Origin of the sequence: Vibrio sp. ED004, assembly GCF_023206395.1 — a bacterium.
Classification (GTDB): domain Bacteria; phylum Pseudomonadota; class Gammaproteobacteria; order Enterobacterales; family Vibrionaceae; genus Vibrio.
In genome coordinates, this window is record NZ_CP066150.1 from 57,672 (window position 1) to 173,014 (window position 115,343).

The following is a 115,343-nucleotide window of genomic DNA, read 5'->3' on the forward strand; positions in this document are numbered from 1 at the left end:
GTTATCACTACAGACCAAAGCTATTTCTAGTTCAAACTCGACCATAACGATCGATACAGACGCATTCCCTCATCACCGAGGGTTGGATCCGGAGTATGACAAGTCTAGCTATTACGGTGGCGTGACCTTTTACTACTGGTCGAATCAAGCAAAGGACACTAAGCAATACGTAACAAACTACAGCTCTGAACGCAGCTACCAAGATGTACGTAGTTCGAAAATCGACGGTACTGAAGATGCTGTCATCTTAGGACGTCTTGTCAGAGAAAAAGCGACCACATACCAGTACCTAGATATGCAAGGGAACGTCGTGGCCGATCGCCAAAATGCCATTTGCGTACAAGACACTGACAGTAACCTTGTTTGGCAACTGTTTACCAACGGAGACACTAGCCGTTTCAAGAAGTACGTAGAGGTAACGCCGTTAATTTCAACACGAAATACACAAACAGTATGTGGCAAGGCGAGTTGGCGCTACCCATCGAAAGCAGAGCTATACGGGTTGCTACCTATCAATTCCGATGTCTTTAAATTTAACGAAGTGACTGGTGGAGGTTATTCCAACCATAGTTCCTATATCACCAACGACCCCGCTCCTTACGGTCGAGTCCTCGGATTGAATATGACAACCATGGATGAAAGCCAAGTTGGCACTCAAAGTTACGACGGCCGCTACCTATACCGACTCGTTGCCAAATAGGCACTCAAAACACCTTTATTAATGACTACAGCAGCCTCAGCTGAGGCTGCTTTCATCTAGGAAATAACAACATGTTTAACAAGAAAAAGCAGCGCGGCGCGGCCGCTATCGAATACGCAATTCTCGCGGCAGCAATGTCTGTGGTCTTGCTTAATTTTGTAGGCGGCGAAAATGGTGATCTAACCGAAGCCATTACTGGCGCTTACCAAACTGTCGTCGATCAGCTCCGCGAAGCTCAAGAATCAGAATAAGTCCGTTTACCGTAAATTAAAGGAATAGTTATGACTGCCAAGCGACTCATGTTGCTGTCGTTATTTTGCTCGGTGCTCGGATTGTCCGTTTTACTGTTGAGCCAAACCAATAGCGAGTCTGCGATCACCTCATCTAAACACGCCGCTAAGCAAACGGTCAAAGTGCTGGTTCCAACTCGCACGATTGAGATAGGCCAAGCCTACACTCCAAACTCGTTCCGATGGAAAGAAGTTCCACAGCAAGAGTTGGAGAACTACATCGACCATGTAACGCCGGAAGATATTTCTGCCGACCACACGATGTCAGGACTAGCACGTACCAAGTTAGTCAAAGACTCAGTGCTATCGAAGGCCGATATTACAGAACCTAAAGGTGGCTACTCGCTCTCATTGAAGTTGCAACCGGGCTATCGCGCGATTTCGGTTCCTGTCGATCAAGTCACGTCTAATTCAGGCTTCATTGAACCGGGCGACCGAGTGGATATTCTCCTACTCGGTTCACAAGATGGTGAGCTACTTCGTTACGGCAATTCATCTCAAGGATTGTACGTTACAACGATAGTTTATGATGCAAGAGTCTTGGCATTTAATAACAAGCAAACGGCAGAATCTTATCAAAAGGCTCGGGAATCTAATGGTTTCGAAAATGGTATCCCTGACGACAGCAGTGTCTCTTTAGAAGTGACACCCGAGCAAGCAAACCAAGTGGTACTTGCTAAACAATTAGGCAAGTTAACGCTTGTGTTGCGCGGGCAAAACGAGGCTCAAGATCAACCTCAACACGCAAATGCCGTGACGCTGAAAGTCATTTCTCCTGATACAACTCAGGTTCTACCTGACGTGGGTTTAGTGGAATTTAGAGCCGACAATAAAACCGTTAAAACTAATACTGGAGCTGATAACAATGGCTAATATCTGTCGTTGGTGGGGTGTTCTCCTGCTCTCAAGCCTATGTGCCTCTTTTGCATCCGCAGCGTCAACATTTGATGTCACGATCAATGAGGCAAGAATGATTCACTTACCAGAGAAAGCGAAATCCATTTTCATCTCGAGCACCCATATCGCTGACTACCAAACCTTAACCAATACCAAGGTGATGATATTCGGTAAGCGAGCGGGCAGCGCTACGATCACCGTTTTGAATGAACAAGAGCGTGTGATTTATACCAACAAGATTCGCGTCACGCATAATAGCCGTGAGTTCAATGAACTGGTTAAAAATAAGTTCCCAGAAGCGTCAGTCAACGCGGAGTCTTTGGGCGGAAAGTTATGGCTTAAAGGTCGTGTTCCCTCCCCTATGATGGCACACAATATCGTAGCGCTAGCGAAGGGCTACTTATCCCCTATTGTCGGTTCTACCCAACAACAAGAGAGCTCGAATTCACAGGGAAACAGTAACAACAGCAGTAATTCAACCAATCAAAATCAGCAGACTCAATCCAATGATGATGAGCTGATCAATCAGTTGGTCGTGACCATGCCAAATCAGGTCAACATTCGTGTGAAGATCGCAGAAGTTTCAAGAAATGTGTCCAACAAGTTGGGAGTGAAATGGGGCTCGATCGCAGATGGTGTGGGGCAATTTTCATTTTCAAAGCTGCCTAATGTCAGTAGTTGGGGCAAGCCGAGCATTACTGCTCTGATTGATGCACTTGCAACCAATGGGATGATGTCTGTACTTGCAGAGCCTAACTTGACCGCAATGTCAGGCGAAGATGCCGAGTTCTTGGTGGGTGGACAAGTTCCCTTACCATTGATCACTGCTGATACCACTCAAATCGAATACAAGGATTTCGGCGTAAAGCTGAACTTCACCCCAACCGTGCTCAGCCAAAACCGTATTAGTTTGAAGGTGAACCCTGAGGTCAGCAACGTCTCAATCGAAAGCCAACAAGTCATACACGGAACTAACTTCCCATCGTTTACGACCCGTAGTGCGTCCACCACCATTGAATTAGCCAGTGGGCAGAGCTTTGCTTTGGGTGGGTTATTGAAATCGGAAGACATCGAACAACTGCAGAAAGTCCCATTGATTGGCGAGGTTCCCGTTCTAGGTTCACTATTCCGTTCAAGTGAGTTCACTCGCAGAGAAACTGAGCTAATCATCATAGTAACCGCGTATCTGGTGCAACCGACGCGTTCAGATTCGATGCCACTTCCAACCGATGGATTAATCCCGTTGAGCGATGTTGAACGATTACTGGCATGGCCAAGTAATCAACAAAAAGCATCAAATAATAAAGCGACTTACACCGACAACCAGAAGCCTCGCTTACTGGGTGACAACGGGTTCTATTACTGAGGTCATCATGAATAAATTATCCTTATTGCTCCCTGCTCTATTTGTGTTTGCGGGATGCACTCCAACGCTTACACCACAGCAACCTTCTGTCGATGTCGTGTCCGTGACAAACAAACTGACTTTAACACTGTCGGGCAAAACGTTGTCGGCTCAAGAACAAGCGGACATATCTGACTTTATTGTTCGTCGAGGCACGCTGTCCAACTTAATGGTCAAGATTGAAAATACGACTCCAAAAGGAGAAAGCCAAAGCGAAAAAGTCAGGCTTGGTCTTATCGAATCAGGTCTCTACCCATCACAAATTTGGGTGTCAGACGAAGTAACAGAAGGTAAAGGTGACATCACTATTTTAGTGGAATCTTACCGTGCCAAAGTCATAGCCTGTGACGCTGGGAAAACGCCAAGAACCACACTCAACGCTTATCGTACTCAGCGCAACTTTGGTTGTGCAAATGCGAGCGCACTTGCACAAATGGTCGCGAATCCAAAAGACTTAATTGTTGGTCAAGCCATCGACAGCGCACAAGGACAAAAAGCGGTGTCCAGCATCGACAATTACTTTGCGCCACCAGCACAAAACCAACAGACCAACTCTGGTTCTTCGAATACCACATTAGGAGGCTCGCAATGAATCAAGTACATAACTTAGCGGTACTCATCGCGGCATCGGAGCAACTCGATACATTAGCACTCACATACACATTAAATGAATGTGGTATCAACAACATCACGACCTCTTCGATTCAAGAAGATGACATAGTGAGACAGGTACTCAAGAACGACATTAAAACCCTATTCCTCGATGTTCTTAATTGGGATCTTTCAGAGTCGAATCAGGTTGTGCAACGTTTGATCAAACGTACTGGGTGCCAAGTTATCGCGATTGGGCATTCAACCGAAATTCTTGCATACCGTGGAATGCTCGCCTCAGGAGCCAGTGACTACTTAGTCAATCCTGTGACATCACAAGATCTTGAACATGTCTCGTTTGCTGCTTTGCAACTCAATAGCGAACAACGCCATGAAAAAGTCATTTCTATTGTCAGTGCGAAAGGGGGTTCAGGAAGCAGCACCATTACCGCGACGCTATCTCAGCAGCTTGCCGAACTCGGTAAACGAGTGACTTGTATGGATCTCGATTTCTCGATGGGCGATTTGGATCTGCTACTCAATGTTGAAGGCAACACGGCGTTGGTTGAGCTTTTACAGTATCCAGAAAGATTAGAACCCCTCGTGTTCGAGCGCAGCGGGATCAGTGTGTCACCCGAGCACACGCTCTTTACTGGTTATCTGCCTTTAGACACAACACCATTTTGGCCACAAAAGAGTGCATTCGATCAGTTTACAAAGTTCTGCCTGCAAAGCTCAGACTACTTGTTAATCGACATTCCAACTTATTCATTGCGTGACCAGGTTGGCTTTGAAGCACTAAAAAGTGCCGACATCCGAATAATTGTGGTGGAACCTACGCTCAGCTCGATCCGCAATGCAGGTCAGATAATTAAACGACTTCAAAACCAAGCAGACTCACAAACGATTGTGGTGCTGAACCATTGTAAATCCGATTCTGCATCCCTGATTTCAGCCCATGATGTGAAGAAATCACTCGGTACATCTGTGGATGTCGTGATTCCATTTTTACCAAACCATTTCTTGAGCAAGTCATCGCTTGGTCAACCGGTCCATAAAGGCAACCGGAAAGTGAAACTCGCCTTTAACTCTCTACTTGAATTGGTCACGGGTGAGCCGCAGCAAGGCAGCCGCCGTTTTTGGAAGCGAGGCGCATAATGTTTGGTCAGAACACGCAAACCATTGATCCGATTGAAGTGAATAGATCTCTATCGCATAAATCCATGACATCAACACCTTCAGTTCGTGAGTATTATCATGTTATTCATGAAGAAGTAATTAAGGCGATCGACCCATCGGTTGTTGTGAGCTTAAGTGCGTCCGATCTTGAAGCTAGAATTGCCGAAATGGTGTCAGATATCGTGATCTCTAAGCAGCTACCGCTTGGTCACAAAGACGTCGCTCATTCGGTGGAACAACTGCTCAATGAGTTTCTCGGTTTAGGCCCACTGCAACCCTTGCTTGAAGATCAAGGCATTACCGACATCATGGTCAATGGTTACCGTGAGGTCTACGTAGAACGTTCTGGGAAATTACAAAAGACAGCGGTTCAATTTCGTAACGAGGAGCAGCTTCTCAACCTAGCGAGACGCATCGTCAGCAAAGTCGGACGAAGAATCGATGAGTCAAACCCGTTAGTCGATGCTCGACTGGATGATGGTAGCCGTGTCAATGTGATGATCCCACCGCTGGCGCTGGATGGAACCTACATTTCCATCCGAAAATTCAACGAGAATAAGCTCACACTCAGCCAATTGGCGCAGTTTGGCGCAATGTCGAAATCGATGATTAAGCTTATCGATATTATTGTGCGATCTCGCCTGAATGTGCTTGTTGCGGGAGGCACTGGTGCAGGTAAAACCACATTGCTCAATGCGATGTCTTTTAGCATTTCACCTCAAGAACGCATCATTACCATCGAGGACACCGCAGAACTGCGTCTACAACAACCTCATGTTGTGCGCGCAGAAACTCGCCCTGCCAATGCAGAAGGTTTAACTCCGATTACTCAGCGAGAATTAGTGCGAAATGCGTTACGTATGCGACCAGACCGCATCATTTTAGGCGAAGTTCGTGGTGATGAAGCCTTTGAAATGATGCAAGCAATGAACACTGGCCATGATGGTTCACTGTGTACGTTGCACGCCAACTCGGCGACTGACGCCTTGGTGCGTATGGAAAACATGCTGATGATGAGCCAAGCGACTCTACCTCTGTTCTCATTACGCCGCCAAATCGCAGACACCATCGATGTCGTTATCCAAGTCGAAAGAATGCGTGATGGCAAAAGGCGCATTGTTTCGATCACCGAGGTGCAAGGGTTGGAAGGAGAGCAATACATCACTCAAGACTTGTTCGCCTTCAAGCCATTATCGGAAGATCAACAAGGTAACCTGATTGGCGAATATAAGAGTGCTAAGTGCGTACCGAGCTTCAATGAAAAAGCTAAGTACCACCAACTCGATGCTCAACTCAGAGTCGCTATGGAGCTTGAAGCCGGATGATTCTAGTTCTCACTGTTTTCGTTTTGCTGGTCGTGATCGCGTTGTTCCGTTTGAACTCAAAGCAAGCCATTGTAAATAAGCGCTTGTTGTTAGTCAGTGGTGGTCAGCGATCACTCTCAGCAGACGTTTCAATAAAAAAAACTAACCACCAGCGAAACAACAAGCTGCACACTTTCTTCTTACGAGTTAATGCGTTGCTGCCGGTTTGGGATAAATATTTTATTGCCTTATCAGCTGTAGGCTTCCCGGTGGCGGATCACATGTTATTTCCCCAACTGGCAATGCATCATCAACTATTGGCCGCTGTTGGGCTTTGGTTTGTATGCGCATGTTTCTTGGTGATGTATCGCCGAAAAGTGCAGGTAGAGGAATTCGAACAAGGCATCATCAATGTACTGGGCTTAATTTCTAGGGCTGTAGCAGCGGGGCTTTCGGTTCCACAAGCGATTGAGCAAGTTTCAGAGACACAGCCGGGGCTATTAGGACGTGAGTTCTCTTACATTCGCGATAACTTAGCGCTTGGTTTAAGCCTTCGCCAAAGCCTCGATGATGCATGTGTTCGCCTTCCTTACAGCAGTTTCCGCTACTTCTCGGTCGCGTTAATCCTGAACCAATCAAATGGTGGCCAACTGCGCGACATTCTTCAAAGCTTAAGCCGAACCATGCATGACAACCGAGCGATGAGAAAAAAGGTCAAGAGCTTGACCTCAGAGCCTCGTATGACTGCCCTGTTTTTATCTCTACTGCCAATTGGTTTATTAGCCGCGATCGCGGTAATGGAACCGACGATGATAGATCGCTTGGTCAATACAAAATCAGGACAAGATGTATTGGTTTATGCGTTATGCAGCGTCTGCTTGGGAACCCTAGTCTTGAACTCCCTCACTCGTAACAAGAGGTTCTCGTCATGATCTATGTTGCCTTGCTTCTGTTGGGATGTGCATTACTACTCACGCTTATCGCGCACTTATCTTCTTTCAAACGAGATGTTGTAGCCGAGCGACTGACTCGCGTATCGAGCTACTCCTCTAAATACACCGCAGCTTCAAGTAAATGGCGTTTCCAAGGTGCAAAACCACGACGCCAGAAATTGATCCTCATTGGATGGTTGAACCCGAATGCCGAGATCTATTTTCTTGGCTTGAGACTACTGGCAATGATGACTGGCTCTATTGCTTGGTATGCCACTCGAATCCAGGTGCTTAGCATCAACTCTGCGGCCGAATGTGTCGCTATCGCCATTGTGGTCGGCATCCTGTTCGATCGCCTTCTAGATTGGCGTGTGAACCAAGTCCGAATGCAAATTAGCCGCGTGATTCCTGATGCGGTCGATTTGATGGTGGTGTGTGTTGCATCAGGTCTGACACTTGAAGCCGTATTTCGCTGTGTCGGTGAAGAGATGCGTTCTATCTCTCCAGCGTTATCACGCGAGTGGTTACTCACTGCGACTGAAATCTCGGTTCTTGATTCACCACAAACGGCACTTTCAAACCTAGACAAGCGAGTGCAGCTACCTGACATCAACAATATTGTGACCACCATGAATCAAGCGCTTCAATACGGTACGCCTCTCGCAGAGGCATTAAAACTGATTGCCTCTGATAGTCGTCAGTATCACTTTCTTGAGCTCGAAGAGTGGGTAGGAAAAATACCAGCGAAGATGTCATTTCCCTTGGTGATACTCATCATGATCCCTTTTGTCATCATTGTTGTTGCGCCAATCATGTTAACCCTGAAACATACTCTGGGGGGCTTATGAACAAGATTTATCTCTTGGGTTTGGCGCTGATTCTAGTTGGCTGCCAATCAACTAGTAATGTTAAAACCGAGACCACTGAAGATATGAAAGTCGCCGAGGTGGCGCTGATGAATGGTAAGCCAGAAAGTGCCATGGATCTTTATAGAAAATTGCTGGCAGCGAATCCCGATGACCCACAGCTGCTATTGCTGATGGGCTCTGCCGCGAATCAAGCCAGTCGTTATGATGAAGCTCTGCATTACCTACAGCGTGGTATCGAGCTTAACCAATCGAGTGCAATTTACAGAGAGCTTGGCCGAGCATGGTTAGCCCTAGGTGAAATAGAGCAAGCCACATCAGCTCTCGAAGAGTCTGTCCGATTGGAAGCGTCAGATGATGTTGCTCAAAACAGTTTGGGCGTAAGTTACTCGCTCAATAAACAATACTCAAAAGCGCGTGAATCTTACTCACATGCTCTTAGCTTGATGCCATCCAGTAATGAGTACCGCAACAACTTAGCCATGGCTTGGATTCTCGATGGAAGGCCAGAGCAAGGGATCCGAATTCTGCACCCGATCTTTGTCCGAGGCGAAGCGAGTGTAAAACTCCAACTCAACCTAGCACTGGCTTACGCTCTTTCGGGAGACAGTGATTCAGCGAAAAGTATCGCTCGCGCGCACCTATCTCAACCGGAATACGCCAACAATAGCCTGTATTACCAAGAGCTTGCAGCTCAAGCTGATAAAGGAGCACAGTAATGCTCTCTCGTCAGAAAGGGGCGCAGAGCGTCGAGTTTGCAATGTTGGTGGTACCGTTCCTGATACTGATCATCGGTTTCTTTGAGATCTGCCGCCTGCTGTTGGTCAACATCATCCTTGATGTAGCCGTTAATGCGGGTGTTCGTGAGGCCAAGACACGGCCGATTAGTCCTATTTCAGACCAAGCTTTTGCCGAGACTATCGCAAAGTTCCCACTGATAGATAAGAGCAAGCTCGTCTTGGATCCATCGCAGCTATACGCCGAAAACTTCTCAGATTTAGTTAATGAGAAACCGGTATCCAAAAGCAGAGCAGTGTTAGGCGAGTACAAGGTGTCTTACTCATTTTCATTTGCCTTATTACCTAATCTATCAACTCAGTTTTCTGAGTCTATCGGCAACATGACAACCTTGAAAAGAAAGGTACTGGTTAGTTATGACAACAAATAAAACACCTCGAAAAAAACAAGCGGGTTCAGCAGCGATTGAATTCCCCTTCGTTGTACTCGCACTCATGATCATTTTGTGGGGACTTGTTGCTACCTACCGCTTATTCAACCTACAGACTCAGCTCGACAACGTGGCATATAACCTAGTCAACGCCGTTTCACTAACGCAACTGAAACCAGAGCAAGGCCCAAACGGATTACCTAATACGTTAAAGGATCAGCTTCTCGATCTCGCCGAACGTTATCTTCCGCAAGACATCAAGCGCAGCGATATTGGGCTGGTACTTGAAAGCCGTGTATTTGATACCACTACTTCGAACTGGGAATACAAGAACATCCATGCCGGGATCACCTGCCAAAAGTACACACCCATCGATCAACTAGAGACACTTATCGTTGAGGGAAGCGGCGACCCTGCGTTAGTTGGAAGACCATCCACCTTGGTTCAACTCACTTTATGTGTGAATACACCGTTTGACTACAAGCGGCTCGATCTTCCTAAAACACTCTCAAGTTCATCAGTTGTGATAGGAAAGCATTATGGTTAAACCAATATTCGGCAGCATTGCGCTTAAAAAGCAGCAAGGCTCCATGACCATTTCATTCTTGGCGTTACTGTTTCCAGCGCTTTTCATCGCTGTTGGCACCCTGATGATCTCCGCACAAGTGATGGTTTCAAATCGAGCAGCGCAAGCCGCCGATTCGGCCGCATTAGCGTGTGCTTTTGCTGACACAGCCACACTCCCAATGATGCGGGCTTACCAAGAGTACTATAAGCCAACCCTAAAAGGTGTGAGTGGATTAACACCACAAAACCAAGGATCAAGCTGTCGTATTAGCCTTGGTTATTCATTGTCACCGTTACTGCCCAACTTTGAATATGAAAGCTACGCAAAAAAAGTAACGGCGACAGGTGGTGGTTATAAAGGTGTAGTTGAAAGCAAGCACTCTTCGATTCCAACAGAGCTGGTTTTAGTCCTTGATGTGTCTGGATCGATGGGTTCAAACATCCAGTCGTTGAAATCCATTTTGTCCGATGCTTTGAATACGATTCAATCTCAGAGTAGGAATGCTAACGATTTAGATTCTGTAAGCATTTCAATCGTTCCTTTCGACTCTGGAGTCGCAGCGCAGCGCCCACCTTGGATATCCAAAGAAGCGGCAGGAATCTACTGTATTGATGGGCTTAGCTATCGCAATGGCAATTTTTCTGCGGCACAGACCGTCGACAACCTAGCGACGCTGCACTCAGAACGCCCTGTGAAGTTTACACCTCCAAGCCAATGGTTAAGCGACTGTAACCAAGATTCACCAATGCTGCCATTAACCAGCGTCTTTTCTCGCGTCCAAAACTCGATAAACAACCTAACGGCGAATGGCGGCACTCGCTCTTTTCACGGTTTGTTATGGGGAGTGAGACAGCTGATCCCGAGCTGGCAACAAGCATGGGGAATCAACGTAAGTACAGTACCTGAAACCAGAAGAAAGCTGGTGCTCTTCACCGATGGTGCTGACGAGGGAGACACGTTTGACCAACTGGTTAACGCTGGGTTCTGTACTACCGCAATCAATCAATATGGCATCGAAATGAACTTCATCGGCTATGGCGTCAGCTCGTCTCGAATCGCCCAATTCGAGCGTTGCGCAGGGAATCCATCACGTGTGTTTAGTGCCACGAATACCGTCCAACTCAACGAGTATTTTTCCGACATTCTCGCCGTTGAATACTCGGCAACCATCAAACTCACTCAAGCATCTAATTAGCACTTCTTAATTAGAAACACTGAATTTTAAACACAATTAAAAACAATGGAGAACAACATGTTTACACGAGCCTTAGCGTTATTGGCGCTGTGCCTTTGTTTACCTGCATTAGCTTATCAAGAAGGCGATTCTTTATCACCAGACGTTATCGAGAAACTGCAACTAAACAACGATGAGCTGACCATTATCGACTTCTTTGCAGAGTGGTGTGTCTCTTGCCGTGAAGAGCTACCGGAAGTCAATCAACTCTACACCGAACTCAAAGGCACAGGCGTCACATTTAAAGGCGTCGATGTTGATGAAGATGTTGATGTTGGCTTGGCGTTTCAAAAGCAGCTAGGGCTGGAATTCCCTGTTGTTAACGACCCTGAACAGGCGTTGATTGCCGAGTTCAAGCCGATCGGCATGCCTGCGCTTTACTACATCTATCAAGGCAAGGTTATCAAGATTCGCTTTGGTGCCATTAACCACATTGGCGACGTCATTACTGACGACCTCACCAAGATGGGAGTGCAACTGTAATGCTAAACAAAGTCACCCTTATTGGGCTACTCGCTATTCCAATGACCGCAAACGCAGCTCTGGAACTCGACCTTAGTGGTTTAGGCAAAAAGCCCGTTGAACAACAAGCCAACGATAGCGGGACAAGCGAAGGCCCAATCATTGAAGAAGAGATCATCTCCAGCACTGTTTATTCAAGTGGCGGTGATTATTCAAACCCAGAAGCAAAACGTGCAACCAGACGAAATATTGAAATGGTGAAGCCCAAGGCAAAGCAACTGGTCATCGAAGAGAAAGCACCAGAAGTAAGCAACGAACCCTCTGCTCTGGCTTTCGTCGATGAGTTTCTTGGTATTGAACCAGTAAAGCCTTGGGAAAAAGGCACATTGGCTCAAAAAGAGATGAAACCCGGTGGCCCAGTACCTGAGTTCGACGTCTTTTCTGAAAAGGTCTTCGCTTACAAACAAGGTTCCGTCGGCGGCAGTGGTGTTGGTGGCGGTGGCTGTGGTTGTAACTAACCGAACCATCAACGAACAAATCAGTATTTAAAAACAAAATAAGAAAAAAATGAAAAAACTACCAATTACGCTGCTCAGTGCAGCGGCAGTGGCTAACGTGGCATTAGCTGAAGATCATATCTCTGTTCACTACCTTAGCTATGAGGAATACGATGACAGAGTATCAGCCAACGACACCATGGTTTCGATTGAGAAAAGCATCGGCTTAGATTGGACATTAAACGCAGAAATAAGCTACGACAGTGTTTCCGGAGCTTCACCAGCATGGGGGCCGACGACACCTCCCGCGTCCAATGCCGATCAAATCAATCGCGCCTTGAAAACTCAACAAGCACAAGACAAAACCAACGAAGTGATTCGTGCGGGGTACGATCCTCACCGTAGTGGTTATGAAATCCAAAAAGTAGGACTTGAAGACACCAGAAAATCCATCAGCTTGAGCGCGACCTATCGCGACACCTTACGTAACGAATGGACCCTCGGTGGTAATGCCTCACAAGAAGAAGATTATGAAAGCCTTGGTATCAATGGTAAAGGTTTAGTCTATGCCGACAGCGCGAAAAACCGTTCGTACAGCTTAGGTGGCTCAGCCCTTTTCGATAAGACTCAAGCGTTCGGCAAATACTCTCTGGGCTCATCCAATAGCCAGAGCTGGGAAGATATTTTCACTGGTAGCTTGGAAGCTGGTTTATCACAAACCTTCACGCCTAATTTATATAGCATTTTTACCGCTTATGCGGGTTACCGCAGTGGCTATTTAAGCAATCACTATTTAACGGTTCTGCGTGAAGTTGATATCAATGACGACGGTAAAATCGATGATGACGAAGTGTTCTTAGGGCAAGATTCTCGACCAGACACACGACTCTCTGGCGGTATTAATCTCCAAGCCTTTTACTCACTGTCCGATAGCCTAAAAATCCGACCAAGATACAAATGGTTCATGGATGATTGGGGCGTGATGTCTCACCAGTTAGGCGGCAAATTATCTTGGCGTGTGAGCGAATGGCTAACATTAGCACCGGGCTATTTCTGGTACACACAAGACGCGGCCGATTTTTATCGCGATCCAAGCAGTGCAGATCCTTCTTTTGCCTCAACAGGTTATGCCACTTCTGACCTTCGCTTAGGTAACTTCACAGCCAATGCTTATGAACTGGGTGCGAGTATTAAGGTACATAAGAAATTACGCTTGAATGCGCTTGCGGCGTATTACGAGCAGAGCAACGGTTTTGAAGCTCAATGGTGGGCGGTTGGAGCAACCTATGAGTTCTAACCTGCCCTTTGTACATCGTTTTCATGCGATGACCGTGCCCTGTGAAGTGCAAATCCTGTCGATTGATTTAGCTAACTTTCCAGGGGCAACTGCGAAAGAAATCGCCGATGAGATAGAGCAAAACACACGCCGTTTAGAAGACAAATATAACTTCTACTGCGAGGACTCGTGGCTAACACAATGCATTAATCAACGAACGTCATCTGATGTCGAACTCGACTCTGAATCTGCCGAAGTATTCCAACATCTCGACCGATTAAGCCAACTGACATTCGATACCTTTGATACTACGGTCGGCAGCATCAAACATCTTTTAAAACAAAAGCCAAAGATGCTACACAGCCACGCCTTCCAAGCTCTATCTTCTGCTTTAGGTAAGCAAGCATGGGAGCTGGAAGGGGCCGTCGAGCTACAAGGAACCGACAATCTACAAGGGACTGCAGCTCTACAAAGGACAAAGCTACACATCCCCGATTCACGCACTCGCTTCGATTTTGGCGGTGTTATCAAAGAGTACGCCGTCGACCAAGCGGTAGAGATTGGCAAACAACGTGGGGCGACGTCGATGTTGGTGAATTTTGGCGGCGACATCTATGCGTTGGGAACCAAACCGGATGGCTCGGCATTTAACATTGCAGTGTTGGACCCAAGAGACAACAAGACACCATTTTTCGCAGTGCCTCTAACCAACGCAGCGCTCACGACTTCAGCTCATAGCGAACGTCAGATGCAATTTGGCGACAAGACCACCTCTCATATTTTGTCGAAGCAGGATATTGAGAAGAAGATTCTATCGGTTACCGCGATTGCTTCTTCCACATTGGAAGCGGGCGTGCTCAGCACATCTCTCACACTGAATCCCAATATTTCAGTACCTGAAGACAGCGCTGTTATCTACATCGATGATCAATTACACATTCACCAAAACACGGAGTTTTTGCATTCATGAAAAGCTACCTACTCACGTTAATTTTATTGTTTAGCAGCTTTTTGCATGCTCAAGAAAGCGAATTTCTCCCTGTTGAACAAGCCTTCCCTGTCTCATGGGAAGCGACAGACCAAGGCGCGGTATTCAGCTTTGATACCCACAAGGGCTACTACCTGTACCAATCTCGATTCTCGTTCAAAGAAGATTCGTCATTATCGACACAAGAGCCTCAATACTCGCTGCCAGGTGAAGAAAAACAGGATCCTAACTTTGGTAACGTTGTTGTCTTTCACGAGCCACTCACCGTTACAGTACCTTACACTGGAAGTGGCAAACTCATCGTGCGTTACCAAGGCTGTGCAGACAAAGGGCTTTGCTATCTGCCACAAAAGTTAGTGCTCGATTTACCTATGATCGAAGCCTTAGCTGCAGCCCAGATTGAGGAGCAATCAAACTCTCTGGTTCAAACCCTCGGTGAAATCAGTGAAGACACGAATGGCTTATCTTCGTTCCTATCCCAAGCCGGTAAGTTACAAGCGCTGCTTGTGTTCTTCTTGCTCGGTTTGGGCTTGTCCCTCACGCCATGTGTACTGCCGATGATTCCAATTTTAGCCAGTATCATCGGTGGTGAAAAAGCGATGACAGGTAAGAAAGGCGCGGCACTTTCTAGCTCTTATGTTCTGGGTATGGCAACCAGTTATGCGATGACTGGAATCCTAGTTACCACATTAGCCAAAGGGGTCAACCTACAAGCTGCAATGCAACAGCCTTGGTTATTAAGTATCTTTGCGGCGGTTTTTGTTCTGCTTGCATTGGCCATGTTCGGCTTCTATGAACTTCAACTACCAGCCGCACTGCAGCAAAAACTCAACAGCGGTTCAGATAAGCTTGGTGGTGGCAAAATCGCCAGTGTTTTTGCCATGGGCGCAATATCAGCACTCGTCGTTTCGCCTTGCGTCAGTGCGCCATTAGCAGGTGCGCTGCTGTACGTTTCAACGACTCAAGATTGGATGTTTGGCGGAGCGACTCTGTTTGTTATGGCACTAGGTATGGGCGTACCACTTATCGCTATTGGAGCCAGTGGAGGACGCCTGTTACTAAGAAGTGGTGCGTGGATGGTGTCCGTAAAACAAGTGTTTGGCGTGCTGCTATTGGCGGTCGCTATCGTGTTGTTGAGTCGTTTTGTTGCTCCATCGATCATCATGATCTTCTGGGCACTGCTTGCTATTGGAACAGGTGTCCATTTCGGCGCGTTAGAAGCAGCACAACCGGGCTGGGCGCGCACTCGTAAGTTCTCCGCTCTGCTGCCACTGAGTTACGGTTTGATTCTGTTTGTCGGTTATTTCCTAGGGAACACCGATCCGCTTAACCCGCTTGCGAACCGTGAGTCAGCCCAACCTATTGCGGCTACTCCCTTTGAAAAAACAGACTCGATTGCTCAGCTAGAGAAACAGATACAAACCGCAGCCAACGCTAAACAGAAAGTACTGGTCGACCTTTATGCGGATTGGTGTGTCTCTTGCAAAGTGATTGAAACGAATGTGTTTAATGACCAACAAGTGAGCCAAAAACTGAAAGAGTGGAAGACCATAAAACTTGATGTGACCGAGAGTTCACCAGAACAAATGGCATGGCTTAACGACAAAAATGTGTTCGGCCCACCAGCCATTTTCTTTTACTCACCCGACAGCGGTGAAATAGAGCCTGCGCGTGTAATGGGAGATATTGATAAAGAGGGTTTCAACAACAAACTCAAACTCGCTAATCAGATTGTTGCGACTCATACAATTGAGCCAACCAGTTTAGCGAATTAGGCACACCCTAAACAAACAAAAACGCCCAATCATCGACTGGGCGTTTTTAAATTTGGTTAGCTGATGGAAGAAGCTTACTTCGACACTTCCAACTGTTGAATAACCGCTTGAGTCAGCTGTTCACTATAAGGATTAATCTTCCAATGCTCTGGGCTCCAACCTTTCACAAAACGTTGGAAATCAGCCCACGCCACGTAAAACATTGGTCGCCATGCCTTTTCAACATCATCAAACGAAAGTTGAGGTTGATAGTGTGCCAATGCTTCTTTCAGGTCTTGGTAGTAAGTATCTAACACCTGTGATTCAAGCTCTGCGCAATCTTGCGGTCTAATCGCGCTACTCATAAACAAGGCGACGTCTTTCATCGCACAGCCGTTTCCAACATATTGAAAATCGACGGCAGCCGCGTTTTCGCTCTCTGAATCAAAACAGAAGTTGGCTAACTTTGCGTCACCGTGAACCAAGGTTTGATAAGGACACTGTCTGAGTAATCGATCGATGTTTTGTGCTTGGATCTTCAATGGCAAATCAGCCAAAGCATTCAACTCATCAGGACGAGTGTCTAGGTGCCAGTAAGTACCGACTTGCCACAATGACACCGACCGTTCTCTGTCGATATGGATGTGCTTTGCGTGAAAGTGAGCGAGCCATTTTAGGCAAGCATTACGCTGTTTAACCTCGACGGAGGTATAGCGAGGTTGAGTACCTTTGACAACCGATTCATCAGAAACGATAAGTACATCGAACTGAGAAGTTAACGGAAAGCCGATATCAGTAAGGTCTTGCATTACGATAAGCCACTCGTTCTCTGCTAACTCACAGTGCAGTCCAACAGGAATAGGACAACGCTCGTCCCACTGTTGAGTGAAGAACTGATACCATGCCGTTTCCACTTGGTAAGAATGAACTTTGCGCTGATGAGAGAGCTTAGTATTCCAGCCTTTAGGGTGTTCCGCTTTATCTGGCAACGCAACATGTTTAATGATGACGACGTTCATAGAAGCGCTATGACCTTTAGCAAAGACCAAGCGAACTAACTCGCCGTAGCCGCCCCACAAGCGTTGAATAACTTGAACATCAAACCCTTGGAGACACCCGAGTGAGGTCGCTATTTTTTGATAAAGCTCAGGTTGGTTTTGACTTGAACTCTCTTGTGACTGAGCAAGGTTGTTTGAGGGTATTGGTTGAGACATATAACTCGTTACTGTGCTTTATCGGATAGAAGATGTGACCACTGTTTTTGCCTGTTCATGTAGTGCACCACGTAGCTACACACTGGCACAATTTTGAAGCCCGCCTGTTCAATTTCAGGTAATACCGACTCCATCATCACCTTGCCAAAGCCTTTGCCTTGCAGTTCATCAGGAATACGAGTCGAGGTAATGTGCAATACATCGCCATCCTTCTGATACTTAACAACCGCGAATTGGTTCGGTTCTAGCTCAACTGTGATCTGGTTCTCTTCTTGAACCCATTTTACTGCCTTCATTCTCAACTCCTGCAAATAATTGATACGACAAACAATTAAAGTTTGAAGTATGAGTTCCTTGTAATAGACTAACGCAAGTGCATATAAATAAAACTAAGTACTTACAAACAAAGCAAATATTTTTAGAGTGCGCGAATTTACATAAAATCAGCGACAAACAAAAGCACTCTATAAATCATGCAAAGTACGCCTACTAAATCTAGCACGTAATAACCCCTTGTTAGCAAGTTATCAATATATCTAACAGACGCATGTTGGCGCATGGAGAACAAATAATGAACGCACCACTGAAGAAGCCTTTGGAGCATAATCAGGCACTTCAAGATCCTCGTAACCGCACCATTTCTACGATAAACAGTACCGATGCGCTGGCCATGATTGAGCACGGCAGTGAGCTGACGTTGAACGTCTCGACTCCTGTTGGCACCAAGTTTCTTGCCACCACCAAATTTATCGGTACTCACAGTGATAACTGCATTGTGATTGAGGTGCCGGAAGTATCGAGTGATGATCTACGCTTTTTCTTCCAAGAAGGTTTTTGGATGACGGCTCGTGCTTACTCTTTAAGAGGTGAAGGCGCACTTATCCACTTTAGATGCCAGATTCACCACACCATCGGCGAACCTTTCCCTATCATCGTGCTTTCAACACCAAGTACGATGCAAGTGACTCAGCTGCGTAAAGAGACACGCTATGAAGTGAACCTTAGCTCTCGAGTTATCTTTGATGATCAACGCATGAACTGTGAGATTAGAGACCTCTCGAAAAGTGGCTGTCGCTTTGTGACCTCTCCAACCGCTCGTTCAATTCAGGTTGCCGATAGAGTCTCTATCGAAATCACTCCTGAGAACTACAACGGCCCGTTGATTCCACCACTGAGAGGGATTGTGTGTAATCTTCAGAAATCTACGCACTACGCGCGCTATGGTGTCGAATTTGATGATGTCGGCCGTGCCAATGCGAAGAACTTATTGGGTAAGCTCAAGTTCGATGGCACCAAGCTTCGTTTACGTAATGCTTAAGCGCTAGAGATTGTAAGAATAAAAAAACAGCCATCGATAATATCGATGGCTGTTTCGTTTTATGGTTAATGGTTAATGGTTAATGGCTATTTAGCTAATTTACATAAAGCATTAAGCTATTTACGCAGCGCGTTAAGTTTAGCCTGAGCGATACCGAAGATAGTATCGATTGGGTAGCTCCCCTCATCACTCGGTTCACCAGCGGCTTTGCCCGTAAACAACTCAATCGCTTCGGTCACATGGTCAATTGCCCAGATGTTAAACTCGCCCTTTTCAACCGCTTTAACGATATCGCTGCGCAGCATCAGGTTGTGAACATTCGAACGTGGGATGATCACCCCTTGTTCGTTTGAACGCCCTTTGATTTCACACACATCAAAGAAGCCTTCAATTTTCTCGTTCACACCACCAATAGGTTGAGATTCACCGAACTGGTTCATCGAGCCAGTAATCGCGATGTCTTGACGGTTTGGCTGCTTAGAAAACGCAGACACTACCGCACAGAACTCGGCCATACTCGCACTGTCACCATCCACGCCACCATACGATTGCTCGAAGGTGATGTTGGTAGTGAGCGGCACTTTCGCTGTCTTACCAAACACGGAAGAAAGGTAAGCCGACAAGATCATCACCCCTTTCGAGTGAATGCTACCGCCTAAGTCTACGTTTCTTTCAATATCAATCACTTCACCATCACCGTAAGCGGTGGTTGCCGTGATTCGGTTCGGCGCGCCAAACATATGATCGGTCGTGCTGAGTACAGAAAGCGCATTCACTTGACCAACAGCCTGACCATCAACATGGATCAGCGTTGTACCATTAGTGAAGGTTTCCATTACGCTGTCTTGCAATCGTCCGACACGCATTTGCTGATTAGACAGTGCTTGGTCAACGTGCGTTGCACGAATCAAATTCGATTTTGAGCCTCTCGCCACGTAGTTAGATTCACGAAGCAGATTTGCAATATGCGCCGAGTGCAGAGACAACTTACCTTGATCACCCGCCTGACGAGAACTGTGCTCAATGATGCGCGCAATCGCTTTGCGGTCACAATGCAGCATGTTGTTGTCATGCACGATGCTCGAAATGAAGCGCGCGTAATGCATTTCAGAATCAGGAGTACGCTTCATCTCATCTTCAAAATCGGCCGTCACACGGAACAGTTCACCAAACTCCGCATCGTAATGTTGCAGCAGTTGGTAGGTACGATAATCACCAAACAGGATGATCTTAACGTCTAGTGGGATAGGCTCTGGATCAAGTGAGACCGCCCCCGTTAAGGTCACCTCTTTTTCAAGTGAAGTAAAGCTCAATTGACGCGAACGCAGCGCACGCTTCAAGCCTTCCCAAACGTACGGCTGCTCAAGTACCTTCACCGCGTCCATCAGTAATACGCCGCCATTGGCTCTGTGTAAGCTACCTGCGCGAATCAATGAGAAGTCAGTAAATACGGTGCCCTTAAACGTTGCCGTTTCTACATAGCCAAACAGAGAGTGATAATTTGGATTCTCTTCAACCACGATTGGTAGAGTCTCCTCCTTCTGGCTCACAATCACATTAACCTTGTAGCGACGCGGCATTTTCTTATCCAGAGAGGCCGTTGCAACTTCTGCTTGTTCCGTGCTCTCTTCCAGGAAGATGTCAGCGTTGTCGACAATGTCTTTCCGCAGTGCCGTTAGGTACTTTTTGATATCTGGGTATTGGCTGTAATCCTTCTTCAATTGCTTGATGAAGTGAGTGATCACATCTCGCGCCGTATCATCATTCAGCTTTTGAATTTTCTCAGTGTACGTTTCTTCAAGCTCCGTCAATTCACGAGAAATGGTTCGCAGCCCGACTTCCAACCCATCAATGGTTTTATCGAATTGATCTTGTTCTTCCGGTGAAAGCAGCTCAAAGCTCTCTTCGGTATGAAGATCATCGCCATTCATTGCCACAAACTGGTAGTCACCCTGAGTGGTGATCGTCAGGTTAATGCCCTTGTCTTTCGCTTCTTGGCTAATGCTTTCTAATGCGGCTTGTTGCTTAGCTGCTAATTGGTTTTTAAGCCTGTCAGCACGGCTAAAGTACATCTCGTTGTCAAACGCTAGAGGCATACCTTTCAACAGTTTACGCATCAATTTTTCAATATCTTGCTTTAAACTGCTGCCAACGCCACGCGGCAATTTCAGTACCTTAGGTGTACGAATATCTTCAAAGTTCGCGATATAACACCAATCAAAAAGCTCCTGCACTTCTTGAGGATGACGGTTCAGATAGCGCAAGATCATGGTGCGTTTACCCAGACCATTTCGCCCTATCGCATAAATGTTGTAACCCTTTTCCTTGATTGACATCGCGAACTCAACGGCTTTTTGTGCCCGTTCCTGCCCGACGATTTCGTCAATTGGAGCCAGTTCTTTGGTCGACTTACATGGTAGCTTGTCTAAATCCGCTACCTGATACAGCTGTTCTGTATTGAGTCTTTGCATCGCCATCGCCGCCTCCTTAGTCCTTCATTACTTGGGTGTAGATAAAATCAGTGTAGATGTAATTTCCTATAAATTTAGTGACTTACGCTACACAGCTGTTCAACTGAACAAATAACACACAATTTAGCGCATTTTTACGAATATCGAGGGTTTTAATTCACCAACTTAACATGTGAATGATTTTAATTTGCAATTGATAATAAATATCATTAACATTTTCAGATATTGTAAATTGAGGATGTGGACATGGAAATTGAACGATGCTGGATGCACTACCTAAAAGCTGAACAGTTAATGGAGCAAGGTCACTGGCCAGAAGCACAACGCCTTTATGGTGATGTTCTCAATTCTCTTCCACATCACATCCAAGATGCGGCATACCAAAGCGATATCAAACCCTGCCAGTTTGCTTGCCTACTTGCAGGTTTGAGAGACGCAAGCGTTGCTCAATCTGAGATTCTCAACCGTTTAGGACAGCATCAACAAGCCTTTGATACCTTGAACCAGTCTTACGCACTGATGCAATTTATCTCGCTTGAAAGCACTGAGCTGATTCAACGCACCTATGGACTATTGGAAAAGCAGAGTGAAGACCTGCTCAATCACCTGATTGCTTTTTGCAGTGCTCAGCGCAGTTCGCATTGGATGCTCGAACTAGAACAAATTCAACGTGCCCATCACCATTTTGGGCAACTAAAAACAACGTCAGAAGTTCAATCTTCACCTAATGTCTTAAATTGATAAGGATATATCATGTCGGACCGGGCCATTCTTAAAGTTAATAACCTCTCCGTAAGTTTCAAAACCAATGATGGAATCATTGATGCGGTAAAAAAGGTTAACTTTACCCTTAACTCAAGCGAAACCTTGGCCATTGTTGGTGAATCAGGTTCAGGTAAATCCGTCTCTTCCAACGCGCTGATGCGTTTGCTACCTGATAACGCGATAATCGATGAGCAATCAGACATCGAGTTTGAAGGTCAATCGATTCTTGGCAAGACTGAGCGAGAAATGCAGTCGATTCGTGGCGATAGAATCGGCATGATCTTTCAGGAGCCAATGACCTCTTTGAATCCATACCTGCGTGTCGGTACTCAAGTGGCGGAAGCCATTATGTGTCACCGTAAGGTATCGAAATCAAAAGCAAAACAGCGCGTGTTAGATCTGTTCAACCTTGTGCATTTACCTATGCCAGATCAGGCTTACACCAAATACCCGCATGAGTTTTCTGGCGGTCAGCTACAGCGAATCATGATTGCGATGGCTCTGATCAATGAACCAGATATTCTGATTGCAGACGAACCTACAACAGCGCTAGACGTAACCGTTCAAGCGGAAGTACTCTCTCTTATCAAAGAGATACAAGGCAAAATGGGCATGGCGATTCTATTCATCACCCACGATTTAGGTGTGGTGAAGCACTTTGCTGACCGCGTACTGGTGATGTGTAAAGGTGAATTAGTCGAAGAAGGGCTTACTCAAGAGCTATTCGATAGCCCTAAACACGATTACACACGCATGTTGATTAACTCAATTCCGAAAGGCGCGAAAGTTCCTGTTGAAGCATCCGCACCTGAACTGCTTTGTGCAGAAGATATTCGCGTGAAGTTCTTGATCAAATCTCACTTTATCCAAAGTAAGAACCAGTATTTCGAAGCAGTTAAAGGCATTTCGTTAAAGCTAAAACAGGGAGAAACCTTAGGTATTGTGGGTGAATCTGGTTCAGGAAAATCCACATTAGGCCGTGCTTTGATCGGCTTGCTGCCAGGTAGTGGGCGTATTGTCTACAAAGGCCAAGACGTCAGCTTATTGACCGACAAAGAGCGTCATAAGCTTAAGAAAGATGTTCAGATGGTATTCCAAGACCCTTATGGTTCTTTATCGCCACGTATGACTGTTGGGGAAATCATCACCGAAGGCTTAACGGTGCATCAACCTCACTTGTCAAAACAAGAACGTTTAGAAAGAGCACGCAAAGCGCTGATTGAGGTTCGCTTGGAGCCAAACTCAATTAACCGCTACCCACATGAATTCTCAGGCGGACAAAGACAACGTATCGCAATTGCTCGTGCGTTGATCCTTGAGCCATCTTTCATCTTGTTGGATGAACCGACGTCAGCACTCGACCGCTCAGTACAACTGACCGTGATCGACCTGCTAAAAGATATCCAAGCCAAGCACAACATCGGCTTCCTGTTCATCAGCCACGACCTTTCGGTAGTCAAAGCACTTTCGGATCGCGTATTGGTGATGCAGAAGGGTGAAGTGATGGAAGAAGGCGCGGCAGAAGAGATTTTCAATGCGCCGAAAAACGACTACACCAAGAAACTCATCGCGGCGTCATTCGACTTAGAAAATAAATCGGAAAAAAATGCCGCTTAGAGGGAACTAATCAAGATTAACAGCGTCTTATAAGTACATTCTGAAAAAGCACCTAATGGATTGCACTCTAGAATGGATATAGCAAAACTGGTTTGGCCGCCAAAAGAGAAATGTCGCATGGATGCGACATTTTTCGTTTCTGGAAGATAATAATTGTCAGTCTCTCGACGAAAAAATCAGAACCTAGCGATACAAAGACTTGGTCGACTCTCTGACGATTAAGTCAATCGGTGGTAATCGCGCTTCATGCCTCTCACCAGACAGCAAGTTCAAAATCGACTGCGCACACACCTCTCCAATCTCTTCAATCGGCTGTCTCAAGGTCGTTAATGCTGGCGTGAAATACTTAGACGTTGGCAAGTCATCAAAGCCAATCACCGACACATCTTCTGGTACTTTATAGCCGTGATCATGCAATGCCTTAATCGCGCCGTAAGCCGTTTGGTCATTGGCCGCGAACAGGGCAGAAAAGTGAATCTTAGATTCAATCAACTCAACAGTTTTCTCATAGCCAGACTCGCTACTGAAATCACCCTGTTTGACGAGTTTTGGCATCACTTTAATACCCGCCTCTTGCAGCGCTTTCTTATAGCCTTCAAAGCGATTACCTGCGTCTGGCTGACTTGAAAGTCCTTTGATATGAGCGATGTTCACATGCCCTTGTTGCAATAAATGAAGCGTCGCCATGTAACCACCCAGTACATTATCGATATTGATTGAACGAACGTTGTCTTCAGCGAAGTCATAACCGACCGCGACAATCGGGATGTCTTGCGCGTACTTGGCAATATCCTCTTTGGTGATACTTCCTGTCACGATGATCATGCCATCGACATTGCTCTTAGCCAGATACTCTAAAGCGTGTATCTCGAGCTTTTTTTGCCAGTGTCCGGTTGCTATCACTAACGAATAGCCTTGAGCTATCAGGGTTTTCTCCATGTCGTTGAGGATACGACTGGTATAAGGGCTATCAGGGTGTTGCACCAATACGCCTATCGTGAGTGAACGGCGATTGATGTTCTCCTGCATTTGAAAATTGGGTTTGTAGCCAGTGTCTTTGATGGCCTGCTCGATGTTCTGGCTTTTATCATCCGACACATAAGTGGTTCGATTAAGAAAACGAGAAACCGTGCTTGGGGAAACGCCGGCGAGCCTAGCTACATCGTATACGGTGGTTTTTTTAGTTTTCGTGCGCATCTCGATACCCTAATCCAGTGATATTTGGGGAGCCCTAGAGCTCCCCATCAATTTCAACTTACATACCACTGCTTTCGTTGAAATTCGTGTCATAAAGTTAATACATGTAGGCGAAGATCATCCCCGGTCTGAAGTAACGACCAGCGGTATATTTCAACCCTGTGCTCAATAGCCATTTATGAAGAACCACGGCCTGCTCAGCTGAAATTTCGCCTTGCAGCATACTAACAAATTTATCACTGTCTTTAGTCAGCTCAGGATTAACTCGACCGTCAGACAGCACACACTTTTGCAATTTAAGTGCAGTAAGCCACTTTTTCGCATCATTTTGTGACAATTCAAAAGATTCTGTAAGATCTTGCTCAGTGAAAGAGACAGAACAGTTGAACCCTTCTGGTGCGGCAAAGGGAATTTTTGAATAGTCATACAGCGCGGTATACACGGTATCCATCAATGTTTCTGCTTGCTGCGATTTACCCGCTAGGCTCAACGCAGTTGCGACACTAAATTGCACACCAATCCACACATCTTGGGCCTGAAAAGCCTCATGTGGTGAGCCGCCTGCCAATGTCATGTTCGCCACACCCAGCTTAGGGCTGTTAAGCTCAAAGTTATGTTTATAAACATAGTCCAATGCGCGTTGAATACGCTCTTGCGGGAAAATACCCTCCAAGCCGATCAACTTTAGATAGCTGTCGGCAAGCAAGGCATCGCCAAAGCTATTGTCTGAATCTGGTACTAATTCTAGATATTCTTGAGTGAAGGCTTGAGGCGCAGTCTCACTCAGTAAGCGTTTCTTAGAGACTCTTTGAGATACCTTACTGATGTTGATGGAAGTATCCGTCTCATTGAGATAAGCATTGAGCGTATTCTTGTCAGCAATCGCATCGCCCGTCAAAGTCAGGCCTAAGGTTTCCAGAGCTTGGTAGCCTTCCCCCGTTAGATGCTTGGCTTGAACTGGCGTCACGAAGAAATGGTAATAGCCTTCTTTTTCGTCCCACAAGCTTTGTTCAACCGTCACTAGTGCCTTTTTCGAACGCGTTAGGTAACCCGCGCCTAGATCGTTTTCACCCATCAATTGTGCTAGTTCACTCGCGGCTTGAAGGCCAGCAACCCAAAGGCTCGCGCAGTAAATTGAGATACCATGAGAAGCGAGGTTATCGAAGGTGTCGTCTGTGCCTCGGGTTAGCGGTAAATCGTCACCTTCAGCAACCAAGTTCGACAAGAAATCGATGCTCTCAGTCACAGCCTGCCAGCACTCTTTAACCACAGAAATATCTTGTGTGTTTTGATAGTGACGGTACACCATCAGAATGTATTTCGGTGCTAAGTCCTTCCATTCCTTAACATTGTGCCAGCTATACGCGTCAGGCTGGATGTCGAACGGGCTACCTAAATCGTGAATTACTGCACCTCGAATCGCGCGCACACCTTGGTACTTCTCATCAATCAATTCAGCATTCGGTGTCGCTTCGTATTCCCAGTAACGGCGCTGAGTGAAGTCTTCAGCCAAAATCGCTTTTGAGAACTCTTTTATCACGCAGCCATCAAGCTCTGGCAGCAAGTAAAGCAGTGAAAATGAACCGTAGAAATACACATCCAGAGAGTTAAAGAATGGGTAATCAACACACTCTTTCACTAGGAACTTATCTTCTTTATCCCATACTGTGGATTCAGATAAAAATGATAGTGAGTTCATCGCCATCGTCGCATAGCGAAGTGCCAATTCAGGTTTTGAAATCTTTCTTTGAGCCTGTTCTAGGAAAGCCGTTTGTTGCTTCACGATCTGCTGTTCAATGCTCTCAAGCTTTGGCAGAACATCCTCTAACATGGGTAAGGCAGGCTTTGCTTGCGGGTAGAATTGCGTATAAGCCTTGTCTGAGTGCCAGCCATTGAGCATGACTTTGCTGTGTGCCATCACCTGTGCGAAACGCAGGTCAACAGACTCACCCGGCTCCAGTTCAACCTGAACCACAACCAATGCGCTCAGTGCTTCACGCCCGGTGTAAATGCCAGTTTGGAATTCAGTATTAGTACGGCCGGTTTTCAGTGCGAATTCTGTTTGCTGGGTCACTTTCGAAGTATAAAGCGTCGGCTTAACAGACACCGACACCTTGCCTGACCCCAGCAAATGGTTTTCGGCTTGGACACCAAACACCACCTCACCCTCAATATCACTTTGATAAGGGGACTGGCTAGTGAGCTGAACACCGCTAAAACTGTGACTTTCGCCATTCACGTTCACCGCTTGATGCTGCTGAGCTATCGGGTTTTGAGATAAGGTACACGCCGAATCTTGGATCCCATCGCGACCTTTTCGGTAGGTTGAACCAATCAAATTCTGTAGAGGTTGAGCAAGCGTCATCACGCGAGTTTGCTGTGATTTGTTGGTAAGCTGGAAGTGGTTCCAGTGCATCGGTAAAGAGCAGAGACGTTTATCGTCTTTAACGATCGGCGAGACTACCTTTCGCTTTATATTAATACCGTCAAAACTATTATATTGATATTCAGCTAATGGATATAAAGCCTTATATTCTATATCGCTACCATTAACACTTTCTATATCACCATTATTTCCCGCAGTTAGTGATAGCTGTCTCGTTGTATCATTTATTAATAAACCATTAAAAAAATCTAAGGCTACATATAATTGACAATCAATCGACGATGAATCCGATTCAATTAATAATTGAGTTTTATTAGAAAACTCAACATTCCACTTTATAAAGTTATCTCTATTTTCTTTATAGAAGTTGCCATTTTTTAATGCGTTACGAATGAGGTTAATCGCATTCGAACTATTTTCTATTTTCTTTCCATTGAATAATGCCGGGTAGAAATTCAGGTGAACACTAAGCTCTTGTTCGTTAAGAACCTGAAGGGTATCAATGGTCGGCACATCCATAACCGAAGCATAAAAATCATTAAAATTAATAACTTGCTCTGAACAGCCAACAAATATACCTGGAATAAAACTGAAGTTCGGCGTGTTGCCGTTTGGCGTCAGTGTAAATGTATTGCCAATACCGCCCACAGCCATACCGGTATTTTCTGGTGTTGTAGAAATTGGCGTGTACCAAGGTTGAATAAACTCAACTGCATCACCTTTTTTACACAGGTGTTTTGAATTTCCTGAATAGCTTGTATATGGAATTTTATTATTCATTTTAAAACCGCCATTGAATATTTTTTTCTTCTTGTTAATATCTTTCAAAAATGGAGACATCAACATGTTTAAAATTATAAATGAAAAATTTGGAAATATTGACTCTGTCACATTAATAAACCACCAACATGGTATAGAACTTCAAATAATCAATGGATTTGGTGCTGTTATAAATAAATACATTGTAAATAACAGTCCATTCTCTTTTATTTGTGGTTATCAGAATTATGATGAACTGATCAACCAACATCCGTTCTTTTCCCGCAGTGCTAAATTATTCCCTTTTCCAAACCGTTTAAACTTAGGTCGTTACAGTTTCGATAACCAAAACCATCAACTCCCAGCTAACTTTCCTTGGTCTGATCACGCCGTACATGGCCTGCTCTACAACCAACCTTTTTCAATCACAAACAGCCAAGCCAATGATGAGTCAGCCAGTGTGACGCTGCAGTATCAAACATCATCTTTGCACCCTGCTTTCCCGTTCGCTTTTAACCTTGAAGTCACCTTCACTATCGATATCATAGGCAAGCTCTCTTGCTCGACAACTGTCTCTAATTGTGGTGATTTCGCCTTCCCATTCGGTGATGCTTGGCATCCTTATTTCTCGCTTGGCACTGAATTCAAACAGTGTGGGCTTACCATGTCACCCTGTGCTGAGGTCATACACGAGAACGACCTGCCTAATGGTGAAAAACTGGCTTTTGACCGTTTGTCTTTAGATGATTCCCTAACGAATCACAGCCTAAACCACTGCTTTGAATTTGATTCGAAGACAGCCAACCAACTGACTTTCACACGCTCAGATTCATCTGCCGCGATTCACTATCAACAAGATGCAAGCTACCCATTTGTTCAGCTGTACACTCCTACAAGTGAGCAAAGTATTGCAATAGAACCAATGACTTGCCCTGCCGATGCATTCAATAACCAGATTGGCTTACTGACGCTTGACCCGAACCAATCTCAAACCTTCACTTGGCAATGCCAAGCTGCCTATCAACCAAAATAATCAAGCTAAACTAGAGCAACTGCTGAATGCGAAATCAGCCCCCCAGAGAACGCATTGCTAACGAAAAAAACAAACGAAAGAAACTAAACGAAAGAGCAATAAAGGGCGCATAAAGCGCCCTTCTCTTTGTTAACCTAAAACCACTTCTACCGTGTGCTCACCTGATGTAAATACCGGTGCTTTATTGCCTGAAATCAGGTCACCATTGACCTTCATCTCAACCACACCTTTACACACGTTATTCGGGTTCGTGACATGAATCTTGTATGTTGCACCGCGGAACTGACGACGGACTTTAAACTCAGGCCACTCAGCCGGAATACAAGGGTCCACCAGCAAGCCATCAACTTCAGGTCGAACACCCAGAATCCACTGAGTACCTGCAACGTATGTCCAAGATGAAGTACCCGATAGCCATGCATTACGACCTAGGCCGAACTGTTTATGTTCGTCGCCCAAGATGTTTTGTGGGTAGCAGTATGGCTCCGATTCGAAGGTATCAATATCGTCGTTCTTCGAAGCCGGGTTAATTTGACGGTAGTACTCGTAAGCACGCTCGCCATTGCCCATTTTCGCTTCTGCAATCATCACCCATGGGTTTGAGTGCAGGAAAATACCGCCGTTCTCTTTCGCACCCGGTGGGTATGTCGAAACACCACCAAGTTGTGGATCAAAACCATTGTAGCCAGGAGTTGAAAGCTTGATACCATTGGTCGTGTTCAGCTTGTTGTAAACCGAATCTAGTGCTTGCGTCGCACGTTCTTGAGTCGCGAAACCAGAAATCACAGGCCAGCTTTGACCGTTAGTGTAGATCTGCCCTTGCTCATTCTTGTGAGAACCAATCGGCAGGCCTTGCTCATCAAAGTAACGAACAAACCATTCGCCATCCCAACCGCACTCATTGACTGTGCTCTGCATTTGTTGGTACTGATCTTTAAACTGAGTCGTCAGCTGCGCTTCACCACGCAGCTCACACAAGTCCAGCATATCGAGCAGGGCTTTGCCGTACATGTTGGCTACCATCATCGACTCAGCACCCGTTGGTAGGTTCACCGTGTCATTCCAGTCTGCAAAACCTAATAACGGAAGGCCGTGCTCCCCCGTATTGGTGTAGGTAAATTCAATCGCGCGACACAGGTGATCCCACACGGTTCCCGTTTCAACTGGGTTGCCCGCTTTGTCTTTTTGGTAGAACGGGATCGTTTTATTCAAGAAGTCTGCATTGCCCGTTTCTTTCACATATTGAGTCACTGCGTAGATGATCCATAGGTGATCGTCGCCGTAGTAATCCGGGCGATCTTCTTCTTCACGTGAGTCACCAGCGTTCGCTTCCATGGTCGATGGGAAGAACTGATGCATCGCAGAACCATTGGTATTTTGCACCGATAGCAGGCGCTCAATGAACTCACGCGCCTCTTCTGGCATATGAGTAATAACGCCCAATGTATCTTGTGAAGAATCACGGAAACCGATGCCGCGTGCGCCATAGCCAAGCTGATACAGAGATAGGTAACGAGACCAATTTTTAGTGGTGTGGCATTGACGTGGGTTGTGTACGTTAAGCATCGAGTTCATAGCAGGATCTGGCGTTTCAACCTGAACCGCTTGTAGGTAAGAATCCCAGTGCTCAGCCAGTTCAGCGAATGCCAAATCAACCACTTGGTGGTCACGGTATTTAGCCAGTAAAGGTTGCGCGACTTCTAGGCTCTCTTCTTGTGCAATTTGTACAACCGTACGTTCAGTCTGCTCTGGAGATAACCAACCTAAACGCAGATTTAGTGCACCGATGTTGTCACCACGCAGACACTCTGTATTGCCAAGCTCATCGTTTTCTAACGCTTGCGGCGCAGCCCATGTGCCGTAACCAAACTGACCAAGGAATGATTGGCGATCACCGTCAAATGAAGTCACAGGGCGATCCGCTGTCATCAGGTTTACTGCATAGTCACGCTTCATGAACGCATACTGCTCAAGCACGGTGTGACCCGACTCTTGCTGGTGTGCTTTGAGTGTCATGGTTTGTGGAACCCAATCCGCATTCAATAGTTGTTTAAGTGCATCGAAGTGAGTGAATTCGTATACAGGCACAACATCAACGTGCAGCGCTTTGTCTGAAATGTTGGTGACTTTGATGTCTTGTAGCAATACTTGGTCAGCTTTTGGTACGAAGAACGTCGCTTCACAACGCACACCAAACGCTTCTGCAATGATGGTGGTGTAAGACAAGCCTGTATGGTTTTCAAACTTATCAAGCGGCTTCAGAGTTGGTGTGTAGAAAGGTGAAAACACCTCTACGTTACCCGCTTCATCACGCACCTTGAGGTACATGGTCGAGCCTTTAAAATCTGAGTTTGGTAGTTGTGCAATGTACTTGGTGATACGGTTCAGTGCCGGGTCGCCTTTACACAACAACACGCCGCCGTTGCTATCGACAATGCCACCGAAATCTAATGTACCCACATAGTTACACCATTTGATCGGTGTGCATGGTGTGTTTGCTACGTATTCTTTGTTTTTATCGTCAAAATATCCGAATTTCATCATCACTATCCCTAGCCCCTCCCAAATCAGGAGGAGCCAAAACAATTTGTCGTAAGTTGGTTGGTGTTAGCTCAATGGCTGATTTGAATTAATTGGCTAGCTCGCTAGCGAGTTCTCACTCAGTGCGTCAAACAGGTGGAAAGCATCCAAATCCAAGTAAAGTGTCAGCTCTTTCACGTCCACTTCAGCGGCTTGGGTCTCAACCATCAGCGGTTGGCCGCCGATTTCTGTTTTCAGAAGAATGCTCGCGCCTAGCAATTCCTTGTCTTTGATTTTCACAGGGAATGGCAGTACGCGATCGTGGTCCACTTGCTCAGCACGCAGGTGGATGTCTGTTGGACGAACACCAAAGTGAAGCGCTAGGTTTTTAGACGCCAGAGACTTAAAACGCTCCGGCAATGGGATGTGAACATCGCCAAGTTCAACGAAGTATTCGCCTTCTTTTTCAATCAGTTTCGCTTCCAACATGTTCATTGACGGGTTACCAATGAATTGCGCGACAAACTTGTTAGCCGGGCGCTGGAACACCTCTGTTGGCGTACCTACTTGAGCCACATAACCGTCTTTCAGAATCACGATTCTGTCTGCCAATGTCATCGCTTCGATCTGATCGTGTGTTACGTAGATCGTGGTGGTTTTCAGCTCACGGTGTAGGTGTTTGATCTCTTCACGCATCACGCCACGCAGCTTGGCATCTAGGTTAGATAACGGCTCATCAAACAAGAACACTTTAGGGGTACGAACCATCGCACGGCCCATTGCCACACGCTGACGTTGACCACCAGAAAGCTCTTTTGGCTTACGGTTCAGTAGAGGATCAAGCTCCAGCATTTTCGCGGCTTTTAGGACTTCAACGTCGATTTCCGCTTTCGGCATGCCTTTCAGTTTTAATGCAAAGGCGATGTTCTCGTACACCGTCATGTGTGGGTACAGTGCGTAGCTTTGGAATACCATCGCTAAGTCACGATCTTTAGCATCGACCTTGTTCATCACTTTGCCACCAACCACTATGTCACCAGAGCTGATGCTCTCTAGGCCTGCAAGCATACGTAGTGTGGTCGATTTACCACAGCCAGATGGGCCAAGGAAAACCACGAACTCGCCGTCTTCAACCGTAAAATCAAACTCTTTTACAACTTCAACATCGCCGAATGATTTTTTGATGTTCTTAAATTCTACTTTAGCCATTATCTGTTCTCCTCAGCGCGCTCTTGAAGCATGTTTCGGTACGCAATTGCGCTCTGTTTCAGTGTTCTTTCTTGAGTGGTGTAATCAACATGGACAATGCCAAAACGCTGGCAGTAGCCGAATGCCCACTCAAAGTTATCCATCAGGCTCCACGCGAAGTAGCCATCCACTGTCACACCGGCTTCAACTGCGTTGTGAACCGCTTCGATGTGGCCTTGGAAGTAACGAACACGTTGGTCATCCATCACTTGTCCGTTAACACGCTCGTCATTACCTGCAGCGCCGTTCTCTGTAATGTAGATAGGCGGCATATTTTCGTAACGAGCGTCCAGTCTTACCAATAAATCGGTAAGGCCTTGTGGGTTAATTTCCCAACCGATGTAAGTGTGTTCAGCGTCAGTCTGTTTCACTGATTCAATATCGCCATTCTCGTTGAATCGAGCGACATTGCGTGTGTAGTAGTTGATACCGATGTAATCAACAGGAGCACTAATGATGTCTAGATCGCCTTCTAGAATCATTGGCATGTTCATCGCTTGACGCTCAACCACTAACTGCGGATATTCACCCTTCAATACTGGGTCGATAAACCAGTGGTAGTTCTCCGCTTCGCAGTAATCTGCTGCGCCTTGATCTTGTGGTGTTAATGGGTAAGCCGGAGTCGCGTTAAATACCACGCCATGCTTAGCATGAGGCGCATTCTTACGAAGAATCGGCATCGCCAAACCGTGTGCCAACATTAAGTGGTGAGATGCTAAGTAGCCCTCTTTCTCACCCTTGATGCCTGGCGCGTGTTCGCCCCAACGGTAACCAAGGAATGCAGACACAAACGGTTCGTTCAATGTTGTGTAAACATCAATCTTGTCGCCAAAGTAGTTAGTCACGACTTCTGCGTATTCCGCAAATTTGTAAGACGTTTCACGGTTTAGCCAACCGCCTTTGTCTTCAAGGTATTGTGGCAGATCCCAGTGATACAAAGTCACATACACCTTCATGCCACGAGCATGACACTCATCGATGATCTGCTCATAAAACTCTAGACCTTGCTGATTCACCACACCGTCTTGCGGCAGGATACGTGGCCATGCAATTGAAAGGCGGTAAGCATCTACACCTAAGCCTTGAATCATCTCGACATCTTGTTGCCACAAGTGGTAGTGGTCGCACGCCACATCACCACTGTCGCCGTTATCTACCTTACCCGGCTTCTTACAAAACGTGTCCCAGATAGACGGTGTACGACCGCCCTCTTCAACGCCGCCTTCAATTTGGTATGAAGATGTCGCGACACCGAATACAAATTCCTTACTGCGTAACTTTGAATCACTTGGAAGTTGAAATTTATTCATTGTTATAACCCTTAAACCTAACCTTTAACTGCGCCGGACGTTAAACCACTGATCATCTGTTTCGATGCGAACAGGTATGTAATCACAAGTGGTAAAATAGAAATTGTGGTACCTAGCATTACCGCGCCCCATGGCGTATTCGGAATACCTTGAACACTTCGTAGTGCTTGTGTGATGACGTAATTGTCAGGGTTGTTCAGCACCACAAGAGGCTGCATAAACATGTTCCAGAAGAAGACGAACTGCACGATAGCCAATGTTGCTAGTGCTGGTTTCATCAGTGGCAGTACCACACTCCAGTACGTTCTGAATTCACCTGCGCCATCCAGTTTCGCTGCTTCTAATAGCTCTTTAGGAATTGATGCAATCACGTGCTGACGCATCAAGAAGATACCAAACGGCGTGGTTGTGAACGGTAGCCATACCGCCATGTGGTTATCCAGCAAGCCTAAGAATTTCACGATCATGAAGTAAGGGATCAAGCTAAGCACAGGCGGAATTGCCATTGAGCCAACCAGCATGCCGAACAACACGTTCTTTCCGCGGAACTTAAACACAGCAAATGCGTAGCCACCCATGCTACAAAACAGCAGCGAGATGGTAGTGCCTAAGAAAGCCACGTAAATCGAGTTAAACATCGCCTTCCAAAACGGCATGATTTCCAGAAGTTTTGCGTAGTTCACCATCAGGCTATCGCCAATCGCAAAGCTGATGCCCGAACCGAAGATTTCCGAACGGTCACGTGTTGAAAGCAGAGCTGACCACACAAACGGGAACACCGTAATGATTGCGGAAACAATCAGTAATATGCCGAGCATGACCATCAAGATCTTAGTCATGATGTACATGGTGCGTTCGCTTGGCATTAGGCCACTTAGTGGTGAGGTATTTGTCTTAATTGATGTCGACATCTTAATGCTCCCCTAAGCCTTTCTTACCGAAGAATAAAAATTGAACCAAAGTACAAGACGCGATGAGTGCAAACAGGAGCCATGAAATCGCTGACGCTGTGCCCATTTCTAACCATTCCCAACCCACTTTGTATAGGTACATAGAGATAGTTAAACCTGATTGACCCGTACCGCCTGTACCACGCGTTAGAACGAACGGTTCTTCAAACATCTGCAGGTTACCGATGATGGTCATCGTGATTGCAAAGAAGATGAATGGACGAATCATTGGTAGTGAGATGTTCCAGAAGCGGCGGAAGGCATTCGCACCATCCATACGTGCAGCTTCTAAAATGTCTTTAGGAATCGTCATTAAACCTGTGGTGTAAAGGACGATGTTAAAACCGGTGTATTTCCAGAAAACCATGATCGCGATAGACGGCTTCACCATAGTGGCATCGTCTAACCAGCGGATTGGTTGAAAATCGTTAACCCAAGCAAATGCCCAACCAAACAGTGTGCTATCAGCCAGTGCCATTAGCGTTTGGTTAATGATTCCTGAGTTAGGAGAGTACATATTGAAGAAAATCAATGACGCTGCGACCGTTGATGTGATGAACGGTAAAAAGTACGCCGATGTTAGCCAGTGACGCATACGGTCACCCATTGAAACCAACATGTAAGCCACTGGAATAGCGACTAAGTGCTGAGCCACACCCGAAGTGATTGCTAGCCATAATGTGTTCTTTAATGAACGCCATAGCCACGGGTCAGTCAAGGCAATGTGATAGTTCTCAAAACCAACGAACTGCATTGCGTCCATGCCCTGTACTGGGTTCCATTCGTGGAACGACAGGTAAACAGAGAACAACAGCGGGAAGATCCCAAATACAGAAAAAATGATCAGAAACGGCAGAAGAAATCCATACGGTGTAAGCGCTTTCAAATTTAGACGAGAAAAAAGGCTTTTGTCCGCAGGTTCTATCGTTGTGCTCGCTGTATGATTCATAGTAACGACCTCTTAAAAAAGGAAGCGCGCTATCCGCGCCTCCTCACTTACTCAAAGTAAAAACAAATTAAAGATTACGCGTGCGACGCTTGATTAGGCGCTCTGCCTCTTTAAGCGCTGTCTCGATGTCCTTACCTTCATCAAGTACTTCCATCAATGCGTTCTCTAAAATGATAGAACGTGCAACGTGGTCGCCTTGAGCTGGAGATACTGGCTTGATGTTCTGTGCCACTTCAGCAAATAGAAGACGTGCTTTCTGACCACCCAGGAACTCCATCTCTTCTTGGAAAAGCTCATCGTCATACGTGGTTACGTTTGCAGGGAAAGCCGCAATCGTTTCGAAGTGCTTAAGTTGAACATCACGATCAGTCGTCATGTATTCAATCAACGCCCAAGCTTCATCTGGGTTATCAGATTGAGTTGGAATAGATAGGAATGAACCACCCCAGCTGCCGTAGATACCATCAGGTAGGTTTTCTACCGCCCACTTACCTTTGGTTTCAGGAGCGATCCAGTTGTTTAGGTGACCAAGAAGCCAAGCGCCAGAAAGTTGAGTTGCAAATGTGCCGTTGCGGAAGCCTTCGTACCATTCATTAGACCAAGCCAGAATACGGCCGTCTAAGCCTTTGTCGCGAATCTCTTTTGCTACTTCAAAAGCGTGAACAAAACGCTCAGATGTCACAACTGGGTTGCCGTCTTTATCGAAGTAAAGACCTTCGCCTTCAGGAACTGTGGTGAAGATGATCGCTTGTGCAACGTCGGCTGCTGAAGCGATAAGTTGTACGTTTTGCTCTTTCAGTTTTTCACCCGCAGCGATGTATGAATCCCAATCTTTAATTGCGTCTTCTACATTGATACCGGCTTTTTCAAACACGTCGGTACGGTAGTACATAACACCTGGACCAAGGTCGACAGGAATGCCGTACATGTCGCCGTCAGCGCCTTTGCCTTGTGCCCATGCATAAGGTGCGAATCGTTCTTCGTATTTATCTGCACCGTAGTTTTCAGACAGGTTAACTAGACCGCCAGAGCCAACGAATGGACCGATTTTCTCTACGTCTACAACAATCACATCACCTGCACCAGAGCCCGTTGCTAGGTTAGTCGTTAGTTTCGTGTGGTGGTCACCGTGGTTGTTCATAAGGTAATCAACTTTAATCCCTGTTTCCTTTTCGAAGTCAGGCAGTAATACCTTCAGGCTGCTATCGAAATCAGGGAAACCGTCGAAACGAATCTCTTTGTCAGCCGCGTTCACAGCTGTTGTACCTAATCCTAAAGCAACCGCGCATGAAAGCGCCAAGGTCTTAAATTTCATGTTCTATCCTTAATATTTTTATAGGGTAACGAGTAAATCCGATACCGAGTTTCTAGTGACCAACGTCGGCAGCAATTTAAAGTTCACGTCATGTTTGATTTTTTTTAGCTTTTGTAGAGTGAGCTGCACTGCTTCGATGCTCATCTCTTCAATGGGGAAATTAATGGTGGTCAAACTAGGGGTCAGATAACGCGCGAAGATGGTGTTATCGAAGCCGACAAGAGAAACGTCTCTCGGAACAGACAATCCCTCTTTATGCAGAACTTCGAATGCGCCAAATGCCATGTGATCGTTTGAAGCGAATACCGCCGTAAAGTGGCATTTTCTGTTGATCAACTTCTTCATGGCGCTGATGCCAGTCTCTTCAGTAAATCCCGCCTCAGAGACTAAGGCTTCATCGTATGGCACACCGGCTTCTTCCAGTGCCTTGCGATAACCCTGCAAACGCCCCCTAGCGTCCGCTTTATCTAAAGGCCCGGTAATACACGCGATATCTGTATGTCCCTTTTGCAAAAGATATTGAGTAGCGAGTAGCCCCCCGACTTCGTTATCAATATCAATGCAACTCATCGCCATTTCTGGGATGAAGCGGTTAATCAAAACCACAGGGGTCCCCTGTTCTTCCAATTCAATTAAATAGTCATCACTGAGCAGTTGAGTATGAAGAATCAAAGCATCGACACGACGCCCCAACAAAAACTCCACAGACTCGCGCTGCCCTTGTTCGGTGTTCGAACCCGCTGTAACCACAGCGTGGTAACCGAAGCGGCGTAGGTTTTCCTCTATACAATGCAAGATGCCTGAATAGAAAGATCCGCCCAGCTCTGGAACAACAACACCCACACTTCCGGTACGACTTGAAGCCAAAGCCTGAGCGATAGAGTTCGGGCGATAACCCAATTCTTTGATCGCTTTTTCAACCTTTAACTTCTTGTCATGACTCACTCTACTCGTGCCATTAATAACCCTAGACACCGTCGCTTGAGACACACCTGCATGTTCTGATACGTGTTTAATTGTTGCCACTCGAACCTCGATACTTCATTAGCTTGTAACCGCTTACAAAACGATTATTAAGAAATTACGTTTTAGTTGAAGTGAGTGTCATCACACTAAACTTGGAGGTAAAAAGGCTGGATTTGGAAATCTTGAAAGCGCTTACAGATTCACTTCACGCCATGAAACTGTTTCATGAGATTCTTGCTCACCTTATCAAAATGGCGCTCAGTTACTTACTCCCAGAGTGCTAACAAGCATGCTTAAACTCCGTTATTCAAGAAGCACAGTTCGGAGATGAACCCGCAGCAGACGGTAATATACGGGGCGAAATTGACCCTATTATTTCAGTGGCTATACGAAATTGTATGGGAACATTTCATAAGCACTTCGAATTCGCTTTTCAGAAACCGAAACCTAAAACAACAACGCCCAGCAAAGGCTGGGCGTGAAACTGTGGAAGGGTTTGGGTTTAGAGTCTCCTCTAAACCTTGTTTTCTGATTGCTCGGCGAGCTTAAACTCTTGAGTTAGTGAGAATTGCTGCTGCGACATGATTTCAAGCTGCTGCCCATGGGAGAACAGAACCTGAGATCGTTGAGAGTTATCTTCTGCCAAGGTGTGTATTTGGCTGATGTTTTGTGTAACTTGAGAGGCGACCACTTGATGTTCCGTGGTCGCGGTCGCGATTTGATGACTCCTCTGCTCGATCTCATTGAGCAGATCAGAGACCGTCGATATTGAGTGATTCACTTCGCCCGTTTGCTCAACACATTGAACCATCCCCACCACACATTGATTGATTTGTTCCACCGCCAGTTTAGAACTAGTTTGCAACTGTTCAATCTTGTTATGTATCTCTTGCGTCGAGGCATTGGTTTTGGCTGCTAACACGCGAACTTCATCGGCCACCACGGAGAAACCGCGTCCTTGTTCTCCTGCTCGCGCCGCTTCAATGGCGGCATTCAATGCCAACAAATTGGTTTGTTCGGAGATCCCAGATATCACATCCAAAATCGAGCCAATGCTGGCGCTTTCGCTTTCAAGCTGGCCAATGGTCGCTGTTGATTCTGCCAACTTACGTTCTAAGCTGCCCATCAACTCGACACTTTTATCCATGGTCTTCTGGCCATCACTGGAACTGGACACCGCTTTGGTCACCAGCGTTAGCGTTTGATTGGCGGCTTGAGTTATTTCTGTCACCGAACACTCGATCTGCTCCATGGCTGTTGCCACCATCACCGTCTGATTGGTTTGGTCTTGCATCGCCTCACTCAATGAACGGCTCGTGCTTTGGTTCTCTAGAGATGCTTCTTTTAGGCGTGTCGATGATTGACGCATGTTCTCAATCATTTGAGTCAGGTGGCTGATCACTAAGTTGACCTTGTCGCTCACTGAACCGAACTCATTATTGGCTTGATACTGCACCATCGCGCTCAAGTCTTTATTGGCAACTTGGTCAAGTGCACTTTGCAGTAGCTTGCTTGGTTTACGGATCCCTTTGGCAATATTCAACCCGATCAACAGAGCAATAAGCACAGAAGTAAGAGCAATAACACCCTGCATCACAAAGGCTTGCTGTGAAAAGTCCATCGACTCATGATACAAGCGCGTCGCTGTGTCTTCAGCGAACATTGAGAGCTCATCAAAGTAACTTAGCTGAACATCAATCAACTGTTCAATTTCCTGCTTTTGGAGGGAGATAGACTCATCGAGTTTAACGGTTTCTTTATGGGTAGCGACTGAGCCATTAGCCGAAAACGCATGTGAAGCGAGCAGTGATAAAGACTGTTTACTGCGGCGCAGCAATGAGGAATCTAAGTTATCTAAATCTGCTACCGCTTGTTCGAATCGCTCTTTTCGACTTTGCAGGCGTCGCTCTACCCCGCGAACCTCCGAAGATGTTTGCAGTGAAAACGCTTCGTTGGCTTCCGCTGCAATCAAACTCAATTGCACCAGTAAAGCCTCTATCGCCTTTTGTGTCTGTTCTGAATCTGCACTCGCGAGTTGATTCACCAAAGTATTATTAAGCTGTCCCACCACAGATTGAAATTGCGCTTGTCCCATCGAACCGAGATCTTTGCTATCCAAATACTCAACATAAAGCTCTAATACCTGCTCTATCTTATCGATAGTCAACAAACCTGTTTGAGTGATGTTGTTAAGCATAGCTTTCATTTGTGAACCAGCTACGCCCTTACCTTCGAACCAGTTTAATTGCTGCTGATATAGCTCGATGTTGTTTAAGACGGTTTGCTTCAGTGGCTCCAGTTCATCAATATAGTTAGCGGATAAGTAGGGTGTGGTGCTGCGATTAATGTCCAGAAATCGGATGGTTAACGTTGAGGATTGAAGCATTAATGGCGTAGCTTGCTGGGTGATGTTTTCGATTCGAGTGGTGATGTCTTTATTGCTACTGATGCTTAACCATGCAGAACCCAGCATAATCACAATCAGTACGAAGAAACCTAAATAAACTCGAGACACGATGGAAGAAAGTCTCATAGTAAATCCCTGATCTAGTGGCGAAAAAAAGGGCACAAAAATGTGCCCAAGAATGGAGTTAATTGAAACGTGCCCTAATCAATCTGCCTTTAGGGCTAAAATGGACAGTATTTACGTACTATTGAAACGCATGGATATTCGAAAGCATAGCTCTTTGAAAATATGCCGAATTCAAAGAGCCGCTCTTTCTATATCGGTGATTACCACCAAGCTTCAAACATTGCGCCGAACGACAATGTATCTACATTCGTTGTCTTCACTGTATTGCCTTTAGTTTCTACATCACCCACGGTTGTGTAGAAGCGAAGCATTGGACGACTCCAAGGTAAACCACCTAGAGAAACGTTTTGAGACAGCGTTACTTTCCACGCGTTCTCTTCACCGTCATCATCGTAATCAACCATGCCGTAGCCAGCTTCTAACCATGTAGAGTGAACATCATCCCATTGGTACTGTGGACGAACGATACCCGCGTATTCCGTGTTCTCGCGGTCTAGATCAGAACCAGAGTTGTCTTTGTACGACACTAAGTAGTCGATGATGAATTGCTCAGATGCTGCGTAGCTACCTTCCAAACTTGCGTAGAAAGTTTGGTAATCACCTTTCAGTTCAAATACAGATGAGTCTGCACCGTCACCATACTTCATAACTAACTTGTTAGACTCGCCTAGACCTAAAGTTGCACCGATTAAGTATGCTGTTTCATCACTGACTTTTTGACCCGGTGTTACCACTGGTTCCATTTTGTCTGTAAGAGGGTTATATACATACTCAGTCGTAGTAGAAGTATCAGCTTCATCAGAAGCAAAACCGTAGTTTGCGTAAAGATCTAGGTTACCGATACCAGCGTTGATGCTGTGCAGTTTTGCAGTCACAGCGTATCGACCATTGTCATTTACGAGGCCGCCTTTCACTTGGCCAACAAAGCCCATATCTAGCTTAGCACCACCGAAATCTAGGTTGTTAAAACCAGCGCCTTGACCATCATGCGTCATCCAGAAGTAATCGTTCAAACCTTGTTGCGGACGTTGATGGAAGTCACGACCAGCCCACATGTAAAGCTCAGGCTGACTTTCAAAGACGTTTGTTACACCAGCGTACATTTTTTTCATGCTCAAGCCGCCGTCATCAGCCCATGCGTCTGCTTCCCAGTGGTCAGCCATGAATACGACGTCCCAAATCGCACCGTTGTCAGCTTGGAAAAGCTTAGCTAACTGAACTTCACCACCATTGGCTTCGTTACCCAAACGACCGACAGAGCGACCTGTTGTACCGATGTCTACGTAACGCTCATCACCGCTCTTGTAGTGAGCGCCGTAACGAGCATAACCAGAGAAGACGATGCCTTCTGGCACCTTAGTTTCTGCAGTTAGAACAGCGGGCTGTTGATCGTTAACATAATCAATATCCACAACCTTAGATTCTAACTCTTGGATTCGTTTTTCTAATGCTTCTATATCCGTGTCAGCAGCAAAAGAAGAGAGTGAAGCAAGCGACGCCGCCACTGCGACTGTTATTGGCAAAAGCTTAAATTTTTGCATTGTAATTCCCTATTATTTTTTTGAGTTATCATCGAACAGGGAAATATTAAGCAATGAAAGCGTTGAAAAGTTGGTCGCTGTTCACACTGATAAATCAGCCTAAATGCCATGAAACTTTTAGAATATCCATGACGAAAACTACTGATTTTAGATCAACAGGTTAGGATTGATATTGCGTGAAATATCAGCTTGAAATCGCTTTCATTTCATCAATAATGGCGGGGTCTATCACGGAAAAGTGTATGTAAAAATGAAGGAAATATGGTGCAGTTTTGATAAGTTTTCATATATATGAAAAGCCTCAAAATCTAAGGTCGATTTTGAGGCTTTTTAGTCTGAGTCAAACACCCAATTATCTAGAATCAAGCATTATCTAAAACGAATCTAGAGATTCAACGCCCATATTAAACAGCGTAAACGCATAAATATCGGCAGTGAGATCGATCGCTTTACTCAGTGGCATTCCGGCGCCATGGCCCGCATTTACGTCGATACGAATCATCACAGGCGCACCACCTTCATGCTTATCTTGCAGCTCTGCAATGAACTTATAAGAGTGAGCAGGCACCACGCGGTCATCGTGATCAGCGGTCGTAACAAGAGTCGCCGGATAATCCACGCCGCGCACCACATTGTGAACGGGAGAATAGCCAAGTAAGTATTCAAACATCTCTTTGTTTTGTGCTGATGTGCCGTAGTCGTAAGCCCAGCCTTCGCCAGACGTGAAGGTGTGATAACGCAACATGTCCAACACCCCAACCGCAGGCAGAGCCACGTGGAACAACTCAGGCCTTTGTGTCATACATGCCCCCACCAGCAAGCCACCGTTAGACCCTCCGCGGATCGCTAACGTATCACTACAGGTGTAGTTTTCTTCGATTAAGAACTCCGCAGCAGCAATGAAGTCATCAAATACGTTTTGCTTTTGCTGCTGAGTGCCAGCTTTGTGCCATGCCTTACCGTATTCACCGCCGCCACGTAAGTTAGGCACGGCATACACGCCACCAAGTTCTAACCAACTGCCCACCGTACCTGAGAAAGAAGGCGTCAGACTGACATTAAAGCCGCCATAGGCGTACAACATGGTTGGGTTACTACCGTCTAGTTTTAATCCCTTTTTGTAAGAGATAAGCATCGGAACCTGAGTGCCATCTTTTGAGGTATAGAAGACCTGTTTAGACTCAAATTTATCCGATTCAAACGGTGACTCAGATCGCTGATAGACTTCTGAACTGCCAGCTTCGACATCGAATGAGAAAATCGTTGGCGGCGTGACATAGTTGGTAAAGGTGTAATAAAGCTGGGTTTGCTCTTTTTTACCACCTAAGCCACTGACCGTTCCCATCCCAGGCATTTGAAGTTCTCGAACTAAGTTACCTTGGTAATCAAGCTGATCGACTTTAGACACCACATCCACCATGTAGTGCGCAAACAAGTAACCACCGCCAGTGCTGATGTCCAGAGGCTGTGGCTTCTCAGGGATGATATCAAGCCACTTCCCAGCACAGGTATCAAAGCTCACCACCTTGCCGTTTGGCGCATCTAAGTTGGTGTATAAGATGAAGACTTCGTTCTGGTTATCAATGAGATAAGTGTCACTATCTACATGATTAATCAGTGTGTTTAGCGATTGTTCTTGTGAGCTTAAGTCGATATAAAACAGCCGGTTACCCGATGTCGATTCTTTGCCAAGAATAATTAAGTATCGATCGTCTTCAGTGGTGTAGCCAGACACATAGCGGTGTTGCTCATCGTTGCTTTCGCCAAAGATCACCTTGTCGCTCGCTTGCTCTGAACCTAACTCATGGAAGTACAGCTTGTGTTGCTCAGTGCGAGCAGAAAGCTCACTGCCGTCTGGTTTGTCGTAGCTGGAGTAATAAAAGCCACGATTGCCTAACCAAGAGATACCGGTAAACTTTGCGTCGGTGATTTCTGTTTCGAGCTGTTGCTTAGTCTCGGTATCAATCACAAAGATCTTACGCCAGTCGCTACCACCTTCAGAGATGCTGTACGCCACTAAGCTGTAGTCTTTAGAAAACGACACCGAGCCCAGAGATGTGGTGCCGTCTTCCGAGAAGGTATTCGGGTCTAAGAAGACTTCAACCTCCTGCCCCTCTTTCTGACGATAGAGAATACTGTGATTCTGCAGGCCATCATTCTTATAGAAGTAGGTGTACTCACCTCGAACAAACGGCTGCGAGCTCTTTTTGTAGTCTTGCGCTTTCGCCAATCGCTCTCGCAGTTCAGCGCGATACGGAATTTGAGCAAGGTAATCGAACGTGACTTCATTTTGACTCGCCACCCACTGCGCGGTTTCGTCACTTCTATCATCTTCTAACCAACGATACGGGTCTTCGATTATCTGGCCAAAATAGTCATCACTGACGATCTGTTTGTTGGTGATTGGATATTGATACTCTTTTAAATAGCTCATCGTGATCCTTATTAAAAATAGTGAGAAATCGTCAGGTAACGCGTTCTGATGTGTTCGATCAATAACTTAATCTTGTTAGGTGGCTGGCGAGTAAAAGGGTACACCGCATAAATACCGAGCTTTTTACCCACCAAGTCAGGGAAAATATCCACCAGCTGACCATTACGAATATCGTGATAAACCAGACAACGTGGCACGTACGCCACACCATGGCCGCCCAACGCCGCTTTTCTTAGCGCGGTCGCGTTGTCGGTCGAGAAAGAGCCCGAAACACGTACGATGTATTTGTCGTTGTCGGTGCAACCGTCTTTGCTGTGAAGAAACTGCCACTCACTAGCGCCTGTGGTTTGATAAGCGTATTGCAAGCAGTTGTGCTCAACTAAGTCCTTGGGCTGCATCGGCTTGCCGTTTTTAGCAATATAAGAGGGCGAAGCGCACACCACCCATTGTGAATCCAATATATGACGGGCGATCAAGCTCGAATCTTCTAGGTAACCCGTTCGAATCACTAAGTCCAAGCCATCTTCCACTAAATCAACAAAGCGATTGTTAAGAGACATATCGACCGTTAAACCTGGGTGCATATTACAAAACTCAGCAACAGCGTCTGCGAGAATCAAATCTCCGGAGATAGTAGGCACTGACATTTTGATATGACCACTGACATTTTCACCAAAGCCTGAAACTGCGTCCATAGCCTCTTGAGCTGCCTGCTTCACATTTTTGGCTCCGTGTAACATTGCCTTGCCTGCTTCGGTCAGCGTCAATTTACGCGTAGTTCGATATAATAATTGCACGCCAATCTCTTCCTCTAAACGCGCAATCCTCTTACTAACTACCGAATTTGTAAGGTTATTTTGTTCTGCCACCTTACTGAAACTGCCCAGTTCTACCACCTGTGAAAACAGGATCAAATCGTCTGCTCGCATCTGATTATGCCAATTTTGGAATTAATTATTTTCATTATTTCCCTATATCAATAAAAAATAAAGGGGTAAATTCACGCCAAATTAACAAAACAATTACAAAAACAGTCATTCCAATTACAAGAGTCGCCCAAATAAGGTACCCGTTTAGAGGCCAAAGCGATTCAAATGACGACAAACCATAACGTGATCTTTACTTCAAACATGAACGTTTGAAAACAGTACGAGGAAGTACCCATGAGTGAAACTCTACTAGCTTTATTGGCCTTTTCGCCAATAGTTGTTGCAGCGATTCTACTGGTTGGCCTTAACTGGCCAGCAAAAAAAGCGATGCCAGTGGCATTTGCACTAACCGTTGCTATTGCCCTATTTGCTTGGGATATGTCTAGCACTCGCGTGTTGGCTTCTGTGTTCCAAGGTTTCGGCATAACCGTGTCGGTTCTCTGGATTGTGTTCGGCGCCATCTTCTTATTAAACACTTTGAAGCACACCGGAGCTATCACCACAATTCGTAACGGCTTCACGGATATATCCGCTGACCGTCGCGTTCAGGCAATCATCATTGCTTGGTGTTTTGGTTCATTCATTGAGGGCGCATCCGGCTTCGGTACACCTGCAGCTATTGCCGCTCCGCTACTGGTTGCTATCGGTTTCCCAGCACTTGCTGCGGTACTGATGGGCATGATGATCCAATCTACGCCAGTATCATTCGGCGCGGTTGGTACTCCAATCATTGTTGGTGTGAACAAAGGCTTGGACACACACAACATCGGTGAAAGCCTGATTGCTCACGGCTCTACTTGGGACGCTTACCTGCAACAAATCACCTCAAGTGTGGCGCTGATTCATGCCTCTGTGGGTGTGATGATGCCAGTGCTAATGGCAATGATGCTGACTCGCTTCTTCGGTAAGAACAAAAGCTGGACTGAAGGTTTAGACATCCTACCGTTTGCGTTATTCGCAGGTGCTGCTTTCACAATTCCTTACGCACTGACAGGTGTCTTCCTAGGTGCTGAATTCCCATCGTTGATTGGTGGTTTGGTTGGCCTAGCGATTGTGGTTACTGCAGCAAAGCGTGGCTTCCTAGTGCCTAAATCAAAATGGGACTTTGAGAGCGAAGACAAATGGCCTGCAGAGTGGCTAGGTTCTTTGAAAATTGACCTTGATGACAACAATCAGAGCCATAAGAAGATGAGCATGGCGATGGCATGGGCACCTTACGTACTACTTGCTGTGACTCTGGTTGCTAGCCGTGTGAGCCCTGAGTTCAAAGGCCTATTGAAGAGCGTTAGCCTTTCATTCAGCAACATCCTTGGTGAGACAGGCGTAAGCACAGCGATTCAACCTCTGTACCTACCGGGCGGCATCTTAGTCTTCGTCGCGCTGGTTGCAGTTCTCATACAATCTCGCAGCGCAACGCCACTGGCTAAAGCCTTTGGTGAATCAAGTAAAACACTGATTGGTGCAGGCTTTGTGTTGGTGTTCACCATCCCAATGGTTCGTATCTTCATTAACTCTGGTGTGAACGGTGCAGACTTAGCAAGTATGCCCGTAACCACAGCAAACTTCGCGGCTGACCTCGTTGGCAGCGCATTCCCTGCATTGAGTGCAACGGTTGGTGCGTTAGGTGCCTTCATTGCAGGTTCGAACACTGTTTCAAACATGATGTTCAGCCAGTTCCAGTTCGAAGTAGCGCAAACTCTGTCTATCTCTAGTGCAGTGGTTGTTGCTCTGCAAGCGGTTGGTGCAGCAGCAGGTAACATGATTGCGATTCACAACGTGGTAGCCGCATCGGCGACCGTAGGCTTGCTAGGACGCGAAGGCGCAACACTACGTAAGACAATCATCCCAACGTTCTACTACTTGGTGATGACCGGAATCATCGGCCTAGTGGTTATCTACGGCTTCAAAATGACAGACGCACTTATGTAAACCATAAGTCGTTACAAAAGCACTTGGCGTTAATACTCAATTCCCCGACTGCAACACCGTCTAATAAGACAGTTGATGAGTTTCGGAATGGATACTAAAACACATCAACACCCTCGGGTATTAACGCCATTTTATTAAGAATAACAAGCAGCCCAAGCCAAGCTCTCACAGAAGGGCAACATCCCAAGAATTTAGGACTGAAATTATGATCATATCCGCATCGACTGATTACCGCGCCGCAGCAAAAGCAAAATTACCACCGTTTCTTTTTCACTACATTGACGGCGGTTCTTACGGAGAACATACCCTACGCCGCAACACGGCCGATCTTGCAGAGATCGCGCTCAAGCAGCGTGTCCTCAATGACATGTCAGACCTAAATTTGGAAACCGAATTGTTTGGCGAAAAGCTGGCGATGCCGATTGCCTTAGCTCCGGTTGGACTAACAGGCATGTACGCACGACGTGGCGAGGTACAAGCTGCAAAAGCTGCGGACAACAAAGGCATCCCTTTTACCATGTCCACCGTGTCGGTATGCCCGATTGAAGAAGTCGCACCTAAGATTGAACGCCCAATGTGGTTCCAGCTTTACGTGTTAAAAGATCGCGGCTTCATGAAGAACGTATTGGAACGTGCAAAAGCGGCTGGCGTGACAACACTGGTCTTTACGGTAGACATGCCTGTACCCGGCGCTCGCTACCGTGACATGCACTCAGGAATGAGTGGCCCAAATGCAGCAATACGCCGCGTATTTCAATCGATGCGTCATCCTAGCTGGGCCGTTGATGTTGGCCTTTTGGGTAAACCACACGATCTTGGCAATATCTCTACTTACCGAGGTTCTCCAACCAAACTGGAAGACTACATCGGTTGGTTGGGTGACAACTTCGACCCGTCGATTTCATGGAAAGATCTAGAGTGGATCCGTGACTTCTGGGACGGCCCGATGGTCATCAAAGGCATTCTTGATGAAGAAGATGCAAAAGACGCTGTGAGATTTGGCGCAGACGGTATCGTAGTTTCAAACCACGGTGGTCGTCAGCTTGATGGTGTTCTATCAAGTGCCAAAGCACTGCCTGCAATTGCAGACGCAGTAAAAGGCGACACTAAGATTCTGGTCGACTCTGGTATTCGTACTGGCTTAGATGTAGTTCGTATGATGGCGATGGGCGCAGACTGCACCTTGCTTGGCCGCTCTTTCGTCTACGCGTTAGCAGCACAAGGACAAGCAGGCGTTGAAAACCTACTCGACCTGTACGACAAAGAGATGCGCGTTGCCATGACATTAACTGGCGCCAAGACAATCAAAGACTTAACTCGTGACTCTCTGGTGGGGCTAGATTAAACCTCAACGATTTAGGTTCAGATTCGGACTAATGCTTTGGTCTACTTAGACTGAAGTTCAATCGGTGTCACAGCAATTCCACTGCCGTTGTGACACCGTTTAAGCACTGGAAAATAATATAAAAACAAATCAGTGCCAAATAAGAAGCACAAGGAAGCAAAGATGGAGACGACCACATCCCATGAGCGAGTAATAGATGCCAAAGCTTATCAGCAGCTTGAGGCTATACTGGCTCAAAAAATAGAAACGGAGCGCATTGTCACTCAAGAGGCAAAACGATTGGCTTACGGCACCGATGCGAGTTTTTATCGCTTGGTGCCGAAAATGGTTCTAAGGCTTAAAAACTTAGACGAAGTAATATTTACCATTCAAAGCTGTCGTGAACTGGGCATTCATTTTACCTTTCGCGCAGCAGGCACAAGCCTTTCAGGACAAGCGGTTTCAGACTCGGTACTCATCACCCTGACCGACGACTGGCGCGGCCATGAGATTGTCGATAACGGCAATCAAATCATCCTTCAACCCGGTGTGATTGGCGCAGATGCCAATAGATACCTCGCCCCTTTCCAACGTAAAATCGGCCCAGATCCAGCTTCCATCAACACCTGTAAAATCGGTGGTATTGCAGCGAACAACGCCAGTGGCATGTGTTGTGGTACTGCGCAAAACTCCTATCGCACCGTCGAAAGCATGAAAGTCGTACTGAGCGATGGCACCCTGCTCGATACCGCAGACAGTGCTAGCGTGGAGGCATTCAAGCAATCACACAAAACGCTGTTTGAAGGCATTGTTGAGCTGCACCGCCAAACCAGCTCGAATCAAGAACTCGCTGACAGAATCCGTCATAAATACCGCCTTAAAAACACCACGGGCTACGCGCTCAATGCATTGGTCGATTACCACGACCCAATTGAAATCATTAAACACCTGATGATTGGCTCCGAAGGCACGCTAGGCTTCATCGCTGAGATCACCTACAACACAGTGATTGAACACCCGAACAAAGCATCAGCTCTGTTGGTGTTTGCCGACATCGAGCAGGCAAGTAAAGCCGTGACTACTCTATCCAAAACCCCGGTTGCCGCCGTTGAGTTAATGGACGGTAGAGCGCTGCGTTCTGTCGCGGATAAACCGGGCATGCCTGCGTTTATGCCAAACTTGGATTTAGAAGCGGCGGCTATTCTGGTTGAATCACACGCCAGCTCCCAGCAGGACTTAGATTTACAATGTAAATCAATTTTGGATGCATTAGCTGATTACACGATTGTTGAATCTGTCCCTTTCACGTCCGATCCAAAAACTGTCGCAACGCTTTGGGGTATTCGTAAAGGCATGTTTCCGGCCGTTGGCGCAGTGCGTGAAGTCGGCACGACGGTCATCATTGAAGATGTTGCTTTCCCAGTCGAGAACCTTGCGAACGGCATTCGAGAGCTGCAAGAGCTGTTTGATAAATACGACTACAACGAAGCGATCATTTTCGGCCACGCCCTAGAAGGCAACCTGCACTTTGTGTTTACCCAAGGCTTCGATAGCCAAGAAGAGATCGACCGTTACGGTGGTTTCATGGATGACGTAGCCGAGCTCGTCGCCGTTAAATATCAAGGTTCTCTGAAAGCGGAACACGGCACGGGCCGTAACATGGCACCTTACGTGGAATTGGAATGGGGCAAAGACGGTTACACCTTGATGCAACAGATCAAAGCACTGTTCGACCCAGAAAGGCTGCTCAACCCTGGTGTTATCATCAACGACAATCCAAATTCCCACATCACCGACTTAAAACCAATGCCTGCTGCCGACGACCTTGTTGACCGCTGTATTGAGTGCGGATTCTGTGAGCCTGTTTGTCCGTCTCGTACACTGACCTTATCACCGCGACAGCGCATTGTGTTGTATCGAGAACTGCAACGCCGCCGAGAAGCAGGGGAAGAGATAGAAGCTAGTGAACTAGAGAAGACCTTCGAATACCAAGGCATTGATACCTGCGCCGCAACAGGCCTGTGTGCCGAGCATTGCCCAGTGGGCATCAACACTGGCGATTTAGTGAAGAAGCTTCGTATCGCCAAATATGAGAAGTTCACGCCAATCGCTAAGTGGACGGCGGATCATTTCTCGACCACCACAAAGCTCACCAAGGCTGGCCTCAAAACCAACCAAGTGGCGAGTAAAGTATTAGGCGCAAACACAGTCGGTAAGCTAACCAATGGCTTGCGCTCGATGACTAAAGGCGCGACACCAGTTTGGATGCCTGAGATGCCGCAATCCAATAGCCACTCACTGACAGCTTCGCCGATGACAGCCGAAACGTCTAATAACGCGAAGAAAGTGGTTTACCTCCCTTCGTGTGCCAGTCGAACCATGGGGCAACAGAGCGATGCGGAAGATCAACGCCCTTTGACTGAAGTGACCATGTCTCTGCTCAACAAAGCGGGATTCGAGGTGATTCTGCCCAAGAAATTAGATGACCAATGTTGCGGTATGCCTTACGACAGCAAAGGCATGACCGACCTAGCCCAATCTAAAGCGCAACAGCTCGAAGAAGTATTGTGGCAAGCGAGTCGTCAGGGTGAATACCCAATCTTGATGGACACCAGTCCATGTGCCAAACGCAGTATTGAGCAATTCACCAAACCATTAGAGGTGCTAGAGCCGACAGGTTTTGTGAATCAATATTTGCTAGAACACCTGACGCTTGCACCACTTAAAGAGACCGTAATGCTACATGTCACTTGTAGCTCTCGCCGAATGGGTTTAGAAGGTGCAATGTTAAACCTTGCCAAAGCGTGTACCGAAGAGGTCATTGTTCCTGAACATATTCAGTGTTGTGGTTGGGCGGGTGATAAAGGTTTTACTACGCCAGAGCTGAATGAGGCGGCAGTGCATCCACTCAAGGAACAAGTACCGAGCAACTGTACTCGTGGTTTCAGTAACAGCAGAACCTGTGAGATCGGTTTATCCCATCACAGTGGCATTCCGTATCAATCAATCTTGTACTTGGTGGACGAAGTGGCGCAATAGCTCCACTCATACTGCGAGCAATGTGCTCTAGCTTAAAACGAAAAATGGCAGCCCAATCAGGCTGCCATTTGTTTATTCGATTTTAAACGTGCTACTGAACTAACAGTTAGAGAGCTAACGGTTAGAGAGCTAGGCGCATCAACTCTTCTGGAGAGTAGTGTTCTGCTTCTGCACCTTTGGCGATTAGGTCAATCACTTGGAACTCGCTCATGTCACCAAACTCTTTGGTTAAGTAATCACGAAAGGCTTTCTCATTCGGCCATTTACCGCGCACGATATAGCCATCTTCTTTGTCGAAATCTTCCGTCTCAAAGAAAGAAAAGTCGGTCATACCGATATTGTGGCAATACAAAACGAGATACATGTTGAATCCTTAACGCTGAACACTTAACTAGGCTAAAAACCGATCGACAACCGATCCGAAAGCCAATTCTAAAAAACAGGCCTAAGGTTACAACATAAAAAGCAAATCGAACACTCAATCGAATAGTACGTCGAAAACTTAAGCCCTCTCCTTCTTCGTTAATCATCAAACATCATGTTGATGGCTGCGCCCAACAAAATCAGTCCAATAATTGGTCCCATTACCGTCAATGGCGCGCGCTCAATGTATGGCAAGTTCTCTGCAATCATCAAACCCCACTCCGGTGCTGGTGGTTTTGCCCCTAACCCGATGAAGCTCAACGAAGTCAGGCTTAGAGTGATTACTGGCAACCTCAACAACGCGTGTCTTAGCAACGGTGGCAGCACATAAGGAAGCAAGTAGAAGCGGAAGATTCTCAGCTTACTAGTGCCCCACAGTGGCGCGAGGTGTGTATAAGGTTGAGCCTTAGCTTCCACAATCAAACTTGAACAGTGCGCCGCCAATGGCGCCCAAGATACCAATACAATCGCAATTAATGCGCTGTTCGGATTCATTCCTGTTAAGCCCGTAACCAACAGGCCAGCAATGATGTAAGGGATACCCTTAGTAATCTCGATAAGGCCTTGGCTAAAACGCGTGTTGAAGCCCATGATGATGCCCGTCACCAAGCTCAAGAACGTTGCCAGAATACCCGCTTGGAAGGTCGCGACCATACCAGAGCCGATTCTCGCTAACAGGTCTCGCCCAATGCCGTCTGCCCCCAAAGGCGCTTGCCAGCTCGGTGATGCCAAGCGTGCGAATTGGCTGGTGTATGGGTCTCGGAATGCAGCCCATACCACGATAGCAATTAGGAATGAGAAGATCGCAAAAGCAGTGACACGCTTGGCGCGGCTCTGGGTAAAACGAAACGAAGAGTGGCTACTGATGAGCTTGCCGCTTTTCAGGCTGTGACCCAGAATCAACTGCTGAACAAACAGGCTGATGCTGCTTACTGCAATCGAAAACAGCAGCAATACTAATAAGCCGCCTTGCAGCATCGGCAGATCTTGCGCCTTAGCAGCACCAAGAATCATGCGTCCGATACCCGGGATCGAAAAGATAAGCTCAACCGCGACTGCGCCACCAGTTAAACCAATCACGATCATCGCGATTTGTGGGATCAGGCTGCTCAGCGCTCTTTTCAGCGCAAAGCGAATAATTTGGTTGGAGTGAACGTTGGCACTGAGCCAAGTAATCACCCAAGGTTCATTTAGAACGCGTTGTAAACTGTCTCTGAGCAGGCGACTAAACAGGCCGCTAGCAGGCAGTGCGAGCGCTAAACTCGGTAGCCAAATGTCTTGCCAGCCTTGCCAACCATACGGTGGTAGCCAACCTAACCAGATAGAGAACACCAGTATTAATACCGAGGCCACCACGTACTCTGGCAACGATATTAATACGGTGCTTAAACTGCTGTAACTCTGCCCTAATTTACCCTTCTTCCAACTGCGTAAGGTAGCCAGTAAGCCTGCACCGCACAGTACGAAAGTCATCACCAATGCGCTCGACATCAAAAACAGGGATGTAGACGCTGTTTTTTGAATGCCTAATGCAACCGAAGAACCGTCAATCCAAGATTTACCTAGGTCACCAGAAAAGGCACTCCCTACCCAGTCAATCAAGCGCTCACTTGCCGAACGGTCAAGCTGAAGATCAGCACGTACTGCCGCTAAAGCTTCAGGCGTAAGCAGGTGTTGTTGCCCCGCTCTTGCACGCAGGATGGATTGGCTTGGGTCGATGCCTGCAATGTCAGGCATCAAGCCAACAAGAATCACCACCACAATCAGTGAAGCGATTCTTGATAGCCAAGGCGTCAAGATAAATAAGGTTCGACGCAGAGTCTCAGCAGATAGCATTTATTTAGTTAACCTGTGTTGCCGAGTTAACTTGAGTCGTTTGATCAACCAAGCGACGTTCACTTGGGTCACGAACCACATTGCTTACGCGCTCGCTTTCACCTTGAATCACACGTTCGTGAAGCAATGGAATCGCAGCGAATTCGTTAAGGATTTTTTGTTCCGCTTCGATGATCGCTTGCTGACGCTGTGCACCTAGCGGTTGTAGGTCAGCGTGAGCCAGTGCTTTATCTACCTCTTGAGAACAAAATTGACCAAGGTTGAATGAACCCTTACAGCCAAAGTCACTCATCATGTAAGCCACTGGGTCCCCCGAATCTAGAACCGTTGCGCGAGAAAGGATGAACGCATCGAACTTTCCTGATAGCGCGTCGTTTTCTATCTGCGCGTATTCACGGATATCCAGCTCAACCTTGAAACCAGCCGCTTCAAGTTGCTGTTTAAGCAGCGCTGCCACTTCTGGAAGCTCAGCACGATCAGTAAAGGTACCGATAACGATACTTTCGCCGTTCGCTTTTAGAGTCTTGTCGATTGCCTGACCTTCAGGTCGAATTGGCTCAGCCCAAGCAAGTGCAGGACCTAACAGACCTTGCGCGATATCTGCGTGGTTTTCGTAAACGGTATTCACGATTTGTTCACGGTCTACCGCAGCAGCCGCGACTTTACGTAGTTCAATATCGCTAAATACGCCTGACTTATTGTTCAGATAAAGCGTGTTAGTACGAGGCATAGCTACTTCGTAAAGCAGGTTCGAATCAATGGTCGCGATTTGTGATACTGGCACAGCTTCAACAATATCAGCCGTACCTGTTCTTAGAGCTGCAGCACGAGCAAAACCGTTAGGAACGTATTCTGCAATTACAGATTCAACTTGTGCTTTTTCACCCCAGTAACCATCGAAACGTTTCAGTTTCGCGCTAGTTGTACCGTTAATTTCAGTCAATTCAAACGGACCAGTACCTGCACCAATAGGGCTAACACGACCATCTTCTTGATACGCGCTTGCTGCTAGAATCGCTAATTGAGGGCTTGATAGACGGCTTGGTAGAAGAGGGTCATCAAAGCTGGTTTTGATCTCTACGCGGTAGTTGTCCATTGCTTTCACTTCTAGCTCAACACCATCTAGGATGCGTGGCTTAGGTGCCGCTTCTAGAGCTTTCTGTAGTGAGTTCACAACGGCTTCTGCTGTTAATGTCGAACCATCATGGAATTTAACACCTTGGCGAACCGTGAATTGCCAAGTCAGTGGATCAACATGTTTCCAATCCGTTGCCAGCATTGGCTCAGCTTCTGAAGTTGGGCTCAGGTTAACTAGCGTTTCAGCTGTGCTCCAACGCGATAGTTTGAACGCGTCATCAGAAAGTGGTGATAGGCCCGTTCTTGGTGGCTGCATCATCGCAACACGAATTTCAGATTTGACCGCAGCTTCGCTCGACTCTGGTTGAGAGTCAAAACAGCCTGTCAAAGGCAGTGCTAACGCAAGTGCGCAAGCCAATTTGATTGAATTAAAACGCATAGTTATTTTTCTCTATAGCTGTATTTTATTAAATTAGTAAGGTTGTGTTTAACAAGTAGATTTCGAAAGAGGCTGAGATTCGATCAGCATCTGAGTCGCTGGATGAGCGGGTTCGCTCATCACTTGAGGTGTCGGTCCATGCTCCACCATCTCGCCATGGTCAAGAACCAGAATTTCTTCGCAAAGCGCTTGTGCTGCGCCTAGGTCGTGTGTCACCAAAATAAGGCGCATATCGCGCTTCTTTTTCAGGGAATTCAATAAATCGAGTAGCCTCTGGCGATTCACAGGATCTAGACTACTGGTTGGCTCATCGGCAACTAATACTGCGGGTCTAACGACAAGTGCCCGAGCAATGGCCACTCGTTGAGCTTGGCCTGTAGAAAGCTGATTAGGCTTCAGTGATAGTAATGTGGCAGGTAAGCCAACGTCCAACAGCGTCTCTTCAATGATGCTTTCATGATTGCCAGAAACATCTAGATTGCTTAGCGGCTCGGCTAGAATCTGTCGAACGGTGTAGTAAGGGTTAAGGCTAGTGTGTGGTTCTTGTGGCACCAATTGGATCAAGCGACACACAGTTGCTTGCGCTTTGCTATTGCGAATAGGCAGTGAATGACCAAACAAGCTGATACTACCGAGAGTCGGCGCTTTCAAACCAAACAGCAGTTCAATCAGCGTAGATTTACCGGCACCAGAACGTCCAACAATAGCCAGGCTTTTGTCTTCAACATTTAGGTCGATATTCTGTAGCGCTTTGAACGCCTTACCACCCAACCAACTCGGCACTGAGTAATAATGAACCCCGACATTCTCGAACTTAATCTCAATCGGTGTTTGTGTTTCTGAATCAATCACAGGCATTGACGGTGAGACTTCTGAATTTAGTGATAAGGTCGAGCTCATTCGATTAGGTCTCTCAATGAACAGCAGAAAGCGTGAGAGCTCGATTCAAGCGCGTGTTTCGGAGCACCATAAGCCACCACACCGCCATCATCGATCACCAATAACTTGTCACAGGCTAAGGCGCTGTGCAGGTCATGCGTGATGAGCAAACCACCAATTTGACGCTGTTTAACATTGTCTCGAATCAGTTTAAGTATCTCTTGCTCTGTAACCGGATCTAACGCGCTGGTTGGTTCATCGGCGATAATGATATCGGCGTTACTCAGCAGGCCAATCGCAATACACACACGTTGACGTTGTCCTCCCGAAATTTGACTCGGGTATAACGGCAAGATGGTTTCTGGATTAGGAAAACCCAGTTGGATCAACAACTCGGTAATTTTAATTCTGTCTTTTGATTTAAGCTTAGTGCGAGTTCCCGTCAAGGCAAGGCAGAGTTGACCTTCTATCGAAACCAGAGGATTTAAAGCTTGAAGTGCATCTTGGAAGATAACTGCTGGTCGTTGTGCTGCAGTTCTTTGCAACATAGACAAACCACACACAGCCTCACCAGTTAGAGAAATATGACCTTCAACTTCGACGGTGTCTGGCAGAAACCCCACAATAGCGCGTGAAAGCATCGACTTACCAATGCCTGATGGGCCCATAATCGCCAACAGCTCACCTCGATAAACGTCGAAGTGGATATCTTGGAAAAGTGTTCTCGAAGAGGTTTTGATCGTTAGGTGGTCAACAGACAAAAGTGGGGCGTTCACGCAGATACTCATAGATAGATGTTATAACATAACAACCTTATCATTTAGCAGAGGTGATGGAAAGTGGGCATTGAACTGTATCGCGTTTTATTTGCCGTTTAATTGACCTTTTTTATTAGATAAAAAGCGCCCTCTAAACTTACTGTGTAAAGATAGACAAGCGCTTTTATAAAGTATTATAGATGCTGGTTAGGTCGCTCAGTTAATAACATTTTCTGCCGGGTAACACTTCTGCTTAACTTGTGCGATGAACGGATACAAAAATGCAATACGCCCAAGATAAAACAGGGTAAATGCCAACCACAGACCATGATTGCCCCAAGCTCCGACAGCAAACGCCTGAACAGCCAAGAACACCAACAAAGTCGCGATACTTGAGTCTCTAACCGGACGCGTGGTACCTGTTCCGGTAAAGATGCCGTAAACCGTTAAGCCAAAGCCTGCCACTAGCGGAAACACGATTAACCATGGTGCCATCTCTTGGTACAAGGCAACCAGCGCTGGAATATCGGTAAACAAGAAAACAATGCTGCCTTTAAATACCAAGGTCAAAAACGTCAGTGCGGCGATAAAACCGGCCGTCCATTGGAAGTTAAGTCTTAATACTCGATCCAACATTGAAGGATTCTTCTGACCTACGGCTTTGCCCGCAAACACACTCGATGCATTGGCAATACCATCAAACATATAACTGACAATGAAGGTCACCTGCATCAAAATTGCGTTGGCGGCCAGAACATCAGTACCCAGTTTAGAACCGGTACGCGCCATCATGTTGAAGAACACCAATATACAAATGGTGCGAAGCAATAGATCGGTATTTGAAGAGATGATGGTCGATAGATCTTTCTTGGTCATCTTCGAGCCTTGTAGGAACTCAGAGGTCGAGATATTGCTGGTCTTCATCACCAAGGTCACGCCAATCGCAAAGGTAGTAACTTGTGCAATCAAACTTGCGTAAGCCACACCCGCGACACCTAAATCGAAATAAAGTACAAATACCGCATCCAAGACAATGTTCAACACGTTGCCAAACACTTGTGTGTAAAGGACTTCTTTGGCTTTCGCCTGCCCCATCAACCAACCGATAATGGTGTAGTTGAGCAACACAAAAGGCGCGCCATAAATCAAAATACTGAAGTAGATATGCGCTTGTTCAGCCACGTTCGCTTCAGGCTCGATCACCCACATTGCACCTTGCCAGATGAGTGGTTGTATCAGAATAAAGATCAAACCCACCAAACCAGACAGCACAAACGGACGCATCAAGCTGCCCGCCAAATCAGAACGGTTTCCCTTACCTAGTGCCATCGCACTTTGCCCCGTGGTACTGACACGGAAAAAGCCAAACAACCAATACATGGTGTTCATAATGATGGTGCCGATAGCCACACCACCAATCAGTTCAGCAATACCAAGTTGGCCGATCACAGCAGTATCGACGGCACCAAGCAGAGGCTGGGTCACCGTTGAGATGATAAAAGGGAAAGCGATTTTTAGATAATCTTTATGGGTAATGGTCATATTCTAGCGAGTGATATTAAGAACTATTTGCAATTAGGGTGGATGCTATCGTTTAATCCGTACGTTGTCATCATTTACTGGAGTAAATTATCAACAAAGTGCCTTTCTCTTTTCAACTCTAAATGGAACAACTTATTGTCATTTGCGAGGCTAATTCGTCTCAACAAATCGACAAAATTCAGATCAATAAAACGCCATATTCGCCAATAACTGGGAGTCCTGTTTCCAAGATCTAATTCTATCTTTATATCGCCTAGTAAAAGCTCACAGGAAGATAAAAATCGAGCTCGAAGACTTCGTCGGTATTCAGGAAATGATTCTGATGATAATGCACATATGCAGGCGTCGAACGCTGCTTGAAGCCTGAAGTGGGTAGCCACTTTTCTAACACCATGCTGATCTGTGGTAGCAGCTCACCATAGCGCCCATTAAGTCGAAATACGGCGTGCAAACCACCGGGAATGACCATCTGATTAACCACGCTACGGTACTTAATCGGTTCGTCAATCGCGATACACGCTACGTAGCGGCACTGATCCATTTCAACCCAAGCCGGGTTTGAGTGGTGTAAACCAAATTGGCTAGAAAAGTCGCGTTGCTCTGAGTTTGCCCATGCTTTCAATATCAACCACGCATTACGAATGGAGCGGTTATAGCCCGTATGTCGAACATAAGCAGCCATACGTTCAGGTACTTCAACGATCTTAGGTTCAGGTAGCACTCGCTGCGCCACGTTTAAATAGCCCGCCGCTACTTCTGGGTCTTTCAAATAAGGCTTCTCTGCTACCTGTAAATCATGTTTACGCCATTCTCCCGGAGACATATTAAAGGTCGCTTTAAACGCGCGGCTAAACGAAGACACCGAACTAAAACCACACTTACTGGCGATTTCCACCACCGAGGATGTGGTATCGAACATCAATTGATTGGCCGCATACTCCATTCGGGTACGTCGAATGTATTGATGTAACGACTCCCCGACCACGCTTTTGAAGGTGCGATGAAAATGCTGCTCGGAATAAGCCGCAATCTCAGAGAGCGCTTTTGCCGACAAAGGCTGGCTAATGTCTTGGTGAATATGGAACAGAACATCATTGATTCGCGATATGTGTTGACGTGACATCGTTTAAATAGCATAAATGGACATGTTTAAGAGCATAAACGGACACGCTTATTTTTACAATTGCCGTGTAATATCAAGCGATAGAATAAAAACGATAAACGACGAGACACAACACATGGAAATCGCACAGTCATTACAACAGATTCAATCTTCATACATTCGAGAGATCCTCGCAGCCGCAAGTGATCCAAATGTCATCTCATTGGCCGGTGGTTTACCGGACGAGAAAACATTTCCGATTGATTTGATGAAACCAACGCTAGAAAACCTAGCGAACATGCCTGAAGTTTTCCAATACGGTTCGACTGCAGGTTACGGCCCGTTACTTGAGCACCTTACGCAAAGCTACCAATTGCCAGAGACTCACACGGCAATGATCTGTACCGGTTCTCAGCAAGGTTTGGATTTAATTGCTCGTGCCTATGTTGATCCAGATGATGTGGTTGTGATGGAGGCGCCAAGCTACCTAGGCGCGATGCAAGTGTTTGGTTTGGTTCAGGCGAATATCGTGACTGTGTCTCAAACAGAGTTTGGCCCGAACTTAGATGAACTAGAAACGTGCTTCGCAGAGCAAACACCAAAGATGTTCTATGCGGTGCCAGATTTCCATAACCCAACGGGCGTATGTTGGACAACAGAAACTCGTCAAAAAGTGGCTGAGCTGTGTATCAAATACAACGTAGCATTCATTGAAGATGCGCCTTACCGTGAGCTACGTTTCACAGGCACAGAGCTGCCGTTGGTATCATCTTTCTGCCCAGACAACTCTATCGTTCTTCGTTCATTCTCTAAGATCGCATCGCCAGGCTTACGCATTGGCGCAGTAACCGGTAAACGCAGCTACCTTGAGCCACTGATTAAAGTGAAGCAAGGCGCGGATTTACACTCAAGCGTTCCTATGCAAGCACTGCTTGTTGGTCTTCTAAAACATGAAGACTTTGGCGTGCATATGGAAAACATTCGCACCCTATACAAATCTCGTTATGAAGTGCTGTTCTCAGAGCTAGAGAAACAACTGCCTGCAGATTGCGTGTTAAAAGCTGTGGATGGCGGAATGTTCATCTGGGTTGAAATCCCAGAGTGCGATACTTTTGAACTGGCTAAGACCCTACTATCGAATGGCGTGGCGGTTGTACCAAGCCCAGTATTCTATCCAAAAGCCGATGAAGCAAAAGCAGCGCTACGCCTAAACTTCACCAATGCTAATCCAGAAGAATTAACCGAAGCGGTAAAACGCTTAGCGGAAGTACTTAACCAAGCGTAATCGCTGCTTAAGTAACACATACTGGATACCAAAGCCCTGCTGTATTTTTACAGCAGGGCTTAATTATATGGTCCGCCTCACTCTCAAGCCCTTAAGCTTAGAGTAGGCTCTCAGAATGAGGTGAACCATATGTCTTCTATTCATATTTTAGGTATCGACCTAGGTAAACACTGCTTCCATGCTATCGCACATAACCGTTGTGGGGTGGAGGTGCTTCGTCGTAAATTTAATCGCAATCAACTCTTAATCTTTCTTAGTAAAATAGAACCAACAACTATTGCTTTCGAAGCTTGTGGCGGTGCTCATTGGCTTGCTCGAAAGTGTGGTGAGCTTGGTCATCAACCCCGACTTATTCCTCCTCAGTATGTAAAGCCTTATGTCAAAGGCAATAAAAACGATTTCATCGATGCTTCAGCGATCGCAGAGGCTGCGAGTCGACCGACCATGAGATTTGTGGCTGTAAAAAGTGAAGAGGCTCAAGTCATCGCAGCGATTCATCGAGTCAGAGATAGTTATATCAAGGAGAGAACCGCCACTATGTCGCGGATCGGCGCGATCTTACTTGAGTTTGGCCTTAGCTTTCCCAAAGGGCATGCAAAGATGAAGTCTCTGTTTCAATGGTTAGCAGAACAAACAGTATCACTACCAAAAAGCTTGCTATGTGAATTGATATCTATCCATGAACACTACAAGTACCTCAATGAACAAATCAAAACCCAAGATATCAAACTTCAAACTATTGTTGATAATAACGAAAGTGCTCAATTATTAAAAACTATCCCTGGAATTGGCGATCTTACCTCCACATTGTGTATTGCTGATGTAAGCTCTCCGAGTAACTTCACCAATGGCCGCGAGATGGCGGCTTGGTTGGGACTTGTACCAAGGCAATTCTCAACGGGAGGAAATACCAAGCTACTTGGTATGAGTAAACGAGGAAATAAGCACCTCAGAACTCTGTTTATCCATGGCGCAAGAGCTGTACTCTCTAGGCTAGAGACGACAGGGAAAGTGTTTGGAGAGTGGCTTGTGAACCTACGAGCCACCAAACCATTTAATGTAGTGGTAGTTGCATTAGCCAACAAGCTAGTGAGGATAGCTTGGGCGGTGTTATACCACCGCCAAGCTTTTAAGGCTGTTTAGCTATAACCAAGTTTGCAACGCCAATGAACGTGATGACAAAAACGGTCAATCGGCCAGATTAAGAACCTGACACAAAAAATAGCAATCAATGCTTTGGGCTTTTTAAGGATAATCTGGCGCGGATATCATCGTGGAGCTGGGAAGCTAGTGCTCCCAACAAGGACTCCGAATACATTAGCGCAAACCAACTCCGTTATTACTTAATTGTAGTTGCAATAACGGGGCGGACCATACATTTTTGTGTAATGTCGCCTCCAAGAAAGATGGTGAAATAACTCGATTTCTTAAATAGTAAATCCACATAACATTTGGTGATAAATAGCCCTACGTTTGGTTGGTTTTTGTCCCGTGCCGCCTTGGTTATACTGCGGCTGATTTTAATAAGCCAACAGACTGAGCTGAGTTGAAATACTCAGTTTCGATCAGAATAGGCAACCGCTCTGGATTTACGTTCCAGCTCGCAGAAAGGAAAAACCATGTCTCAATATGTTGTATGTGCTCTGTATAAATTCGTAGCACTTGATGATTACCAAGAAATTCGCCAGCCACTCACTGACGTGTTAGAAGCCAATCAAATCCGCGGTACTCTGCTACTAGCGGGTGAAGGCATCAACGGCACCGTTGCAGGTAAGCGCGAATCTATCAACGCCCTTCTTCAATGGTTCAAGCAAGACCCTCGCTTAGCTGATGTTGTTTACAAAGAGTCGTTCAACGACGAGCAGCCGTTCAACCGCACCAAGGTTAAGCTTAAGAAAGAGATCGTAACCATGGGCGTTGAGGGTATCGACCCACGCCACGTTGTCGGTACTTACGTAAAACCAAACGAGTGGAACGCATTGATCTCTGATCCTGATGTGATTCTGGTTGATACTCGTAACGACTACGAAGTGGACATCGGCACATTCAAAAATGCCGTAAACCCAAACACAGAAACCTTCCGTGAATTCCCTCAGTACGTTGAAGATAATCTAGACCCGAAGAAGCACAAGAAAGTCGCAATGTTCTGTACAGGTGGTATTCGTTGTGAAAAATCAACGGCATACATGAAAGAGCAAGGCTTTGAAGAGGTTTACCACCTTGAAGGCGGCATTCTAAAGTACCTAGAAGAAGTACCTGAAGAAGAGAGTATGTGGGAAGGTGATTGCTACGTGTTTGATGGCCGTGTTGCCGTTAACCACCAGCTAGAAAAGAGTGGCTACGATGTATGTAACGCGTGTCGTTTACCAATCACTGACGAAGACAAAGCCTCTGAGCACTTCGAGAAAGGCGTAAGCTGCCCTAAGTGTATTGATAAGCACAGCGACGAGCAGAAAGCCCGTTTCCGCGAACGTGAAAAGCAAGTTCAACTATCGAATGCGCGTGGCGAAACCCACGTAGGTGGCGAAGCTGCTCACCTTATCGAGCAACGTAAGAAAGAGAAGCTTGCACACAAAGAGCAACAACGCTCTGGTAAGAAAGCAAAGTAAGCTTCACACATAGACCTAAAGTTATAAACGTATAACGATAGACATTAAAAAGGGCGTAAGTTCGAGGATCATTCCACGAGTTTACGCCCTTTTTTGATCGCTTTACGGCTTTGTGTTTTGAGCCACATTTCTTTCAAAAAATAGCTTCTATACTGTTAGTAATTCGACTAGAGAGGAAGTGCCAATGCTCAATGAAAACCATGCCTTTATCTTAGATTTCCCAGATCTTAAATTAGACATTGTTCAGCTCAACTACGACGACGAAAAATTCAAAGCAGACATGCAAAAATACCACCAACTCGACTACGACATCCGTCAGCTAGAAATCTCTGGCAGCCCTATCGATGACGACAGCATGCACAACCTCAAAGTAGAACGCATGGAGCTAAAAGACTCGCTACACAAACAGCTCACGCGCCATCACGCGCTTAAGATCGTATAACAACTCATTATGCTAGTGTGGCTAACCTGGCCACACTACTCTCCTTCTTAATAAGGCCTTTTTTATAATTAAAACGACCTATTACCCAACCTGATTATTCGCTGAAAAATCTAAATAAGTACTAAACTGAAGCCCATCATCTTGTGTTTCAAAACTCCAACCCATGCGCTCACAAATTCGTTGCACAATCACTAAGCCACAACCATAGCCAGCATTGTAAGTCTCATTGCCATCATGACGATTAGTGATCACCAATTGAGAACCTTTCAGTGCGATTCCAACATCACCAACACTGTAGCTAAACGCATTCTTAATTAAGTTATTCAATACAATAGTAATAAAGCTTTCTGGTGCATACACCGTGACAGTCTCCTTGACGTCCAGATCATAACTAGCATCCTGCTTGGCAAACAAAGGTGCCATTTCAAGTAGCTGATTCTGAACCTCGGCTTCCAAGTCATAGTGACCAAAATAATGCTCATCGATACTCTCTTTGCCAAGCAGCAAAAACATTTCAGTCAGCACTCGCATCTGTTCACTCGCTTCTTGCAGGCGATTAATCGCTTTTAACGCAACAGGAGGTTGATTGGGTACTTTAGTTAGCAGCTCTGCCGACCCTTTTATCACCATTATCGGGGTTCGAAGTTCATGAGAGGCAAATCGATTGAACTCTTCTTCCCGCTGAAAAAAACCTGAAATATGATTCTTCGAATCTAAAAGTGTCTGCTCAATATGTCGTGTTTCAGCGTAGGATGTCTCGACTTTAAAACTTGGCTGCTCAGGGTGCATTTGCCCAATTTTCTTTTCTATCTGGTTAAGTGGCCTCGACAGCGAGCGCACAACATAGATCCCATACAAAACCATAAAAATGGAAGTTAAACCGCCAAGTATGAGGGTGTAGTTGTGGAGGCTCCATTCATACTCGTCGAGGTAGTCGTCTGCGTCATCTTGAAACAAGATATACATCAATCCTTTGCCTGACGGGTGTTCGAATACGTAAAAGTGTTTATCTTCTGTACCTAACAAATGCTCATAAAAACCGGGCTTCTTATATTGAGTTAACCAGTTGGGCAGTTCCGCCTCACTCCAGTAACTCGAAAACTCATTTTGATTCGGCAACAACGCTTCTTCGCCAAGTAACTGATATTCAGACGTATAACGATTAGCTTCAGTATCTAACCAGTGATGGAGGCTGATCACTTCCATCTGGTTTTCAGCGATATAAATCACGGTCCAAAAAAGACCGAACATGACCAAGGTCATCAGGCCAAAGCTGCGGCGGATTTTTCGGTAGATGCTCGGGTAGTCGCCGTAGCTTGAGCCGTTATGCTTTGAGTCGGTAACCTTGTCCATGAATAGTCTCTAATCGTGAATGTTCAAACCCTTTATCGAGCGCATTACGTAGGCCATAGATATGACTTCGAAGCGCATCACTGCTTGGCGATTCATCACCCCAAACGGAATCAATCACTTCAGTTCTTGAAACAATCGCTGGCGCGTGTCGCATAAGGACTTTTAGTATTTTTAACTGAATTCGACTCAACTTAATTAGCCTACCTTCTCGGTATACCTCGTCGGTCTGCGAGTTGAGAGTAATATCGGCAAAACTCTGCTTTCCAATATCTTGACGTGGACCTCGGCTTGCCAATGCATTGATTCTTAAACTGAGCTCTTGCATGGCGAAAGGCTTAACTAAGTAATCATCTCCACCCGCTTGGAAAGCCGCTATCTTGTCATCCAACCTATCTTTAGCGGTTAAAAATAGAATTGGTGTAGGACACTGCACCTCTTCTCTTAACTTTCTAACAGCGGAGATGCCGTCTAATTTAGGCATCATGATGTCCATGATAATCACGTCATAATGATTCTCAGACGCTAACTTCAAGGCCGCTTCACCATGATAAGCACAATCGATCACCATCCCTTCTAACTCTAGGTAATCGGCAATGGTTTCTGCAACATTGTGGCTGTCATCAACGATCAAAATTTTCATCGATTTATTTCACCTTTCTTCACGAGTGCTTCACGTTTGAGTTTATAAGATACACCCTCAATAAACCAAATAAAGAGTATATAGATGAAAAAGTTAGCGCTGATTTCGGTTGTCGGTTTAATTCTAACTGGCTGTGGCGGTAGTGACAGCAATAGCAATGGAAGCAACGATAACAACACGCAAGCTCCGTCAGCAATCCAGGGAACCATTGACTCTGTTTCTGGCAACACCATTGTTGTGAATGGCTATAGCTATCAAGTAGACAGTGCGAACTACGCAGGTGAAGACGTGGCTATTGCAGACCTAGAAAAGAACATGATGGTCTCTATTTCATCTAATGCTCGTAGCGCTTCAGCTCACACTGGCGGGACTCAAGTGGGTCTTGAGCCGACTATCGTTGGCCTTATCTCAGACACCAACCATAATAATGGCACGTTTAAAGTAAACGGCATAGCATTGAGCTTTTCAGCTTTATCACGTGAAATTGAAAATGGCGATTGGGTAATGGTCTCTTCTTTACCAACAGCCAATGCTGGTTACAAAGTTCTTTCTGTTGTTAAGTTTGAGCACTCTAACTTAACTGAATCCGTTGAAGTTGAAGGGCTGATCAGCGAGCTAAATGAATCGACTTTCAAACTTGGCGCAAACCTAAGCGTTGATTATTCAAATGCCCACATCGATAACGACGATACCAACTCTGGTTTATCTAATGGCCTTTGGGTTGAAGTAACCGGTGCAATGACAGGCTCTGTATTGCATGCAAAAGAAGTGGAAATCGAAGATTTTGATGATGTCGACAATGATACGGAAATCGAAGGCATTATTACTTGGGTAGCTAACGACAAATCATCATTTAATTTAAGCTACAAAGGTCGCTTTTTTATCAATGATAATACTCGTTACGAAGATGGTAACCAATCAAACTTAACCGTAGGTACAGAAGTCGAAGTAACAACAGAACAAGCTAACGGCGAAAATGTTGCTACCGAAATCGAATTTGAACACGACGATGATTCACAAGATTGGAATGATAATGACGTTGATTTTGAGGGTGAAGTTCAGAGCACCGATGACGAGGCATTGAGCTTTATCATTCAGACGCCATTTGGCAATCAAACTGTCTACGTTAACCAAAATACTCGCTATGAAGACGGCCTAACTTTCAACACATTACAAAATCAACGTGTTGAAGCTGAAGCGTACAAAGTTAATAACCAATACATCGCAAGTGAAGTCGAAGTAGAAGATAACGACTAAGATATAATGTCGTTACTGTTATCTTAAAAAGCCATGCACTACGCGTGGCTTTTTCGTTTAAATACAAGTAAATAGACACATTAAGAATACCCCATCAATTATAATCGATTTACGTTCCAGAGTGATCTTTAGTTCAGAAGTTAAGTAATTGATAAATACAAAAGTTACAACAAACAAACATTCACCATAGATATCACTCGCATATATCATCCAGCCAATTAGATATGTCTCTAGAATAAATACTCCTGCTATTTCCACTACACGCCGTTTTGATACATTCCTCATCAATGGCATTCAATTTATAAATAGTCATATTTATCAATGACATTCTCCCAATTGATTCCAGAGTAGTAAATTTTTATCAATAACTTAATAGGAGAACTAACATGAATGGTCAACGTTCACTGTTAGCAGTGGCAATAGCCCTAGGGATAGCAGGATGTGGTAGCGACAGTTCGGGTAGCTCCACAACTGATACTGGCGGTTCAACAGCAACTTCAGTGTCTTTAACAGCAAAGGCCGCTGATGGCTATTTGGTAGGAGCCAATGCGTGTTTGGATCTAAACAGCAATAAAGTTTGTGATAAGGATGAGCCAAGTGCCGTAACGGGTGACGATGGTTCGTTTACGATTGATAATCTAACTCAAGAACAACTTGAACAAGGTACTTTGTTGATCGAAGTGGTTGCCGGACAAACCATCGATACCGATAACCCAGGTGTCGTTCTGAGCAAGAGCTATCGCCTAACTGCGCCACCAAAATCCGTATTTATTAGCCCATTAACGACTCTGATTCAAAATGAAATAGAGAGTGGTTCTTCGTTAGAAGAAGCTAAAACAGCTATTCAAGAGAAGTTAGGGACAACTCTCGATTTAACGCAAGATTATATCGAAGCCAAAAACAATAACGACTTAGCCGATGCACAAAAAGCGGCTTTTGAAAACCTACACCGCGTTGCTCAAGTTACCGCTTCAGTCATGGCAGAGAACACGGATGCGTTATCAGAAACAGCAGCGGGCGCCGGTATTTCTGTCGAAGCACTCACCGTATTGATTAATGAAGAAGTCACTCGAGTCCTCGAGGAAGTCGTAAAAAATATTAAAGCAGCTGGAGATAACTTCAACCCAAGCGATATTGCTGGCAGTATTAATCGCGATCACATCGCCATTGATGACTCTAATCTCGAAGATAAAATTAAAGAAAATGAGGCAAATAAAGGCTCTAAGCAAGCCGACCTCGCGAAGCTTATCAAAACAGACGGTATCAATTGGTTTGGCGGCGATAATGACACTGGCAAAGATTTAGTAGTTGCCTATGGAACATTGAAGTCTGATGCAGATAACTCAGTTACCGATACCAGTTATATTTATGATTACTTTGCTGAGCAATTTGTTGAGTTAGAATATACCCCTGACACAAATAGCATGGTGTTAGGACAAAACGGTTAGGAAGCGAGCGATGATACCTTAACCAGCATTAAGCCGAACGAAGACGGCAGCTTAACTCTAGAATCTAGAAGCTCGATTTTTAGTGAAGTTGCTAGCGCCAAGCAATTAGATATCAGTGGGCTCAATGTTCGTTCCATCATGGATCAAACGGATGATGAGAACGTTTGGTCTAACATTATGCCAGTAGGTTTAAAATTCCCTGACAACACAACCGCATATAAATTGTCTGTAGAAGACATCAACGACAACATTTATACCTTTTACAAAGGTGATTGGTGTGCCGAGCACGCTATGAAGCGCTCAATAACATGTGTAACGGTATTAGCGCCTTTAAGAATGGCAGCGATACATGGCTTGCCACTTTAGCATCGACCATTGCTGAAGATGAATCAGACCGTCATGACACAGCGTCTAACAATCATGCAGATTTAATTCCAATGGCAGGCATGGAAAATGCTGAAATATTTGCACAGCTGCTCTCTAACGGCACCGTAGTTTATTATACAAGAGCATGGAATTTAGATTCTACATTCACCAAATTGTCAGAACTCGGTTCGTGGAAAGATGAATCCGTAAATGGCGAGGTATTACGTCAAGTTACGATTCCTGAATCTATCCACTCGCAAGCTACATGGTCTAACTACCAAAAAGAAGATAATTCCGCTTACTTGTCTGTAGTCGAAGGCTTTGTACGTATTACCTACAAGGAAGTTGAAGATGTGGGCAGTGAAGCTTATGTTTTTGATGAAGCGACTAAGCAGTTCATTTTGGATAACGCATTAACACCACAACCTTTACATCCTCTCAACCTACAGGCTTGTCTTGACTCTCTGCCGGATGCTGAGTTCATTGCGACAGCTAATGACGTCACGGTTTACGATGTACAACGCACACCTATGTGGGATCCGGAGGCAATAACACAGAACCTAACTTATGAGTTTACCTACTTGGGTGACACTTTCTCTTGGCTGAATGATGTTACGTTAGTCACCGGACTTCCAAGCTGGATTACTGACTTAGAAGATAGCCTAGAAAAAACGCGTATCGATATCAAAGATTCGGAAGGTGCTTTAATGGGGTATGAGTATTCATATAGCTCTGAAGATTACTATCTAGGTCAAGAGGGCTTTAACTCTGATGACTCACTAGGCTGGGGTTCGGCTAAGGCTGTGTTGCCACTGGCAATTGCTGATAATCAAAAGATTATCAATCAAGTGGTAGATTTCGGTACCTCAACCAATGCACCGCTAACATCACAATATGACTATGAGTATGACGAAGTCAGTGGTGAATTCATTGGGATTGAGTCTCCTGGATTAAGGACTGTATCTGTAGAAACGTCATTAGATGAAATTATCAACGGACGACCTTACTTTCTACCCACCTTCAACTACCAAGAAACATACTTAGGTAAAGAAGAAGTCACTGTACCTGCGGGTACCTTTGCTGCATGTAAAGTAACAAGTGAGACACAATTCGAAAATGACGGACCTCGTGACACTCAAACAACCTGGCTCACTAACCGAGGATCTATAAAGTCCATTCGAGAGGAGCAATCTTGGAGCATGTCGATTAATATGGAAGCAGCTAACTTACCTTCTATTAAATAATTGATAGGTAATATGAACAAGCCAATATCTTATTGGCTTGTTTTTTTCGTATTAGTTCTTAAGCCAACATCTCCATTCCCAAAAATTGATAGCATTTCAAGCTCATCGCTTCCCCTAATTAAACGCTCTGGCCACTCGTCCTTTACTGCTCAATTCATAATGACCAATATAGGCTGGGATAAATACAGATTGCCCTTTAGTGAGCGTTAAGTGCTCGCCTTTCTGACTCACTAGCGTTAGTTCAGCGTCTATTGCCATTAATATTTCAGCACCGCTTGTGATGACTTCTTCTTGCTGAGGGCGATGAAAGATATTGAAATTAAAATCACTGACCGGGATATCATAGCTATCACATTGACCCAGTTTTGAGGGGGCTAATAATAAGCGTTCGAACGGGATTGGCGTAAACTCTGTACACGCAACTAACTCAGCCACATCAATGTGTTTTGGCGTTAAACCTGCTCGTAGCACGTTGTCTGAATTTGCCATGATCTCGAGCCCAGTTCCCTTAATGTAAGCATGCGGAGTGTTCGCATTCAAATACATCGCTTCACCCGGCTTTAGTGTGATCAAGTTAAGAAGCAGAACACAAAACAAACCGATATCGTTCGGGTACTGGTGGCTAAGCTCAGTAACCAAAGCAAACTCAGCGTGGTCTTGATGAGACTCTGCGTAAGTCAGAAGTTGCTCTAATGCTTGATTTTTACGCTGGTCATTTAGCGTTAGCAGATCACGGAAGAACGCTTCTAAACCTAGAGAATCAAGGTTGTTACCAAACTCTTCAACCAAACCAGCCAGCTCGTTCGAATCCAATTGTCTGAACAAACCCAACATCTCATCGAATTCTCGAAAGCCATTCATCGCTTGATATTCAGTGATCGCGTAAACCAATTCAGGTTTGTGGTTAGAGTCTTTGTAATTGCGGTGCCCTGCAGTTAGAGGGATTCTTGCTTGTTCTTCTCTTGCAAAGCCAACCTCTGCTTGTTGCTTGTTGCTTGTTTGGGTGAACCTGAACAGACAGCGCCTTTTCTGCAGCTAAAATCTTAAACAAGAACGGCAGTTCACCAAACTCCTGCGCAATATCAGTAGATAAATAAGCCGGTTTATTTTTGTTAATCAGCTCAGAGAGAGGCACCAAATGTTGGTCCAACTTGACCATTGAACAACCTTTCGGATGCGCTCCCATCCAAACTTCCGCTTGCGGTTCTTGTGACTCATTCTCAAAGCCAAACAGTTCACGTATCGAAGAAATACTCCCCCATGCATAATTTTGGATGGTGTTTTCCATTGGGAAGAATGAGTGTTCTGAGAAGTGGCTGAGTGACATGGCGTTTTCCGTAGTGAGCCCTTTGAACACAATTCAGAGAGCTGATTTCTAATAACGTAAATAATTAGAAAGACTACAGAGCACAGCTAAAACCCACATGAGATGAGGTCTTAGACGCAATAGGAAAAATTCTTAGAAACGAGTGAGAACGATGAAAAGCGTGAAAAGAGTCACATTTGAATGCTACGTATAAAAAACGCTGAAGATAAGATAGCTGCACAATAATCAGAGGACTATTAGCAGCTATCTTATTGACGAAGAAACCCCTTAAAAACCAGAGCGAGCCTCTGCATTTTTCTGAGGTGATTGAGCTTGTAGGAAAGGCAGTAGCAGCAACCCGATGACCGCTGCACAAGTAGAGATGGTAATGAAGAACCCACTCCAACCGTAGGTTTCTAGAACAAGCGCTAATGGGTAACCAGAAAGTGCTGCACCCATGTAAGCAAACAAGCCAACAAAGCCTGTCGCTGCACCGGCAGAATCTTTGTGCGAGCATTCGGCCGCTGCTATGCCAATAAGCATTTGAGGGCCAAAAACAAAGAAGCCAACACAAAACAGCCCAGCCGCTTGAAACACAAAGTTGGTTAAAGGCATAAGCCATAAAGCCGATACCGAGAGGAAGATACCAATCGCAAACAGGATGTTCATCGGGCCACGGTTGCCACCAAACAATCTATCCGATCCCCACCCGGCAACAAGTGAACCAACAAAGCCCCCAATCTCAAATAGAGATAACGCAGCGTTGGCATTGATCAAGCTATAGTTGTGTTCTTCGGTAAGATATAAGTTACCCCAATCGTTGACTGCCGTTCTGACGATGTAAACCAACACATAGCTAAAGGCGAGCAACCAAATATACTTGTTGCTGAACACGTAAGTTTTCAAGATCTCTCGATAACTTAACCCTTGCCCATGGCTCTCTTGCGCCAATTCAAGATGGTCATTGCGCCACTTCCCGACGGTCGGAAGCCCCATCGTGGTGGGTTTATCACGCAAACGCCAACAAACGATAAGACCAATAAAAACACCAATCACACCCGGCCATATAAACCCTGCTCGCCAACTGAATTGAATAGTTAGGTAGCCTACAAGAATAGGAATTAGTGCCCCACCAACGTTGTGTGCTGTATTCCATATGGCCCAGCGAAAGCCTCTTTCGGAGCGAGAATACCAAGTCGTCAATAGCTTAGAGCACGATGGCCAACCCCAACCTTGGAACCATGCATTCAGTACCCAAAGCGAGATAAACGCAACTAGAGAACTCGAAAAGCCAAACGCGATATTGATCAAACCTGTCGCAATTAGGCCAAGCCCCATAAAATAACGCGGGTTTGAGCGATCCGATATCGTGCCTGAGATAAATTTCGATAAGCCATAAGAAAGATAAAAGAGCGTGCCAATTAAGCCAATATCGCCTTTGTCCAAACCAAGATCGGTAATCATTGCAGGCGCGGCATAATTAAAGGTTTTACGAGTGAAATAAAAACCCGCATAGCCGACATACATTCCTATCATGATGTGGAGACGCCAGTAGCGATAACTCTGATTGACCTCATCATCAGTAAGAGCATAACTCTTGGACGTTGTTGAACGCAGAAATCCAAACATATTCGTTCTCACACTTTAGGTAATGTAACGCTGATATTGGTACCCGAAGATGAGCCATTAGCGTTGATTGTCATCTTGCCGCCGAGCGCCTGAACACGCTCCTGCATACCACGAACCCCCATTCCTTTGAGAAGGTCTTGCGCTGTAAAGCCAACGCCATTGTCTGTGATCTGAAGATAAGCCTGATCATCTAGAATCAGTTCAATTCTAATTTCGCTCGCTTGAGCATATTTATGAGCATTGTTTAAAGATTCTTGACACAGACGGAAGAGAGTGACCTTAAGCGTGTCACTCAAGCATGAATAATCACCTTGCCAATTTAACTGGATATCAACACCATGATCCGAAAACTCCATCTCTCGAATAAGCTGTTCAACGGAGTCTTTAAGATCAAGGTCGTCCAACATTTTAGGTCTTAGTTTTGTTAGCAAGCGTTTAGTGGTGTCATAAACATTCAAAGACAATGACTCAATCGTACCCGCACAGCGAACGCTCATTTCAGCGGCATCAACGCGCTTAATAATGCTTGCTTGCGTACGAATTGCCGTGATGTTTTGGCCAATTTCATCATGCAGTTCACGCGCAATATCACGACGAACCGACTCTTCCGCTGTTACTAGCTGGCGTGACAAGTTTTGATTTCTAGAGAGCTCATTACGCAATTTCGAGTTGAGATCTTTCTGCTTTTGAACCGCAAGGCCAAGCAATATACCCGTAATAGTTTGAGCAGATAGAGACAAGAGTAAGTCGGTAATTTCGAGTTTGGATGTTCCGCTGTGAGCTGCAATCAGCGCAACACTATTTAGCATTGTTGCAAGCAGAGCACCTTGCCATCCGTAACGAACGGCGAGCAAGATAATAGGGATGGCCATACAGAATGGGGCGAAGCGTCTTAGCTCATCAGGTAAACTGGTTTGTATCAAAATACTGGCCACCAGCAACACACTGTATAAAGCAATGTGACGGATTTTGAACTCAACGACATTGTTGATTAGGTAAGAGCTCAGTGGCGCCCACTTGTTTTGGAATAGGTAGTTCCAGACCAGATAACACATCGGCACTAACATCAATCCGCCAGTGATACTCACCAACCACACCATATAAACAGCCGGAACATGAGAACCCACCACGGCAACATTAATGAATGCTGTGACCATGATTAAGCTCGCCATCACTAACAAGTGACGATTCTGGTCACCATAGTAATAACGTTTGGCAATTAACGTGGCAGGGATGCTCAATCCACTGGCGATGAGTATCGTCAGCCATTGAGGCTCATCAAGTAGAAGAGCTAAAGCGATCGCAAGCCCCCACTCTGCAATATAGATCGCAGGCCAGTAGTGAGTGCGAGTATGCAGCGTCATTCCCAACCTGAGTGAGAATGGGAAAAGCAGTATGGCTAACTCGGGGTCATTAATGAAATAGAAGGCAATAACCCACAAACAGAACCATGCACAGCCAGCCATAAAAACCCCGCACAAAGAGGTGGCTAGATAAGAGCGCATTAGTACTGATCTTGAGTGAACAATTTAGCTAACTCAACGTTGTTCTTAACATTGAGTTTGTCCATCGCATTGGCACGATGTACATGCACCGTTTTATGGCTAACCCCTAGCTCTACGGCGATAGATTTCACGTCGAGCCCTGTTGCCAATAGCTGACACACTTCGCTTTCTCTGCGGGTGAGTTGATTTAAAGAGGCTTTATTCTTCATGGGTGTCGCAAGTTTGATAGCAATATCTGGCGTGAGATAACAGCCACCATTCGCACTCGTGTGTACGGCTTGGATTAACTCATCAGGGCTACAGCGCTTGCTGAGATAACCTTTGGCTCCTAATTCTAATGACTTTTCAACCATCGCGGGAGAGTCATGAACGCTTAACATGATACTGGCAATGCCTGATGGGATCTCTTCCAATAAGCTCAGGCCACTTTCATCTTGCATTGAAATATCTAAGATCACGACATCAGGGTGACAACTTGGCAGTCCAAGGCGCGCTTCTGCCGCAGAGTTAAATTCACCCACGACCGTAATATCAGCCTCAAGACTGAGTAATTGAGCAAAGCCAGATCGAACAATGACGTGGTCATCAACTAACGCAACATTAATCATGATATTAACCAAAATTAAGAGTAAGAAAGAAAAATAGCCCCGACAGGAGCTATATAAAATTTAGTTTATTGGTAAAGATGATACTGAATCGAACTCACGATTGGTATGATCTCACGTGCTTTAAACCAATAAAGCACGTGAGACTCGCTACGCGTTTTGAGCCGCTAAGTGCATTTTCTTAGCGTGGCGAATCTTCTTCTCTTCCGCTACCGCTACAAATAGCAGTAACACGATACAAATCGCAGCTGAGGTATCGAGTGCAGCGAACGTTCCTTTCCAACCCGTTAAGCCGAAAATAGGCGTTCCGTCTGCAATCATACCTAGGCCTAGTTTGGCAAAGCTGTCACCAATTAAGTAAGCAAATGTGCCTTTCACACCATCCGCAACGCTGATTGCTTTCTTAGGCACGAAACCTACCGCAGCAACACCAATCAGCAGCTGAGGACCAAACACTAGGAAGCCAAGCACGAATAGTGATGCGAGGTACATAAATTCACTCGTTGCATGCTGGTAAAACTCTAGAGAAACAATGATCAGAGCTAGCGATACACAAGCAACCAAAGCACGGCGTCCGTTAGCAAGGTCTGACAGATAACCTCACATTAGCGTGCCGACTAGTGCGCCAACTTCAAACAGCGTGAAGCCTGAAATAGCCGTTTCTTTTGATAGACCTAGCTCTTGATACGCATAAACGGTAGACCATTGATCGATACCGATACGAACAATGTATAAGAAGATATTCGCGAAGCAGAGCAACCAGATAACTTTGTTTTTCAGAATGTATTCAACAAAGATCTCTTTCTTGGTCATTTGGTTCTCTTCAGCGGCTGTATCTTCTTCGCTGACTTCTTCACCAAACAATTCTTCAACCGTACCCAAGCCGTAGGCTTCTGGAGAGTCATTACCAAAGCGCATACCAATAAAGCCAACCACAATCGCGATGATCGATGGGAACACGAACATACCGATCACGTTACCGTCAAATAGGTAGTTTGCACCGAACAGCGCAACGCCAGCAGCACCTGCACCACCTACATTATGCGACATATTCCAAAGGCCTAAATATGAGCCACGCTTGTTACGAGGTGTCCATTTGGTGATGGTCGAGTAACTTGATGGCCCACCGGTACTTTGGAAGAAACCACTTAACGCATAGAAGGCAACCATCATGAATAAGCTAGCGCTACCGCCGCCCATACTGAAGCTGAAGCCCAACATGGCAATACCAGAAAGAACAAGCATGAATGGCAGGAACTGCTTAGTGTTTTTACCATCGGCATAATAGGAAACGACGGTTTTACCTATACCGTAAGTGATAGAGAAACCCAGACCAATAAGACCTAGATCCGTCATCGATAACCCATAAGTAGAAATCATGTCGTTTTGCGCGACATTGAAGTTCTTACGAATCAGATACATGGTTAGATAACCAATGAACACGACTAGGTAAGATTGTAGGAATGGTTTAAACCACATTTTTCTTCTAGTTTCGACCGGAAGATCCAGCGTCGGTTTTCGAACCTGGTCTAGGAACTTTAACATTGTGAACTCTCTTATTATTTATGAGGTCTGCACGGCATAATTGCGGCCATGCATTGTTTGTTATTTGACAGGAAAATAATAAGGAGTCTAAAAATCGACCGCATGAGAGAGGGTCTTAGAATAACTAGGAAAAATTCTTAGTTCAGAATTGGGAGTCAAGAAAGCGTGAACAGCATCACTTTGTTTACGGTGTGTTATGGATTGATATTACGATAACAAAATTATCGACTGTCAACGCTAACGGACCAATTTAAACACTCTCGCTGAAACACTTCGCAACAAATAAAACACTGTTCATAATTTTCTTCTGACAATGCCTTGATAAAATTTTTGCTCTTTATTTATACATCTTTTAGGGCCGAACTTATGAACTCGTTGACTAAAGCATCACTGACTGCTGCTATTTCTCTTCCTCTACTTGCAGGGTGTGTAACGCCTGGTGAAGATGATCCAAACGCAAGCACTAAACAAGGTGCAGTGGGTGGTGCTCTGTTGGGTTTAACATTGGGCGCGCTAACAGGTGAGGCGGATTTAGCTGTCCAAGGGGCAGTCGTTGGTGGTTTGGCTGGAGGTGTTGCAGGGGCAAGTAACGACATTCAGAACAACCGTGAAAACATCCGTCATGACAGCCGTAACGAAGCCATTGCACAAACTGGTGGCACACAAGCAGTAAGCCCAGCGAGCACTGAAACAACTCAGCAGAACTGGCAAGAGCTTAATAACTTCATTGGCGAGTGGAACGTTACTATTCGTAATCATGTTGATACCAACAGCAATATCGGCAGCCTTCAAGCAACGGGCAATCTAGCGAGTATCAGCCAAGCCAACATAAATATTGGAAACCAACAGGGCGTTGAACTCTCTGCACAGTTTTCTTATACGGCAGAGCAAGGTTACCAACTGGATGTCATGAATGACGCGACTGATGTGACGGTTAACTTCGCAGGTGAACATCAACCACAAGCGAATCGTTACAACTTCTACCCAACCAACATTCAAGACATCATTTACCAAGACGTGAACAGTGCTGATGTTCGCCTAGAACTGGCGATGGTGAGTGAGAAGCTATGGATTATCGACAGCTACGCATACATCGATGGTTCTGAGAAGAAGCTACAATCTATCCGCTTCAATAAAGCGAGCTAATAGAGTGATATAACAAAGCTAGCACAACCACAGTGCCAACATTACTATCAATGTTGAGCAATGGTTTAGCGCTGGCTTTGAACATGGTGCCCTATTCTTGGCAACAAAGGCTATAGCACTTATTTCCTGTAGCCTGTGCTGCCAAGAATAGGGATAAAAAACCTTACAAACGCTTACCGCTGCCGTCTTCCCACATCACTTCACACTCTTCTTTGATGGCAGCTTTTAACAACTCTACCAGTGGAAACGCTCGGCTACCGATATTAACAGGCGCTTCAGCAACCTCTTCTTCATTATCGTCATCAACATTCTCTTGCTCTACCTGCTTGCTCTGCTCAGAGGCGATCGCAGCACGTAAATTATTCAAAGCTTGAGGTACCTCAGAAGCATCAATGGCTCCAGGGATCGTGCCACTATGTCCGAGCATTTTAATAAACTGCAAACCAACCTCACCAAACATAGTGACGCTAGCGTGAGCCTTGCAACTAAACGTAATTAACATAATGAACCTCTCTCAATTTTGGTTATCTGCAAACTATGTTGAGTAACACACTGGAAAGCAAGTAGATAATGGTAAAACCGTATCTTCGAACTTGAATCTTGATAGTTCCATCTTCGAATAAGTTTGTACCGTCAGTGATACACGTCACCATTTATTATCGGTTGAATAGTCTTTCATATGAAAGCTTGATAGTAGTCACACTAAATAGAGATCAAAGCCTCCGCATAGCTTATTATTTAATCTACTATTAACACCATTATCAAAAACTTTGGCACAAATCACATGAAAAGGCTCGTCGGCAGACACCTAGAAGAAATGGCGGACATACGATCGACCCGCAAACAAAAAATTGTCCACTCCTTTTCAATGACTGCCGCTACGTTATTCATTTTCTATACTTGGGCTTACTTCCAAGGCCAACACTATACGCTGTCAGCTTTCGAATTGTGCTTTGCCATTATTGCCATCTCTAACGCATTTTACGTAAGAAAAGTCTCCAATCCTGAGTATTCCGAATTAATTCTGAGTGGTGTTCTTCTAGTTCAGGGCATCATCCTATTCTTGTACAGTTATGCTATTCCCGACAGAATACTTTGGCTCTACCCGATCTTAGCTGCTGTCATATTCATTAACGATTTCAGAATTGGCGTTATCTTGAGCACCTCATTTTGCGTGTTTATCAGTACATTGATTACTGCAATGCCTAACAACTTTTCTTTGCCATTTAACAGTACACACAGGTTTATCCTTAGCTTATTTACCATGAGCTTGGTGTGCCATACATCCGCCTATTACTACACAAAAGCCGTCAGTTATATCCAACGCCTTTATCAAGAAGGCATTGAAGATCTGGCCTATAGAGATCAACTAACAGGCTTGGCAAACCGTTGGAGCTTTGAACGCTGGGCGACAGAAAAGTTAGCGACTGTGGATAGTGAGCGATCACTTACCGCATTGGTCTTTTTGGATATTGATGACTTCAAAGGTATTAACGACAGCTACGGGCACGACGTCGGAGACAGTGTCTTACAGCATTTTGCTAATCGCTTGAGTAACAACATTCGAACCAGAGACAGAAAAAGTCACGAATACGATTATTCCATTGCGCGTTTTGCCGGAGACGAATTTGTTCTTATGCTCTACGATATTCCTACTCGTAAAGATCTAGATGGTATTCTCGATAGGATTTGCAGGCTGTTCGAAAGCGGTTGCCAAACAAACGAAAGAATCAAGGAATTGACGCTAAGTGTTGGGGTTTCTTTATATCCGCAAGATGCGACAGAATTGCATGAGTTAACAAGGTGTGCAGATAAAGCCATGTATGTTGCTAAGCACTCAGGGAAGGATCGATATGCTTATTATCATGACAACCCAGTATCGACATTGATAGAAGAACTACCGGCGAACCTAGCTGGCTCAGAATCGGATTCTTCTGAACTTGGAAATTGTCTTGAAACGAAAGTGGAAGGAAACAATGTAACGCTGTTAAAAACACGTCAACGCTAGCCTGCCATACAACTCAGCGGCGATGTTAACCTGCAATGTACATAAGCCAAAGGCTTACTAACCCAATCACAATAATCCATACAACTTGTCGGGTACGGTCCGAGTTAATACGCTTGGGCCTAGATACTGGTTTAAAGGCGACTTGCTTATCTGAATGCATAAAAGCCGCTTCCACCTCGCGCTTTTTCCCCCGTCGCTTGACGGCATTATTCGCTACTTCAGTAAAACGCTGACCTTGCTCCGTTGTAAAATCATTATCAAAGCCCATTCGACCGTGCCTTTCGCCATGTTTTTGTTGTACTGCCATAGCGGCCTCCTTGGCGATCTAATCTATATTGAGTATAGACTTAATTTCATATTGTTACCTGTTCAAGATTTTCGAATAAGACACTCAACGCTGTGCCATCTTCTTTCTCAATCAAATTACATAAACTACAGCTATTCAAGTTTATGAGGGTTTCAAAATGACGAATGTAAGAGCAGTTGATCATGTGATTACGGCACATGCCACCTCAGATGGTGATGGTGTCAAAATCCAACGAATCGCTGGTTTTAATTACGCGCGTTTCTCTCCATTTTTGATGATTGATGAACTTAAGTCGGATGAAAGCAAAGACTATGTTGGCGGCTTTCCTCCGCATCCTCACCGCGGGATAGAAACGCTCACTTACATGCTCCAGGGCCACTTTCAACACAAAGACCATATGGGAAATGTTGGAGAGCTACGCAGCGGTGGCGCGCAATGGATGGCTGCAGGGCGTGGTGTTATTCACAGTGAAATGCCAATGATGGAAGAAGGTGCGCTGCATGGTTTTCAGATTTGGATAAACCAACCTGCGACACATAAAATGCAGCCAGCGCAATATCACGACTTCCAAAGTGAAAGCATCTCGGAGCATCAAGGTGAACAAAGTGGTTTGCTGAGAGTAATTGCTGGAGAGTTTGAGCTGCACGGCCAAGCTACCGGTGACTCAGAGGCTTTACGATCACAAGGTCCATTACAGAAAACAGGTGTACCATTAAGTGTTGCGGATTGGCGATCTCATTCTGGGCAAAAAATGACGTTAGGTACTAATGTTAATCACAATGCCATGACTTACGTGTACCGAGGCTGTATTAAGATCGGCGACAAAGTTATTAACCAAGGTCAACTTGCCCTGCTCACCAAAGCTGACTTGTTGTCTTTGGATAGCTTAGAAGATTCCGGTGTACTGATTTTTTCTGGCGAACCGATTAATGAGCCTGTTGTGCACTATGGCCCGTTTGTCATGAATTCGATGGAAGAGATTGAGCAAACCATTCAGGACTACAACAACGGTGTGTTTGAGACTTACTGATATCTAGACTTAGCGCTTGTGCGTTGAAGATTGAAGATATTTTGCAACGAACAACGATTTGGTCATCCATTTGATGACTACAAAAACAAGTGACACTATCCACTGCCGGTTACTATCACTTACTTAACCACGCTCTTAGAGCGTGGTTTTTCTTATTAGACAGAAGCTAGTTTAAGGCTTCTTATAGGTACTCACACAAGTAAGCTGTCGCTTCTTTTACCTGTAGGTCGAATGAAGAATCGCCCACCACGTCAAAAGACTCACCAGATTGGTATGTTGTCCAATCGTCATCGCCAACACGCTTTACAATCAGAGCGCCTTTAACCACTGTCATCTTTTCAGGTGCAGCAGTACCGAACGTGTACTCACCAGCCGCCATTACACCAACACTCACATCAGCACCAGACTGGTTAAACGCTAGCGACTTAACGCCACCTTCAAAATATGTATTTTCTTTAATCATTGTACTTCCTTGTTATCTTCAAATTGCAATTACTGAGCTCACCGAGTAAGCCTGTGCGTAAATTTAGGTGATAATTGTTTTAACCAATTCGAGACGCTCCTACAAGAAATAAATACGCCTAGCTTAAGCATTTCTGGAATTCACTTTCATTGATAACGCAAATACTGGGGAGCAAGATTAAAAACACTAACGCAACCTAATTTATTAGAACATTCGATCCTGCTTCTAACTCTTATAACAACTTTTGCAAACTAAGGTTTTAGTTAATAGAATCAAAAGCAATATCAGTCGATAAATGAAGAGATAATGGCAAAAAAGCCGACTAAAAGCAGAGATCTATTTGCCGCCTCGTTACTCTACGGCTTCCTATTAGCTGGCTTTATAATTGCCCTTACCGCTGGCTATTTTGCTTACCAAGCCCACCAGAAATCTGTCAGTCCAAGCAACGTCTATGGCACATGGATAGAGATTGCAGCTCCACCTTACAACACCGATATCCTAACGCTTTCAGAGAAAGGTGTGATGATGAATCATCGTCTTATCACTACCTCATTTGATTTTGACGGTAAGATTGTCACGATCAACACAGGCTCTGGAACCACCGTTTACACCATCAGTGGCACCTACGACTCGCCTCGCTTGAAGCGACTAGAACCAAGCGTACCATCTCAGCAGTTTGTTAAAGAAGGCTACGAAGATACTGCAACTGGTGATACCCATAGTATCATGCAACAACGACGCGCTTCGTTAGCCGAGCAATTCAAAAGATAGCCCTCTCTCTTTACTCTGAGCAACATTATTCATCAGCTTTAATCGTCGTTCTGTTCTTCTCGCCCAACAGACTTCACTTTGTGACACCGCTTCAATTCACCATATTTTCTTATAGTTTGTCGCACCTTTCCATAACTTCATGTCGTGAATTTTCACTTATGAGATTTTCCTACTAAAGAGGATTTTATTTTATAAAACATGGACTCAGTCTCTCATTCATTAAGCAACAAAATTGTAACAAGATACAATTTTTTAGTTGTCCATCGAAAACGAATTTATTTTCAGTTATGAAATTAAAACTCTCTCGAATACTGACTGGGAAGCTCCTTCAAAACTGATTGGAGCCGTTTATGGGGCCATTTGGTTCTCGTAACCTTCAAGGAATGAGAGAAATAGTATGATTCGTATAAATACCTGTGCTGCGAGTATCGCTCTAGCGCTATCTGGTACAGCATTAGCTGCTCCAACCGCACCTAGCATTGACATGTATGGTTCCAACAACCTGCAATTTTCTAAAATTGAACTCGCGATGGAAACCACTTCTGGCTACAACCAGATGGTGAAATATCACGACAAAGCAAAGGTCGACGTTAAATTTAACCAATGGAGCGGTACGTCAGGAAACACGTACAACATCTACTTTGATGGCGTTAAAGTGGCAACAGGCCCAATCACTGGTAGCCAAACCACGGCTTCATTCGAATACGGCCAAGGTGGCTTATTTGAGATGGAAATTGAAGCATGTGACGAAACAGGTTGTAGCAAGAGCGCACCAGCTCAGATCACAATCGCTGATACTGACGGCTCACACTTAGCGCCACTTGCGATGAACGTAGCTCCAAACAACAAGTCATACAATACAGACCCTAACACGGTAGTAGGTACTTACTTTGTTGAGTGGGGTATTTACGGCCGTGATTACACCGTTGATAACCTGCCCGCTGACAACTTGACCCATATCCTTTATGGCTTCATCCCGATTTGTGGTCCGAACGAATCCGTAAAATCAGTAGGTGGTAACAGCTACAACGCACTCATGACAGCTTGTCAAGGTGTTAACGATTACGAAGTAGTGATTCATGACCCTTGGGCGGCTTTCCAGAAGAGTTTCCCTCAAGCCGGTCACGAATACAGCTCACCAATCAAGGGTAACTACGCGATGATGATGGCGCTTAAACAGCGCAATCCAGACTTGAAAATCATCCCATCAATTGGTGGTTGGACATTGTCTGACCCGTTCTTCGATTTCACTACAAAAGCGAACCGCGACACGTTCGTTGCATCGGTTAAGAAATTCCTCAACACATGGAAATTCTACGACGGTGTGGATATCGATTGGGAATTCCCTGGTGGAGGCGGTGCAGCTCCCGACCTTGGTGACCCTGTAAATGATGGCCCTGCTTACATTGCACTGATGGCAGAGCTGCGCGTGATGTTAGATGAGCTAGAAGCTGAAAACGGTCGTACTTACGAGCTGACTTCTGCGATTGGTGTCGGTCACGATAAAATTGAAGACGTGAACTACGGTGATGCTATCCAGTACATGGATTACATATTCGCAATGACTTACGACTTCTACGGCGGTTGGAACAACGTGTTAGGTCACCAAACAGCACTGAACTGCGGTAACTTCATGCGTCCTGGTCAATGTGACGGTACAGGGCTTGATGAAAATGGCGAACCATACACTGGCTCAGCTTACACCACAGACAACGGCATCCAATTGCTGCTTGAGCAAGGCGTTCCAGCGAACAAACTTGTAGTAGGTACCGCGATGTACGGTCGTGGTTGGGAAGGCGTATTACCTTCATCACTCACCGATCCTAGCGACCCAATGACAGGCATTGGTAACGGCAAACTGAAAGGCAGTTCTGCACAAGGTGTTTGGGAAGATGGCGTTATCGACTACAAGGGCATTAAGGCGAACATGCTTGGAGCGAACAACCAAGGCATCAACGGCTTCGAATATGGCTACGACGAAATGGCAGAAGCGCCATACGTTTGGAACCGTACTTCTGGTCAGCTGATCACGTTTGATGATGACCGCTCAGTTAAAGCAAAAGGCGCGTACGTGCGTAGCCTTGGCCTTGCGGGTCTATTCTCTTGGGAAATTGATGCAGACAACGGCGACATCCTGAATGCGATGCATGAAGGTCTTGCGGGCGGTACGACAGATCCTGTCAACCGTAAACCAACGGCTGCTGCAGGTGCCGATCAATCAGTTGAAGGTCCAGCTTCTGTTTCTCTAGATGGCAGCACTTCAAAAGACAGTGACGGTACAATCGCTAGCTACGCTTGGTCACAAGTGAGCGGTCCAGCCGTAACACTGGCTAATGCTAATGCGTCTATTGCAAGCTTCGATGTTGTGGAAGTCGCACAACAAGAGACTCTAACATTCAGCCTAACCGTAACAGACAACGAAGGCGCAACGTCAACAGACACGGTTGTTGTAACAGTAAATCCTAAAGACACAGGACCAGTTAACACAGCTCCGATAGCAGTGGTTACGGCTCCGGCTGAAGTCAATGCGGGTGACGTTGTTGTGGTTGATGCGTCAGCGTCTAGCGATGCGGATCAAGACACATTAACCTTCGCTTGGGATGTACCTGCTGGTATTGATGCAACGGTTCAAGGTTCTTCAGTGAGCTTTGTCGCAGCGGAATACACGCAAGACACAGTACTGAACTTCTCTGTAACCGTTAGCGATGGCACTGATACATCGGTAGCCGTTACTTCAGTGAAAGTTCTTAAGAAAACCACAGGTGGCGGTACGTGTACTAACGCTTGGGATTCAAGTGCAATCTACACTGGCGGCGATCAAGTGACTCAAGTTGGTAAGGTTTGGGAAGCGAAATGGTGGACAACAGGCGAAGATCCAACAACAACAGGTCAATGGGGCGTGTGGAAAGAGATCGGCCCAGCAAACTGTGCTAACTAAAAAATAGCATTTAGTTAAACACTAGCTAAGAATCAACTAAACACCTAAAAGCAAAGGCCAACCAGATAATGTCTGGTTGGCCTTTTTATTTATATTTTCTGAGCTTTGAGCTTACGATTTTTTTACTGGCATCCTTCTGACTTGCGATCGTTGGACTTAGCCAATTAAGTTATCAAAACTCTCGAATACTTGTGGGCACTTCATCACTCGGCCGTGGCCTTGGCCTTGAGTGGCAATCAAGGTAACGCGACCCATTTCATTCGCCGCACGCTGAGACACATCAAACTTAGTAAACTTATCTTGTTCATCATGAACAATGATCGTTTGAGACTCACGAAGTGCTAGCTTGCCATAGGGATCAACAGATTGAATTGGGTAGTTAAACTGCTCTTCGACTTCCCCAACTACGGCCTCAAACAGTTTCATCGAGTAACCAGAACGCGCAACGCTGCCGAAAAGGTTTTCTAGATAATCAAGTACAGGTGCAATCAGCAATAATGGCTTGTTTTCTAATTTAATGTGCTTACATTCCAACGCGGAAGCTGTACCCATGCTGTGACCGACCAAACCTGCCACTTCACCCACCGAATCGAGAATAGCTTCAAGGCCATTCACAAACGCTGGGATATGGCCATGTACACCATCACTGCCACCATGAGCCGGATGGTCGTAAGCCAGAGCAGTAAAGCCTTTCGCGGCAATATGCTCCATTAAAGGGAAAAACTGACTCGCGGTACCAGACCAACCATGAGTCAGAATCCAAACTGGACCCGTGCCCAAAGAATAGGTTTTTAAAACCCCATCGCGGCCTTTGATTTCACCCTTGATAAGTCCTTGGGGATCGGCATTTTTTTGCTCAGTACGCATTGGAGTCAGCAGTAATTTGCGCGCAGTCTTCTTCGCATGACTCGGCGCTAAAATGTAGTGCAGATTGGTGGTTGCACCAATTAGGCTACGCTTGAAGCTGAACTTGTTCGATGTATTAAAGTAAATTTTGTCACTCATGACCGTTCCTTGTATCGCCATTAACTATGGCGGATAGCGCTCGGCCCTAAAAATCGAACGACCGTGCTATTTGTTGATATAAAAAATGATGCTACTGCAGACCACCATTTCTCTCAAAATTGCTCTTAGATACGCTTAAACTACTTTCCAGCTGGCAATTAAGCGCTCTACACCACTCCAAAAATGGGTATGGCTCGCTTGTTGGCCTCGCAATGAGTAGAACAGGTTTGCACTCAAATAGAGACCGTATAACTCGAAGGTGGCTTGTTTAGGATCTAAATCAGCTCTGAACTGCTTGCTCTCAACTGCTTTCGTTACCTGAATGGTCAAGTAATCAATCCACACTGAAATAGTTTTCTGCAGTGACTTTTGGATCACAGAGGTTTCGCTGCCTGCATCTTTCCATGCATCAATAAACATGCAACTGCCTTGGAATGAGTGATTCCAACCCAACCAATTGTCGAGCAGCTGTTTTAATTTCGCTTCAATATCACCATCTCCCAGCTCTCTTGCGGGAATAATGACTCTTTCAGTGAATATGGCGTTGGAATATTCAAGTACAGAGAGTTGCAAGTTCTCTTTAGAGTTGAAGTGAGCAAACAAGCCACTCTTCGACATGCCGCATTGCTTGGCTAACTCACCAATCGTCAAACTCTCAAGCCCATTTTCACTCGCAAGCGCGAATGCGTGGCTCAAAATATACTCTTTGGTTATCTTTCCTTTGCTCATTATTCACCAATGATAAATCTGATACATTATTTTTAGCACGTTCGTTCTTTTTTTCAAGATTTTTTACTTAACCCTTGGTATTCATTTTGTCTTATCTAGGGCGTGTTGACCTTTCGTGGTAAAATTTTGTTCGAGATAAAAGCGTTTTAATCGCGGCGAGGGGGAAGTAGCCTAGTCATTCTAAGCAAATCCCCCTCAACAAAGAGTAAAACGCTTTTAGCCGAACCCTTCGGGCAGCGTTTGCTGGTCATTTCTACTGCGTTATCGGCCTTTCATGTAGGCTAGCTACACATCAAAGCCTCTGCCTTGTAGACATACCCAGCAATTCGCTGCAAAAATCAGCTCGAAAGGTCCACATGCCCTGATAACTGTGGAAAAATGCGACAGTATTCAAAGGAAATTGAAATCGACTAACAAAGGAAGAAGAATGAACACACTTTGGGAACAGTTTGCGTTTTCGGCGTCAGTAACAGGCCCTATCTGTTTAATGCTGTTTCTTGGTGTGATGCTCAAGCGAATCGGCTTAATCAATGACAATTTCATTGATGTCGCATCTAAGGTCGTATTTCAAGTCACCCTACCCGCGATGCTATTCCTAAGTATTGTTCAATCGAATCACAACTTTTCAGCCAGTAGCGCTTTAGTTGCCTTTGGCGTCATCGCTAACTTTGCCTTTTTCTTGTTCACGATTTTCTCAACCAAGTTGGTATTCAAAGGTTCGAAAGATCAAGGTGTGATTGTCCAAGGTGGGTTTCGCGCTAATACTGCGATCATCGGCCTCGCCTATGTGGCTAATATCTATGGCAACCAAGGCGTGGCATTGGCGGCTATCTATGTCGCATCCCTAACCGTGCTGTACAACATTCAAGCCGTAATTGCACTGACACCAAAAGGGGAAGACACAGGCGCGAAAGCGATCAAAGTAATCGCTAAGTCGATTACCAGGAACCCATTGATCATCGCTATTTTCTTAGCGGTCGTCTTCTATGCACTTTCGATTCCTATCCCCAAAATGGTGACTGACGCTGGTCAATACTTTGCCAACATGACGTTGCCTTTGGCTCTGCTGTGTACCGGCGGGTCACTAGATATCAGCTCACTCAAACAAGAAAAATTGTCGACGTGGTTCGCCTCTAGCTACAAGTTAATTGCCTCACCGTTACTGATTACACTGGCTGCTGGATGCTTAGGGTTTGAAGGGCTCGATCTCGGGCTAATCTTCTTAATGAGCGCGGCACCAACAGCGGCAGCAAGCTACGTTATGGCTCGTGCGATGGGAGGAAACTCAACACTGGCAGCTAACATCATCGCGCTTACCACTGTTGTTTCTCTTACCACTTGTACACTCGGTATTTTTGTACTTACTGCAATGGATTTAATATAGCTGCGACAGGCTTCAAAAAACCGACACAAGCCTTAAAACAAAGGTCATAAGCCTTGATTTAGGACTAACTGGTTGGGCATAAAGACTGCTAGATTTCGTAAAAATTTTACTAAGAGATCTGATATGTCTTCCGTTCAACATACGCCTTCACAACACATCGCTAGTATCGAATTAGGCCGAGTGATTGCTATCTTGGCGATCATTGGTTTACACGGCCAAATGGCGCTCACTTATTGGCAAATAGATGAAGTGCCTTGGATCGGTTATGTGCTCAATCAAACTGCCCGTTTTGCGGTTCCTCTTTTCTTCTTAATTTCCGGTTATCTTATTCAGCCCAAGCTGATTGCATCCCCGTGGGAAACCGTCATTAATTACTCGAAACCACTGCTTAAAGTTTGGTTGGCATGGAGCATCATTTGCTTAATGATGCCGTTCAACCTCGCGAAGGTAGAAGAGTTTGGCTATCTAGGTGAGCGCGAAGGCTATTGGGGTTTCTTAATGAACACGCCACTTAACTCTTTCTTAGAGGGCGGTTTGGTGCATTTATGGTTCATTCCAGCTCTGGTGTGTGCTGTGTTGATCATAGCTCTATTGGTTGAAATGAAGCTCAACAAGCTTCTATTGCCGCTCGCTATTGCGCTGTATGGCTATGGTGTTTTGGCAGGAAGCTACGCAACACTAACCGGATTAGAAGCCCCCTTCTTCACGCGTAATGGTCCGTTCTTTAGCACTTTGCTCGTTACCGCTGGTTTTCTGATTCGCCAACACCAATGGCAACTATCATCAGCAAAAGCGTTGGGCTTACTCGCAGTAGGAATGATCATTCACTTTTCAGAAGCAGCATGGTTAAGCCAATTTGATATCGCCTTTAATATTCACGATTTCTTGTTTGGTACAGCTTTGTGGGGGATTGGTGTTTTCATGTGGCTCTTAGCTAACCCAAATATGGGTAACTACGCTTGGGTTCGTGCCATTTCTAATCGCATGCTAGGTATCTACGTTTGCCACTTACTGATCATTATCTTGCTCTTCAATGTCTGTGGAATCTTCGGCATTACAGAACTAGCAAAAGACATTACGGTATTTTTTGGCACCGTATTGCTGAGCTTCGCTTTGGTCGTTGGTATCGAAAAAACACCACTACGACGCTTACTGCTTCGTTAGTATTTTCACCTAAAACTGTCGGTTAAATCAGTTTTAAAGAGCGACAAAAAATAAAGGCAAGATAACCCAGTTATCTTGCCTTTATTTCATCATGTCAGTAGAGAGACGAGGTCACTCGTTGAAGTATTATCGGAACGCCATTGCGCCCTTGCCAACACCTTCATAAGCGACGATTTGTAGTGATTGGTTCTCTGCTAGGCTCGGTTCAACTTGGTCCGCAATATAGCCTGCAAGTAACTCTACCGTGGTATCCGTTGGTAAGATTTCCGTTTCACTCTTGGCAATCGCTAGTTCAAATTCGCCTTGTGGCGCTGTGTAGCGGAAGCCATAGTGACTTTCATCATTAACACTGTTCGCGTGTTCACTCAGATTCAGTGAAGAAACCGAAACTTGGTCTTCTTTAGAGCCCAAGTAAATGTCTTCCCAGCGCTGAGCAAACGCCTGCTCGCGTTGTTCGTCACGCTGGCCATCAACCACAATTTCGACTGGAGAACGGTGGCCATGGGCGATGCGTTGGCAGTTGCCATCATGCTTTTTCAAACCATGGGTATAATGGTAGAACGCGCCATTAATGTTTTCATGGCGAAGGGTGATTTCTAACCCAGTAACGTTGCTTGGTAGGTTATTGCGAAGAATGCCATAGACATGAGCAGTTACGCTCTCGATGGTGATCGCTTCAGCTTCAATTAAGCAATAAGCTTCATCAGGGCAATGTAGGTGAAGGCTCTTGTCACCGCGCAGTACATCAACCTTAGAGTAGCCAGCTTTACTCGCTTGAAGAACAATCGCAGCGCTTTGCATTGGCAGCAGTAAACGGTGATCAACGTGCTCATCAACGAGCTGTTTGATCTGCTTTTTGACCTTGCTAAAATCCAGTACCATGCTCATTTCATTAAGTTCACCAGACATGGTGACATCTAAAATCCAACTATCTCCTACGACCCCTCTGCGTTCACAGATGTATGAAGAATCGATAACGGTAAGGTCTCTTACAAATAGGTTCAAGTTGAACTCCTTAATACTTTAATGAGATACGGGAGGCTGAATAATGTTCAGCAGGCACTTCGTCTCATTGGTGTCTAGATAAAATAGGACGGGCAGGATGTTACAATGAGCTTATAAAGTCCACCTTTTTACACCCTCTTCCGATAAAAGAACAAACTACATACAATTTCCGCTAAAACTTAGACCAGCACGATGTGAATAGCCATAAATCGAGTGAGGTTACCCAGTGCTTCACGACACATTTTGCTGTAACCAAAGACGCGGTGATACACCAGCAACATGTTGAAAAGCGCGAGAGAATCCTGAATAGCTATTGTAACCCACTTCATCAGCAACCCAGTTGATGGGCTTATTTTGCAATAACAGAGATTGAGCCACAGAGACTCGCCACTTTTGCACATAGTCACCCGGCGTCTCACCCACTTCTCGTTTGAATGCTTCAATAAACTGAGTGCGAGACATCGCAGCCAATGACGCCATTTCGGCAATCGAATAATGGCGAGCAGGTAATCGGTGGATAGCGGTCACCACAGAAGCCAATCGTGGATGAGCAAGAGCCGAGAAAACGCCACTATCAATTTTCTGTTGTTCGATGAGGTGGCGGAAAATCAAAGCCATCAAGGCGTCACTCAACTTATCCATTAAGTACTGCTGCCCCGACGATTCTTGACTCGACTCGTAAGATAACACCTCAATCACTGGCATTAAGTTAGGTGCATCCTCAAACGGAATCACTATCACGTCGGGCAATGCCGACAGTAAAGGGTTCATCTGCCCTGAACGATACTCGACGTTGGCACACACGACCTCCGCACCCTCTCCTACGCCTTCAATCGCATGCGGTGTGCTGTTTGGCAGATAAACAATGCAAGGCTGCGATAAAACCCTGTGTTCGGTGTGAGCGCTAGACAAGCTCAACTCCCCCGCGCTCAATACATGAAGGTGCCCCTCCTTACCTTGTTGCGCGTTAAATGACGACACGCCACACAGGTTTCCTGAATAGAAAACGCCAGTGCGTATCGAGAAATGTTCCATTAGTTGTGAAAGCAGATCCATGTATCCTCCGAACGATTCGCTTAGTTTTTAGTTCTTTTGTCCCTCTATAGACCGGACGACTGGGCTAAATTACTTCAAACAAGATAACCAACACTGACAAGGAACTTGATATGTCACACATGAAATCGACCAGTCAAAAAATCACTCTAGTAGCCGCATTGCTAGGAACCAGTTTTTCGTTAATGGCAGCAGACCTTGATATGAGTGTCGACAGCAATGATCTCGCGATTAAAGGTTATGACCCTGTCGCTTACTTTGCCGATGAAGGGCCAGTTAAAGGCACATCTGAATTCACAGCGACCTATAAGAATGCGATCTATAACTTTGCGAGCAGTGAAAACAGAGATAAATTCCGAGCCAATCCAGAAGCTTACGCACCTCAATATGGCGGGTACTGTGCCTTTGGAGTGGCAATGGGTAAGAAATTTGAAACCGATCCTCTCGCTTGGAAGTTAGAAGATGGGAAGTTGTATTTGAACTTAGACAAATCGGTTCAAAAACGCTGGCTAGAGAATACACAAGAGTTCATCCAAGACGCCAACACCAACTGGACCACCATCAAAACAGTAGAAGCCTATAAGCTGTAAGTTCTAGCCTACAGATCTTATCCATTGCCCATTAATAAAAACGGAAGCGACCGAACGCTTCCGTTTTCATTTTAGCTTTTCAAAAATAGGTAAATACAAAGCGATTGGCAACGCGTACAAAGCCCATTTTTATTCTATACTCCTAGCAGATAAGCTTTTCTTTTTACGGAAGAATAATGATATTACCTAGGATATTGGTACTCGGGCTCAGCACCCTATCAACACTGACTTATGCCAACCCGTGGCAGTTCGTCAAAAGTGAAGATGGCATCATGATTGATAAAAGAGCACACAGTGAAGGCTTAGTCGAAATACGAGCACAAATGCAAACGCCCACCACTTACTCCGGTTTTTTGTTGTTACTGGAAGACAGCGAAAACGTGCCAAACTGGATCGATAATGTGTCGCAAAGTCGTGTGTTGATGCAGATATCTGAAACTGAAAACATCGTCTATACCCAGTTCAAAGCACCGTGGCCTGCTAGAAATCGCGATATGGTGACCTATTCAAAATACAGCATCGAAGATGGGCAGTTTGTTTTGTCGATAAAGGATGCATCGAACTACTTAGCGAAAGAATCAGGGTACATTCGAATCTACGATGTGGACGCACTTTGGACGCTGCAACCACTGACTAATGGCAATACCTACATCACCTACACCGCGTATGCGAACGCAGGTGGCATCTTGCCAAATTGGTTGATGAACAAGTTATCGATAGGCAGTGCACTGAGCACGTTCAAGGGGCTAAAAGAACAACTACCAAAGTACCAAGGCCAACAGCACCCTAACCTGCCAAGTGAGTCTCGCTAGCTATACAAGTAGATGGGGAAATAGGGAAAATAAGATTAAGGGCTATGGCCTTCTCGCGAGATCGCGCGCTAAGATAAGCGCCAAACCAAATACCTGCAGAAACAAGGCAACGTTCTTGTAGAAAGCCATTTTCTCATCAAGCCTTTGGATTAACTCAACCAAGGTCAAGTTATCCAGATAATAATCATCGATTCGAGTTCGTTGGGCTTCTTGGGCACTGTTTATCAGTGTCATCAGTTTCGGTAAATTACCCAAAGAGATACTTGGCACTTCGCTAGTCACCCAACGCTTAAGTTGTCCACGTAGAGCTTCATCGAGAACAGAGGTAGGCTGCACCGTTTCTGGTTTATCAAGGTGAATCAGAATCGCTTCACGCTTGCGCTCTAGGGTTTCAATTGTATTCCAAGCAAGCTGTATTGAGTAAACATTGCCGTATTTGCGATCGTTGTATTCCGCTTTCTCAGCTTCAATTTTATCGAGCACCAAGCTCGACATGACAATCGCCATGATGTTGAGTATCAAGCCTGCGAGGACAATCGCCCAAGCAGGAGGAAGGCGCAACGCCATAATGCTCCCTAGAACATTTTATCAAAAGGTAGGTAAGCTAAGTTTAGGACAATCAAAGAGATCATGCAGATAAGCGTTAACACCATCCCCACTTTTCGACCTTTGAAATTCTTCGCTAAGATACCTTTCGCATGAATCACACGCCCCAAAATAAACGCGACACCAATAACATGAATCAGCCACATACCGGCACCGTTCATCTCTAACAATCCCATCAAAATTACCGTGATTGGGATGTAATCCATTGCGTTACTTTGTGCCGAACGTGCTATCTGTAACGACTCAACACCACCATCGGCATGAGCAACCAGATTGATTCGCCTCTGCTTAATAACTTCAATCGCTAACCAAATCATTACGACCGTCAGCAAGGCTGCGTAAAGTGCTGTTACCATCATATTTTCCTATTACTTAGAGTTTGTTGGGTGTGTTTCACCTGCCGACTAACGGGTGAGGTCAACATAGAAGGATATTCACGCCCGAACACTTGTAAGAGATCTCTCACATCAAACGTAAGAGATCACAATCAAGCTTCGCAGAAAATTCCTAAAATACAAACCCAAGCCCTTGTTTTGTATGAATCCACGCATATTTCTTTTGGTTAGCGAGGATATTTATTTACCCAGGTGAATTGCGACCAAAGCCCTTAGAGGGTTTAATACACATGTCGACAGGGAGTTGGCAGGAACAGGAAAAAGCCTAACGGATTGGTATCTTCAGGATGAAGATTTGATGACTTAGGATGAGTTATCAGCAAGGAAGTTATGCTCTAGGATAGAGTCACTTGTCAGGACGATGAGTTAGTAAGGACACCGCTAGGACGGCGATGAATTGGATAGGTTAAAGGATTTGACCAAGTCAAGGAACGATGCAGGGAGCATGCGTTACCTTATTGAAAAATAAGTAACAACGTCAGTAGCAGGATGGCTACGAAAAAGAACAGAACCCGTTTGGTGAAAGCCAAACGGGTTTTCCTTTTTCTAAAGCTTATAAAGATTCAGAAGTCAGGCTACAGGATGATGTTCATCAAGAACATCGCGCCAAATGCGTTCAATACCGAAATCGCGATCATCACTGGGATGTAACGACCTTCAGTTCCGATTGGTCCCATGATACGGCCCATGTATTGCACCTGAGAACCCATCAGGTAGATAGCTGGTGCCAAAATAGCAATATGGTTGCCGTTCAAGATACCTTGGTCAAACAGCGTGATAACCACGCCCACTGCGCCACCCATCGACATCCATGCACCAATCAATACTGCTGCCGCTTCGCCAGGTAAACCAAATACCGCCATGATTGGAGCAAATACACTGCCCATCAAATCCAACGCACCGGTGATCTGCAATGCCTTGATGATCACAAACGCCATCAGAACATTCGGTACCGTAGAGGTAGTCGCAATAACCCAGCCTTTCTTAGCACCTTCAACGAAAATATCAGTAACCATTGGTTTCTTTGCTTTAACTTCGCTCATTATGCTACTTCCTCTTCCAGTTTTTGTTCTTTGTCTGATTTTGGTTTGTCTTCTTTGCCTTCAGTAATGTTGAGGTAAATACGGAACAGGTTCGCGCCGACAAACTTAAAGATAAACATCACAGCGACAGCCAAACCAATTGACGATGTCACCGCTAAAGAGCCATCCATCGCGGTTAGAGTGAACAGCACCGCACCTGAAGAGAAAAAGTTAACGATCGCCGCACCCGCCGTAAACTGGAACATGGTGAACACATCGGTTTCACGCTTAGTGAGATGCCCTTCATCTTTCAACTGACGTGTCATCGCTGCGCCAGCATCGGTACTTTGCAAAGAAGCGATCAGTGCCAAGCCTGAGTTACCCGGAATACCCATTAAAGGGCGAAGCAGAGGTGTCAGCAGTTTACGAGCCGCATCCAATGCACCGTAGTGCTCAAGCACGTTGATCATACCCAGTGCAAACATCACGGTCGGAATAAGTGTCAAAGCAAAAATGAAACCGTCGCGAGCACCACTACCGCCTTTACCACGCAGTGACGTCGTTGCCGCTTGAATACCATCGGCCGATTCACTCACATCGTAAGCGACCTTACCGAATGAACCGTTGAGCGTTGTAAAATCGAACACTCCATACCATTCATTGGACTGCATTAAGCCTGAAAAGAACACAATCGCGAACGCGAGTGCGATATAGCTGCCGATCGTGACTTTACGATCGGTTTTGGTTGGATTAGTCATAAGGACCTCTATACATCTCGTTTATGTGGAACAGAACACGTATAGATAGTGCAAACTAATGAGCGAAAGGTTAATGACCAAAATCAAATAGCGTATCGGTTTGAATAAAAGAAGCACAGCAACATATAAAACTGTGATTTGGATTTAAAAGCAGGACCATACGCTAAATAAATTAGAATTTTTCATATACAAAACTAAACAAATCTTGCTTCAACAGCGCAACCAAAAACGCACACAATCGCCACACAAACCTGGCTTCTAGTGAGAAGTTTTTACCTAATGCGATCTCTGATAATGTTGTAAGAGATCTCTTACATTGTTTTTCTGGTCAATTTTAATTCGATTATAATACAGAGACTTAAAGAGTGATTTCGCTTCCAGAACGCAACCGTTTTCCCTTAGTTGATTGAGTTTTGAACCAAGCGCAAACAGTGAGCCATTTTATAAAGCATTTGAGCTTAATTCGAAATTTCAGCCCTCAGAGGTGCTATAGACTTCGCGCAGCCAATATAGAAGGAGAACGGTGATGACTATGGAAATGAGAACGCTTAAATATCAAGTAATGGGCAAAGGCATGTGGATCACTGCAACAGTATCTCGCGTAGTAGCGGACAAACTTGCGCTTGAATACCAATCCTATGGCTGGCCTGTTGAAGTATGTGCAGCAGAACAAACACTGACGTTTGATCTCAATGCTGCATAATGTTGGCAATTTCGAATAAGCTCTATCGGCACTGAGTCCGGTAGGGCTTTTTCTTGGTTCATCGCGGATTAGCGGGAACTAAAAACAAAAAAACGGTAGTAAGTGATATGGTTTAGTCGCCAAACAAAAATCATACACAAACTACCGTTTTCATGCCGAATCATACTTTCCTATCTTCATTCTGGGAAGGCTTTAAAATAGTAAAGTCTCACCAGACAGCATCACTTGTTACACTAACTCTTAAACCTAATTCTGAGGCTAAATGCCTTTGCGGTCTTGAAGCTGAGGCTATCCATGAGTATCAATGACGTCATGTGAAAGAGGCCATGTTGTTCAATGTTCCTGTTGAGCTTTCCGTTCAAACTCGAAGGATCAAGTGTCGTGACTGCGGCATAAAAACAGAGTTTCTATCTTGGTTAGAGCCTTATGCTCGTATAACGACGCGTCTAAAAAGCTATATAGAACAACTACTGCCTCTTCTTCCCATTAAGCATATCTCCCAGTTAACGAGCGTTCATTGGCACACCATTAAAGAGATAGATAAACGTCGACTTCGCCAAGTGGTACCGTCAGTGAAATGGGAAGGGCTAAGGCAACTCGTCATGGACGAGTTCGCCATCTTTAAAGGGCACCGATATGCCACAGTCATCGCTGATGCTAAGACTCACCAAGTCATTTGGATAGGGTTAGGTCGTAGCCGCAGGACATACGACCGTTTTCGAGCAGTTAGGCAAGCATGGTAACAATATCGAAGCGGTCGCAATGGACATGAATACGGCTTTTGACCTTGAAGTTCAAGCGCACTGCCCGAATGCAAAAATCGTTTACGACTTATTCCATGTTGTTGCTAAGTTCGGTCGTGAGGTGATGGATAGAGTCAGAGTCGACCAAGCTAACAAACTCAAGCAGGATAAAAAAGCGAGGCAATGGGTGAAGCGCTCACGCTGGGTACTGCTGAAAAACAGAGGTAATTTAAATGCACGACAAGATAGCTATCTTACTGAAATATTGAATATCAATAAGGACTTGATGGCCACTTATATACTCGGCTCACAACTCAAAGAGCTTTGGTACTGTAAATCAGAAGCACATGCTAAGGGGCTCTGGGAGGTATGGTGGGCACAAGTGCAAGAGAGTGGAATTAAGCCATTGAAAGAGTTTGCACGAAAACTGAGGCCTTATCTTCACGGTATTATTGCATCGGCAACTTATCCGCTCAACACCTGCACATTGGAAGGGATAAACAACAAAATAAAGTTAATCAAGCGAATGGGGTATGGATATCGAGATACAGACTACTTCTTCTTGAAGATAAAAGCGGCTTTCCCCGGAAAGCCGCGATGAACCTTTTTCTTTAGTCTTTAGTCTTTAGTCTTTAAGATGCAAGACAGTAATTTTGAGCATGCAAGACCGTATTTCGTTCGCATCACAGTCTATTGCTTTCACTATAATCTATTGAATTATTAAGATATCTATCACACTGCACATGGTTATTTAGGTCTACGCTTTTACCCGTGTTAATAACTTATTAACTTCGGAGCGTAATCCATGTTAGGTATCCAGCTTTCTGCTGTTCTCTCTTTGTTACTCTTTTCTACGGTAGCAGGTGCTGCCACTTCTCAGTTGGGAGAACCACTCAAGCTCACCAACTCATTTGCTGGTTACCTATCTCTGACCATTTTCGTTATCGCCTACATCGTGGTGATGATGGAAGAGTACCTAAAGCTCCGAAAATCTAAGCCAGTGTTACTTGCAGCAGGACTGATCTGGATAATCATTGGTTTTATCTACCAAGAACACAACCTTGTTGAAGTCGCTAAGCAAGCACTCGAACACAACTTACTCGAATACGCCGAGCTGTTACTTTTCCTACTCGTCGCCATGACCTACATCAGCGCCATGGAAGAGAGAAGACTGTTTGATGCGCTGCAAGCGTGGATGGTGGGCAAAGGCTTTAATTTCCGCTCTCTGTTCTGGCTAACTGGTATTCTAGCCTTCTTTATCTCACCTATCGCTGACAACCTCACCACAGCTCTATTGATGTGCGCCGTGGTTCTGAAAGTCGCAGGATCTAACCCTAAATTCGTTAACCTCGCCTGTGTGAACATCGTGATAGCTGCTAACGCTGGCGGCGCATTCAGCCCATTCGGCGACATCACAACGTTGATGGTGTGGCAGGCTGGCTATGTAAGCTTCAGTGAGTTCATTCCCTTGTTTATTCCTTCAGTGATGAATTACCTCGTCCCTGCAATGATCATGTCTTACTTTGTTCCCACAACCCAACCCGACACGGTGCATCAGCACGTTGAATTAAAACGAGGTGCAAGACGCATCGTGTTGTTGTTCATCATGACGATTGCGACCGCGGTTGCTTTCCACGCGGTGCTCCACTTCCCTCCCGTCATGGGCATGATGATGGGCCTCGCGTATCTACAATTCTTTGGCTATTTCTTGCGTAAAACTCTGCCGAACTCTCTAGCGAAGAAGAAAGCGGTGGCGATTGCCAATAACGATGAAGGTGCCTTGAAGCGACTCGGCTCGGTGGTGCCATTTGATGTGTTTCGCAGAGTCTCACATGCCGAGTGGGACACATTGCTGTTCTTCTACGGAGTTGTAATGTGTGTCGGTGGTTTGAGCTTACTTGGGTATTTAGAGCTGGCCTCTGGCGTGATGTATAGCCAATGGGATCCAATTTGGGCCAACATTATGGTTGGGATCTTGTCTGCAATTGTCGATAACATTCCGGTGATGTTTGCTGTGCTATCCATGGAACCACAAATGTCGATTGGAAACTGGTTATTGATTACTTTAACGGCGGGTGTCGGCGGTAGTTTATTGTCGATAGGTAGTGCAGCTGGCGTGGCATTAATGGGCGCAGCGCATGGTAAATACACCTTCTTTGGTCACTTGAAGTGGATGCCAGTGATCATGATTGGCTACGCGGTCAGTATCGCCGCTCACCTGTGGTTGAATGGTGCTCTTTTCTAATTCGATGAACCTTTGGTCGCCTTCTCAACTCGTGTCCAGACATTGCTCAATTGCATCGCTGGACACATATTGCATGTAAGCACTTCACCTTGATGCTGAATTCGCATCACCAAATCTGAATCCGTTCTGCTGCTTCCTGAGTTCAGCTCAATGATGATCAAGTCATCGTCGACACTATAACTGCGTGTAACTGTGTTATCCGTGGTTTGATAGGTCACTTGTCCCGATTCAAAAAGCAAATAACTGTCATTATCCGCGTTCTCATACATGCCCTTGAACAAGACAAGCTGTGGGACTTCGAAGGGTCGACTGGTATCGGTTAAACAACCCGTCAGCAATAGCACGCTACTGCAGCCGATGATCAAAGAGTGATGGCTATTCATTTGGGCATCCTTGCCTAGAGAACATGGTTAAAGGATATGCAACCAAACAGGTATTTTCCACAAAGTGACGATTTTATTGCAAAGTCGCATTTTAAGAACCACTAGCCTTCACTATGAGCAGTACGTGATCCTCGGTCAGAGGCTCATTGCCAAATCACTTATTAGTCTTGATCTCTTCCCTCTATCACCAACAAGCGCTGTTTGCGCTCTACACCACCCGCATACCCTGTCAGTTTGCCATTTTTACCAATGACGCGGTGACACGGCACAATCACTGACACTGGATTTTTACCATTAGCCAATCCCACCGCACGCACGGCTTTCGGGTTGCCAATCGCTTCAGCCAATTGAGCGTAGCTCCATGTTTCTCCATAAGGGATGGTAGTGAGAGCTTGCCAAACCGACTGTTGAAACGGCGTTCCCTTGGCGGCGATCGGTACATCAAACTGAATGGCCTCACCAGCAAAATAACGATTGAGTTGTTCAGTGACCAATTCAAAGATCGGAAAGTTATCGTCTTGATCGCCCAACTGATCTGGCTTCGTGGTATGTATTTCAAACCAAGCGCCAAGCAAGCCTTGCTCATTAGCTTGCAAAGTAATGATGCCTAATGGGCTCTCATAATAAGTAAAACGATTTGCCATGATATCTCCTAGCTTAGTATTCCGATTAAGATTGATTCCAACAATGGAATGTGGCGTAACTGCCCCACGGCGACACGCTTTGTGCATTAATGGCAGGACGATGCTCGATGAATTTCTTCACAACCAAATCACCGACTAACAAATGGTTAGGTTCGCTCAAGCCCCGAAGCAGCGCATATTGAATCGTCCAAGGGCCAATGCCTTTAAGGTCAATCCACTTAGAAGGATGCTCGGCTTCGTTGTCGACCATGTACTCGGCAAAACGCTTTAGGGTTTCCTTGCGACTTCCCGGCATTCTTAAAAAGCTCACATCCGCCTCAGCGATCTGTTTTGGTGTTGGGAAGTAAGTTTTTTCATCTTCACCAGAAAGCTCTCTAACCAACAGATTAAGCTGACCAATCGCTGCGGTGACCGACACTTGCTGCCCGATAATCGCTCTTACTCCGGCCTCCCAAGCACTCCACACCCCAGGAATACGGATACCACTTTTGGCTACCAAATTAGGGTCGATAGTTGTAAAGAAGGCTTCGACCTTTGCAATGTCAACATCTAAGTCAAACATGCGTCGTATATTTGCGATCAAACTTCTTAGTTGATTGATATCGTCTAACTCAAACTCAATATCCAAGCGGTTATCTTTAACTAAAGTGGCCTTGAACCAGCCCTTAGAACCGTTCACATTCACCGAGCGCTGGTAATAGTCCTCGCCTACTTCTTCTATGCCTTCAATCATTCTTCGTCGGTAGAAAGCCAACAGGTGTTGCCAATCTAGCGGGCCATGAAAACCGAGCTGAATGTGATTACTCAAGTTGTTACTTGGCTTAGAGCGTCGGATTTGACTTGGCGAAAGCTTCAGCTCTTTTAGAAAGGCATCATTGAAGCGGCGCGTACTATTAAAACCACTCGCAAAGCCGACATCGGTAATGCTCATGCTACTGGTGTGCAGCAACTGCTTAGCAAACATCAATTGGCTATAAAGGCTATATTGCTTAGGTGACACCCCGATGTAATTGTCGAACAAGGTTCGTAAGTAACGGTCGGAAATGCCTAAACGGTTCGCAAGATCGACGATTGAACCCGCATTCAGTGCGCCGTTATCAATCAACTGCAAGGCGCGCAAGAAAGTAGTTTCAACGCCCTTCCATGCTGGAGAGAAAGGCGCGCTGTCTGGTCGGCAACGCAAACAAGGACGATAACCTGCCTTTAGTGCCTGAGCTTGATGAGAAAAATACTCCACGTTCTCTTCTTTAGGTGGACTCGCAGGGCAAATAGGACGACAGAAGATCCCAGTCGTTTTCACCGCCGTAAAAAACATCCCATCAAAGCGAGCATCTCGCGCATATCGAGCTAAATGGCACTGCTCACTCGTTAAGGTACTGTTGTGATGGATATTTTTCGACATGATGTGTTCTTCCCATTTGCCATAATTTTGGCTCCGATAACTAAAAGTTTACCGTGAACGACCAGAGTCGCTAGCCACTTTCGGAAGCGAAGGTTATATAAATCACAAAAAAGGGTTTTAATTTTATTCAATTCGACTAAATTTAACCTAGAGAAGGCATTCTTCTCACAACGTCAACGATAGATACTTAGCACGCCAAAGATGCAGAGACCTATCGAATATAAAAAGGAAAAGGCTATGGTTCTTCACACGTGTCGTATTGTTTTATCAAACCAACAGGTTCTCACCAGTCAATCAGTCGAACAGTCTCTGAGCTTTCTTGAAGGCAAAGCAGATAACGGGATTTCTAAGATTGAAATTGACGCAACGGATGGCCACACAATCCATTCGTACATGTCACACTCTCTCGAAGAGTCTATTGAGAATCTAATGAACCTATAAGTGTTAACACTATAGAGCCTTTAAATAGGGCTAGGTATACCAGGCTTAAACGATTTTATTGGAATGAGAAACGATCTCTAGTTCCGAAAAGAAGTACATCTCTGGTTTAAAACAAAAATGGCTCCTAACTAGTTAGGAGCCATTTTTTATCTCGTCAACAAAGCATATTGCTGGCTGCGCGTGCTATTACTCTGGCGTCTGCTCAGCGGCTTGTTGCAACGTATAAGCGGTCGATGGGTCAATCTCATTAACCAATTTCTCAACCTGCATGATCGCATCCACCGAAGTACTGCTTTTACGGTAGCTTAGGTAAATTGGGCGATACCAGTCTTCAACCCCTTTCACCTTATGTAACTGACCCGAATCGATAAAAGGTTCGACTAGAGAGACTGGCAAATACGCACTGCCACCTTTCTCTAAAATGAAATCGAGGGCAATACGCGCGGTTGAAGTACGTAGGTATGGCGCGGGCACTTTAGGGTGACGCTCTGCATGTTCAGAACCAAAGCGCGTGCCCCAATCAACATAAACGTATTTGTGCTGGAACACAGATTCCAGATCATCTTGCTGAGTAGATACCAACACCAAGACCAGATCAGCAACTTTTTTACAGTTCAGCTCTTCTGCTTTGATCTGATCGAAAGCGAAAGCCATGTCTAAGGTTCGCTCTAGCAAATTACGGTTCAGTTGCTCACGCCCCATCACCTCTGCCATGAAGCCATAACCACCAAAAGAATCGGTCACCACGCTCAAACAGTTTTGCAAATACGCATCCCAAATATTGGGTGTGCCGCCGAGTGTTAACTGTAAGGCTTTTCCACTCTCTAACGACAGCTCAAATTTGGCTTGCTGTAAGGTAGATACCATCACTTCAGCATAACCAATCAAACGCTCACCAGAAGATGTGAGCTTGATGTTATTGCGGTCACGAATGAAGAGTTGAGTATCAAAATAGCCTTCAAGCTGTTTGATTCGCGCACTCACCGCCGCTTGCGTTAAATACAAGTTTTCAGCTGCACGCCCAAAATGGCGCACCCTTGCAACCTCAAGAAAGGTTCTAAATACTTTCACATCCATCAAATACATCTCTGTAATAAATCTGCTAACTAGCCGATCTAGGATTGTTTATCGTAAAGGCAAAAACGTTTTGTTTCCTATTTTAGCCTTTTAACAATATTTTCGCGTGAGCAATAAACACTAATTTCTATCTAACCACATTACTGAGGCTGATATGTCTGAGACCGAATTCCGTCACGGAAAAAAACGTTTTTATGACACCATTAAATTCCCACGAGGGTTCGCTAAGTCGGGTGATTTTACTCTGTCAGAAGAGGAAATCCTAACCTTGTTTGGTGACACTATGCTTGCACTTGAGACTGGTGAATTAACACCAACCAATGCAGAAGAAAAGCACTTCATCAAAGTGTTGTCTCACCCTCATAAGGCAAAGTCCAAGTTAGAGCGTGTTTGGTTGAAGTACATTCAACTGGCTCGTGGACGCCGTCGCTTTCATACCCTAAACGGCTGCAAACGCGGCGAAGTGCCTAGGGAAGAATACGAAAGTGAGTTAGTGTTAGAAGATTAGTAAAATCGCTCAAGGTGATACCTCATCACTTTGGGCTTTTTTTTGCCTTCACGGTTTACACTTCAAGATCGCTTTTTCTTCGTAATAGGTAAGTTTAGCCAACCTGCTCGGTTTTACCAATATTTATAGATAATTCATAGCGATAGCGTGAATCAACATCTATCTTCAACCATTCAATCGGGTATCTAACCCAGTTAAATTCTTCGAGCCCCACTTAGCAACTTCCTTTTATCACGATAGTGGCACATTGCCATCATTATTTTTCACACCTCAACTATACTCTCAAAGCCTGTGAGCACGCTGGATCTCTTTAATGCGCCAAAGCTTGTCAATCTGCAGAAACGCACAAACCCTTTCAGGCACTGAATCAAATCAACATTCCTGTATATGACAAGCGTATTAATCTTGTTTAACGCCACCAAATATCCATACAATTATTGTGCAATTTTGAGAGTTCTAGTCACAGATACGACGAAAAAAGCAAAAACTTGACCTAAAACAATAGCGGAACTCGATAACTTATTTTATAATGCGAATTAATGTTTCAGAACACTATAAAATTTAATTTCTAGGGGCAAAATCAATGAGACTTATTCCATTAAGCAACAAAGCTAAAGTAGGTAAATGGGCTGCTCGTCACATCGCAGATTCTATCAACAAGTTCGCTCCAACTGCTGAGCGTCCATTTGTACTAGGTCTTCCTACTGGTAGCACACCTCTAACTACTTACGCTGAGCTAATTGAACTTTACAAAGCTGGCGAAGTTAGCTTCAAGCACGTTGTAACATTCAACATGGATGAGTACGTTGGTATCGACCCGAACCACCCAGAGTCTTACCGCACATTCATGCACGAGAACTTCTTCAACCACGTTGATATCCAAGCAGAAAACATCAACCTGCTAGACGGTCAAGCTGAAGACATCGATGCTCACTGTGCAGCATACGAAGAGAAAATCCGTTCTTACGGCAAAATCAACCTATTCATGGGCGGCGTAGGCATCGACGGTCACATCGCATTCAACGAACCAGGTTCTTCTCTATCTTCACGCACTCGTATCAAAACGTTGACTGAAGACACTCGTATCGCGAACTCTCGTTTCTTCGATGGCGACATCAACCAAGTTCCTAAATACGCACTAACTATCGGTGTTGCTACTCTTCTAGACGCTGAAGAAGTAATGATCCTTTCTCTAGGCCACAACAAAGCGCAAGCGCTTCAAATGGCTATCGAAGGTTCTGTAAACCACATGTGGACTGTTACAGCTCTACAGATGCACCGTAAAGCTATCATCGTTGCTGATGAGCCAGCTCAACAAGAGCTTAAAGTTAAGACTCTACGCTACTTCCAAGAGCTAGAAGCTGAAAACATCCAAGACCTATAATCTAAGGTTTTGTTGAATCAAAAAAGCCACTGTATGTGGCTTTTTTTGTGCCTGAAATTCACGATCGTAAACCGAGTAACCAAAAAACTATGATTAGGGAATAGAGTTAATAGGTGGAGGGAGTGATAACTAAGTAGGTGGAGAAAAGGCAAAGATAAATACTGAGGCGATTACAAAAAAGCGACTCCTCTAACAAGAGAAATCGCAACAACTGTAAATTCTAGGATGGGTAAAACAAGTTATAGAGGGCTGAATTGCAAAGAAAATGCTGAATAACGAAAACTAAGAACTCAAAGCGTTATCGCGGCATAAGGTGTTGATGATGTCTGTGATAGCCAAAACGATCGTCGACTTCACTTTCTGATGGTGTCTGCCCAAGAACATTTGAAGCATTGGGCCAGACATGGTTTCCACCATCTCTGCATCATATTCGATAGGCATAATACGCTGAATAGCGTGTACCTTGTTAAGCTCAAAAATAACGTCAACTTCCGTGAAGCTGGTGTCTTCACCTTGTATTTTCGCCCACTCTTTCAAGGTTACGAAAACCTCTAAATCGTCATAAAGCTCTTTGCTGATCACACCAAGCCCCAATAGAAGCTTACCGCGAACCATGATCTCGCCTAAAGGCCCACCACTGTTGAGTAGTGGCTCGACAACGAATTTAATCGCCGTGTCGTCTTTCTTGAAAATGTTTTTTAAAACCGCATCCACCGTGTCATCCAATGCATCATAAGCTGCCATTAGGCAGGCGCCAGCGCTCTCAGCTTCTGATAGGGCTTCGAGTAATTCAGTTTCGTGGCTAGGATGTATTGGCATAACGGCTCGGTAATAAGAAAGTGCCACAGGTGTGGCACTTTGATGATTTATCATTTCAATGCTAGATAAGCTTGTTCCGCTAGTTTAACAACTTCTGAGTCACTATTCAGCTCAGAATAATGCGCTAATGTCTCAGCAAAACCTTTTTCTGCGAACATTGCCTGAAGTTCAACCGCTTGTGGGTCATCTTCATTCTTGTAATGAAACGCAGCTGCGATCGCTTTTACTAGGTGTGCATTAGGAAGGCCGTATTCTAGCGTACCGTTCAATGGCTTGACTAGACGATCTTGTGGGCTCAGCTTACGAATAGGCTGACGGCCAACACGATCCACTTCATCACGTAGGAACGGGTTCGCAAAACGACCAAGAATTTTCTGGATGTATGCCGCGTGCGCTTCAGGATCGAAGCCGTAACGCTTGATCAGAACTGCACCGCTCTCCTCCATCGTTGCTGTTACTTCAGCGCGGATTTTGTCGTCTTCGATAGAGTCTTTGATTGTCTCGTGACCCGCAAGCACACCAAGGTATGCCGTTACCAAGTGACCTGTGTTTAGCGTGAACAGTTTACGCTCAACGAAAGCCATTAGGTTATCTGTGCATTCCATACCTGGAATGTTTGGAATCTCACCTTTAAATTGCGTTTGGTCTACGATCCACTCGCTAAACGTTTCAACCGTTACTGCTAGTGGGTCTGTTTCGCCTGCTTCTGCCGGTGGAACGATACGGTCAACCGCTGAATCAACAAAACCAATGTGCTGTTCAGTGAAGGCTTTCATTTCATCAGAAAGGTGCTCTAGAACCGCTGCTTTTAATTGGCTAGTACCGCGAACCATGTTCTCTGCCGCGATGATGTTCATTGGTGCAGTGTTGTTTGCTGCTGCACGCTTTTCAATGCCTTGAGCGATAGACTTAGAGATGATTTTAAGAACAGTAGGACCAACTGCTGTCGTCACAATGTTAGACTCTGCAATGCAATCAACCACTGCGCTTGTTGCCGAGTTTACTGCTGTCACGTTCTTAACAACTTCAACAACACACTCTTCGCCAACAATCTTAACTGGGTATTCTTGGCGTTCAATTAACGCATTTACAACCGTTTCATTTACGTCAGCAAACGTAACCTTCATACCAGCGTCAGAAAGAAGCTTACCAATGAAACCACGACCGATATTACCTGCACCAAAATGTAACGCTTTCATAATTTTGACCTTATAAATATTTGAATCTAGATAGCTAACTGCTCAACAACATGCCTTGACGATGTGCCCTCGGCATTAAGCAGTAAGCTATTCAGACTGAATCTTCTTAGAGAGATTAAGACCGAAAATGAGGCCAGTAGGGGGATACCGGCCTCCTTCACTCAGGAGCTTGACTAGAGCTTTTTAGTTTCCGTTGAGAATACGTAGAACATCAGCAGGGTTTGTTGTGTTCTGTAGGCATTCCACAGCTTCTTCATCATCAAGTGAATTCGTAATAGCCATCAGCACCATGTTGTGCTCATCGCCTTGTGCGGCAATACCGATAACCATCTTAGCGATATCATCTTCATCTTCGCCCCACTGAATACCTTCAGGGTACTGACAGAAAACGATGCCGGTTTTTTGTACGTATTGTTTCGCTTCGATTGTGCCGTGTGGTACTGCGATAGACTCACCTAGGTAGGTAGACACAAGCTCTTCACGAGCAAACATGCCAGCTACGTATTCAGGTGATACATTGCCAAGTTTTACCAGTTGGTCGCCAGCGAACTTGATTGCGTCTTCTTTTTGAGTCGCTTTTAGGCCAAGGAAGATGCTGTCGTCAGTCAGTGCAAGCTTGTTGCCTTCTTGTGCTGGAGCCGCTGCAGGAGCCAGAGCTTCTACTTTTGCTTCACCACTTTGAGCGTCGGTAAGTTCAGCGACTAGCTGGTCGTATACGCCACCGTCTAGGAAGTTGTTCAGAGACATGTGCATTGCACCCGGTACGGTTTTGCGTGCACGGTCTGTTAAGTCTTTATGCGTAATAACGATTTGCGAATCAGCTGGTAGGTTGTTGATTGCGTAGTTGGTTACCACGATGTCTAGGCCAGCTGTTTCTACTTTCTTACGTAGAAGACCTGCACCCATCGCACTTGAACCCATACCCGCATCACACGCTACGTAGACTGCTTTTACATCCGCTAGGTTTACGTTTGCTTCTGCAGCTGCACCTTTAGAAGACGCTTTCATGTCTTTCATTTGAGCAGAGGCTTTCTCTAGTGAATCTTCGTCGTCACCTTGAGCTGAAGTCTTAAGTAGGATTGAAGCTACGATGAAAGACACAGCCGTTGCAGCGATAACAGAAAGAACCACACCGATGTAAGACCCTTTAGGTGTCATCAACAATACTGCGAAGATAGAACCTGGAGATGCTGGAGAGATAAGGCCAGAATCGAACACTACGTTAGTGAATACACCTGCCATACCACCTGCGATTACAGCAAGGATTAGACGTGGGTTCATTAGAACGTAAGGGAAGTAAATTTCGTGGATACCACCTAGGAAGTGGATGATCGAAGCACCAGCAGCAGATTGCTTCGCGCTACCTTTACCAAACACCATGTAAGCAAGTAGAAGACCAAAACCAGGACCTGGGTTCGCTTCGATTAGGAAGAAGATTGAACGACCAATTTCTTCAGATTGCTGGATACCTAGTGGAGAGAAGATACCGTGGTTGATTGCGTTGTTTAGGAATAGGATTTTCGCAGGTTCAACAAAGATAGATGCAAGAGGTAGTGCACCTGCTTCAACCATCACGTTAACGCCAGCCGCTAAACCAGAAGACAGAACTTTAACTGCAGGACCAATCACGATGAACGCGATGATTGCGCAGATCATACCGATGATACCAGCAGAGAAGTTGTTCACTAGCATTTCGAAACCACTCTTCACTTTACCGTGAACAGCTTCATCGAATTTCTTAATTGCGATACCACCTAGTGGACCAACAATCATTGCACCCATGAACATTGGGATATCAGTACCAACGATAACACCCATTGTTGTGATAGCGCCGACTACCGCACCGCGGTCACCACCAACCATTTTACCACCGGTGTAACCGATCAATAGTGGTAGAAGGTATGTAATCATAGGACCAACCATTGATGCTAACGTTTCGTTAGGCCACCAACCTGTTGGGATGAATAGTGCAGTAATGAAACCCCACGCAATGAATGCGCCGATGTTTGGCATTACCATATTAGATAAGAAACGACCAAAGTTTTGAACCTTGATCTTTGCTTCTGGTGATAACATAGGTAGAACCCCGTAGTGTATTGGTTGGTCAAATGACCGAAAGTGTGTGCTCAAAAGTTGATTAAAATGTATCACAACATTTCCAAAATGCACCCCAGCCCAATTTTCGTGATAAACATCACACACAAAAAACACTTTGGGGTTAACAATAACGCCTTGGATCACAAAAATGTCATGAATTTAAATTACAAAGCAAAATTAGTGAGAACAACTCTCATTAACTCACGATCAAGATCACACTTTACCTCATAACCATAAAAAATAAATGGTGATCAAAATCACACTTAATAAAAGTTAACTCCATAAAACTATAAACCAAGTATAAAAGAACGCCATACAAAGCGTGAAATATACGCACTCTCTTGAGTATAAATTGGCATCGTGTAATTTAATTACAAAACCAATGAGATGTAGATCACACTAAAAATTACGCTATCGCATCATCTCGATACACCATCGGCTTGTGCATCATGCGCACCTTCACCACACTCTTGCAGCACAAGCTGAGCACAACACACTGCTGTCAGCGGCAAGAGATGTGTTATTGTATTTACCTATTCATATCCACCACCGCTTCAACCTGAATCCGCAGATCGCTCTGCTTTGAGAAAAGACTATGTCAGACAAAATTTCCACATCAGCACTCGCGAAACAGAAAGGCGTAGAAGCCAAAGCGCTATTTAGTGATCTAAAAACCGCTGGCTATATTGTGCGTTCACAAGAGCGTTGGGTACTGACAGAGCGAGGGGAAAGTTTTGGTGGGGAGTATGTGGAGCACAAAAAGTTTGGTGTCTTTATCGTATGGCCAGAAAAACTGCTTATCGACTTAGAGTCATTCTCTGGCAAAACATTAACCGCGACGCAACTTGGCCACGCCTTTGAGCTCAGCGCCAAGAAGATCAACTTATTGCTCAATGAACTTGGGTGGATAAAGAAAGAAGAAGATGGCTGGCACGTCACCTCAACAGGCTTAAAAGCCGGAGGTGAACAAAGAGAAGACAAAGCGACTGAGAATTTATTTGTGGTGTGGCACGACTCGCTGGTCCGCAATAAACGATTAAAGCAATCTGTTGTCGAGTTCTTAGGCCACGATGCAGAAAGCCACTCGACCGATGTGTCGTTTTCTAGCTTCCGTCAGAAATTTGAGGCGAAACACCGAACCTTAGATGGGCACTATGTTCGTTCAAAGGGAGAGCTGATCATCGATAACTGGCTTTATATGGCAGGAGTGGTGCATGCGTATGAGCGTCCACTGCCAATATCCAAACAAGTGATTAGTGATTTTTATCTGCCAAGTGGCAAGGTGTACATCCAGTTTTGGGGAACCGATTCTGCACCTATCGCTGAAGACAAACGCATTGAAACGAGAGAAACATACGCAGAACACGGCTTCAGCTTGATTGAACTCACCCCAGAAGATATCCCAAACCTAGACAGCGTACTTCCGCCATTATTGCGCCAATATGGTATCAAGGCGTACTAAGCTACTGATCTTAGCGCGCCATCACACATCAAGATCACACTTACGCACTCATTATGGACATTAAACACCATAGTGATTTGATATGTTCGCTATTTTCCCCGAGTCATTCTTCTATTATCTTACACCCATCGACTTGAGCTACCGCAGATACTCGATTTAATTGGGGCATGTTCGATAACTATTTAGACGTTCAATCTATTGAGATTCGTTTAAATGCGTTATCCGTTTATTGTTGACGTTACCGAACATAAAACCCTACAACATTTATTATTGATAGATATTAGGATTCAACATGACTCATCCAATCATTACCGATCTAAACACTCGTTACACAGCTAAAAAATACGATGCAGAAAAACGCATCTCTGCGGAAGACATGGAAGTAATCAAAGAAGCACTTCGTTTGTCAGCTTCTTCTATCAACTCTCAACCTTGGAAATTCATCATCATTGAGAGCGATGCAGCTAAACAGCGCTTCCATAACACTTTCGAGAACATGTTCCAGTTTAACCAACCACATGCGAAAGAAGCGTCACACACGATCCTGTTTGCTCATGATCCTAAGTACACTAAAGAGAAATTCGCTAAGCGTGCTGATACAGAAGTAAGCTCTGGTCACCTACCCGCTGAAATGTACGAGCAATTCTTAGGTGCTTACGCATTCGCAGAAATGAACACAGACGAAACAGGTTTCAACGGTAACTGGACTAAGTCTCAAGTTTACATCGCACTAGGTAACACACTGCACACACTAGCTCGTCTAGGTATCGCTTCAACACCTATGGAAGGTGTAGACGCAGCTATGATCAGCGAAGAGTTTGCTGACGAACTAGAAGGTCACGTTGTTGATGTAGCGCTAGCTATCGGCTACCACAAAGACGGCGAAGACTACAACCACGGTAAACCAAAAGCGCGTCTAGCTCTTGATGAAGTGGTTACTACGTTATAACAGCTACTACGCTATAACAGTCACTACGCTGTAATAGCTAAAACGAACAAATCGCACTGCTTTATTTGGCCAGACGCTTGTCTGGCCTTTTTTATATCTGTTATTTATCCAAGCCAATATCCACAGACAAGTCATAAAGACTCATTAATATCAATATGATTGCAAAAATAAACAAGTCATAAAGACACCAATCAGAGTTAAATAGCAAGTAATTTTATATAAAACAACAACTTAAAAATATGGCACAACTAGTGCAATGAGAGCCTTAGATATTTCAATAAGGTATTATCATTATGACTATTCACGTTAAATCAAATGTTCATTGGGTCGGCGTTCACGATTGGGAAACCGAACACTTCCACGGTAAGGAATACCACATGAACAAAGGTACCAGCTATAACTCGTACCTGATCCGTGAAGAGAAGACAGTGCTTGTCGATACTGTCGATCATCGCTTTACTGAGCAATTCCTTGCAAACCTAGAGATGGAAATCGATATCAATGAGATCGACTACATCATTTGCCAACACGCTGAAGAGGACCACTCAGGCGCCCTCTCAGCGCTGTTAGCTAAGATCCCAAATACGCCTGTCTACTGCACTGAAGCAGGGATAAACTCGATTGTTGGTCACCACCACCAACCAGACTGGAACTTTAGAACCGTCAAAACCGGTGACACTCTTGATGTCGGTAACGGAAAACAACTTATCTTCGTAGAGATGAAAATGCTGCACTGGCCAGACTCAATGGCGACTTACTTAACTGGTGATGAAATCCTGTTTAGTAACGACGCTTTCGGCCAACACTACTGCGACGAAAATCTATTCAATGACCAACTAGACCAAGTTGAACTGCATGAACAATGTCTGCGTTACTTCTCGAACATCCTGACACCGTTTGCGCCGCTGGTTAAAGCAAAGATTGAAGAAGTGCTGAACTTAGGCGTGCCTATCGATGTTATCGCGACCTCTCACGGCTGCATTTGGCGTGACAACGCGACTCAAATCGTTGAGCAATATTACGAGTGGTCGAAAGCCTACAAAGAAGATCGCATCACCATTGTCTACGACACCATGTCAAATAACACTCGCATGATGGCCGATGCTATCGCTAAAGGGATCCGTAAAGGCAGCCCAGAAACGGCGATCAAGGTGTTCAATATCTCTAAGCATGATAAAAACGACATCCTTGCCAACATCTTTCGTTCAAAAGGTGTACTCGTTGGTTCATCGACCATGAACAATGTGATGATGCCGCAAATCGCAGCTTTGCTTGAAGAAATACATGGCCTACGTTTCGCAGAAAAAAGAGCCGCTGCCTTCGGTTCTTCAGGTTGGACAGGTGGCGCAGTTAAACGTATCGATGCTCGCCTACGTGAAGCCAACTTCGAAGTCAGCGCACCACAACACATCCACTGGAAACCAGACACAGACGCCCTTCGCCAATGTATCGATTACGGCATGACACTGGCTGAGGTGTGGCGTGCAGAAGCCGATGAAGTGAGCACACCAAAACAAGTATCACGCAATGTAACACCGCTCGAAGCCACACCAGCACCGGAGAACACCACTACCGAGCTCAAAGACACGACAGAGCAGAAGTTAGAAGAAGCACAAGACAAGCCTGTCCATAGTGCGGATTGCACTTGCTGGCGTTGCACCGTATGCGAATGGGTGTACGACCCACAACTAGGCGAACCCTACCAAGGCGTTGAACCAGGAACACCATGGGTACAAGTACCTGATGATTTCCTTTGCCCTGAATGTCATTTAGGCAAAGAAGTGTTTGTGGAGAAGTAGCATGTCGAACATTGTTATTGTGGGTGGCGGTTTCGCTGCCCTACAAACTATCAAGATGGTACGTAAGCTTAACCAAGATATCGCAATTACCATGATCACCGCCGATGCCGGGGTTGAGTACAGTAAGCCGAATCTTTCGCACGCGTTCAGTCAGGCGCAAACACCAGAAGCATTGTCGATACATAGTGCTCAACAGTTGGCTGAGCAGTACAACGTGGTCATCAAAACCAAAGCACTCGTGAGCGAGGTAGATACTGTTCAGCAGTGTGTTCATGTTGATGGCCAAATCATCCACTATTCAAAGTTGGTATTAGCGACGGGCGCAACGCCCTTCATACCACCAGCGGAAGGGTTAAAACGCAGCGCGACCATTACTCTCAATAGTTTGGAAGAGTTCGAGAAACACAAAGCTCAGGTTGATGACGCACAACGAGTCACCGTGATCGGTGGAGGTTTGATTGGGGTCGAGCTCGCCTTCGACCTTCAAACCGCAGGTAAAGATGTCACCATCATCGAACCCGCGAGTTACTTGCTAAATAACTTGGTGCCACCTTTCGTGTCCCTAGAGTTAGAAAGAGAGTTAAGAAAAGCAGGCGTCACCGTTGAAACTGATTCTGCAGTGTGTCGCGCAACTTATCTCCCTGATGGGGTGAGGTTGCAAACTACTTCTTCTCGATTAATACGAACCGATATCGTGATTGCCGCTGCAGGGCTAAGACCAAACACGCTGTTAGCCAAACAAGCGGGAATAGAAGTAAACAAAGGGATTGTGGTCGATAACACCATGAGTACCAGTGCCGAGAATGTGTATGCGATTGGTGACTGCGCCGAAATCGAAGGTCGAGTGATGGCCTATTTGCAGCCAGCAATCTTGTCTGCAAATGTGTTGGCTAAGCAGCTGGCTATGGATAAAGGCGACATCAAAGTGGGCGAAGCAACGCTCAGTTTGCCTCACATCATCACTAAGGTGAAAACACCGAGCTACCCGATTCAACTCGCAGGGCGTGATATTCAAACTGCTCAGAGTTGGGAAACGCGATTCGACCCAAAAGGCATTATCGCTAAAGGCTTCAATGAAGAGGATCAGTTGGTTGGGTTCATTGTCACGGGAGAACACACCAAAGCTGCATTCCCTCTGCTTAAGGAACTCCAGA

The 115,343-nt window shown here is 45.4% G+C and carries 96 protein-coding genes and 3 pseudogenes (2 of these 99 cut by a window edge); 51 read left to right on the forward strand and 48 right to left on the reverse strand.

Annotation, left to right across the window (positions count from 1 at the left end; all coding sequences use genetic code 11):
• The 18 genes from ITG10_RS17825 to dsbD all read left to right on the forward strand — a co-directional run.
• Nucleotides 1-700 carry the 3' end of a DUF1566 domain-containing protein gene (locus ITG10_RS17825; RefSeq protein ID WP_026084270.1) on the forward strand. Its footprint begins 4,157 nt before the window's first position, so only the last 700 of its 4,857 coding nucleotides appear in the window; its start codon lies off the left edge, out of view; its stop codon occupies nucleotides 698-700.
• A gap of 71 nt (nucleotides 701-771) precedes the next feature.
• Nucleotides 772-951: a Flp family type IVb pilin gene (locus ITG10_RS17830; protein WP_017631077.1), complete on the forward strand. Its 180-nt coding sequence runs from the start codon at nucleotides 772-774 to the stop codon at nucleotides 949-951.
• A gap of 30 nt (nucleotides 952-981) precedes the next feature.
• Entirely contained in the window at nucleotides 982-1,863 is an 882-nt protein-coding gene (gene cpaB, locus ITG10_RS17835) for a Flp pilus assembly protein CpaB (protein WP_017631078.1), read from the forward strand.
• Nucleotides 1,856-3,253: a type II and III secretion system protein family protein gene (locus tag ITG10_RS17840; RefSeq protein WP_017631079.1), complete on the forward strand. Its 1,398-nt coding sequence runs from the start codon at nucleotides 1,856-1,858 to the stop codon at nucleotides 3,251-3,253. The genes cpaB and ITG10_RS17840 overlap by 8 nt, the downstream gene beginning before the upstream one ends.
• A 7-nt stretch (nucleotides 3,254-3,260) precedes the next feature.
• Nucleotides 3,261-3,884 carry a CpaD family pilus assembly lipoprotein gene (locus tag ITG10_RS17845; protein ID WP_017631080.1) on the forward strand — a complete coding sequence of 208 codons (624 nt, stop codon included), beginning with the start codon at nucleotides 3,261-3,263 and terminating at the stop codon, nucleotides 3,882-3,884.
• The gene (locus ITG10_RS17850; RefSeq protein ID WP_017631081.1) at nucleotides 3,881-5,041 is read left to right on the forward strand and encodes an AAA family ATPase; all 1,161 of its coding nucleotides are present in this window, start codon (nucleotides 3,881-3,883) and stop codon (nucleotides 5,039-5,041) included. The genes ITG10_RS17845 and ITG10_RS17850 overlap by 4 nt, the downstream gene beginning before the upstream one ends.
• Nucleotides 5,041-6,387, forward strand: a complete 1,347-nt coding sequence (locus tag ITG10_RS17855; protein ID WP_017631082.1) for a CpaF family protein — start codon at nucleotides 5,041-5,043, stop codon at nucleotides 6,385-6,387. Before ITG10_RS17850 ends, ITG10_RS17855 begins: the two co-directional genes overlap by 1 nt.
• Nucleotides 6,384-7,298 carry a type II secretion system F family protein gene (locus ITG10_RS17860; protein ID WP_017631083.1) on the forward strand — a complete coding sequence of 305 codons (915 nt, stop codon included), beginning with the start codon at nucleotides 6,384-6,386 and terminating at the stop codon, nucleotides 7,296-7,298. Before ITG10_RS17855 ends, ITG10_RS17860 begins: the two co-directional genes overlap by 4 nt.
• On the forward strand, nucleotides 7,295-8,146 hold the full coding sequence (locus ITG10_RS17865; protein ID WP_017631084.1) for a type II secretion system F family protein: 852 nt from the start codon (nucleotides 7,295-7,297) through the stop codon (nucleotides 8,144-8,146). The genes ITG10_RS17860 and ITG10_RS17865 overlap by 4 nt, the downstream gene beginning before the upstream one ends.
• Nucleotides 8,143-8,883 carry a tetratricopeptide repeat protein gene (locus tag ITG10_RS17870; RefSeq protein WP_017631085.1) on the forward strand — a complete coding sequence of 247 codons (741 nt, stop codon included), beginning with the start codon at nucleotides 8,143-8,145 and terminating at the stop codon, nucleotides 8,881-8,883. Before ITG10_RS17865 ends, ITG10_RS17870 begins: the two co-directional genes overlap by 4 nt.
• Nucleotides 8,883-9,332, forward strand: coding sequence for a TadE family protein (locus ITG10_RS17875; protein ID WP_017631086.1), 450 nt, complete (start codon nucleotides 8,883-8,885; stop codon nucleotides 9,330-9,332). The genes ITG10_RS17870 and ITG10_RS17875 overlap by 1 nt, the downstream gene beginning before the upstream one ends.
• The gene (gene tadF / locus ITG10_RS17880; RefSeq protein ID WP_017631087.1) at nucleotides 9,319-9,879 is read left to right on the forward strand and encodes a tight adherence pilus pseudopilin TadF; all 561 of its coding nucleotides are present in this window, start codon (nucleotides 9,319-9,321) and stop codon (nucleotides 9,877-9,879) included. Before ITG10_RS17875 ends, tadF begins: the two co-directional genes overlap by 14 nt.
• Nucleotides 9,872-11,095, forward strand: coding sequence for a VWA domain-containing protein (locus ITG10_RS17885; protein WP_248387042.1), 1,224 nt, complete (start codon nucleotides 9,872-9,874; stop codon nucleotides 11,093-11,095). Before tadF ends, ITG10_RS17885 begins: the two co-directional genes overlap by 8 nt.
• 57 nt (nucleotides 11,096-11,152) lie before the next feature.
• Nucleotides 11,153-11,617, forward strand: coding sequence for a TlpA disulfide reductase family protein (locus ITG10_RS17890; RefSeq protein WP_017631088.1), 465 nt, complete (start codon nucleotides 11,153-11,155; stop codon nucleotides 11,615-11,617).
• Entirely contained in the window at nucleotides 11,617-12,114 is a 498-nt protein-coding gene (locus ITG10_RS17895; protein ID WP_017631089.1) for a DUF4266 domain-containing protein, read from the forward strand. The genes ITG10_RS17890 and ITG10_RS17895 overlap by 1 nt, the downstream gene beginning before the upstream one ends.
• 49 nt (nucleotides 12,115-12,163) lie before the next feature.
• Complete coding sequence (locus ITG10_RS17900) at nucleotides 12,164-13,390, forward strand: DUF3570 domain-containing protein (RefSeq protein WP_017631090.1); 1,227 nt, start codon at nucleotides 12,164-12,166, stop codon at nucleotides 13,388-13,390.
• A complete protein-coding gene (locus tag ITG10_RS17905) occupies nucleotides 13,380-14,339 on the forward strand; it encodes an FAD:protein FMN transferase (protein ID WP_248387043.1) in 960 nt (319 codons plus the stop codon). Before ITG10_RS17900 ends, ITG10_RS17905 begins: the two co-directional genes overlap by 11 nt.
• Nucleotides 14,336-16,132: a protein-disulfide reductase DsbD gene (gene dsbD / locus ITG10_RS17910; RefSeq protein ID WP_017631091.1), complete on the forward strand. Its 1,797-nt coding sequence runs from the start codon at nucleotides 14,336-14,338 to the stop codon at nucleotides 16,130-16,132. The genes ITG10_RS17905 and dsbD overlap by 4 nt, the downstream gene beginning before the upstream one ends.
• Nucleotides 16,133-16,206: 74 nt before the next feature.
• Here the strand turns inward: dsbD and ITG10_RS17915 are convergent, their stop codons facing one another.
• Complete coding sequence (locus tag ITG10_RS17915) at nucleotides 16,207-17,325, reverse strand: phosphotransferase (RefSeq protein ID WP_017631092.1); 1,119 nt, start codon at nucleotides 17,323-17,325, stop codon at nucleotides 16,207-16,209.
• Between the two features lie 8 nt (nucleotides 17,326-17,333).
• Nucleotides 17,334-17,621, reverse strand: a complete 288-nt coding sequence (locus ITG10_RS17920; protein ID WP_017631093.1) for a GNAT family N-acetyltransferase — start codon at nucleotides 17,619-17,621, stop codon at nucleotides 17,334-17,336.
• A 275-nt stretch (nucleotides 17,622-17,896) separates the two neighbouring features.
• Here ITG10_RS17920 and ITG10_RS17925 point away from each other — a divergent pair, with 275 nt between their 5' ends.
• On the forward strand, nucleotides 17,897-18,643 hold the full coding sequence (locus ITG10_RS17925) for a flagellar brake protein (RefSeq protein WP_017631094.1): 747 nt from the start codon (nucleotides 17,897-17,899) through the stop codon (nucleotides 18,641-18,643).
• A gap of 116 nt (nucleotides 18,644-18,759) precedes the next feature.
• On the opposite strand, the gene ITG10_RS17930 is transcribed toward ITG10_RS17925, so the two are convergent.
• A complete protein-coding gene (locus tag ITG10_RS17930; RefSeq protein WP_017631095.1) occupies nucleotides 18,760-21,120 on the reverse strand; it encodes an ATP-binding protein in 2,361 nt (786 codons plus the stop codon).
• Between the two features lie 240 nt (nucleotides 21,121-21,360).
• On the opposite strand from ITG10_RS17930, the gene ITG10_RS17935 reads away from it, so the two are divergent.
• Nucleotides 21,361-21,855 (forward strand): hypothetical protein, encoded by a 495-nt coding sequence (locus ITG10_RS17935; protein ID WP_019826219.1) that lies wholly within the window; start codon nucleotides 21,361-21,363, stop codon nucleotides 21,853-21,855.
• 12 nt (nucleotides 21,856-21,867) lie between these two features.
• Entirely contained in the window at nucleotides 21,868-23,496 is a 1,629-nt protein-coding gene (locus tag ITG10_RS17940) for an ABC transporter ATP-binding protein (protein ID WP_248387044.1), read from the forward strand.
• Nucleotides 23,497-23,679: 183 nt separating this feature from the next.
• Here ITG10_RS17940 and ITG10_RS17945 read toward each other — a convergent pair whose 3' ends face one another.
• On the reverse strand, nucleotides 23,680-24,693 hold the full coding sequence (locus ITG10_RS17945) for a substrate-binding domain-containing protein (protein ID WP_017631098.1): 1,014 nt from the start codon (nucleotides 24,691-24,693) through the stop codon (nucleotides 23,680-23,682).
• Nucleotides 24,694-24,790: 97 nt separating this feature from the next.
• A complete protein-coding gene (locus tag ITG10_RS17950) occupies nucleotides 24,791-27,859 on the reverse strand; it encodes a GH116 family glycosyl hydrolase (protein WP_248387045.1) in 3,069 nt (1,022 codons plus the stop codon).
• A gap of 64 nt (nucleotides 27,860-27,923) precedes the next feature.
• Here ITG10_RS17950 and ITG10_RS17955 point away from each other — a divergent pair, with 64 nt between their 5' ends.
• Nucleotides 27,924-28,871, forward strand: a complete 948-nt coding sequence (locus ITG10_RS17955; RefSeq protein ID WP_248387046.1) for an aldose 1-epimerase — start codon at nucleotides 27,924-27,926, stop codon at nucleotides 28,869-28,871.
• 129 nt (nucleotides 28,872-29,000) lie between these two features.
• Here the strand turns inward: ITG10_RS17955 and ITG10_RS17960 are convergent, their stop codons facing one another.
• The 11 genes from ITG10_RS17960 to ITG10_RS18010 all read right to left on the reverse strand — a co-directional run bounded on the left by ITG10_RS17960 (nucleotide 29,001) and on the right by ITG10_RS18010 (nucleotide 45,566).
• Nucleotides 29,001-31,415, reverse strand: a complete 2,415-nt coding sequence (locus ITG10_RS17960; protein WP_017631099.1) for a glycosyl transferase — start codon at nucleotides 31,413-31,415, stop codon at nucleotides 29,001-29,003.
• 93 nt (nucleotides 31,416-31,508) lie between these two features.
• Nucleotides 31,509-32,600 (reverse strand): sn-glycerol-3-phosphate ABC transporter ATP-binding protein UgpC, encoded by a 1,092-nt coding sequence (gene ugpC, locus ITG10_RS17965; RefSeq protein ID WP_008216689.1) that lies wholly within the window; start codon nucleotides 32,598-32,600, stop codon nucleotides 31,509-31,511.
• Nucleotides 32,600-33,949: a GH1 family beta-glucosidase gene (locus ITG10_RS17970; RefSeq protein WP_017631100.1), complete on the reverse strand. Its 1,350-nt coding sequence runs from the start codon at nucleotides 33,947-33,949 to the stop codon at nucleotides 32,600-32,602. Before ITG10_RS17970 ends, ugpC begins: the two co-directional genes overlap by 1 nt.
• Nucleotides 33,950-33,966: 17 nt before the next feature.
• Nucleotides 33,967-34,815 carry a carbohydrate ABC transporter permease gene (locus tag ITG10_RS17975; protein WP_017061568.1) on the reverse strand — a complete coding sequence of 283 codons (849 nt, stop codon included), beginning with the start codon at nucleotides 34,813-34,815 and terminating at the stop codon, nucleotides 33,967-33,969.
• A 46-nt stretch (nucleotides 34,816-34,861) separates the two neighbouring features.
• Nucleotides 34,862-35,848, reverse strand: a complete 987-nt coding sequence (locus ITG10_RS17980) for a sugar ABC transporter permease (RefSeq protein WP_017631101.1) — start codon at nucleotides 35,846-35,848, stop codon at nucleotides 34,862-34,864.
• Nucleotides 35,849-35,915: 67 nt separating this feature from the next.
• The gene (locus ITG10_RS17985) at nucleotides 35,916-37,163 is read right to left on the reverse strand and encodes an extracellular solute-binding protein (protein ID WP_017631102.1); all 1,248 of its coding nucleotides are present in this window, start codon (nucleotides 37,161-37,163) and stop codon (nucleotides 35,916-35,918) included.
• An 18-nt stretch (nucleotides 37,164-37,181) separates the two neighbouring features.
• Nucleotides 37,182-38,189 (reverse strand): LacI family DNA-binding transcriptional regulator, encoded by a 1,008-nt coding sequence (locus ITG10_RS17990; protein ID WP_017068575.1) that lies wholly within the window; start codon nucleotides 38,187-38,189, stop codon nucleotides 37,182-37,184.
• 454 nt (nucleotides 38,190-38,643) lie between these two features.
• Nucleotides 38,644-40,662: a methyl-accepting chemotaxis protein gene (locus ITG10_RS17995; RefSeq protein WP_017631103.1), complete on the reverse strand. Its 2,019-nt coding sequence runs from the start codon at nucleotides 40,660-40,662 to the stop codon at nucleotides 38,644-38,646.
• Between the two features lie 200 nt (nucleotides 40,663-40,862).
• A complete protein-coding gene (locus ITG10_RS18000; protein ID WP_017631104.1) occupies nucleotides 40,863-42,203 on the reverse strand; it encodes a carbohydrate porin in 1,341 nt (446 codons plus the stop codon).
• Nucleotides 42,204-42,576: 373 nt separating this feature from the next.
• Nucleotides 42,577-44,637 (reverse strand): prolyl oligopeptidase family serine peptidase, encoded by a 2,061-nt coding sequence (locus tag ITG10_RS18005; RefSeq protein WP_017631105.1) that lies wholly within the window; start codon nucleotides 44,635-44,637, stop codon nucleotides 42,577-42,579.
• Between the two features lie 11 nt (nucleotides 44,638-44,648).
• Nucleotides 44,649-45,566 (reverse strand): LysR family transcriptional regulator, encoded by a 918-nt coding sequence (locus ITG10_RS18010; RefSeq protein ID WP_009846145.1) that lies wholly within the window; start codon nucleotides 45,564-45,566, stop codon nucleotides 44,649-44,651.
• Nucleotides 45,567-45,800: 234 nt separating this feature from the next.
• Between ITG10_RS18010 and ITG10_RS18015 the strand changes: the two genes are divergently transcribed.
• The 3 genes from ITG10_RS18015 to ITG10_RS18025 all read left to right on the forward strand — a co-directional run bounded on the left by ITG10_RS18015 (nucleotide 45,801) and on the right by ITG10_RS18025 (nucleotide 51,858).
• Nucleotides 45,801-47,495: an L-lactate permease gene (locus ITG10_RS18015; RefSeq protein ID WP_017631106.1), complete on the forward strand. Its 1,695-nt coding sequence runs from the start codon at nucleotides 45,801-45,803 to the stop codon at nucleotides 47,493-47,495.
• A gap of 205 nt (nucleotides 47,496-47,700) precedes the next feature.
• Entirely contained in the window at nucleotides 47,701-48,840 is a 1,140-nt protein-coding gene (lldD, locus tag ITG10_RS18020) for an FMN-dependent L-lactate dehydrogenase LldD (protein WP_017083007.1), read from the forward strand.
• 162 nt (nucleotides 48,841-49,002) lie between these two features.
• Nucleotides 49,003-51,858: an FAD-binding and (Fe-S)-binding domain-containing protein gene (locus tag ITG10_RS18025; RefSeq protein ID WP_017631107.1), complete on the forward strand. Its 2,856-nt coding sequence runs from the start codon at nucleotides 49,003-49,005 to the stop codon at nucleotides 51,856-51,858.
• A gap of 121 nt (nucleotides 51,859-51,979) precedes the next feature.
• On the opposite strand, the gene ITG10_RS18030 is transcribed toward ITG10_RS18025, so the two are convergent.
• The 7 genes from ITG10_RS18030 to ITG10_RS18060 all read right to left on the reverse strand — a co-directional run bounded on the left by ITG10_RS18030 (nucleotide 51,980) and on the right by ITG10_RS18060 (nucleotide 59,935).
• Nucleotides 51,980-52,222 (reverse strand): hypothetical protein, encoded by a 243-nt coding sequence (locus ITG10_RS18030; protein WP_009846141.1) that lies wholly within the window; start codon nucleotides 52,220-52,222, stop codon nucleotides 51,980-51,982.
• A 158-nt stretch (nucleotides 52,223-52,380) separates the two neighbouring features.
• Nucleotides 52,381-54,117: an ABC transporter permease subunit gene (locus ITG10_RS18035; RefSeq protein WP_017631108.1), complete on the reverse strand. Its 1,737-nt coding sequence runs from the start codon at nucleotides 54,115-54,117 to the stop codon at nucleotides 52,381-52,383.
• Nucleotides 54,118-54,121: 4 nt separating this feature from the next.
• Nucleotides 54,122-55,633, reverse strand: coding sequence for an ABC transporter substrate-binding protein (locus ITG10_RS18040; RefSeq protein WP_017631109.1), 1,512 nt, complete (start codon nucleotides 55,631-55,633; stop codon nucleotides 54,122-54,124).
• Nucleotides 55,634-55,681: 48 nt separating this feature from the next.
• Nucleotides 55,682-56,533, reverse strand: a complete 852-nt coding sequence (locus ITG10_RS18045) for an ATP-binding cassette domain-containing protein (RefSeq protein ID WP_017631110.1) — start codon at nucleotides 56,531-56,533, stop codon at nucleotides 55,682-55,684.
• Entirely contained in the window at nucleotides 56,530-57,288 is a 759-nt protein-coding gene (locus ITG10_RS18050; RefSeq protein ID WP_017631111.1) for an ATP-binding cassette domain-containing protein, read from the reverse strand. The genes ITG10_RS18045 and ITG10_RS18050 overlap by 4 nt, the downstream gene beginning before the upstream one ends.
• Before the next feature lie 198 nt (nucleotides 57,289-57,486).
• Complete coding sequence (locus ITG10_RS18055) at nucleotides 57,487-58,812, reverse strand: MATE family efflux transporter (protein WP_017631112.1); 1,326 nt, start codon at nucleotides 58,810-58,812, stop codon at nucleotides 57,487-57,489.
• Nucleotides 58,813-59,065: 253 nt separating this feature from the next.
• Entirely contained in the window at nucleotides 59,066-59,935 is an 870-nt protein-coding gene (locus ITG10_RS18060; RefSeq protein ID WP_017631113.1) for a GyrI-like domain-containing protein, read from the reverse strand.
• A 115-nt stretch (nucleotides 59,936-60,050) separates the two neighbouring features.
• Between ITG10_RS18060 and ITG10_RS18065 the strand changes: the two genes are divergently transcribed.
• From ITG10_RS18065 to ITG10_RS18080, 4 genes are all read left to right on the forward strand, one after another.
• Nucleotides 60,051-61,199, forward strand: a complete 1,149-nt coding sequence (locus tag ITG10_RS18065) for a PLP-dependent aminotransferase family protein (RefSeq protein ID WP_017631114.1) — start codon at nucleotides 60,051-60,053, stop codon at nucleotides 61,197-61,199.
• A 129-nt stretch (nucleotides 61,200-61,328) separates the two neighbouring features.
• Entirely contained in the window at nucleotides 61,329-62,342 is a 1,014-nt protein-coding gene (locus ITG10_RS18070; RefSeq protein WP_248387048.1) for an IS110 family transposase, read from the forward strand.
• Between the two features lie 476 nt (nucleotides 62,343-62,818).
• A complete protein-coding gene (locus ITG10_RS18075; RefSeq protein ID WP_017632677.1) occupies nucleotides 62,819-63,808 on the forward strand; it encodes a rhodanese-related sulfurtransferase in 990 nt (329 codons plus the stop codon).
• Between the two features lie 184 nt (nucleotides 63,809-63,992).
• Nucleotides 63,993-64,250 carry a YdcH family protein gene (locus tag ITG10_RS18080; protein ID WP_017632678.1) on the forward strand — a complete coding sequence of 86 codons (258 nt, stop codon included), beginning with the start codon at nucleotides 63,993-63,995 and terminating at the stop codon, nucleotides 64,248-64,250.
• 81 nt (nucleotides 64,251-64,331) lie between these two features.
• Here the strand turns inward: ITG10_RS18080 and ITG10_RS18085 are convergent, their stop codons facing one another.
• Nucleotides 64,332-65,603, reverse strand: a complete 1,272-nt coding sequence (locus ITG10_RS18085) for a HAMP domain-containing sensor histidine kinase (RefSeq protein ID WP_248387050.1) — start codon at nucleotides 65,601-65,603, stop codon at nucleotides 64,332-64,334.
• A complete protein-coding gene (locus ITG10_RS18090) occupies nucleotides 65,575-66,243 on the reverse strand; it encodes a response regulator transcription factor (protein WP_017632679.1) in 669 nt (222 codons plus the stop codon). The genes ITG10_RS18085 and ITG10_RS18090 overlap by 29 nt, the downstream gene beginning before the upstream one ends.
• A gap of 84 nt (nucleotides 66,244-66,327) precedes the next feature.
• Between ITG10_RS18090 and ITG10_RS18095 the strand changes: the two genes are divergently transcribed.
• The 3 genes from ITG10_RS18095 (at nucleotide 66,328) to ITG10_RS18105 (ending at nucleotide 70,558) form a co-directional block, all read left to right on the forward strand.
• A complete protein-coding gene (locus tag ITG10_RS18095) occupies nucleotides 66,328-67,500 on the forward strand; it encodes a DUF5666 domain-containing protein (protein ID WP_248387052.1) in 1,173 nt (390 codons plus the stop codon).
• 386 nt (nucleotides 67,501-67,886) lie between these two features.
• Complete coding sequence (locus tag ITG10_RS18100; protein ID WP_026084393.1) at nucleotides 67,887-68,948, forward strand: hypothetical protein; 1,062 nt, start codon at nucleotides 67,887-67,889, stop codon at nucleotides 68,946-68,948.
• A gap of 275 nt (nucleotides 68,949-69,223) precedes the next feature.
• Nucleotides 69,224-70,558: a hypothetical protein gene (locus ITG10_RS18105; RefSeq protein ID WP_248387054.1), complete on the forward strand. Its 1,335-nt coding sequence runs from the start codon at nucleotides 69,224-69,226 to the stop codon at nucleotides 70,556-70,558.
• Nucleotides 70,559-70,672: 114 nt separating this feature from the next.
• On the opposite strand, the pseudogene manA reads toward ITG10_RS18105, so the two are convergent.
• The 5 genes and pseudogenes from manA to uhpT form a co-directional block, all read right to left on the reverse strand.
• Nucleotides 70,673-71,885, reverse strand: a pseudogene (gene manA / locus ITG10_RS18110) (mannose-6-phosphate isomerase, class I).
• A 267-nt stretch (nucleotides 71,886-72,152) separates the two neighbouring features.
• Nucleotides 72,153-73,493 (reverse strand): MFS transporter, encoded by a 1,341-nt coding sequence (locus ITG10_RS18115; protein ID WP_026084398.1) that lies wholly within the window; start codon nucleotides 73,491-73,493, stop codon nucleotides 72,153-72,155.
• A gap of 8 nt (nucleotides 73,494-73,501) precedes the next feature.
• Nucleotides 73,502-74,959, reverse strand: coding sequence for a signal transduction histidine-protein kinase/phosphatase UhpB (gene uhpB, locus ITG10_RS18120; RefSeq protein ID WP_026084397.1), 1,458 nt, complete (start codon nucleotides 74,957-74,959; stop codon nucleotides 73,502-73,504).
• Between the two features lie 38 nt (nucleotides 74,960-74,997).
• The gene (gene uhpA / locus ITG10_RS18125; RefSeq protein ID WP_017061545.1) at nucleotides 74,998-75,606 is read right to left on the reverse strand and encodes a transcriptional regulator UhpA; all 609 of its coding nucleotides are present in this window, start codon (nucleotides 75,604-75,606) and stop codon (nucleotides 74,998-75,000) included.
• Nucleotides 75,607-75,753: 147 nt separating this feature from the next.
• Nucleotides 75,754-77,148, reverse strand: a pseudogene (gene uhpT, locus ITG10_RS18130) (hexose-6-phosphate:phosphate antiporter).
• A gap of 366 nt (nucleotides 77,149-77,514) precedes the next feature.
• On the opposite strand from uhpT, the gene ITG10_RS18135 reads away from it, so the two are divergent.
• Complete coding sequence (locus tag ITG10_RS18135; RefSeq protein WP_017632392.1) at nucleotides 77,515-78,294, forward strand: hypothetical protein; 780 nt, start codon at nucleotides 77,515-77,517, stop codon at nucleotides 78,292-78,294.
• 163 nt (nucleotides 78,295-78,457) lie between these two features.
• Here ITG10_RS18135 and ITG10_RS18140 read toward each other — a convergent pair whose 3' ends face one another.
• Nucleotides 78,458-78,796: a DUF1840 domain-containing protein gene (locus ITG10_RS18140; protein WP_026084396.1), complete on the reverse strand. Its 339-nt coding sequence runs from the start codon at nucleotides 78,794-78,796 to the stop codon at nucleotides 78,458-78,460.
• Nucleotides 78,797-79,111: 315 nt separating this feature from the next.
• Here ITG10_RS18140 and ITG10_RS18145 point away from each other — a divergent pair, with 315 nt between their 5' ends.
• Nucleotides 79,112-80,302 (forward strand): GGDEF domain-containing protein, encoded by a 1,191-nt coding sequence (locus ITG10_RS18145; RefSeq protein ID WP_248387169.1) that lies wholly within the window; start codon nucleotides 79,112-79,114, stop codon nucleotides 80,300-80,302.
• Nucleotides 80,303-80,327: 25 nt separating this feature from the next.
• Here ITG10_RS18145 and ITG10_RS18150 read toward each other — a convergent pair whose 3' ends face one another.
• Entirely contained in the window at nucleotides 80,328-80,609 is a 282-nt protein-coding gene (locus ITG10_RS18150) for a hypothetical protein (RefSeq protein ID WP_017632389.1), read from the reverse strand.
• Nucleotides 80,610-80,766: 157 nt separating this feature from the next.
• Between ITG10_RS18150 and ITG10_RS18155 the strand changes: the two genes are divergently transcribed.
• Nucleotides 80,767-81,639: a pirin family protein gene (locus tag ITG10_RS18155; protein WP_017632388.1), complete on the forward strand. Its 873-nt coding sequence runs from the start codon at nucleotides 80,767-80,769 to the stop codon at nucleotides 81,637-81,639.
• 181 nt (nucleotides 81,640-81,820) lie between these two features.
• Here the strand turns inward: ITG10_RS18155 and ITG10_RS18160 are convergent, their stop codons facing one another.
• The gene (locus ITG10_RS18160) at nucleotides 81,821-82,102 is read right to left on the reverse strand and encodes a pyrimidine/purine nucleoside phosphorylase (protein ID WP_017632387.1); all 282 of its coding nucleotides are present in this window, start codon (nucleotides 82,100-82,102) and stop codon (nucleotides 81,821-81,823) included.
• Between the two features lie 306 nt (nucleotides 82,103-82,408).
• Between ITG10_RS18160 and ITG10_RS18165 the strand changes: the two genes are divergently transcribed.
• Together ITG10_RS18165 and ITG10_RS18170 are read left to right on the forward strand one after the other, a co-directional pair.
• Nucleotides 82,409-82,873, forward strand: a complete 465-nt coding sequence (locus ITG10_RS18165; RefSeq protein ID WP_017632386.1) for a DUF2850 domain-containing protein — start codon at nucleotides 82,409-82,411, stop codon at nucleotides 82,871-82,873.
• A gap of 397 nt (nucleotides 82,874-83,270) precedes the next feature.
• Nucleotides 83,271-85,811 (forward strand): glycosyl hydrolase family 18 protein, encoded by a 2,541-nt coding sequence (locus tag ITG10_RS18170; protein ID WP_017632385.1) that lies wholly within the window; start codon nucleotides 83,271-83,273, stop codon nucleotides 85,809-85,811.
• A 156-nt stretch (nucleotides 85,812-85,967) separates the two neighbouring features.
• On the opposite strand, the gene ITG10_RS18175 is transcribed toward ITG10_RS18170, so the two are convergent.
• Both ITG10_RS18175 and ITG10_RS18180 read right to left on the reverse strand, forming a co-directional pair.
• Nucleotides 85,968-86,816, reverse strand: coding sequence for an alpha/beta hydrolase (locus ITG10_RS18175; protein WP_017632384.1), 849 nt, complete (start codon nucleotides 86,814-86,816; stop codon nucleotides 85,968-85,970).
• A gap of 135 nt (nucleotides 86,817-86,951) precedes the next feature.
• Nucleotides 86,952-87,545, reverse strand: coding sequence for a TetR/AcrR family transcriptional regulator (locus tag ITG10_RS18180; RefSeq protein ID WP_017632383.1), 594 nt, complete (start codon nucleotides 87,543-87,545; stop codon nucleotides 86,952-86,954).
• 427 nt (nucleotides 87,546-87,972) lie between these two features.
• Here ITG10_RS18180 and ITG10_RS18185 point away from each other — a divergent pair, with 427 nt between their 5' ends.
• Together ITG10_RS18185 and ITG10_RS18190 are read left to right on the forward strand one after the other, a co-directional pair.
• Complete coding sequence (locus tag ITG10_RS18185) at nucleotides 87,973-88,929, forward strand: AEC family transporter (protein ID WP_017632382.1); 957 nt, start codon at nucleotides 87,973-87,975, stop codon at nucleotides 88,927-88,929.
• A gap of 123 nt (nucleotides 88,930-89,052) precedes the next feature.
• A complete protein-coding gene (locus ITG10_RS18190; protein WP_017632381.1) occupies nucleotides 89,053-90,093 on the forward strand; it encodes an acyltransferase family protein in 1,041 nt (346 codons plus the stop codon).
• A gap of 126 nt (nucleotides 90,094-90,219) precedes the next feature.
• On the opposite strand, the gene ITG10_RS18195 is transcribed toward ITG10_RS18190, so the two are convergent.
• Complete coding sequence (locus ITG10_RS18195) at nucleotides 90,220-91,098, reverse strand: 6-carboxytetrahydropterin synthase (RefSeq protein ID WP_026084395.1); 879 nt, start codon at nucleotides 91,096-91,098, stop codon at nucleotides 90,220-90,222.
• A 231-nt stretch (nucleotides 91,099-91,329) separates the two neighbouring features.
• A complete protein-coding gene (locus ITG10_RS18200; RefSeq protein ID WP_017632379.1) occupies nucleotides 91,330-92,154 on the reverse strand; it encodes an AraC family transcriptional regulator in 825 nt (274 codons plus the stop codon).
• Between the two features lie 110 nt (nucleotides 92,155-92,264).
• Here ITG10_RS18200 and ITG10_RS18205 point away from each other — a divergent pair, with 110 nt between their 5' ends.
• Nucleotides 92,265-92,741 carry a YHS domain-containing (seleno)protein gene (locus ITG10_RS18205; RefSeq protein ID WP_017632378.1) on the forward strand — a complete coding sequence of 159 codons (477 nt, stop codon included), beginning with the start codon at nucleotides 92,265-92,267 and terminating at the stop codon, nucleotides 92,739-92,741.
• A gap of 176 nt (nucleotides 92,742-92,917) precedes the next feature.
• Nucleotides 92,918-93,553: an START domain-containing protein gene (locus ITG10_RS18210; protein WP_026084394.1), complete on the forward strand. Its 636-nt coding sequence runs from the start codon at nucleotides 92,918-92,920 to the stop codon at nucleotides 93,551-93,553.
• A gap of 42 nt (nucleotides 93,554-93,595) precedes the next feature.
• Here ITG10_RS18210 and ITG10_RS18215 read toward each other — a convergent pair whose 3' ends face one another.
• From ITG10_RS18215 to ITG10_RS18230, 4 genes are all read right to left on the reverse strand, one after another.
• Nucleotides 93,596-94,120, reverse strand: coding sequence for a hypothetical protein (locus ITG10_RS18215; protein WP_017632376.1), 525 nt, complete (start codon nucleotides 94,118-94,120; stop codon nucleotides 93,596-93,598).
• A gap of 8 nt (nucleotides 94,121-94,128) precedes the next feature.
• Complete coding sequence (locus tag ITG10_RS18220) at nucleotides 94,129-94,515, reverse strand: MAPEG family protein (protein ID WP_017632375.1); 387 nt, start codon at nucleotides 94,513-94,515, stop codon at nucleotides 94,129-94,131.
• A gap of 614 nt (nucleotides 94,516-95,129) precedes the next feature.
• On the reverse strand, nucleotides 95,130-95,597 hold the full coding sequence (locus tag ITG10_RS18225) for a YjiG family protein (RefSeq protein WP_004737023.1): 468 nt from the start codon (nucleotides 95,595-95,597) through the stop codon (nucleotides 95,130-95,132).
• Nucleotides 95,597-96,334, reverse strand: a complete 738-nt coding sequence (locus ITG10_RS18230) for a nucleoside recognition domain-containing protein (RefSeq protein ID WP_017632374.1) — start codon at nucleotides 96,332-96,334, stop codon at nucleotides 95,597-95,599. The genes ITG10_RS18225 and ITG10_RS18230 overlap by 1 nt, the downstream gene beginning before the upstream one ends.
• Before the next feature lie 526 nt (nucleotides 96,335-96,860).
• On the opposite strand from ITG10_RS18230, the gene ITG10_RS18235 reads away from it, so the two are divergent.
• From ITG10_RS18235 to nhaD, 3 genes and pseudogenes are all read left to right on the forward strand, one after another.
• Nucleotides 96,861-97,037 (forward strand): hypothetical protein, encoded by a 177-nt coding sequence (locus tag ITG10_RS18235; protein ID WP_017061524.1) that lies wholly within the window; start codon nucleotides 96,861-96,863, stop codon nucleotides 97,035-97,037.
• 152 nt (nucleotides 97,038-97,189) lie between these two features.
• Nucleotides 97,190-98,381: pseudogene (locus ITG10_RS18240) on the forward strand (ISL3 family transposase).
• 204 nt (nucleotides 98,382-98,585) lie between these two features.
• Nucleotides 98,586-100,025, forward strand: a complete 1,440-nt coding sequence (gene nhaD, locus ITG10_RS18245) for a sodium:proton antiporter NhaD (protein ID WP_017630341.1) — start codon at nucleotides 98,586-98,588, stop codon at nucleotides 100,023-100,025.
• On the opposite strand, the gene ITG10_RS18250 is transcribed toward nhaD, so the two are convergent.
• The 3 genes from ITG10_RS18250 to ITG10_RS18260 all read right to left on the reverse strand — a co-directional run bounded on the left by ITG10_RS18250 (nucleotide 100,022) and on the right by ITG10_RS18260 (nucleotide 102,454).
• Nucleotides 100,022-100,408, reverse strand: coding sequence for a hypothetical protein (locus ITG10_RS18250; protein WP_017630340.1), 387 nt, complete (start codon nucleotides 100,406-100,408; stop codon nucleotides 100,022-100,024). The two genes, nhaD and ITG10_RS18250, sit on opposite strands and share 4 nt — an antisense overlap.
• Nucleotides 100,409-100,569: 161 nt before the next feature.
• Entirely contained in the window at nucleotides 100,570-101,052 is a 483-nt protein-coding gene (locus ITG10_RS18255) for a methylated-DNA--[protein]-cysteine S-methyltransferase (protein ID WP_017630339.1), read from the reverse strand.
• 25 nt (nucleotides 101,053-101,077) lie between these two features.
• Nucleotides 101,078-102,454 carry an AlkA N-terminal domain-containing protein gene (locus ITG10_RS18260; protein WP_017630338.1) on the reverse strand — a complete coding sequence of 459 codons (1,377 nt, stop codon included), beginning with the start codon at nucleotides 102,452-102,454 and terminating at the stop codon, nucleotides 101,078-101,080.
• Between the two features lie 237 nt (nucleotides 102,455-102,691).
• On the opposite strand from ITG10_RS18260, the gene ITG10_RS18265 reads away from it, so the two are divergent.
• Nucleotides 102,692-102,895: a hypothetical protein gene (locus tag ITG10_RS18265; protein WP_017630337.1), complete on the forward strand. Its 204-nt coding sequence runs from the start codon at nucleotides 102,692-102,694 to the stop codon at nucleotides 102,893-102,895.
• Nucleotides 102,896-103,081: 186 nt separating this feature from the next.
• Here ITG10_RS18265 and ITG10_RS18270 read toward each other — a convergent pair whose 3' ends face one another.
• On the reverse strand, nucleotides 103,082-103,972 hold the full coding sequence (locus ITG10_RS18270) for a LysR family transcriptional regulator (RefSeq protein WP_017630336.1): 891 nt from the start codon (nucleotides 103,970-103,972) through the stop codon (nucleotides 103,082-103,084).
• Between the two features lie 154 nt (nucleotides 103,973-104,126).
• On the opposite strand from ITG10_RS18270, the gene ITG10_RS18275 reads away from it, so the two are divergent.
• Nucleotides 104,127-104,480 carry a DUF413 domain-containing protein gene (locus ITG10_RS18275; RefSeq protein ID WP_010432477.1) on the forward strand — a complete coding sequence of 118 codons (354 nt, stop codon included), beginning with the start codon at nucleotides 104,127-104,129 and terminating at the stop codon, nucleotides 104,478-104,480.
• A gap of 583 nt (nucleotides 104,481-105,063) precedes the next feature.
• Nucleotides 105,064-105,864: a glucosamine-6-phosphate deaminase gene (nagB, locus tag ITG10_RS18280; protein ID WP_017630335.1), complete on the forward strand. Its 801-nt coding sequence runs from the start codon at nucleotides 105,064-105,066 to the stop codon at nucleotides 105,862-105,864.
• A gap of 282 nt (nucleotides 105,865-106,146) precedes the next feature.
• Here the strand turns inward: nagB and ITG10_RS18285 are convergent, their stop codons facing one another.
• The 3 genes from ITG10_RS18285 to ITG10_RS18295 form a co-directional block, all read right to left on the reverse strand.
• Nucleotides 106,147-106,683, reverse strand: coding sequence for an MltR family transcriptional regulator (locus ITG10_RS18285; RefSeq protein ID WP_206598100.1), 537 nt, complete (start codon nucleotides 106,681-106,683; stop codon nucleotides 106,147-106,149).
• A 50-nt stretch (nucleotides 106,684-106,733) separates the two neighbouring features.
• Nucleotides 106,734-107,882, reverse strand: coding sequence for a mannitol-1-phosphate 5-dehydrogenase (locus tag ITG10_RS18290; RefSeq protein ID WP_017630333.1), 1,149 nt, complete (start codon nucleotides 107,880-107,882; stop codon nucleotides 106,734-106,736).
• A gap of 183 nt (nucleotides 107,883-108,065) precedes the next feature.
• The gene (locus ITG10_RS18295) at nucleotides 108,066-109,958 is read right to left on the reverse strand and encodes a PTS mannitol transporter subunit IICBA (protein ID WP_017630332.1); all 1,893 of its coding nucleotides are present in this window, start codon (nucleotides 109,956-109,958) and stop codon (nucleotides 108,066-108,068) included.
• 616 nt (nucleotides 109,959-110,574) lie between these two features.
• Here ITG10_RS18295 and ITG10_RS18300 point away from each other — a divergent pair.
• The 4 genes from ITG10_RS18300 to norW form a co-directional block, all read left to right on the forward strand.
• Nucleotides 110,575-111,441, forward strand: coding sequence for a hypothetical protein (locus ITG10_RS18300; protein ID WP_017630331.1), 867 nt, complete (start codon nucleotides 110,575-110,577; stop codon nucleotides 111,439-111,441).
• Between the two features lie 292 nt (nucleotides 111,442-111,733).
• On the forward strand, nucleotides 111,734-112,390 hold the full coding sequence (locus ITG10_RS18305; RefSeq protein ID WP_017630330.1) for an NAD(P)H-dependent oxidoreductase: 657 nt from the start codon (nucleotides 111,734-111,736) through the stop codon (nucleotides 112,388-112,390).
• A gap of 293 nt (nucleotides 112,391-112,683) precedes the next feature.
• Complete coding sequence (gene norV / locus ITG10_RS18310) at nucleotides 112,684-114,189, forward strand: anaerobic nitric oxide reductase flavorubredoxin (protein WP_017630329.1); 1,506 nt, start codon at nucleotides 112,684-112,686, stop codon at nucleotides 114,187-114,189.
• A gap of 1 nt (nucleotide 114,190) precedes the next feature.
• Nucleotides 114,191-115,343 carry the 5' portion of an NADH:flavorubredoxin reductase NorW gene (gene norW, locus ITG10_RS18315; RefSeq protein WP_017630328.1) on the forward strand. 17 nt of this gene lie beyond the right edge of the window, so the window shows 1,153 of its 1,170 coding nt (coding positions 1-1,153); the start codon lies at nucleotides 114,191-114,193; its stop codon lies beyond the right edge, outside the window.

What these genes read in the sequence shown, in the direction of transcription:
- ITG10_RS18065 (WP_017631114.1), top strand. Translation starts at nt 60,051, where the DNA reads ATGGAAATCGCACAGTCATTACAACAGATTCAATCTTCATACATTCGA.
- ITG10_RS18085 (WP_248387050.1), bottom strand. Translation starts at nt 65,603, where the DNA reads ATGGACAAGGTTACCGACTCAAAGCATAACGGCTCAAGCTACGGCGAC.
- ITG10_RS18250 (WP_017630340.1), bottom strand. Translation starts at nt 100,408, where the DNA reads ATGAATAGCCATCACTCTTTGATCATCGGCTGCAGTAGCGTGCTATTG.
- ITG10_RS18060 (WP_017631113.1), bottom strand. Translation starts at nt 59,935, where the DNA reads ATGTCACGTCAACACATATCGCGAATCAATGATGTTCTGTTCCATATT.
- ITG10_RS18265 (WP_017630337.1), top strand. Translation starts at nt 102,692, where the DNA reads ATGGTTCTTCACACGTGTCGTATTGTTTTATCAAACCAACAGGTTCTC.
- ITG10_RS17945 (WP_017631098.1), bottom strand. Translation starts at nt 24,693, where the DNA reads ATGCGCACGAAAACTAAAAAAACCACCGTATACGATGTAGCTAGGCTC.
- ITG10_RS17960 (WP_017631099.1), bottom strand. Translation starts at nt 31,415, where the DNA reads ATGATGAAATTCGGATATTTTGACGATAAAAACAAAGAATACGTAGCA.
- ITG10_RS18260 (WP_017630338.1), bottom strand. Translation starts at nt 102,454, where the DNA reads ATGTCGAAAAATATCCATCACAACAGTACCTTAACGAGTGAGCAGTGC.
- ITG10_RS18145 (WP_248387169.1), top strand. Translation starts at nt 79,112, where the DNA reads ATGGCGGACATACGATCGACCCGCAAACAAAAAATTGTCCACTCCTTT.
- ITG10_RS17985 (WP_017631102.1), bottom strand. Translation starts at nt 37,163, where the DNA reads ATGAAATTTAAGACCTTGGCGCTTTCATGCGCGGTTGCTTTAGGATTA.
- ITG10_RS17865 (WP_017631084.1), top strand. Translation starts at nt 7,295, where the DNA reads ATGATCTATGTTGCCTTGCTTCTGTTGGGATGTGCATTACTACTCACG.
- ITG10_RS18115 (WP_026084398.1), bottom strand. Translation starts at nt 73,493, where the DNA reads ATGTTTGGATTTCTGCGTTCAACAACGTCCAAGAGTTATGCTCTTACT.
- ITG10_RS17915 (WP_017631092.1), bottom strand. Translation starts at nt 17,325, where the DNA reads ATGTCTCAACCAATACCCTCAAACAACCTTGCTCAGTCACAAGAGAGT.
- ITG10_RS18215 (WP_017632376.1), bottom strand. Translation starts at nt 94,120, where the DNA reads ATGGCGTTGCGCCTTCCTCCTGCTTGGGCGATTGTCCTCGCAGGCTTG.
- ITG10_RS18255 (WP_017630339.1), bottom strand. Translation starts at nt 101,052, where the DNA reads ATGGCAAATCGTTTTACTTATTATGAGAGCCCATTAGGCATCATTACT.
- ITG10_RS18160 (WP_017632387.1), bottom strand. Translation starts at nt 82,102, where the DNA reads ATGATTAAAGAAAATACATATTTTGAAGGTGGCGTTAAGTCGCTAGCG.
- ITG10_RS17980 (WP_017631101.1), bottom strand. Translation starts at nt 35,848, where the DNA reads ATGAATCATACAGCGAGCACAACGATAGAACCTGCGGACAAAAGCCTT.
- ITG10_RS18165 (WP_017632386.1), top strand. Translation starts at nt 82,409, where the DNA reads ATGGCAAAAAAGCCGACTAAAAGCAGAGATCTATTTGCCGCCTCGTTA.
- norV (WP_017630329.1), top strand. Translation starts at nt 112,684, where the DNA reads ATGACTATTCACGTTAAATCAAATGTTCATTGGGTCGGCGTTCACGAT.
- ITG10_RS17925 (WP_017631094.1), top strand. Translation starts at nt 17,897, where the DNA reads ATGAACGCACCACTGAAGAAGCCTTTGGAGCATAATCAGGCACTTCAA.
- ITG10_RS18045 (WP_017631110.1), bottom strand. Translation starts at nt 56,533, where the DNA reads ATGAGCTCGACCTTATCACTAAATTCAGAAGTCTCACCGTCAATGCCT.
- ITG10_RS17830 (WP_017631077.1), top strand. Translation starts at nt 772, where the DNA reads ATGTTTAACAAGAAAAAGCAGCGCGGCGCGGCCGCTATCGAATACGCA.
- ITG10_RS18000 (WP_017631104.1), bottom strand. Translation starts at nt 42,203, where the DNA reads ATGCAAAAATTTAAGCTTTTGCCAATAACAGTCGCAGTGGCGGCGTCG.
- ITG10_RS18075 (WP_017632677.1), top strand. Translation starts at nt 62,819, where the DNA reads ATGTCTCAATATGTTGTATGTGCTCTGTATAAATTCGTAGCACTTGAT.
- nhaD (WP_017630341.1), top strand. Translation starts at nt 98,586, where the DNA reads ATGTTAGGTATCCAGCTTTCTGCTGTTCTCTCTTTGTTACTCTTTTCT.
- ITG10_RS18220 (WP_017632375.1), bottom strand. Translation starts at nt 94,515, where the DNA reads ATGGTAACAGCACTTTACGCAGCCTTGCTGACGGTCGTAATGATTTGG.
- ITG10_RS18200 (WP_017632379.1), bottom strand. Translation starts at nt 92,154, where the DNA reads ATGGATCTGCTTTCACAACTAATGGAACATTTCTCGATACGCACTGGC.
- ITG10_RS18185 (WP_017632382.1), top strand. Translation starts at nt 87,973, where the DNA reads ATGAACACACTTTGGGAACAGTTTGCGTTTTCGGCGTCAGTAACAGGC.
- ITG10_RS17860 (WP_017631083.1), top strand. Translation starts at nt 6,384, where the DNA reads ATGATTCTAGTTCTCACTGTTTTCGTTTTGCTGGTCGTGATCGCGTTG.
- ITG10_RS17895 (WP_017631089.1), top strand. Translation starts at nt 11,617, where the DNA reads ATGCTAAACAAAGTCACCCTTATTGGGCTACTCGCTATTCCAATGACC.
- ITG10_RS18135 (WP_017632392.1), top strand. Translation starts at nt 77,515, where the DNA reads ATGAACTCGTTGACTAAAGCATCACTGACTGCTGCTATTTCTCTTCCT.
- ITG10_RS18080 (WP_017632678.1), top strand. Translation starts at nt 63,993, where the DNA reads ATGCTCAATGAAAACCATGCCTTTATCTTAGATTTCCCAGATCTTAAA.
- ITG10_RS17855 (WP_017631082.1), top strand. Translation starts at nt 5,041, where the DNA reads ATGTTTGGTCAGAACACGCAAACCATTGATCCGATTGAAGTGAATAGA.
- ITG10_RS17900 (WP_017631090.1), top strand. Translation starts at nt 12,164, where the DNA reads ATGAAAAAACTACCAATTACGCTGCTCAGTGCAGCGGCAGTGGCTAAC.
- uhpA (WP_017061545.1), bottom strand. Translation starts at nt 75,606, where the DNA reads ATGATTAATGTTGCGTTAGTTGATGACCACGTCATTGTTCGATCTGGC.
- ITG10_RS18170 (WP_017632385.1), top strand. Translation starts at nt 83,271, where the DNA reads ATGATTCGTATAAATACCTGTGCTGCGAGTATCGCTCTAGCGCTATCT.
- ITG10_RS18225 (WP_004737023.1), bottom strand. Translation starts at nt 95,597, where the DNA reads ATGAGCGAAGTTAAAGCAAAGAAACCAATGGTTACTGATATTTTCGTT.
- ITG10_RS18305 (WP_017630330.1), top strand. Translation starts at nt 111,734, where the DNA reads ATGACTCATCCAATCATTACCGATCTAAACACTCGTTACACAGCTAAA.
- ITG10_RS17970 (WP_017631100.1), bottom strand. Translation starts at nt 33,949, where the DNA reads ATGAATAAATTTCAACTTCCAAGTGATTCAAAGTTACGCAGTAAGGAA.
- tadF (WP_017631087.1), top strand. Translation starts at nt 9,319, where the DNA reads ATGACAACAAATAAAACACCTCGAAAAAAACAAGCGGGTTCAGCAGCG.
- ITG10_RS18155 (WP_017632388.1), top strand. Translation starts at nt 80,767, where the DNA reads ATGACGAATGTAAGAGCAGTTGATCATGTGATTACGGCACATGCCACC.
- ITG10_RS18235 (WP_017061524.1), top strand. Translation starts at nt 96,861, where the DNA reads ATGACTATGGAAATGAGAACGCTTAAATATCAAGTAATGGGCAAAGGC.
- ITG10_RS18095 (WP_248387052.1), top strand. Translation starts at nt 66,328, where the DNA reads ATGAAAAAGTTAGCGCTGATTTCGGTTGTCGGTTTAATTCTAACTGGC.
- ITG10_RS18210 (WP_026084394.1), top strand. Translation starts at nt 92,918, where the DNA reads ATGATATTACCTAGGATATTGGTACTCGGGCTCAGCACCCTATCAACA.
- ITG10_RS18270 (WP_017630336.1), bottom strand. Translation starts at nt 103,972, where the DNA reads ATGGATGTGAAAGTATTTAGAACCTTTCTTGAGGTTGCAAGGGTGCGC.
- ITG10_RS17890 (WP_017631088.1), top strand. Translation starts at nt 11,153, where the DNA reads ATGTTTACACGAGCCTTAGCGTTATTGGCGCTGTGCCTTTGTTTACCT.
- ITG10_RS18040 (WP_017631109.1), bottom strand. Translation starts at nt 55,633, where the DNA reads ATGCGTTTTAATTCAATCAAATTGGCTTGCGCACTTGCGTTAGCACTG.
- ITG10_RS18300 (WP_017630331.1), top strand. Translation starts at nt 110,575, where the DNA reads ATGTCAGACAAAATTTCCACATCAGCACTCGCGAAACAGAAAGGCGTA.
- ITG10_RS18025 (WP_017631107.1), top strand. Translation starts at nt 49,003, where the DNA reads ATGGAGACGACCACATCCCATGAGCGAGTAATAGATGCCAAAGCTTAT.
- cpaB (WP_017631078.1), top strand. Translation starts at nt 982, where the DNA reads ATGACTGCCAAGCGACTCATGTTGCTGTCGTTATTTTGCTCGGTGCTC.
- ITG10_RS17920 (WP_017631093.1), bottom strand. Translation starts at nt 17,621, where the DNA reads ATGAAGGCAGTAAAATGGGTTCAAGAAGAGAACCAGATCACAGTTGAG.
- ITG10_RS17975 (WP_017061568.1), bottom strand. Translation starts at nt 34,815, where the DNA reads ATGCCAAGCGAACGCACCATGTACATCATGACTAAGATCTTGATGGTC.
- ITG10_RS17950 (WP_248387045.1), bottom strand. Translation starts at nt 27,859, where the DNA reads ATGAATAATAAAATTCCATATACAAGCTATTCAGGAAATTCAAAACAC.
- ITG10_RS18030 (WP_009846141.1), bottom strand. Translation starts at nt 52,222, where the DNA reads ATGTATCTCGTTTTGTATTGCCACAATATCGGTATGACCGACTTTTCT.
- ITG10_RS17930 (WP_017631095.1), bottom strand. Translation starts at nt 21,120, where the DNA reads ATGGCGATGCAAAGACTCAATACAGAACAGCTGTATCAGGTAGCGGAT.
- ITG10_RS17850 (WP_017631081.1), top strand. Translation starts at nt 3,881, where the DNA reads ATGAATCAAGTACATAACTTAGCGGTACTCATCGCGGCATCGGAGCAA.
- ITG10_RS18100 (WP_026084393.1), top strand. Translation starts at nt 67,887, where the DNA reads ATGAATGGTCAACGTTCACTGTTAGCAGTGGCAATAGCCCTAGGGATA.
- ITG10_RS18175 (WP_017632384.1), bottom strand. Translation starts at nt 86,816, where the DNA reads ATGAGTGACAAAATTTACTTTAATACATCGAACAAGTTCAGCTTCAAG.
- ITG10_RS18070 (WP_248387048.1), top strand. Translation starts at nt 61,329, where the DNA reads ATGTCTTCTATTCATATTTTAGGTATCGACCTAGGTAAACACTGCTTC.
- ITG10_RS17885 (WP_248387042.1), top strand. Translation starts at nt 9,872, where the DNA reads ATGGTTAAACCAATATTCGGCAGCATTGCGCTTAAAAAGCAGCAAGGC.
- ITG10_RS18180 (WP_017632383.1), bottom strand. Translation starts at nt 87,545, where the DNA reads ATGAGCAAAGGAAAGATAACCAAAGAGTATATTTTGAGCCACGCATTC.
- ITG10_RS17875 (WP_017631086.1), top strand. Translation starts at nt 8,883, where the DNA reads ATGCTCTCTCGTCAGAAAGGGGCGCAGAGCGTCGAGTTTGCAATGTTG.
- ITG10_RS18015 (WP_017631106.1), top strand. Translation starts at nt 45,801, where the DNA reads ATGAGTGAAACTCTACTAGCTTTATTGGCCTTTTCGCCAATAGTTGTT.
- ITG10_RS17845 (WP_017631080.1), top strand. Translation starts at nt 3,261, where the DNA reads ATGAATAAATTATCCTTATTGCTCCCTGCTCTATTTGTGTTTGCGGGA.
- ITG10_RS18290 (WP_017630333.1), bottom strand. Translation starts at nt 107,882, where the DNA reads ATGAAAGCGTTACATTTTGGTGCAGGTAATATCGGTCGTGGTTTCATT.
- nagB (WP_017630335.1), top strand. Translation starts at nt 105,064, where the DNA reads ATGAGACTTATTCCATTAAGCAACAAAGCTAAAGTAGGTAAATGGGCT.
- ITG10_RS18150 (WP_017632389.1), bottom strand. Translation starts at nt 80,609, where the DNA reads ATGGCAGTACAACAAAAACATGGCGAAAGGCACGGTCGAATGGGCTTT.
- ITG10_RS18230 (WP_017632374.1), bottom strand. Translation starts at nt 96,334, where the DNA reads ATGACTAATCCAACCAAAACCGATCGTAAAGTCACGATCGGCAGCTAT.
- dsbD (WP_017631091.1), top strand. Translation starts at nt 14,336, where the DNA reads ATGAAAAGCTACCTACTCACGTTAATTTTATTGTTTAGCAGCTTTTTG.
- lldD (WP_017083007.1), top strand. Translation starts at nt 47,701, where the DNA reads ATGATCATATCCGCATCGACTGATTACCGCGCCGCAGCAAAAGCAAAA.
- ITG10_RS17870 (WP_017631085.1), top strand. Translation starts at nt 8,143, where the DNA reads ATGAACAAGATTTATCTCTTGGGTTTGGCGCTGATTCTAGTTGGCTGC.
- ITG10_RS18035 (WP_017631108.1), bottom strand. Translation starts at nt 54,117, where the DNA reads ATGCTATCTGCTGAGACTCTGCGTCGAACCTTATTTATCTTGACGCCT.
- ITG10_RS17905 (WP_248387043.1), top strand. Translation starts at nt 13,380, where the DNA reads ATGAGTTCTAACCTGCCCTTTGTACATCGTTTTCATGCGATGACCGTG.
- ITG10_RS18090 (WP_017632679.1), bottom strand. Translation starts at nt 66,243, where the DNA reads ATGAAAATTTTGATCGTTGATGACAGCCACAATGTTGCAGAAACCATT.
- ITG10_RS17995 (WP_017631103.1), bottom strand. Translation starts at nt 40,662, where the DNA reads ATGAGACTTTCTTCCATCGTGTCTCGAGTTTATTTAGGTTTCTTCGTA.
- ITG10_RS17935 (WP_019826219.1), top strand. Translation starts at nt 21,361, where the DNA reads ATGGAAATTGAACGATGCTGGATGCACTACCTAAAAGCTGAACAGTTA.
- ITG10_RS18285 (WP_206598100.1), bottom strand. Translation starts at nt 106,683, where the DNA reads ATGCCAATACATCCTAGCCACGAAACTGAATTACTCGAAGCCCTATCA.
- ITG10_RS18275 (WP_010432477.1), top strand. Translation starts at nt 104,127, where the DNA reads ATGTCTGAGACCGAATTCCGTCACGGAAAAAAACGTTTTTATGACACC.
- ITG10_RS18205 (WP_017632378.1), top strand. Translation starts at nt 92,265, where the DNA reads ATGTCACACATGAAATCGACCAGTCAAAAAATCACTCTAGTAGCCGCA.
- ITG10_RS18295 (WP_017630332.1), bottom strand. Translation starts at nt 109,958, where the DNA reads ATGTTATCACCAGAAGCAAAGATCAAGGTTCAAAACTTTGGTCGTTTC.
- ITG10_RS18010 (WP_009846145.1), bottom strand. Translation starts at nt 45,566, where the DNA reads ATGCGAGCAGACGATTTGATCCTGTTTTCACAGGTGGTAGAACTGGGC.
- ITG10_RS18005 (WP_017631105.1), bottom strand. Translation starts at nt 44,637, where the DNA reads ATGAGCTATTTAAAAGAGTATCAATATCCAATCACCAACAAACAGATC.
- ITG10_RS18055 (WP_017631112.1), bottom strand. Translation starts at nt 58,812, where the DNA reads ATGACCATTACCCATAAAGATTATCTAAAAATCGCTTTCCCTTTTATC.
- ITG10_RS17940 (WP_248387044.1), top strand. Translation starts at nt 21,868, where the DNA reads ATGTCGGACCGGGCCATTCTTAAAGTTAATAACCTCTCCGTAAGTTTC.
- ITG10_RS18190 (WP_017632381.1), top strand. Translation starts at nt 89,053, where the DNA reads ATGTCTTCCGTTCAACATACGCCTTCACAACACATCGCTAGTATCGAA.
- ITG10_RS18140 (WP_026084396.1), bottom strand. Translation starts at nt 78,796, where the DNA reads ATGTTAATTACGTTTAGTTGCAAGGCTCACGCTAGCGTCACTATGTTT.
- ugpC (WP_008216689.1), bottom strand. Translation starts at nt 32,600, where the DNA reads ATGGCTAAAGTAGAATTTAAGAACATCAAAAAATCATTCGGCGATGTT.
- ITG10_RS17840 (WP_017631079.1), top strand. Translation starts at nt 1,856, where the DNA reads ATGGCTAATATCTGTCGTTGGTGGGGTGTTCTCCTGCTCTCAAGCCTA.
- uhpB (WP_026084397.1), bottom strand. Translation starts at nt 74,959, where the DNA reads ATGGCTGGCTGTGCATGGTTCTGTTTGTGGGTTATTGCCTTCTATTTC.
- ITG10_RS17955 (WP_248387046.1), top strand. Translation starts at nt 27,924, where the DNA reads ATGTTTAAAATTATAAATGAAAAATTTGGAAATATTGACTCTGTCACA.